The sequence below is a fragment of the Pseudarcicella hirudinis genome (assembly GCF_900115665.1).
In the GTDB taxonomy this organism is placed as follows: Bacteria; Bacteroidota; Bacteroidia; order Cytophagales; family Spirosomataceae; genus Pseudarcicella; species Pseudarcicella hirudinis.
The window spans coordinates 492,026-607,368 of the sequence record NZ_FOXH01000002.1; the positions used below are offsets into that span (position 1 = coordinate 492,026).

Genomic DNA, 115,343 nt, shown 5'->3' on the forward strand with positions numbered 1-115,343 from the left:
TTTCCTGCTTCTGAACATTTCTAAAAGAAGGCATAAAAGCAGAGGTTGGTCTTCTTCCCAGATAATATTGGTTATCAAAACCTTCGAATCTTGCTCCTCCGGCGCCCCGGTAATTATGAAATGCGATGTATTTTCCCAATAAACCATTATCATTTCCCAGACCCTCCGGAAACCTGTTTGAAGTGGAATTTAATAAAATCAGATTGGTGTTTAAAGCAGCACCGTTGACAAAGATGATTTTAGCATAAAATTCCATGGTTTCCTTGCTGACGGTGTCAACTACTCTTACGCCTTTGGCTCTGTTTTTATGTTCATCATAAATAATGGAATGTACCACAGAATGGGGGCGAAGAGTAAGATTTCCTGTTTTGGCTGCCCAGGGCAATGTAGAAGAATTTGAACTGAAATAACCACCGTACGGGCAGCCGCGATAACACAGGTGTCTGGCCTGGCACTGGCCTCTTCCCTGTTGTAAATGGATAGGTTGTGGTTTGGTAAGGTGCGCACATCGTCCGATAATTACATGACGATTTGTATAATTTTCTTTAATCCGTTTCTGAATATGCTTTTCAAGACAGTTTAATTCCCAGGGAGGTAAAAACTCTCCGTCAGGAAGGCTTTGGATACCATCCTTATTCCCGCTGATTCCGACAAATCTTTCTACCTTACTATACCAGGGAGCAATGTCTTTATAACGGATCGGCCAATCTACTGCAAATCCGTCTCTGGCCGGTGCTTCAAATTCGTAATCACTCCAACGCTGGGTTTGTCTGGCCCAGATCAGAGATTTTCCACCAACCTGATAACCTCTGATCCAGTCGAAAGGCTTTTCCTGAACATAAGGGTGTTCTTTATCTTTGACAAAAAAATGTTCTGTGGCTTCATCGAAGGCATAGCATCTTTTAGCAATAGGATTTGCCTCCTTCGTATCGAGAGGTATTTTGCCATGATGAGGAAAATCCCAGGGATTTAGCATGGCAGTAGGATAATCTTCGAGGTGTTTTACAGCTCTGCCCCGCTCCAGCACCAGTGTTTTTAGTCCTGCCTCACATAGTTCTTTGGCTGCCCAGCCACCGCTTATCCCCGAACCTATGACGATGGCATCATAAGTATGTTGTTTTTTAGCTTTTCCGTTCAGATACATTGCTATTAAGATTCCTGCCTTTGAGAGAAAATGAATTTATAGAGTAATATGGCAGAATTTCAAGGTTTTAGCAAGTATATGGATATAAAAAAAGAGCAGCATCGGTATTGCAATGCCGATGCTGCTCTTTTTTTAACGGATGTTTATTTTTTTGTTTTCATGAACCAGAACAAGAGATAAGCGCCGGAACAGATCCAGAGCCCCCAGGCTTCTCTCGCCAGTTCCTGATTTACGGTTTTCATGGATAATCCATCTGTGACAAAACCCTCCCAGGCTGTCATCTGTTGCCAGGAATTTAACCCTCCGGCAAAAGACATAATAAAAAGAACTACCAGCATTTCAGGGTTAGACTGACCTCTGAAAGCCTGGAATGCTGCGTAAGCTGCTATAAGATAAATCGGGATCCACAAAACCGGGTCAGGATCATTATATTGCCATCCTGCAAACAGCAGAAATATCGGGACGAATAACAGTGCAAGGTATTTCATAAGGGTGAATGTTATAGATTTTCAGGGTTTTACATTCCGGATTTATTCGCAGAAAGTTTTCAATGCATCTTTTGCATCAGGATAGCCAAGGCGTTTTGCCTGTTTTAAACTTAGGCAGGCATCATCATTTTTTCCTTGTTTTTGCTGAATAATTCCCAATCCGTAAAATGCTTTGGCGAATTTAGGATCAACTTTGATTGCTGCGGAGAAGTCGTCATAAGCTTTATCAAGTTCACCCAGCTGGAAAAAAATGTTGCCACGGTTATAAAGTGCATTGGTCTCTTTAGGATTCAAAGATATGGCCTTGTCGAAATCTTTTACAGCTTCTTCAGTATTTCTCAAAGCTGCCAGTACAATACCTCTTTTTACATAGATTTCATCATTCTGAGGATCCAGTTTTGATGCTTCAGAGCAATCAGCCAAAGCACCTTCCCAGTCTCCTCTTTCCATCTTTACAGAAGCCCTGTTGAAAAATGGTTTATAATTATTTGGATCAAGTTTAATAGCCTGCTCGTAGTCAAGCAAAGCATTGTTAAAATCCTTTAATTCAAAATAAGCTGCGCCACGCATATTGAATGCCTGAGCATTTTTGGAGTCTTTATTAATTGCCTGGTTAAGGTAATTGAGCGCCTCCTTTGGCTGTCCGGCACTTAAATGAACCTTGGCTTTTTCAATAAAAGCATCAGCACTTCCTGAACAAGCCTTGAAAAGAACGGAAAAAAATAAAAGCATAACCGGGATAAATCCCTGAGATATGGAAAGATGAAGTTTTTTTTTCATTTTTTTTAAAAATTTGAATTGAGTCAACGCCTTGATAATCAAAATTTAACTCAAGTTTAATGAAGGACGAACATTGAAATCCTTGATTTTCTGCTCAAATTTCGACCTATAGTTTTGAAAAAACAACAAATTCTGCCATCTTTGCATCGGCAAATTACCAGCTCCCTCCGAATCCCCCAGGTCTTGACCGAAGCAAGGGTAGGCAGGTTGAGCGGTGAATTTGCCATTTTTTTTTCGATTCCCCCAGTTTTTCAATTCCCCGGCTTTTGTTAGAATACGTAAGATCAGTCTGATTTATTCAGATGCCCAACTGTTCTATACTGTTATAATCATTTTTTTGAAAATTTCATCCGGAAATCTAGGATTTTCTAACAGAACAGTGATATATTTACCCACTGATTTTGAGGAAATTCCGGGGCCGGCAGGTATTTAAGGAATCATTCAAAATATTATGGTGTTTTGTAAAAGCATAAGTATTTGAATTTCAGTTTTTTTTAATGGATTCTCAGACTTCGGCCTGATTTGTTAATCAACAAAATTTTTTAATTTCTCAGAAACATAATTAAATAGGGTTTAAACATGAAATTTTTTATCGACACTGCCAATCTCAAAGAGATTCAGGAGGCACAGGATTTAGGCGTATTGGATGGAGTAACAACCAACCCGTCATTGATGGCTAAAGAAGGTATCAGTGGTAAAGACAATGTAATGAAGCACTACAAGGCAATCTGCGCAATTGTTGAAGGAGATGTTTCGGCGGAAGTTATTTCTACGGATTTTGAGGGAATGATTCGTGAAGGTGAAGAATTGGCAGAATTGGATGAGAAAATCGTTGTGAAAGTGCCGATGATCAAAGACGGCGTGAAAGCACTTCGTTATTTCTCTGAAAAAGGTATCAGAACTAACTGTACTTTGATTTTCTCTGCAGGTCAGGCTTTATTGGCTGCTAAAGCAGGAGCTTCATATGTTTCTCCTTTTATCGGACGTTTGGATGATATTTCTTTCGATGGTATTGAGCTTATCGAACAAATCCGTACTATTTATGATAACTACGGTTTCAATACTGAAATCCTTGCTGCATCTGTTCGTCACCCTATTCATATCATCAGATGTGCTGAAATCGGTGCTGATGTTATGACAGGACCTTTGTCAGCAATCACAGCATTGTTGAAACATCCGTTGACTGACATCGGTTTGGAGAAATTCCTTGCAGACCATGCTAAATCAAATCAATAATTCTGAAGGGGAATAATTGAAAAAATCCGGCCGTTTCCTCAGTTTTACTGTAAAAATGGTAAATAAACGGACTTTTCCAATGAACTTTCACTTTGAATTTAAATGACCAATTATCAAATATTCTTTATCTTTGGTAATTGGTCATTTATCTTTGATAATAGCTTATAAAACATGTTTTCAGAAACTCCGGTAGTATCTCTTCAGAATGCATTCATTTATCAGGATTCTAAATTAGTCTTGACAGATGTCAATTTCACAATCAATAAAGGTGAATTTGTTTTTTTAATCGGCCGTACCGGAAGCGGTAAAAGTTCACTTCTAAGAACATTGTATGCGGATCTCTGGCTTCAGCAAGGTTATGCAAATGTTGCCGAGTTCGAAATTCATAACCTCAAAAACCGGGATATTCCTTTTCTTCGCCGTAAAATCGGTATTGTATTTCAGGATTTTCAGCTTTTTACAGACCGTTCAGTAAATGATAACCTGAAGTTTGTTTTGCAGGCTACAGGCTGGACTGATAAAGCCAGAATGAAGTCCAGAATTGCTGAAGTATTAATGCAGGTTGGCCTTTCTTCTTCCATTGATAAAATGCCTCACCAGTTATCCGGCGGAGAGCAGCAACGTGTTGTAATAGCCAGGGCTTTACTGAATGAACCTCAGATTCTTTTTGCTGATGAACCGACAGGAAATCTTGATCCGGTGGTTTCAGAGCAAATATTAAAAACATTTCATGAAATTAACAGGGCAGGAACTGCTATTCTTATGGCTACTCACGATTTTGACATGATCAGAAAATTCCCTGCAAGGGTTTTGAAATGTGAAAACGGTGCTGTAATTGAACAAACCAGCCCAACTTACGGACTTTAAGAGCTTTTCCTTTCACCAAGGTCTGAGTGACTCAGACCACTTCCTGATAAGTTTTTTTTTGATGTTTGTTTACGCTCTGTGTGTCACAGAGCAGGGGTTAGGACATTTTCCTTCAAAATATAAAGACCTGCCCTTTCAAAAAGGCAGGTCTTTTCGATAAAGTCAGATTTAAGTCTGATTCCTTCACCGTGGTCTGTGTCTCACAGACCACAAATGTTTGGTATTTCTGCTCTGTGTGCCACAGAGCAGGGGTTAGTTTTAAGCCTGATTCTTACTTCGCTGTCAGATAAACAAATGGAATAATACACTCTTCCAGTGAAACGCCTCCATGCTGAAAGGTATTTCTATAGTGGTTCACGTAGTGATTATAATTATTCGGATAAGCAAAGAAATAATCCTCCATCGTGAAAACATAGGTAGTTGAAACGTTGATCTTAGGCAGGAAAAAACGCTCCGGTTTTCTGCAAACCAATACGTGATCTTTATCATCCCAATTCAGGTTTTTCCCTTGCTTATAACGCAGGTTCGTATTTACTGAACGGTCTCCTACAATTTTCGCAGGGTTTTGTACACGAATCATACCGTGGTCAGTGGTAATGATAAGGCGTCCTTTTTTCTCTGAAATCTTTTTCAACAAATCAAAAAGAGGAGAGTGGGTAAACCAGCTTGCGGTAATACTTCTGTAACCTGACTCATCAGGAGCCAATTCCTTAATCATTGCCATGTCGGTACGGGCATGAGAAAGCATATCTACAAAGTTATAAACCACTACATTCAACTGATTCTGCATCAGGTTGTTGAAGTTATCTACCAGCGATTTTCCCTGAGTAGTATTCAGGATTTTGTAGTATGAAGATTTGAACGTCAGACGACTACGACGAATTTGTTCCTGGAAGAAAAAGTCCTCATACTGATTGAATCCTTCTTCATCTTCGCTGTCGCCGATATCCTGTACCCAGTGTTTCGGATATTGTTTTTCTATTTCAGAAGGCAGCATCCCTGCGAAAATAGAATTTCTGGCGTAGGCTGTTGTGGTTGGCAGGATCGAATAATAAGAGCTTTCTTCTTCTACTGTAAAATAATCCTGAAGGAGTCCTTCCAGAATTTTCCACTGGTCAAAACGTAAATTATCAATCAACAGAAAGAAAAGCGGGGAATTGTCTTTTACCAATGGAAAAACCTTTTTACGCATAAGCTGATGCGACATCAGAGGTTTGTCGATTTTCGGATCATTCAGCCATTCTTCATAGTTTTCTTCTATAAATCTGGCAAAATTAGCGTTGGCTTCAGATTTCTGCATATTCAGTACTTCGGCCATTGATTTATTTTCTGTTCTGTCAATTTCCAACTCCCAGAAAATTAATTTTTTATATATTTCAGCCCACTCGTTATGGTCAATTCTGTCCTGATATTGCATAGCAAGCTGACGGAATTCCTGCTGATAGCTCAGATTGGTTTTCTCTTCTTCAAGACGTTTTTTATCAAGGATCTTTTTAACTGCCAGCAGTATCTGATTCGGATTAAGCGGTTTAATAAGATAATCAGCGATTTTTGAACCAATCGCTTCCTCCATAATATGCTCCTCTTCCGATTTGGTAATCATAATTACCGGTAAATTTGGCTTAAGCTGCTTAATTTGCGGAAGCACTTCAAGCCCGGTCATTCCCGGCATATTTTCATCCAGGAAAACGACGTCAAACTTACTTTTTTCAACTTCTTCCAAGGCATCTGCTCCGGAATTAACGGGTGTAACATCATAACCTTTACTCTCTAAGAACATAATATAAGGCTTCAGGAGATCGATCTCATCATCTGCCCACAGAATAGAATATTGCATAATTTGAAATTTTACTTTTTCGATGAAATATTTATAAGTTTACATATTCCCCTATTTCCTCCGGTATATTCTTTAGAGAAAATTAAGGATTGAAATTCCGGGAATTGTACTTTGTTTTTGAGAATTAATTGCTGAGAAATCCGGAAAATTGTTGTACAAAATCAGGCAGCTTTACCGGATAAATCCCTGCCTGTCCTGTAACCGTTTTAAAAATTGGAGACGAATTAACGAATAAGGATTAACCTTAATTCCCGATTTTTTGCAAACAGCATAAAGCTATAACGGGGAGTAAAGAGGATTTGTTGCCTATTTTTTTCTCCCTGATTTTAAGCCCGGATAAAGATAATTATTTTTAACCATTCAGCTTAATTTATTACCGCTCATCCTAAAATAAGTATTCATTAAAATATTTTTCCGACTCAGCCGTCTTCCCTACCAAATAGTGAAAATGTAAAAGCAATGACTGAAAATTTATCCACGGCGGAACAGAATGAACAGATTCACCAAACGGTGCAAAAGGAACGCAGGCGTTTGTTAGACTTTGTTCGCAAGCGTGTTCCTACCGAGGAAGATGCGGAGGATTTGCTTCAGGAAGTTTTTTTTGAATTGATCGAAACGTACAGGTTGATGAAACCCGTTGAGCAGCTGGCATCCTGGCTTTTTAAAGTGGCAAGAAATAAGATTACCGATTTCTACCGCAAGAAAAAAACGGATTCACTGGAAGCACAATTTGGTACAATGAGTCAGGACGACGGAGAAAAGCTTTTGCTTCAGGAAATTCTGCCTGCTGATATAGCTTCCGTCAATGATGAAATGATGTACGATATGATTTTGGGAGCCATTTCAGAGGCCTTGGAAGAACTCCCCGAAGAACAAAGGAATGTATTTGAATGGCATGAATTTGATGGAAAAAGCTTCAAAACTATTGCAGAAGAAACCGGAATTTCTGTAAATACTTTGATTTCCCGAAAGCATTATGCTGTCAATCACCTGAGAGAACGTTTACGCTATTTGTATCAGGAAATGTTTAATTAAAAAATAAATAAAGACATGAAGATGTTCATTTTTAAAGGATTCTTAAAGGTTTTGGCCTTTATTTTTATCGGTGGTTTTGTAGTGATGAGTTTATGGAACTGGCTGATGCCTGTATTATTCGGTTTGAAGCTGATTACATTTTTACAGGCTTTAGGATTATTAGTGCTCTCAAAAATCCTTTTCGGAGGCTTTAGAGGAGGAGGAGGAGGATGGAGAGGAAGACATCCCGGCGGCGGGCATATGTGGAAAGAAAAAATGGCAGAGCGTTGGGAAAACATGAATCCGGAAGAAAGAGAAAGATTTAAAAAACACTGGAAAGGAAGATTCAACTGGTGGAAAGAAGAAAGACAATAACTGAAATCTGCATTTCAAGGTATCCTTACTGCTGAAATATAAAACCTGTTAAACTTATGAATTTTGATGAAGAATGCCGGGAAGCAGAAACTACTTCAGATAGTCTGACTGTATTTTGGAGAATTTTTGAATTATTTGAGTTGGAGGGAATGGAACCTGGTGAAATTATCCGGGCAAACAACTTAACAATCAATATGCCTCTGAATCAATCTTATGATTTAATCTGGTAGAAAAACAGTGTTTTTGCCTGAAATCAATGATTGTTTTCTTCAAATTTCGGAATGCTGCTATTTGTTTTAATATAGTTTCCTTCAACAGTAGCAGCATTTCCAAACCCGCAGCTGTATGCATTGTCAAAAAAGCTGACTCTTGCCCCGTTTTCTGAAAAAAGGATGAAGAACCTGCATTTTCCAAACTCATTACTGCTGTAAATAGCTTTATTGCCGTTTAACCTGACAGTAGTTTTGGAGATAGTAGCCATATTGTAGGAAGGAGCTCCTCTGATACAATCAAAACTTATTGCGATTTTATCGTTTCTGAGGCGCTTTACTCTTAAATCACCGGAACCGCCTTCTTCTCCGAAGGAGTAATTGTAAGTTCCGGTGACATCTTTAATAATTTTATGATTTACGGCCTTTTCACTGATTTTCCTGATTGAAAAAGAAAGCTCTCTGGCGTTTTTTTCAGGAGAAAACCATTTTCCTGTAATAAGGTCTCCCTTTATTTCACCGGAAAAAGTACCTGTTACTTTTCCATCAGGCATTAATTCATTGAAAAAAACTGTATTATTTTCAGAATAGCCGATTACCGCAATCGGAAGTCCTTTTTTCTTATAGATCACATTTCCGAATAAAGAATTTCCTTCTTTTTTCAGTGTAACTGAAACCGGGATTTTTCCATTGATATTCCCTTCATATGTCTTTTGCAACAATTGCTGAGAAAATGAGCAAAAGCTTATCAACAACAGGATAATCCCGATTCTGAACGTTTTCATGATTTATTCTTAAAAGTGGGAATGTAGCTCAATAGCCTGATTTTCCGAATTTTATAAAGATTTTGTTATTTTTCCAAATAGTCAAGGTCTTTCCCATGTGTCTCAGGAATGGTAAGAATGGAATAAATTGCCAGAACAAAGCAGATCAGACCAACAACTGCTCCGGCATTGATAGTATGCAGCCCCGGTTTTAAATAATTGAATAAAGAAGTCATGAGTATAACCGTTCCCCGAACCATATTCGGAACAGTTGTAGCAGCGGTTGCTCTCAGATTGGTACCAAATTGTTCTGCACCGATGGTTACAAACATTGCCCAATATCCGATAGAAAAACCTGCCAAAAGACAAACAATATAAAGTATTTCCGCAGATTTAATCTGACCATAAAGGAAGATTCCGGAAAAGATGATAGTCAGAATAATCAGCCCTAATACTGCCTTTTTTCTGGACTGCAACCATTGACTGATAAAACCGCTTGCCAGGTCACCAACAGCCAGTCCGATGTAACAGAACATAATTGCTTTTCCGGGAACAATCTCTTCTGCAATGCCTAAAGCCTTACCGAATTCATTTGAAAAAGTTGCTAAAATCCCGATTACAAACCAGGTAGGCAATCCGATTCCGATACATTTTAAATACCTTTTAAGTCGGTCTGTATTGGTAAAAAGAGCAAAGAAATTGCCTTTTTCAATATGTTTATGATGTTTAAGATTTTCAAACATGCCTGATTCAAATACACTGATCCGGAGAATCAGAAGCACAATTCCTAAGCCGCCGCCAATGAAAAAAGCATTTCTCCAGTCGAATAACTGAACGGTGAAATAAGCGACAACTGCTCCGAAAAGCCCGATTCCGGCAACTAATGACGAACCGATTGCTCTTAATTCTTTGGGTAAAATTTCGGAAACAAGTGTAATTCCGGCACCTAGTTCTCCGGCAAGCCCGATTCCTGCAATAAAACGCAGAAGAGAATATGTAGTAGGATCCTGCACAAACCCACAGGCAATATTTGCTAAAGAATAAGTTAGAATTGAACCGAATAAGACAGAAAGTCTTCCTTTTTTATCACCCAAAACACCCCATAGTATTCCTCCGATTAATAGTCCTCCCATTTGCCAGTTGAGAATATCCTTCCCGATGATTGATCTTTGTTCCTCGTCAAGGCCTAATTCTTTTAAACTGGGAATCCTTACAATTCCAAAGAGAAGCAAGTCGTAAATATCAACGAAATAGCCTAACGCAGCTACAATTACAGGGATACTCAACAAATGTTGTAAGTTCGTTTTAGGAGATAAATCTTTAGTCATAGTGATTTGGTTTTAGAAATTCCTGATTTGAAAATCCGGGTTATATTATAAAAAATTACTGCGGAATTCTTCTTTGATAATTTTCAATGCTTCTTCTGTCGGGTTGGCTCCGTTTTCAATAACTATCTGCATGATTCTTTTAGAAAGTTCGATGGAAGGCGTATCCAGGGAAATATCCTTTGATGCCAGGTTGATTAAGGTAGTAATTTCCTGTTGGGCTCTTCTGATGGCTTCCCAGGCTTCTGCCGACATGTAGATTTGCTGTGATAAATTATGGGAAAACTCATCGCGTATTTCTGATAAAAGCAATTGTTGAAAATCAAGGCTGTGAACAGATCTTCCGGAAAGCCGGACCAGGAGATTGTTTGGCGTAATTCTTTCCAGAAATAAGGTCATTCTCTCGTATGCCTGTATACGGATCGGCAGAATGGTTTCAAGATTTCTGGCTTTTATTTCCAGTGATTTCTGTGTTAAATCTTTTTTGATGAAAGAACTTACGGTAAGATACATTGCCCACAAGATGAGGCCGGAAGGAAGGATTATTTTTACTAAATCGGCAACTAATTCCATTATGTTTGGGTTTGGCTAATTAATGAGTTGTAAATTTGAGGGGACTTTAGTTTTGTCCTCCAATTATTTACTAACTCAAAAATAGCTAATTTTAGTCTTTAAATTAAAAGACCATAAAATTTCTCCTCATTAATACTTGCTATGCCGGAGAAAAATCAGAGAAAACGTGTTTTTTGAGTTTGAATAAACAGATCTTAAAATGTCATTTGCCGGAGAGGAAAACAGGAATGTTTTTTTATAAATTGAAAAAAGAGGATTCTCAATGGCAGAAGTTTAGGAAATAAAATGAATATTATACCAATAACAATATCTCCGGATGCTCAGGAAGAGATACGAAATAGTCTGAATATCAAAGGCATTCCGGCAGAATATAACCTGAGAGTAGGCCTGAAAGGCGGAGCTTGCAGTGCAAACTACTTATTAGGTTTTGATAAAATGACTGAAAACGATGAACTTTACGAAGTGGAGGGTATTAAAATCCTGATTGACCGGAGACATCTGATGTATCTGATCGGAGTGGAACTGGATTTTGAGGAGGAAGGAAATGGATTCACCTTCACCAGGAAATAAGGATATCAGATACTGGATTAGGTTTTTGAGGTAAATAATGTTGATATTTGGTCGTAAGTTTATGAAAAACCTGAAGGGAAAGGCTCCGATTGCTTTTTGCCCTGGCATTTCAGAGGCTGATCTGACTCAGCCAAATATAAAATAACACAAAAAATGAAAATAGCCGCCGTTGACATTGGCTCCAATGCCGCCCGTTTGCAGATTTCGAAAGTGCTTGATAATGAGGGTGTCATTAGTTTTAAAAAAGTTGAATATGTCCGTTTTGCCCTGCGTTTAGGGCATGATGTTTTCAATACCGGAGAAATTACTCCCGAGTCTGAAGTAAGAATATTTAAACTACTGAGTGCATATAAATTGTTGATGGATCTTCATGAAGTAAAAGATTTCATGATTTGTGCTACTTCTGCCATGCGTGAGGCGAGTAATACTGATGCGATCATCACCAGAATCCATAAAATTCTTGATATGAAAATTCATGTCATAGAAGGAACCAAAGAAGCTGAATTGATTAATGATGTGGTGGTGCAGGCTTTGGCTTCTGATAAGAATTACCTGCATATTGATGTGGGTGGAGGTTCTACAGAATTAAACATTTATGTGAATCGCCGGAAAATAGCCTCCCGCTCCTTTAAAATCGGCTCGGTAAGGTTGCTGGAAGGAAAGGAAAAGGCCGGTGATTGGGACAAGATGCAGAAATGGATTGCCTTGCACATTGACCCGGCAAAAATGAACATTACGGCCGTCGGAACCGGAGGTAATATCAACAAGCTTTTTAACATTGCAGATAAGTCGGAGGGAGGAGATAAAAGCATGAGCTACGCAGAATTGGAGCGGTTACATGACTATGTGGCGTCCTTTTCTTATGAAGACAGGATTAATAAACTGAGGTTAAATGCTGACCGTGCAGATGTAATTGTTCCCGCTTCTGAGATATATCTTTCTGCTATGAAATGGTCCGGTGCTGAAAATATGCTTGTTCCGGATTTGGGGCTGAAAGATGGAATTATTCAGATGGTGTATGAAAAGATACAGAACAGGAAGAAAAGTTATATTTAAAAAAAGTCCCCGATCGATCTAACGGCCGGGGACTTTTTATGACGCTTAAAAGTATTCTAGTAAAGTTTTACGCCACAGCTAACCTGATATTCTTCACCCGCTTTTAAAACAATCAAACCTTCTCCGCTGTTCAGGGCATTGGTATTGGCGGTCATTGGTTCGATGGCAATACGGTTTCTTTCATTTGGCACAAAAACCACAATAAAATTATGCTTTTGCGGACCTGCTTCCTGCCATACTTCCAGCGTAATATCCTTTTTCTTTGAGTAAAGTTCTGTCTTACAGATTCCTTCAAAATTTTCAAGAGCGAAAACATTATCCAGCGTTTGCCCGCTCAGGTCATACCATTCTCCCCCGGCAAAAGGTTCTCTTCCGGCAGGAATCATCTGACTGTCAGAAATATACTGGTATTTTGCAGGGAATCTTACTTTCCAGTCGTCAGCAGTTTCGTCATCAAACTGAAAATAAGGATGCCAGCCTAAACCCATTGGTAAATTGCCTTTCCCTGTATTTTTAATAAGATGCGTTATATGCAAACCCTCTGATGAGGTAAGTGTATATTGAATTTCGATGCTGAAAGGGAACGGAAAACCCTCAAAATCACCTTCATGACGATATTCAAGAAACAGTTCTGCAGAACTTTCATCTGATGTGTTTTTTGTAATGCTGAAAGGAAGTTTACAGACAAAACCATGTATAGCATTATTCAGATTGGTTTCATTGATCGGAAGCTGGTGTTCTTTCCCTTCAAATGTATATTTCCCATCTCTTGTACGATTTACCCAGGGGAAAAGAAGTGCTGAAGGATAAAATGAATCTGCCAGAAATTCTGTATCAGTTTCCCCTGCATTCAAAACGGTAAAAGGTTGCCCTTTTGCGGATAATGAGATTTTGCGGACAACGCCGCCATAAGCCGGTAAAATATAAACTGCCTCTCCCGTCAGAGGATTTTCAAGAACATACTCTTCAAATTTTCCGAAAGATTGTTTCTTAATTTGCATGTGTTGTAATGTTTTTTAATGGAAAAAGGGCTTTTTAATGTGATTTGAAATATTAACTACCAGAATTTATCTGCGTTTTCTCCGTATTTAACTTACGTATTTACATTTCACCTTCAACTCCCAGACCAAACAAAGCAAAGTCATATTTGACAGGGTCATTCGGATCTAATTTTTTCAGATTTTCGGTCAATTCTACCGCTGTAATCCAGTCTGTATTAGTCCGTTCGATTAGTCCGAGTTTTCTGGCTACACGGTCAACATGTACATCACAGGGACAAATTAGCTGAGATGGTTTAATCTGATTCCAGATGCCAAAATCAACTTGTTGCTGATCTTTCCTGACCATCCATCTCAGGTACATATTGATGCGTTTGCAGGAGGACTTACGAATCGGGGTAGCGATGTGTTTTTTTGTTCTTTCCGGGAAATCATCCAGGCTAAAAAATAAATCATGAAAACCTTTCAGTCCGTCATGGATATTTACAGCATCTTTCTGCAAAAACCTGCTGAAAGCAGATTCAAGCGACTCATTTTCAGAATAGTATTTTTGAAAAAATGAAATAAAGTATAAAGTATCTGTAGAATTGAACGTCCGGTGTTTAAAATTCAAAAGCTTTTTCAAATCATTTTCCTGATGGTTCAGAATGAAGTCGTAAGGAGTGCCATCCATAAGCTGAATTAGCTCCTGGCATTTATTAATAATGGTTTTTCGTTGTCCCCAGGCCAGAATTGAGGCCCAGAATCCCATGATTTCAATATCTTGTTTCTTCGAGAAAAGATGCGGAATACTGATCGGATCGTTTGGTATGAAATTCGGCTGGTTATACTGCTGATACTTTTCTTCTAAAAGTTCAGCAATGTAATTGGTCATAAGCGGATTCAGATATGTTATAAAAGGAGCAAAGTAAAAGGGTCAAAAGTCATGCAAGGCGCATAACTCTTAACCCTTATATTTTCTCTGTTATCTCTTCGAGGCAAAAAATGCGATTATTTTGGAAGGAATGGAAAAAAACCAAACCAAAATTGTGAAGAGAAATGAAAAAGCGGCGATAAATGGATAGGCCAATGTGAAAATTACATTGAATACTATATTTCCTACCGTTACTGGGCGTTTTTGTCTGGGCACTTTTTTAATATTTATGAGGATTATCCTCTTCTGTTTTTTAGTATTATGGAACTAAATAACTGATTTCAGCACGAATTCGTTTGTCGGCAGGGCTTAATTTTTCGAAAGCTCTCGGTGAAAGTTTGATAATCACTTTATCTCCTGTATCAGGAAGTTTACCGATTACTTTTACCCAGATACTTTGACCGTTTGACTGATTCTTTACATTCACTAAAGTTCCGGTAGGAGCTGAGTGGTGTAAAGCAAGGTATTTTCCTGATTTATCCTCCACATCAATTAATTCAGCCAGACCGGTTTCGAAGGTTTTTTTGTAACCTGAAGCGATCTTTGTGGTTTCAGATGTTTTGTTAACACTTCCTTCGTCAATTTTTTCCTCTTTTACCGCTACTTTCGGCTCCTCTTTCGGGGCAGAAATAACAGGTTTCGGTTCTTCTTTAGGAACACTGACCGGAGGCGCAGTAGCCACAGGATGTTCTGCAACAGGAGCTGTATTTACCGCAGGAGTACTTGTTTCAGTTTTAGCAGTTGTTGCTGCTTTTCTTGAGAGTACATATTGTCTGTCACTGACAATCAAAGTCTGGCCAACATGAAGCTGGTCAGTTGTCAGTCCATTCCATTTGCGTATTTCTGCCATTGTTACTTTATATTTCGTAGCAATGCCGTATAATCCCTGATGTGCTTCTACCACATGAATTCCGGGAGCGTCAGCTCTTGGGTTCGGAGGAAGCGGGCTTTCCAGTGGTTCTGCCGCTTTGGGAGCTGCACTGGCTTTTACGATGCCTTTATAAGGAATTTTAATAGTCTGACCAATTTGAATATTTTCAGAAACTCCGGGATTTGCTGCTTTGAATTCCGAAATAGAGCTACCGTATTTTTTTACGATTGAAAAAAGTGTTTGTTTAGGTGCAACTTTGTAAATAACGTAAGTTTTTCCACCTTCATTTTTTACACCGACGGAATCTATTATGCTGGCTTCAGATAGAAAAGAAGCGCTGGTTAATAAAAGCGTAAATGAGATTTTTGAGGCGGTTTCAGGGCTAAATTTCATAACTTACCAATTGATTTTTATTTTTTATATATAACAAAGTTTTGGAATAGACAGAGAAGGTGTCAATACCTACGCCATCTGTTTCAGCAATTAAATCATTGAGCAGAATATTGCGCTTCCGATCGGTAACTAACAAATAATTATTTAAAGAGTTTCCCCGGTAAATATAATAAGAAATAATAATCTTGTCTTGAAATTCGGAATAATCTACGGCTTTTTGAGCCTCAATTCCTAACAAACGGTATAAAAATTTAAAAATTGCAGGGAAAAATTCATTGTTTTCAGTGTAATGAACGGAGGGGAATACCTCTGTTTGGGTATTCAATGGAGTTTTGGCGGTATTTTTGTGGAACTTTACTCCGGTTTTTAAATCAAAACTTTCATAAACCGGCTGGCTTTCATCATTAATCTGGAAGGCAGTAATCGCTTCACCGTCACAATTCAGGAAAATCCATTCGTCCAAACGCCATTTTAAAGCCCCGGTAAAAGCATCAATAGCAATAATTCCCAGAGGTTCAGGTTTTTGAAAATCGGAATACCTGTGGAGTAATAATTTCTCATTGAAAATACCGATCATTCCCAGCCACCAGGTATTTTCCGGGTTCAGATCTTCGAATTCAATTTGTTGTTTTTTGAAATTTACAACTGAAAACCTGACTTTTCGGGTTGACTCATTTCGGGTTTCAATAGCCAGTAAATCGTTCGGCGAGAATTCGTCAAAAGCAGTATTCCAGATTTTTCCTTCAAAGGTATGTGAAAACGTTGCGTGCACAGAATGTTTAATATTATGTTGTTTATGGTAATTTTACCTTCAAATTTAGTGATTCCCCGATTCAGTAAATGAGATCATCCTCATAACTGAACACCTTTTTTTAAATCATATTCCAAATAATCTGAAAAATCTTGAAATCTAAGACCGAAAATCGAGAAATATACAATCGGGAGATATCCATTCTGGGAATTATTCCGGCACGCTATGCTTCAACCCGTTTTCCTGCCAAAGCTTTAGCAGACATTGCAGGGAAATCCATGATTCAAAGAACTTACGAGCAGGCTATGAAAGCCAGAAGTCTTTCGGCGGTAATCGTGGCGACAGACGATGAAAGGATTTTTGAACATGTTCAATCTTTTGGAGGAGAGGTAGTTATGACCTCCGCTGAGCATCAGAGTGGAACGGACAGGTGTTTTGAAGCCTATCTGAAATGCGGTAAAAAATTTGATTATGTTATCAATATTCAGGGAGATGAGCCATTTATTCAACCTGAGCAAATAGATATTTTATCTGCCTGCCTAGGAGAAGTGACAGGGCTTGCTACTTTGATAAAAAAAATTGATGACCTGGAAACACTTTTTAATCCCAATACCCCTAAAGTTGTTTTTGACAATCAATATAATGCCATTTATTTTACCCGACAGACTGTACCATACCTGCGGGGATCTGAGAAAGAAGAGTGGCTGAGTAAGCAGGATTATTTTAAACACATCGGGATTTATGCCTATCGCAGCGATGTCTTAGCAAAAATTACCAGTCTGCCCCAGGCGGAATTGGAAAAAGCAGAATCATTGGAACAGCTGCGCTGGCTTGAAAACGGATTTAAAATTAAGGTTGCCATTACAGAATATGACAGTTTCGGCATAGACCTTCCTGAAGATCTGGAATCTGCGCTCAGGAAATTTGGAGAATTTCTTTAAGTTTAGGTAAAATTTTACTCTTTTAGAAAATGAATCAGAATCTCAGAAATTTCAGCAGTGGTTTATTGTTTTTTCTTGCGATTGCCATTGCGATTTATGGCATGAGTTTTTTTTCATTTTCTGTTATTTCCATAAATTTCCTCAAAACAAAGGAAGCCGCAATATTGAAAGATGGCTTTTGGCATTTTTGCTTCTTTTATCATATATTTTGTGGTTCAATAGCACTGTTGTCAGGAGTTTTTCAGTTTTCAGCCAGACTGAGAGAAAAATATACAGCCTTTCACAGAACCTTAGGGAAAATCTATGTTTTGGCGATATTAACCGGTTCGCCGGCAGCTTTTTATGCTGCTATTTATGCCAATACAGGCTGGGTGGCCGGTTCAGGTTTTTCATTGCTGGCTATTTTCTGGTTTATTACAACACTTTTTGCCTTTTTGACCATCCGAAAAAAGCAGATCAATGCGCACAGGGAATGGATGACCAGAAGTTATGCTTTGACCCTCGCTGCGGTCAGTCTGAGGATTATACTTCCTTCTGAATTGTTTTTTTTACACCTGAATTTTAGCACAGCCTATCAGATTGTTGCCTGGGCCTGCTGGATTCCGAATCTGCTTTTTGCTGAATGGCTGATTCGAAGTAAATCAGAAAGAGATCATTCTTTGGCTTGAGGACCACGAAATTATCCTACTTTGTAAGCCGTCTCATACTTGATTTCACTCATCACAAAAATGCTGTGGGTACTGCCGATATTGGCCAGAGAAGCGAGTTTATTCATTAGAAAGCTCTGGTATTCTCTCATGTCTTTGACAATAATTTTAATCATAAAATCATATTCTCCGGAGATGTTATAGCATTCCATAACTTCTTCTAACTGAACAATCTGTTGTACAAATTTTGCACCTGCTTCCTGTGCATGTTCCTTTAAACGGATATTACAAAAAACCATAAGATCTTTCTCGATTTTCTCGCGATCTACCAGTGCTACGTAACTTTTGATAATTCCCTCTTTTTCAAGCCTTCTGACCCTTTCATAAACCGGGGTAGGAGAGAGATTCAGGCGGCTTGCGAGTTCTTTGGTCGTAAGATGAGCATCTGCCTGTAAATGTTTCAGAATTTCTTTGTCGATTATGTCAAGTTTCATGTGCCAGATATTTTGTCTTGTTTCCGATAAATTACTCCGAAAAGTAACAAGAATTAACTGAATTGTATGTTATTAACGGAAAAAAAAACTATTATTATAATCCTGATTGAATAAATTATCTTTAAAAGAATGAAAAGTAGTAAATTTGTGTTGTTTTAATAACCCGGGAAAATTAAATAATTTTCAAATCCTTTGTAAGTTTGTATATTATATGAGTAAAAGAGATATTTTACGGTAAAACGATTAAAGACATGGACATAGCACAAAAGCCATTATCTAATATCCAAATGGAATTGATGAAATTGTATTCATCGGATATAGATGATTCAGATTTACTTCATATAAAAAATTACCTTGCCCAATATTTTATGCAGAAGGCGATAGATGAAGCTGATGCTATCTGGAAAAAGAAAGGTTATTCGGATGAGTTAATGGATGAATGGCTAAATGAAGAAAATCAATAATGAAATTAGTAATTGATACCAACGTAATTATTGCTGCTCTTTCAAGTAAATCTAAATACCATTGGCTAATTCAATGGCTGATTGAAGGGAGGTATGAGCTTTGTATTACTGAAGAAATATATCTTGAATATGAAGAGAAACTTACGGAAAAATATAGCATAGGTATAGCTCGATCGTTTTTAAAGGCATTAAAGGAACTAGCCAATGTAGTATCTGTGAATATTCGTTATAATTGGCAACTGATACAAGCTGGCCCGGATGATAATAAATTTGCAGATTGTTGCATTGCAGCTAATGCTCTCTTTTTAATTACGAATGATAAACATTTCAGGATTTTGGAGACTGTTAAATTTCCTAAAATTAATGTCATTAATCTTGAAGATTTTGAACAGTATTGTAATGGGGGGCTAACTACAAGGACTATAAATAAGGAGCACTACAAAATAGAAGTAGATAGTGTGGGGCTAACTATTTTTTGTAAAGAATATAGTTCTTCTGGTTATCCGGTAAATAAGGAATGGTTGACTAAGATTGATAATAATAATTCAAAGCTTTCGGATTTAATACTTCATCTTTCAGAAAAACTATGGGTCTCTGATAAAATAGATTTATTATATGATATTGCTCAGATAATTCAAAGTTCATTTCCGATGAACATGATAAATTGGAAGGCTACATTCTGTCATGTTGCTTATGATAAATATATTCACTACTTAAAAGAAATAAAAGATGAGAAGGAAGAAACAGCATCATATTTTGATCAGATTTTGAAGGGATTAAAGATAAGTGCTGATGAGAGTAATGAAAAAGAGTTATTTTCTAACTTAGAAAAAGACGTTGAGAGTGAATTGAAGAAACGAGGTATAATTTAAAGTATCAGAATATTAATGAAGTTAAACAATCCCAATATCAGAGAAATTTTAAAGGAAAGAATCCTTGTACTTGATGGTGCAATGGGTTCTATGATTCAGAATTATAAATTGACTGATGCTGATTACCGCGGAGAGAAATTCAAGAATTTCCCTCATGAGGTAAAAGGTAATAATGATATGCTTTCAATCACCAAACCTGAGGTGATTAAGGAAATACATGCGAAATATTTCGAAGCAGGAGCTGATATTGCTGAAACAAATACCTTTTCCGGAACATACATTGCCATGGCGGATTATCACATGGAAGATTATGTGTATGAATTAAACTATGAATCTGCCAGAATCGCCAGAGAAGTAGCGGATGAATTTACAAGAGAAAATCCCGATAAACCCCGTTTTGTAGCAGGGTCAATCGGGCCGACTAACCGTACACTTTCTCTTTCACCGGATGTAAATGATCCCGGTTTCAGGGCGGTTACTTTTGATGAATTGGTTGATGCTTATTATGAACAGGTACAGGGTTTGGCTGACGGAGGAGCCGATTTGTTCCTGGTTGAGACGATTTTTGATACTTTGAATGCCAAGGCAGCCCTTTATGCCATTGATTTATATTCGAGTGATGTAAAGAACGGAACTGTCCGTCCTTTGCAAAGTCATTCTATTCCAAAACAAAATTCTTTGCAGAGAACTCCTGGTGCTGAGATTCCTGTCATGGTTTCAGGAACGATTACAGATGCTTCCGGACGTACACTTTCCGGACAAACGACAGAAGCATTTTTAACTTCCGTTTCTCATTTGCCATTGCTTTCAATTGGTTTGAACTGTGCTTTGGGGGCAGATGCGATGCGGCCATATATTCAAACTTTATCTCAGGAAGCACCGTTTCTGGTTTCGGCACACCCCAATGCCGGACTGCCGAATGAGATGGGAGAATATGATGAAAGTCCTGAACAAATGGTAGTGCAGGTAGAAGACTTCCTGAAAAGTGGTTTTATGAATATTATAGGAGGTTGCTGTGGTACAACTCCTCCGCATATCAGGGCAATTGCTGAGGCGGCTGCGAAATACAAACCCAGGAGTATTCCTGATCTGGAGCCAATTCAGAAGCTTTCGGGCCTTGAACCTTTAAAAATTACCAGAGAAACCAATTATGTAAACATCGGAGAACGTTGTAATGTAACTGGTTCCAAGAAATTTGCCCGTCTGGTACGTGAAGGGAACTACGATGCTGCCATTGCGGTAGCCCGTGAGCAGGTTGACGGAGGAGCGATGGTAATTGATGTTAACATGGATGAAGGGATGATCGATGGCGTTCAGGCTATGACAACTTTCCTTAATCTTTTAATGGCAGAGCCGGATATCGCCCGTTTACCGATTATGATTGACTCCTCGAAGTGGGAGGTAATAGAGGCAGGATTGAAATGTGTGCAGGGTAAGTCGATCGTCAACTCAATTTCTTTAAAAGAAGGAGAAGCAAAATTTAAAGAATCTGCTGAAAAAGTAAAAAGATATGGTGCTGCTGCTGTAGTAATGGCTTTTGATGAAGCAGGACAGGCTGACAGTTATGAGAGAAGAATAGAGATTTGTACCAGAGCTTATAACATCCTGGTAAATGAGGTGAATTTTCCTCCGGAAGATATCATCTTCGATCCGAATATTCTTACCGTTGCAACAGGTATTGAGGAGCATAACAATTATGCCGTTGATTTTATCAACGCTACCCGTTGGATCAAAGAGAACCTTCCTTATGCAAAAGTTTCCGGAGGTGTTTCTAATATTTCATTCTCTTTCCGTGGAAATGAACCGGTAAGGGAAGCAATGCATACGGTGTTTTTGTATTACGCAATTAAGGCCGGAATGGATATGGGAATTGTAAATGCCGCACAGCTGGGCGTTTATGATGATATTCCGAAAGATATGCTCGAATTGTGCGAGGATGTACTGTTAAACCGTCGTCCTGATGCTACAGAGCGATTGGTAACATTTGCAGAAACTGTTAAATCGAAGGGTAAAGAGGTCGTAATTGATAATTCATGGAGAGATTTACCTGTAAACAAGAGATTGGAGCATGCGCTTATCAAAGGTCTTACGGAGTTTATTGATATTGACGTCGAGGAGGCCCGCCAGCAGGCGGAAAAGCCTTTGCATGTAATTGAAGGGCCGTTGATGGATGGAATGAATGTGGTAGGAGATTTGTTCGGAGAAGGTAAAATGTTTCTTCCTCAGGTAGTGAAATCTGCCAGGGTAATGAAAAAAGCAGTGGCTTATTTGCTTCCTTTTATTGAAATGGAGAAAGAAGGTGGAGAAAGCTCAAGTGCCGGGAAAATTCTGCTGGCAACCGTAAAAGGAGATGTGCATGATATTGGTAAAAATATTGTCGGCGTAGTATTGGGATGTAATAATTACGAAATCATTGACTTGGGTGTAATGGTTCCGACTGATAAAATTCTTGCCGCAGCCAAAGAACATAATGTTGACATCATTGGTCTTTCCGGGTTGATTACTCCTTCTCTTGATGAGATGGTTGGGGTTGCTAAAGAAATGCAGAGACAGGGATTTGAACTTCCTTTATTAATTGGCGGAGCTACAACGTCAAGGATTCATACCGCTGTGAAGATTGATCCTCATTATAATGGCCCGGTAATTCACGTGCTGGATGCTTCAAGAAGTGTTCCGGTGGCAGGGCGTCTGATGCAGAGTAATCTAACAAATCAGGAGATTTTTAACGAAATCAAGACCGAATATGCCAGACTGAGAGTCGATCATGCAGGAAGACAGAGAGATAAAAACTATGTAGCGATTGAAAAGGCCAGAGAAAATAAAGTAAAAATCGACTGGTCTGGCTTTGAGTCAACGAAGCCTAAGTTTTTAGGAACAAAGGTATTTGAAGATTATGATATTGCTGAAATTGCCAGATATATTGACTGGACTCCGTTCTTTGCCACCTGGCAGTTGTCCGGAAAATATCCTAAGATTTTTGATAATGAGGTAGTAGGAGAGGAAGCCAGAAAGTTGTTTAACGATGCGCAGAAAATGCTTGCAAAAGTTATAAAGGAGAGAAGTCTGAAAGCAAGAGCTGTCATCGGTTTTTATCCGGCTAACTCTAAAGATGATGATATCTTCCTGCACAGATTTGAGAAATTTGAATACAATGCTGCCGGTCAGGGGGCATTGAAACGTGATGGCTACCGGATTTTAAGCAGCACTGAGATTTCAGAAAACGGAGAATTACTGGAAACAGGAAACAACCTGGCAACCTTGCATCATCTTCGTCAGCAAGGCTTGAAAGCCAGTAATTTACCAAATATCTGTTTGTCTGATTTTATTGCTCCTGTTGATTCAGGAAAAGAGGATTATATCGGAGCATTCGCTGTAACTGCCGGTTTGGGTATCGAAGCCCTGCTGGAAGAATACGAGAAAGATCATGATGATTATAATTCAATTATGCTGAAAGCAATTGCCGATCGTCTGGCAGAGGCTTTTGCAGAATTGATGCATGAAAGAGTAAGAAAGGAGTTCTGGGGATATTCTGAGGAGGAGTTGACAAATGAACAGCTCATCAGTGAAGAATATGATGGGATCCGCCCGGCTCCGGGTTATCCTGCTTGTCCGGATCATACTGAAAAAGCAGTATTGTTTGAATTATTGCAGGCAGATAAAATTGGCATAGAGCTTACTGAAAGTTTCGCCATGTATCCGGCCAGTTCAGTGTCAGGATGGTATTTTTCTCATCCGCAATCAAAGTATTTCGGATTGGGTAAAATCGCTAAAGATCAGGTTACAGAATATGCTGAGCGCAAAAATATGAGCCTTGAAGATATGGAAAGATGGCTCGCTCCGGTTTTGAATTATGACTAACAGAGAAAGGCAACCCGAAAAAGGTTGCCTTTTTTGTTTATTATGATAACCCTCGGTTGCGTCTTACAGCCAGATTTAAGTATATTATCTCTATGCTGCCAGCTACAGTGCACGGGTTAGTTTTCAAGCGCTTTTCTCATGTGAAAATATTTACTGCCTCCGAGTGTTCTGATACCATATTCCTGAAATCCCAGTCTTTCATATAACTTTCTGGCAGAAGGGTTTTCCGGATTGACAAGAAGTCCTGCCCACTTGTGGCCAAGCATTCTGGCATGTTCACAGGCTGCCATCAAAAGTTTCTGCCCGATTCCTTTGCCTTGCCTGTCAGGATTGACGCTGACCGTATCCAGATAAAATTCTCCGGCTTCTGTTTCTGGTTCAATATTAAACTGTTCAATTCCATGTTTTTCTGAAAGAAATTCCAGAAACGGCGCTCTGAGTTTTTCTAATAATGCGCCATCATACATTGTAATGGAACCGGCGATGCCTTTTTCATCCTCGTAAATCAGAGTATTCAGAAAACTGTATTGATTATCGGAAAGCTTAAAAAAATGTTCAAAAATCGGGATGGCATCTGAAGCGTTTTCAGATCCGGCAAATTTTCTGGCCAATTCTTTCATGGCCTGTACCAGTAAGGGAGCAACAAAAGGAGCATCTTCAGGAATAGCGGGTCTTATCATGAATGTTTATTAAGAAGTGTATTTGAAATTATTTGATTTTAATGGTAAGTATCGGTGTGGAATTATAACCTGCAAAGACACCTAAACCTCCTGAAAAATTGGTATAAGTCAGCACAGGTTCTGCAAAAGGATTCCCTTCATTTCTTTTAGCTTCGATAAGAGATTTGTTATAGAGGTAAAACGGTTTATTAATGGCATAGATCTTTACTTCAAAATACTCTTTGCTAAGTTTCATGTCGGCCGGATAATTCATCAATTCAGTAAAGCTGAATTTATTTGAAATAAGGAAATTTCCGCTGATATTTTCATTACTGAGCAGTTGATGAGCAGTAGTGGTCTGCAAATCAGGATATTTGTCAAATTTTTGCAGGAAGGAAACGGTAAAATTATAATAACTCTCCGGAGCAGGATTAACCCTGTATTTGACAATCAAGGTCTGCAGAAGCGTTGAATTTTCATTTTTTTCTGCGTAAATAGTTTCCACATTGTTCAGACTTACTTTATTGAGAGGAACAGTGCAGTTGGCAATGGCCTCAGGATAATCAGGTACACTGACTTTCAGGGTATAGGTTTCTCCGGCAATTATTGGAAATGATTTGGCAGAAATACGATATCCCTCGTCAAATACGGGTTTTTCTACCCCATTTTCACTGTAGAATTTACCCGTCGGAATCCGATACCATTGCAATTGAACTTTATGATCAGCGCCTGACAGTTCAACCAGCGCATTATTTAATTGTGGAACGGTTCCTGATTCGGAGGGAAGTTTTATTAAAACCTGCTCGTTTTTATAAACACTCACTTTGATAACAGAATCCTCCGGAGAAATAAATGATTCTATAACCAGGCTTTTTTCATAAGGTATATTATATTCTTTAACCGGCGTTTCGCAGGCGGAAAGCAACATAAACAGAAATATAGCTGACAGAATGTTTTTCACAGATTTTAAAATTTTAGGCTGTAACCAAAGGATGGCAGAATACCGAAAAGGGAAATCTGGGATAAATACCTTTCTTTTTCAGGAGATCCTGTTGCCGGGTTGTTCGTAATTCTGGTTTTAATTTCGTAGTAAAAAGGATTGTAATGGTTATAAAGGTTATAAATACTGATTGTCCAGTTTCTTTCAAAACCCCTTTTCAGTTTTTTATGAAACTGAATACTGGCATCCATTCTATGGTATGGAGAAGCTCTGAAATTGTTTCTGGACCGGTAATTATTGGTATAATTGATGGTATTTTCGGAATCGGTTGTCTGTAAAAACTGACCGCTCGGAGAGATGGAAGTCGGAAGGGTAAGAGCGTTTCCTGTTCCATACACCCAGGTAGCAGATAACGTAATTTTCGGAGAAATGTTGTAAATACCAACCGCTGAAAGGTCATGACGCCGGTCATATTTAGCCCAGAATTCTTTCCCGAAATTAAGCTCTTCAAATTGCTGTGAAGTCCATGAAAGTGTATAACCGATCCAACCGGAAAATCTTCCGGTTTTTCGTTGAAGTAAAAACTCAAAACCATAAGATTTGCCATCACCGATAGTGACGTTTTTATCCCAGGGAGTTTCCTGGTCTTTGTCTTTCGTAATATTGCCTAATCCATCCTCCAGCAGAAAACTGCTGCCTTCTTTCAGGGCAATAATCCGGTTCATTCTTTTATAGTAGGCTTCAAGGGTAATACTCAGATTTCTCTCTGAAAAGTCTTTTGCTACTCCGCCGGCCAGTTGCCATGATCTTTCTGGGGCTATTTTAGAAGTACTCGGAACCCATAAATCTGTCGGCAAACCTGTTCCCGAATTGGAAAGAAGGTGAATGTATTGATTCATCTGGGCATAAGAAGCTTTTACGGCCAGGTCATTTGAAAGCATAAATGCGGTGGAAATTCGAGGTTCAAAGTTATAATGAGAGACTTCATTAGAACTAAACTGGGTTATTCTCACTCCCCCGTTAATCTGAAGTGATTTCCAGGGTTTATAGATGTCTTCCAGATAGAGGCCTGATTCTACAGCATTGATGGGATTTGTTTCGTTTTTGTACTTGCCTGAATCCGTATCTTTTACCAGAATTGCACTCGGGGTAAATCTGTGATGTGTAAGCTGCAAACCTGCTTTGATCGTATGTTCAGGATTTGGCAGGAAATCAAGGTCGAATTTTATGGCCCAGTCCCTTATTCCGGAAGAATATTTTAAATGATATTCGGAAGAAGGTGTTGTATTGCTGTTGATATTATCGTTGGAGATGTCAAACTTATAATCACTGAAAATGATTGAGGTATTGCTGAAAATTTTTTCGCTGAATAAATGATTCCATCGCAGTGTTCCGGTAGAATTCCCCCAGGAAAGTCCTGATTTGCTGGTCTCAAATGTTTTTACATTTTCTGTGTGAAACTGATCTTTTCCAAAATAACCGCTTAAATAAATCCTGTTTTTATTATCAAATTCATAATTCAGTTTTGCATTCAGGTCATAAAAATAATATCCGCTGTCATCGTCGTTGGTCTTTGTGATAGGTCGGATTAACAGGTCAAGATAAGTTCTGCGGGCTGATACCAGAAAAGAGGCTTTATGATTCTTAAAAAGCGGGCCTTCCAGGGTCAGGCGACTTGATACGGCACCGATTCCTCCTTCTGCATGAAATTTTTCTTTATTTCCGTCTTTCATTTGCATTTCAATGACCGACGATAGCCTTCCTCCGAATCTGGCAGGAAAACCACCTTTTGTCAATTGTACACTTTTAAGTGCATCTCCATTGAAAACCGAGAAAAAACCAAAAAGATGGTATGCATTATAAACCGGAGCATCATCCAGAATCACAAGATTCTGATCGGGACCGCCGCCACGGACATAAATACCTGAATTGCCTTCTGATCCTTTTTGAATTCCAGGCATTAATTGTAACACTTTAAGCACATCTTTTTCTCCTAAAAATGCAGCGACATCTCTCATTTGCTGGATTGGAATGGACAATTGAGACATTTGCACATTTTCCGAGACTTTTTGCTGTTCTGTAGCATTTGATTTTACAATAACTTCCTCCAGTTCTCTGGCGATTGGAGTCATGTTAACGTTCAGTTCAAGTAATTTAGGAATTTTCAGGGTTCTAGTCTCCGTTTGAAAACCTACAGAACTGTAAATAATAGTTACTATTTCGGAGGAATTGAGGGTTATGGAATAGAAACCATATTTATTGGTTTGTGTACCAACGCCTTTTTCTTTAATATAAACATTCACGCCGGGTAACAGCTCTCCTGAACCATTTTCTTTCACATAACCATTCAGTGTAACTTTCTCTGAAGATTGGGAAAAAGAAAAATGGGAGTAAAAAAGGCCTAAAAGCTGAAGAATTACCGTTAGTGTTTTTGTCATTAAGGGATTTTGAAATGGATAAATAGGTACTAAACTTTACAAAATTAACGCAAGGACAGGGAACAAGCATTTAAAATTTGTTAAATACCTTGTTTTAAAGAGTATTTAGCCGTTTTTGGAGGATAAATGGTTATTTATACAGCGTAAAAAATCCCCGATATCTTGAATTACCGGGGATTACTGATTATTACGAAGATTTTCAGGAGATTATTTCAAGGTTTTCCTGCTGACTCCTTCAAAAGTCATTTTAACATTTTTGATCGATCCGTCTTTATTGAAATACATTTTATCAATACAAACCTCCCGGTGGTCTCTGTCCACATTCGGAATAGGTCTCCGGTGGTACACGATATACCATTCATCTGTATTCGGGATGTTTATTACTGAATGATGTCCGGCTCCTGTTGCCACTGCCGGATCGGCCACTAAAATCGTCTCCTTTTTGTCGAATGGTCCGAAAGGTGTATCAGCAATGGCATAAGCCACTTTATAAGTTTCATCAGTCCAGTTTCCTTCAGACCACATCAGATAATATTTACCATTTCTGAGAAACATTACCGGACCTTCCACATAACCTTTCGGCGTAATTTCTTTCACCTGTTTCCCATCTTCCAAAGACGTCAGAGCAGTGAAATCTTTATTGAGTTTCCCGATGTTGCAATGTCCCCAGCCTCCGTAAATAATATAATACTGGTTGTCTTTATCTTTAAAAACAAACTGATCAATGGGTTGAGCTTTATTAAAGACTTTACCAATCAGCGGTTTTCCGAGGTAATCTTTATAGGGCCCTTCCGGTTTGTCAGCGACGCCTATCCCGATACCACCGATTTGGTCCTCACGATCTGTTTTAGGATTCCAGGAAGATCTGTCTGGCGTCTGGATATCGTTTGCGGAGAAGAAAAGGAAATATTTTTTGCCTTTTTGAACAATACAAGGTGCCCACATGGCTTTTTTTGCCCATTTTATGGCAGAGGTATCAACAATTTTCGGATGTTTTTTCCAGGAAACCAGGTCTTTGGAAGAAAAGGCATCAAAATATATCTGATCTTCATATTTCGCAGAATAAGTCGGAAAAATCCAGTATTCATTGTTCAGAATTATCCCTTCAGGGTCAGCATAACGTCCTTTTAGAACCGGGTTTCCGGAAGTAAGTTTTTGAGAGCTGGCCGGAGAAAATACACCTGAGACCAGCAGCAACAGCAAAGAGATAAACAGTAAGGTCTTGTTTAATTTCATTATTGGTATAAATTTTTAGATTCATAATAAACAGGAAGAACAGATATTTATTCAGCCGGCACGAGTTTCAGACAGACCGGTGTGCCTACTTCAACAGATTTTCCGGTGGAAGTGAGTGTTCCGGTTTGCTTATTTCTTTTGAAAATAGTGATGTTATCGCTGTCCTGATTCGCTACCAGGATGAAATTTCCGGTCGGATCAATGGCAAAATTTCTTGGGGTTTTTCCTAAAACTGATTCATTGGTAATATAAGCAAGTTCGCCTGTTTTCGGGTCAATGCTATAAATTACGAGGCTGTCGTGGGTACGGTTGGAGCCGTATAAAAACTTTCCGTCAGGTGAGATATGAATATCGGCACACCATTTCTGACCAGTATAGTCTTTAGGCAAAGTAGAAATCGTCTGAAATTCTGAAAGTCCTCCTTTTTTGTAATGAAAAGCCGTGACTGTAGCATCAAGTTCATTGATTACATAAGCGAATTTACCGTTAGGGTGGAAAGTGAAATGTCTTGGTCCGGCTCCGTCTTTAATTTTAGTATATTCCGGTTTTCCATTGGACAAATGCCCGGTTTTGGCATCCAGCTGATAACTTACAATCTTATCAATGCCTAAATCCGGTACAAAAACGTCTGTATTATTTGGCGCAATGTTGATAGAATGAACATGAGGTTTTTCCTGTCTTTGTGCATTTACACTTTTTCCTTCATGCTGAATAGTTTGGATTCCTGCTCCCAGTTTTCCGTCTTTTTCTACCGGTAAAACACTTAAACTGCCTCCTGAATAATTACCGACAATAACCCATTTCCCGGTCAGATCAGTGGTAACATGGCAAGGTCCGCTGCCATTTGATGGCTGACTGTTCAAAAAGGTAAGTTTTCCATTTTTTTTATCAAAACTAAATGCATTAACTGAGCCATTCTTATCAGTTTCTCCTACTGAATAAACATATTTCTGATTTGGAGAAAAACTGAGGAATGCAGGATTTTTGAGCCCCGTAGCTTTGCTTACATAGGTCAGATCGCCGGTTTTGCTATTAAATTTATAAACGTAAATTCCTTCACTTTTTCCGCTGGTATAAGTACCGACCAACATATAAAATTCTGAAGGAGAGGATGCTGGTACTTTTGAGGAAGAATAGGATGGAAGAACTGACAGGATAAGCAGCAGGCTCAAAAGATAATTTCTTATTTTCATTGTTAAAGGAGTTTAGCCGAAAATGGTTTTTATTAATTGCAAAGAGGCTAATTTAATTTCTTTTACTCTTTTTTCAATCCTGTTCGAGAGGTTTGAGCAAAGAAATACCGGAATTTCTCCTTCAAAGGACAAAAAAAATCCTGCAAACCTTGGCTTGCAGGATAAGCGTGCAAATTCTGATTTAGAATTCTATATCGATATGCTTATTATAGCCTTTTGGTAAGTGGTTGAACGGAATGAAAATTTTCCATTGGTTCTGTTCGTACTTCGCAGAAATTTCTTCCAGCTCAACGTTGTTCGGAAGGATAATATTTCCGATTGTCAATGGTAAGAATGAGTCAGTCTGACCTTCGTGTTTCAATATGGGTTGCCAGGTGTAAAGCCAAAGTCTGTTTTCAATCACATCCACCTGTAAATCTTCAGCTTGTAATCCGGCAACTTTTACTGATACTTCATATGATTCTTCGGCTTGATTTATCTGGATTACCGGTTCAGGACGGCCTCCGTTAATGGTATTCCAAAAATCTATATTACCTAAAATCTCTCTTGGGATTTTTATGTTCGTTTTCATGGTCTTCGTTCTTTAAATGGTTCATTTGGTATCGTACGCAGCGCTTTCAAAGAGTATTTCGCGCTTCATGTATCAATGTTTACTGCTGTTGCCAAACTCCACAAGTTCTGTATTTCTTCATTATTCAAACCTTATGCCAATCAAAAATCCGGTCATTATGGCTGTTTTGTGATTTTTAAATATGCCATTATGGCAAAATGGGGAATAAAGTCCACAGTTTTATGAAAAGAATTTTCCCTCTACTCAATAATTACGTTGGCATGACGTTTTTAGATTTCTTCGATTAAAAACTCACTAAATCAATCATGAAAGTAAAAAACATCCTGATCCTCTCTCTGTTTGTCGTAAGCCTTCTGGGCTTTGGAAACCAAGCTAAAGCACAGCTTTATAATTCAGCTTTGGGTCTTCGCTTAGGTGCAACAAACGGGATAACATTCAAATCTTTTGTAAAAAATAATGCTGCCATTGAAGCCATTGGTACTTTTCGTTACCGTGGTTTCGGATTAACAGGGTTGTACGAAGTACACGGTAGAGCGTTTCAATCCAGAGATTTCAACTGGTTCATCGGAGGTGGTGGACACGTATATTTCTGGGGAGATGACCGACCGAACTGGATTGACGGAAATACGAGATCTGTGCTAGGATTGGATGGGATTATCGGCCTGGAAGGAAAATTCAGAACGATTCCTCTTGCAGTAAGTTTAGACTGGAAGCCTGCCATAAATATCATCAATTACTCGGGTCTATGGGCTGATGAGATTGCTCTTTCGTTCAGATATACCTGGTAAAAATTAAAACAAAAAAGACTTTTGAAATAAAGATTTTCAGGTCAGGTCTTCTAAAATTATTCAGAAGCGTAATAAAAAAAGACCAGAACAAAAGAGGTGTTGAATAAGAGCTGATTAAATCAGATCTTATCCGACACCTCTTTTTAGTATAAAAAATTGTGGATGTAAATCTGATCAGCTTTCTTGCTTAGAGGATTATATCTCCGTCCTCTCAAAATATCAGATCCGGCAATTGTCCTGAATTTTTATATCCGGGATGATCAGAAGAACAAAAAGCGAAGTTCAAACTTTTGACGGCCTATGCTTTGAATAACGCCATCTATTCCTCCTGTATTTGCTTGCTCGATCAGGTTATCCAGACTTAAACTTACCCCGAATTGAGGCATAAGTGTAATTTTTTTTCCAATCTTAAATTCAAATCCTGCTCCTGCTTCAGCAGCCCATGTTCCGGGCTTTACTGTTAAAATACTTTCCCGTTTTTTAGATACATCTGCAATATATCTGGCTCCCAGATGAAAGGCAGGCGTAAACTTTCTGCCGGGTAGGATTTTATAGACAATATGGATCGGGACTTCAAGGGTCAGCGGAGCAAAGTCTTCTTTGACACTTATCGTACCATTATCATAATAAACATGGTTTGTCTGGAAAGAAAGGGATACCTGAGGAAGCAGGTAAAAATGTCTTGAAAGGTTAAATCTTGTCAGAAAGCCAAAGTGAAAGCCTAATGTTGTACTGGTTTCAGAAAAGCTTTTTCCGATAATATCCTGTTTATCTACCCGTAGTTTTACCAAATCCGGCCCGAATAAATATCCGAATTGAATAAAAGGAAGTTTTTGATTTACCGTAGTGCCGGAGTCAGAAGTCTGCTTATTTGAAAATGTAGAGATATGGGGAAATATTTTCTCATTCCGTTCTATAGGTTCTGAATGAGCTATAATGGGACTTGATAGTAAAATCGCAAATAACAGATTTCTCATAAGGATTACTGGTTTGTTTGTACTTAACCCTGAAGTTTTTAAAAGGTTTACAGAAAGAAGGCTGTTTCCCCGGCTTTCGGCTAAGCAGTATTCAAATTCGGGCACTTTTGAGAAAATACAGATTTAGTTCGCTAAATGCCGCTGATTTAAATGATTTTCTTAATAATGATATCAAAAACCTCAATTAAGATCAGAATAATGATAATCCATTCTAAACGTGTACTTTCCCGGTTTTGAAGCAGGTCTGTAAAAAGAGTAAGGTTTTCCTGGATGATTTTTAATTTGTAATCAATATCCTGATACCGCATTTTCAAATCCAGATTTTTCTTCAATCCTTTATCAATGCGCTCCAGCAATTCATTTTCCCATACAATATCCGGAGCATCGAAAATATACAGGTTATCGATGATACTGTTTTTAATATTTAAGGTTCTCCCGATAAATTTCAAAAGATCTTTTTTGGAACTTCTCAGTGTACCAACTGCCTCCAGTTCCTCAGTTAATTTCTTTGAATTAGTGAAAATTTCAAGACTGAGTGCCTCGTAATAATCTAATGCTACAGATTGCCCGACATTGAGCATAATAATCTGAATAATATTGTCGGTAAGTTCTGCAATTGTAATGGAATCATACCCGATATTCAGAGATACCAATGGGTCAATGTTTACCGTAAAATCATCAAAATACTTTCCATCAACCTCCTTTTCAGCAAAATTTTTGGAATATTTGATTAATTCGCTCTTTTGTAAGTCATTAAATCCTGCAAAAACCACCACACCATAGCTGAATAAATAGAAGAAATTACCTTCTTCATTCCGGTAAAAAAGTTCTGAATTATTAGCAATGAGCGGTTGGTTGGTATATTCATTCCTAAATTTTTTTAAGTTAAAAACTTCAGAAACCTGAAAAGCTTCAATTTTCATCGGATTATTTTTTAAATAATGGTTAAGATCTTTAGTTAAGTTATCTGCTGTTTTTGACAAGGTATCTGCCTTTTTGGTCGATGACAATTTCAGGAATTCTATGATACTTCTCAAAAAAATCATGCCCGGGCTTTAGCCATGACCAGAATTCCGTAAGCTGTGGCTGACCAGCATACTCATTTTTCAAAGAAGCGAAATTCTGATCTGATAATTTTGCCGGAAAAATGTGTACAGGAATGTCTTGTCCTCCGGCCTTTGCTTTGATAACCAGCAGGTATAGTTCCATGATTGCATCATCTCCGAGAGGAATGCAGCCAACCGTTACGCATTTTCCATGGATATAAATATCACCGCCCGGGTTTTCAGAATCGGCAAACTTCAGATCGGACTGATTGGGATAATTGACTCTGAAGGACAAGTAAAACTCACTGGTTGGATTAAAAGCGTCTATTTTATAAAACCCTTCAGGCGTCTGCAAATCACCTGAACGTCTTTTAGGGCCGGGTTTCCCTGAACTTTCACAGAAATCGTAGTCTTTCAGATGTATAAAAGAAGCATTTCCCTTATTTTTTGCCCATACTTCCAGCGTTTTTTCTTTCTTGAAAGCTCTGAGGAAAATGTCGAATTTTTCCGGGTTAATATTTCCGGAAATAAGTAATTGTTTCACGTAAGCTCCTTTTTCATGAAGAGCATGCTGAACACGAGGAAAACTGAGTTGTTTCTGGTAAAAATCTTCCAATGCTGTAAAACTGAAGAGAAGTAAAATAATGGGTAAAAGTAGCGTTTTCATAAAGTTTTGAGGAGGCTCTGTTCTGGTTTTCTTCTATAAAGATAAGGTTTTGGGGTATTGTTAGGAAGTTTTTAGCGGAAGTTTTTTGGTTTATGTTTTATCTTTGAATAACCAACTTAAGCAAATTCTTACAAATATGAATCTCTCAGAACTAAAGACAAGCCTTGTCTTAGATTATCCTCCGGAAGAATTAACGGATTTACCCCGGGCACTTTGGTATGACGCAAAAGGAGATTGGGAGTCTGCGCATGATATCGCCCAGACAAGAGAAGGTACACCCTCTTACGACCATCTGCATGCTTATCTGCACAGGAAGGAAGGAGACCGGTATAATGCTAATTACTGGTATACAAGAGCAGGCAAAACTATGCCTTCTGTATCATTGGAGCAGGAATGGGAGAGTTTAGCGATTCTATTTTTAAAGAACTGAATTTTTTCCGGTATCTTTGCCAAAATATTTTGAAGTAAACCTAATTGAACGAAAGTTGACAATTCCGGCATAAATGATAGTTTTAGAATGATTTTTGCCTGGAAAAAAGACTTTCAGTACTCTTAAATACCCCGGGTTTAAAACCCTGAACCTGATCAGAAAGAATGACTAAAATTACGCAGTATATTGAAAAAGCAAAAGGCAAAACGCTTTTCTCAATTGAAATAATCCCTCCGGTTAAAGGCGAAAGTATTCAGAATTTGATGAATAATATCGATCCTTTGATGGAATTTAAGCCTCCTTTTATTGAAGTAACTTATCACAGAGAGGAATATATAGAAAAAGTTGTAGATGGAAGAGTTACAAAAATTCCGACCAGAAAGCGCCCCGGAACAGTAGGTATTTGTTCTTCTTTGATGCAGCGTTATAAAGTTGATGCCGTTCCGCACGTTATTTGCGGAGGTTTTACCAAGGAGGAAACAGAAGATTTTCTTTTCGATTTGCATTATCTTGGCATTGAAAATGTATTGGTATTAAGAGGAGATCCTATCAAAGGTGCTGCTGCTTTTACGCCTGAAAAGGGAGGACATGCCTATGCCAGCGATTTGGTGGAACAGGTTGTGAATATGAATAAAGGTATTTTGTTACATGAAGAAACAGAATCATTTCCTACCAATTTCTGTATCGGGGTAGCCGGATATCCTGAAAAGCATTTTGAAGCCCCTAATTTCTCTACTGATTTTACTTACTTAAAGCAAAAGATTGAGTTAGGAGCAGATTATATTGTAACACAGATGTTTTTCGATAATCAGAAATATTTTGATTTTGTTAATAAATGTCGCGCAGAAGGTATTACCGTACCGATTATTCCGGGTTTAAAACCACTTACTACTAAAAAACAATTGACAGTTTTACCGAGAATTTTCCATCTGGATATGCCTGAGGATCTTGTAAATGCAGCCATGGATTGTAAAACTGATAAAGACGTAAAACAGGTAGGAATAGAGTGGGGAATCAAGCAATGTAAAGAACTTATTGAATTTGGTGCACCGATTCTCCATTTTTATACAATGGGTAAGTCAGATAATATCAGAGCTATTGCAGAAGGTATCTTCTAGAATGAGATAAATATAACTTCAGATCCCGTTGACAATTCATCGGGATTTTTTGTTTGAAAAGGAGCTTTTACTTCAAAGAATAAGCCATTTTAACAGGAATTTCGATAAATTCCATTAATTTGCCGGAAAGTAGTCTGATTAATGCCTCCCTTAAATTATGAACATCGCCGGATGTAAAACTGGTAGTAAGTAAATTACTCCGGATTTTTAAAATCATAGATTGTCACATAAGATATAGCTGTTTATTGACCGGACTAATCGGTTTTTATACATTCTTCCTGAATAAAATTGCCTATGAATCAAAGGATTACATCCATTTTTGAAGTGCTTTTTATTAAAAAACATATCTTTCTCATTTTAGCTTTTTTAACCCTGGGACTGGCATGTGTTTTTTACCTGGTGCGGGATAAAAGCTCATTAAGTGCGACAGAAGATAAATATTTGTTTGGGGTTCAGTCAAAAATCCAGGATGAAGTACTTGAATCGTCAAAAGACCTCATGGCTGTACAGGATTTATTGACAAAATCTGCGGATACTTCCTTTTATCATCTCAAAATCCAGACTTCTCATCCTTATTTCATTTTTAAGAACGGGCAATTACTTTTCTGGTCTGACTATCATTTTGTACCTGCTTATAATCAGATTGCAGGAAATTATTCAATTAAAGGTTTTGACTGGTCGGAAGGATTATTTCTGGTAAACAGGCGGTCTTTTACCACCGGAATGGGGGCAATAGAAATTTTTTCATTCATTAATTTATACAGACAATATGAATCGGAATATGTTCATCTGAAATCAGGCTTTAATCCCAGGGTTTTTTCGATAGATCCGCAGAAAATTGACATTTCCCAGGCTGCGGCTTCTCATTTGAATATGTATTCCGCCTCGAAGGAATTTCTTTTCTCCGTGGTGCCGCCCAAACCGGGTTTACTGAAAAATGAGGCATTACCCATTAATGTAATCTGGCTTGCCCTGTTTAGTATGACATTTCTGATTATCTATTTCTCAGGTTGGGTCTGGTTTCTGAACAGTAAAAGGAAATATGAAGAGGCTTTTATTCTGCTGGTTTCCTATCTCACCATTCTGCGGGCAGGAATGCTGTATAATACCATTCCGTTTATTTTTACAGAGTCCAATTTGTTTAATCCGAAATTTTATGCGGCTTCAATCGTCTCGCCATCGCTTGGAGATTTGATGCTGAATCTGGTATTTGTCCTGATTGCGCTTATTTATCTGGTCAATCATTTCTTTATGATGAAGAGCTACAACGGATTGTTTAAACTTCCCAAAGCATTTCAGGCTATCATTTCAACCGGGATAGTTATTGCCAGTTATATTACTTTTCAATGGTCTTACAGTCAGCTGATTAATATTTATGTTAAATCACAGTACATCCTTGATCTGTCGTTGAGTATTGATTTCTGGGAGAGACCTCTGAAAATATATTCGCTGACTACTTTTATCCTTATATCGCTGATTTTCTTTCTGGCAAACCATTTTCTGACGAATATTTTTATAAAACTTAATCGTTCCAAAGCGTTGGGGCTTGGATTATTTGCTTTCGGATCATTATTGTCATTTATCTTTTTTTACTTCTTTTATCCCGATACTATCAATGTTTTTGCCCTGAATGCTGTTTATTTCCTGCTGATATATCTTTTTAAATTCCCGAGATTACTGTACAAATTCCGATATCAGACCTCTATTTACTTTTTTATAGGGGCATTGTTCTGTACTGCTCTGGCAACCTATGTTGTATATAATCAGGCAATAAGAAGAGATTTTACCCAGAAACAGCAGGTCGGAAGGAAGTACCTTGCCGAAAATGATGAGATAGGGGAGTTTTTACTCAGTAAAATCAATACCCAGATTAAGAGTGATTCACTGATTGCCAATATTCTTCAATCTGATTTTCTGCCCAGAGAACAGATCCAGAACAGAATCAAAAGAGAATATCTGGGAAATTACTTCGACTATTACGACATAGAAATTTCTGCTTTTGATGCCTCAGGGGTGTCGTTGGATAATCTTACCAGTTCACTTAATTATCAGAATTTCGAAGAAAAATACCGTGATCCGGTTTTTAAAACTTCAAATGCAGACTTATTTTTCATCAACGAACCGGGCAATAGTTTCCTGAAGGAATATATAGATTTTATTAAAATTTCCCGGAAATCCGGAAAAATACTGGGATACGTAATCCTGAATCTGAAGCTGAGAGACAGTAATTCATCAGGAGAATTATCGGGAGGAGATCCCCAGCTTAGTCAGTTCGGGGTTTCTGAATACAGCTATGCGGTGTATCAGAATGGAAGAATTAAAACCATAGGAGGAGAAGGGTTTAACTATGAGAGGAAAATTCCTATTGCTCAGGTTTATAATCCTTTATTGTATGAAAAGGGAATCATTTTATCGGGATTTAAACACGTTGGGGTAGAAGGGAAAAACGGTCGGAAAATCATTGTTTCTTCTCCCGAGTTAAGTCCGTCAAGTATCTATTCAAATTTCTCGTTTTTATTCCTCATTTTAGTAATTACCATTATTGCGATAGTGCTGATGTACGCTGTCAGATACGGATATTCTAAGATGAATGTGAATTTTGCTACAAAGATTCAGATCTTTCTCAACCTGGCCTTTTTGCTTCCGCTGATTCTGGTCGTTGCTATTACAGTAACAATTATTGGGTCTAAATTGTCTGAAAGCCAGCAGCAATCCTTTTTAAGTCAGACTGAAAATGTAAGTATCAGTTTTCTTCCCGCGCTTGACAGGTATTCCAAAGGAAAAATGAGTAGGCAGTATTTGAGCGATACTTTAAAAACAATCGCCAACAAATCTGAGAAAGACATCAGTGTGTTTGATACCACTGGCCGGCTATTGGTCTCAAACAAATTGTTTTCCTATGAAACAGGGGTTCTTTCCACTTTTCTGAATCAGGATGCCTATATCAGTATTATTGAAGAAAAAGAGCGGAAAAAGACCCTGCCGGAAATGCTGGGAAACCTGAAGTTTACCACGTCTTATATCGGAATGAAATCCACGGAAGGAAAACTGATGGGTGTAATCAGTGTTCCCTTTTATAATGCCAAGGCTTCTTTTGAGAAAGAGGTAGTTGCAGTAGTTGGCTCTATGCTTAATACCTTTACTTCAATTTTCCTCATATTGATGGTGGTCTCTTATTTTGCATCAAACGTATTGACTGTACCATTGCGACTGATTACCAATAAAATCAAGAAAATCAACCTGGAAAAGCCGAATGACCCTCTCAAATGGAAATCGGATGATGAAATCGGGGTTTTGATTAATGCCTATAATCAGATGCTGGTAAAACTGGAGGAATCTAAAAGAGCATTATCTGAGTCGAATATGCAATCAGCCTGGCAGGAAATGGCAAAACAGGTTGCGCATGAAATTAAGAATCCGCTGACTCCGATGAAGTTATCTTTGCAGCTTCTGCAAAGAAAATTATCGAATGAGAATATCGGGATTAATCCGGCTGTTAATAAGCAGTTTGCTTCATTGATAGAACAGATTGATAACATTTCTTATATAGCGAATTCTTTTTCAGATTTTGCCAAAATGCCTGTGCCTAAAAACGAACGATTTGATTTTTCTCAGGTAGTTACGAAAGTTGTAAACCTTTATGCGGAGAATCGAAATATTACAATGAAGGCAGAAATCAGTCCCAGAGAGGTTTGGGTGCGCGGGGATCGCCAGCTTACCGGAAGTATTGTTTCAAATCTGATTATCAATGCAATACAGGCAGTATCGAAAGATGTAAGACCTGTTATCAGAATAGGACTTGAAAAAGGACCTGAAAGTGTTACGTTTTCCATCTCGGATAATGGAATGGGGATTTCTCCTGAAATCAGAAATAAGATTTTCCTGTTAAACTTCAGTACCAAGGAGGGAGGATCGGGCGTAGGACTTGCTTTGGCCAAAAGAGTAATAGACCATGCAAATGGCAGTATATGGTTTGAATCAGATGCCGGCTCAGGAACAACATTCTTCCTGAGTCTGCCGTTGGCATAATAAACAGGTGTTGGCTATCCATGCTATTTTAGCCGATAACCAACACCTGTTTTTAACGTACCTGATTATTTGTCTTCATCCAGCTTCACATGTCCCCAGTTTTCTCCTGAACGGATTCTGTTTAGCTGGGTATGAGTAATGCCGAACTGTTTCGCTATCATTTTCAAGCGGTTTTTATCAGATTTCAGCATCTTTTTAATCATAATTACCTTGCTTTCGGTGAGCTTATAATTTTTGGTCCGGCGAGGAATAACCTTATCTTTTACCGCAGGATTTTCCCGGTTATGGATGGTCATTTCATCACGGGAAACCCATTTCAGATTTTCCCAGTGATTATTTAGCTTATCATGGTCGAGGTGGATAACAAACTTTTTCTCATCAGAATCTTTCTTCAAAAAGAATTCAGCCACCAGTTTATGTACATAGCGATTTAGGGATTTATTACCTTTTGCTCTGATATTCAAAGATTTATATCCTTGTATTTTTGAGCCTCCAATAATATCTCCATTGATAGTATCGTTCTGGAAACTCTTCAAACGTCCATAATTTGAAACTTGATAGTGAGGAGGATTCTCTACTTCTTTAAAAGGGATTTCTACCCATTTTTCATTCCAGAAACTACTGATTTTGTTGATTTTACTTGTGGACTTTCTCTCTGTCATGCGCGTCAATGTTTAGTAGTGACTTTAGAATATACCTTTATTGACAAAATAATTGGTAATTGGATTAATTGAAAAAAGGTCACTATTGTTTAAAAATTTCTTGAAATACTATTAGCTTTTACGGAAGGATAATTTTCCGGGGTTAGGCATCAGTAAAAAAGAAAATATATTCTATGGATTATTTAAGTTGGTGGTTAACAATTAAATAACGGTACTAAATAATTAATATGGACCCGGATTTAAATTAAACCCGTCCGGATTTTATCTTTCCTTCCAACTCCTTCAGATTAATTAATGGATAATTCAGACATAATATTATACCATTAACTAAAATTTCATGGGTGTGTTTGCGGGTTCAATAGATATTAAGTGTAAAATCAAGCTATTTCATTAAATGATAATACTTTGGAGGTGATTATGGAGAAAAGGTTTAATTAAGAAACGACAAGATTAACATAAACGTGCGTTCTTTCTTTATTTTTTCTTTAAATGCAAAATAAAAATATATTCTTAAGGGTTATACTTTTTCCGTAAATAATGAAAAAATCATGTATTTCTTCTCAGAATATATCCGGTATCTTTCAGGTATAGATAACAATGTACAATTCGTTTACAGGTACACCTCAAATCTGACAATTTATGGTTTTCAAAACTTAGTCCTATATACGATGCAAGTTAAGGAGGAAAGAAATAAAAACGATATACCAAATGTATTAAATTATATGAAATGGCCAAAAACTGAACTGAAAATGGATAATAATTTGTTGAAATGAAAGATTAATGTTAATTCGATTTAAGGAAATACTATGAAAACTTTGGTAATCGGAGCATCAGCCAATCCGGAAAGATACTCTTTTAAGGCCGCTAATATGTTATTGGCGCATAATCATGAAATTGAATTAATAGGGACAAAACAGGGAGAAATAGCAGGACATTCTATTCAGACAGATCATCCTCAGTTTAAGGATATAGATACCGTTACGATGTACGTCGGCCCCAGACATCAGCCTGCTTTGTATGATTATATTTTATCCTTAAATCCAAGAAGAATTATCTTCAATCCGGGAGCCGAAAATGAAGAATTTGAAGAACTGGCGCAGGAAAAGGGTATTTTTTCAGAAGAGGCTTGTACACTGGTGTTATTGTCGACCGGACAATTTTAATTAAGTACAATAGAAAATGAAAACGCCTGATCAGATGTTCAGAATGATCAGGCGTTTGATTGATAAATTTTTACCATTTAATTAAGGCTGATCCCCAGGTAAAACCACTTCCAAAGGCCGCCAGACAGATTAAATGACCTGGTTTTACCCTCCCTGTTTCCCAGGCTTCCGAAAGTGCAATCGGGATAGAGGCTGCTGTGGTATTTCCGTATTTCTGGATGTTATTCATTACTTTCTCCTCCGGCAAACCCATTTGCTGGCGTACATATTCTGAAATTCTCAGATTAGCCTGATGAGGGACTAAAAGATCAATATCCTCAGCTGATAACTGATTGGCATCTAAAGCTTCTTTAATAACCTCCGGAAAGCGTATGACTGCATGTTTAAAAACCATATTGCCATTCATAATCACTTCACCGTTTGAAGGCTCGGCAATCAGATCATTATAAAATTTATCGGCTCTGCTGCTTCCGGGATCTTTTACATATAAATCTTCAGCAAAAGTTCCGTCAGCATGAAGATGGGTTGATAAAACTCTGTGGTTTTCATCATTACTTGCCTGCATAACCACAGCTCCGGCACCATCACCGAAAATTACGGCAACACCTCTGCCTTCTGTAGAATGATTCAGGAAAGTAGATTGAATTTCAGAACCGATTACCAGAATATTTTTATACATTCCTGAACGGATAAACTGATCTGCTGCAGAAAGCGCATAGATAAAACCGGAGCATTGATCTCTGATATCCAGTACACCAACATTCTGTAAACCAAGTGTTCTTTGCAACACGAAACCAGGACCCGGGAAATAGTAATCGGGGGTAATTGTGGCGTAAACGATGAAATCAATATCCTTTGGCTCAATTCCTGCTCTTTGGATAGCTATTTTAGAAGCCTCTGTTGCCATGGAAGCATTGGTATCTTTTCCATGTGTGAAATACCTCCGTTCTTTAATCCCTGTACGTTCGGTAATCCAGGCATCATTGGTATCCATTAACGTTTCCAAATACTGATTGGTAATAATATTCTCAGGCACATAATGTCCTACGCCTGTAATTTTTGAATAAGTCATAATCCGGTTCTTGTTTCAAACACAAAAGTATAACAATTTCGGGAATTGTTGGATGATTTAATGTTTAAGCTCAAAAAGCAGATCTGAACTCTGCGCTGGAAATCATTTACGGGGAAATAGCAGGGGGAGAGGCGGTAACGAAAAAAGGTAAAAGTTTCAGTAATTAACACAGAAACCTTTACCTTTTTATGAAATAAAAAAATTAAACAGCTGTTACTACGAAAGAGAATTCTTCCATAATAATATTTGCCAATAACTTTTTGCAGGCAATTTCTACTTGTTCTTCGGCAGCCTTTTGGCTTTCTGCTTCTACTTCAAGGGTAATGTGTTTACCGATTCTTACGTTATCCACACTGTCAATGCCTAAGTTGTGAAGTCCGAGTTTAACGGCTTTTCCTTGAGGATCAAGGATTTCTTTCTGGGGCATTACATTGATTTCGGCTACGAATTTCATTGTTGGTATTAATTATAGTTATTAATTATCTGTAATCTTCTTTTTTGTCAGATTCCCGAAGACTGAAAAAACAATATACAGGAAGATGATCAGCGGAATAGCTACAAATTTCAGCAAAATCAGCAGTAAAACCGAAGTAATCAGGAAAATATATTTAATTTGATTGTCTTTCCAGCCAAAAGTCTTGAATTTTAGAGCAAATAAGGGCAATTCTGAAACCATCAGATAAGACATGACAACGGTATAGACCAGCAGTACATTAAAATTCATGATGTATTCTTTATACTCTGGCTGATACAATTCAATCAAAGGAAGAGATGCTATTACCAGGGCATTGGCAGGAGTAGGAACTCCGATAAAAGAAGAAGTCTGTCGTGTATCTACATTAAATTTGGCAAGGCGAAGGGCCGAAAACACTGCTAACATAAAGGCGATATAAGGTTTGTGAAAACCAAATAGTCCGGTAGAACAGAGTCCGGAACAGCTGCTTTCCAGAAGATTTAACATCATAAAAGCCGGAAGTGCTCCAAAAGTTACCATATCGGCAATAGAGTCCAGTTCTTTTCCCATGGGGGAAGAAACATGAAGCAGGCGGGCCACAAAACCATCAAAGAAATCCAATACTCCGCCAATTACCAATAAGACGGAGGCCAGCACAAGATTCCCTTCAAAAACATTTAAAATACCAAAACAGCCGCAAAGTAAATGCGTACAGGTCATTGTGTTAGGTAGATGTTTCGCAATATTCATGTAATCGGTGAGTTATAAAGGATTTAATGATGAAATCAGCGCAAGTACGTCAGAGAATTTCTGATCTTAAAGTCTGCAATATGGATTAGTTCTTTTTTCTATGCCAATTTTGGTTGGGCCTCCATGACCTGGATATACTACTGTATCATCCTCAAGGGTATAAAGTTTAGTTCGGATACTGTTCATTAAATCATCAAAATTGCACAAGGGCAAATCAGTTCTTCCGACGCTTCCTCTGAACAGAACATCTCCGCTCAGACAGATTTTTTGTTCTGTATTCACAAATGCCACATGACCGGGTGCATGCCCCGGCACGAAAAGAACATCTAAGGTTGAATTGCCGAATTTAATAACATCTCCTTCTTCTAAAAATACATCAACTTCTGAACCTTCGTAAGCCGGAAAACCAAAATATTCTGCTCTGCCGGCAGCATTCTGAAGTAAAGGAATATCGTTTTTATGAAGATAAAGTTTTACACCGAAATTTCTTTTTACGAATTCATTCCCCAATACATGATCAATATGAGCATGGGTGTTGAGAAGATGGGTGACTTTAAAGTTTTGATTATCAATGAAATCCTTCAGGATTTTTCTTTCCTCGTAATTGTGGCAACCCGGGTCGATGATGACACATTCCCGTGTTTCGTCTGATACGACATAAGTGTTTTCCTGGAAAGGATTGAATGTAAATGTATGAATCTGGAGCATAATTGTTCAGAACCGGAGAGTTATTCGTCTGCAAATATGAGGATAATTCTGCAATTCATGAAAACGAATTACAGACCAATCCTGATTATCGCGATCGTGAAATCCTGGAATTTTGGATATTTTATTTTCAGGAAACCGATAACAGAAACATTGTGGGCTTTTTATGAAGATCAGGTTTTACTTTTCTCCATTCAGCAATGGTTTTGGTCTGAATGAACTCATCTGCTGCTGTGACATTAGCAGCAATACAAAGAAAAGTGCTGCCTGCACATATCGTTAAGAGGTCTTCCAGAAACTGATTATTCCGGAACGGTGTCTCCATGAAGATCTGTGTCTGCTGTTTTTGTGAAGCTTCTTTTTCCAGTTGAAGAATTTGTTTTGCACGACTGTTTTTATCAATAGACAAATAGCCATGAAAAGCAAAAGATTGTCCTGAAAACCCGGAAGCCATTAAACCGAGTAATATCGAAGAAGGCCCGACAAGCGGAACAACCTGTATGCCCAGCTGATGGGCAATTTTTACCGCCACAGCTCCGGGATCTGCTACACCGGGACATCCTGCTTCAGACATAATGCCAATGTCCTTTCCTGATTTCTGCCAGTTTTTTAAAGTTTTTTGAATGTCTTCCGGCTTTGAATCCTTATCGAGGATTTCAAAAGTCAATTCATCAATCACTTTTCCGGTTTTTAATTCACTGATAAATCTTCGGGCAGTTCTGACATTTTCTACCAGATAATAGTCAGTATGAGCAATTACCTCTTTGATCTGAGGAGAGAGCACAGTCTGAGCGGTCTCACTGGCAAGAGTGGTTGGGATCAGGAATAATTTCATCTGTTACAAAGGAATGCTTAACGTCTGAATAATCATGAAATATCAGACGCTGCATACGGAAACGTTTTTTACAGGTTTTAAAATGAAAGATTGATTTTTGGAAATTTTATCAGGAATTAATAAATTTTGAAACAACCTCCACAAATTCCAGGGGTTTATCCGCCTGTACCCAGTGGCCGGCACCTTCTATGGTTTCCAGTTCATAGTTCGGAAACATTTCCCAGATCGTTCTTTCATCTTCCGGCTGAATATAATGCGAATCGCCTCCTCTGATAAATAAAACAGGTTGTTGAACGGCTTTGATGTTCATTAATTCATGACCAACCAGGTCTATATTTTTGCTGATAACGGGCACATTGATTCTCCAGTCAAATTTTCCGGTTGCGGTATTTCTCCATAGGTTTTTGAGCAGAAACTGTCTTACACCATCGTTTTCTTCAAAGCGTTTCATAAATTCGTTAGCATCCTGTCTGCTGGCAAGTTTTTCAAGGTCTAAAGCATTCAGACCCTGTAAAATCATGGCATGATGTACCGGATAAAATTTCGGAGCAATATCAACCACTACCATTTTGCTAAAAGCTTCCGGATAATTCATGGCAAACTGCATGACAGTTTTGCCACCCATAGAATGGCCGATAATAACAGGATTTTCTATATGATGCTCCTCAATAAACTCCTTTAAGTCAGAAGCCATGGCTTCGTAGTTAAAAACATCACTTCTGGGAGACTGACCATGATTTCGCTGATCCAGCATATAAACGGTATGTTGTTCACCTAAAGTTTTGCCAATTGTAAGCCAGTTATCGGAAGAACCAAAGATACCGTGAAGGATAATCAGATTTTGTCCGCCCTGTCCGGTTTGTCTGTAAAATAGTTTCATAAATTATTTGAACCTGTCAGGCAGGTACCTGGTTTAATATATCGGTTTTATATGAAAATTGCCTGAAAACCTGAAAGGTTTCATCAAAGCCTGAATTATTTTACAAAAATAGGCTATTTATTTCACTTCCGGGTTCTGAGTATTTCTAATCATATCAAACCTTGATTATCTACTCATATGATTGTGCGGAAAGTCGGATTACTGAGGAATGACTATAAAACAGATAGAGTATATTGACTCATGTGAACCCCAACATTCTTGAAAAAGTTTAATTTTTAAGGTAAACAGTATTTAAATTTTTAAAACCACTTGTTAATGATTTCTTAACATTTATAAATTATACTTATTTTAATTTTTTGTTGAATTAAATTTATAAATATGGTAATTAGTTACGGTATTACCCGATTTCATACTGCTAATGGTTTTGCTGAAACTAAAAAAAAAGTGTTAATTTGTATCATTAATAACCAAACTCATTTCTAACTAAATTCCAAATTCACTATGTTGAAACAAATCTTTACTAACAAGGTTGTTTTAGGGATATTTTTTGCCCTATTTATGACGCTTTCGAATGTGCAGATTTTTGCTCAGGGTACAACCACAGCAGCGTTGTCCGGTGTGGTGGTTGATGAAAAGGGCGATGTTTTGCCCGGAGCAACTATTATTGCCATTCATGAGCCTACGGGAACCCGTTACGGAGCTTCTACCCGTTCTAATGGCCAGTTTAACATTGTTAACATGCGTGTCGGCGGACCTTACAAGGTTACAGCCTCATTTGTAGGTTTTCAGGAGAATGTTAAAACAGGTATCGTTTTAACGCTTTCTCAGGAACTTCGCATGAATTTCAAACTTGAGACAGCTCAGACTCAGCTTGAAGAAGTTAAAGTTGTAGCTGCCCGTAGTTCTGTAATTAACTCTGGTCGTACCGGAGCTGCTACAACAGTAGGAAACTCTCAGATCAGAACATTACCGACTTATAACCGTTCATTAGGTGATTTTGCCCGTCTTGATCCACGTGCAAACGGTTTGAGTTTTGCAGGTCGTAACAACTTGTACAATAACATCGCTGTGGATGGTGCAAGTTTTAACAACACTTTCGGTTTGAACGGTACAATTGGTGGTCAGGCTTCTGCTTCTCCTATCTCAATTGACGCAATTGACCAGTTTATTGTAAACATCGCTCCTTATGATGTTCGTCAGGGATTATCAACCGGTGCTAACATTAACATTGTTACAAAAAGCGGTACAAATGAATTATCAGGTTCAGCATACTATTTTGGCAAAAACCAGGATCTTGTAGGTAAGAAAGTAGGAAGTGTTGAAAGCCCGATCGGTAACTTCAGCACCGGCCAGTTTGGTGGAAGATTAGGTGGAGCAATTGTTAAAAACAAACTTTTCTTCTTTGTAAGTTATGAGCAGGAGAAACGTACTGATCCGGGCTCTAACTTCGTAGCTAACCGTCCGGGTGTAACTGCTGCTCCGGGTGCAGGTTCAAATACTTCAGCTGTACTAGCTTCAGATTTAGATAAATTAAGAGCATTTTTGATTGAAAAATATAAATACGATCCGGGTGCTTATGAAAATTATGACAAACTTACTTATAGCCAAAAGGTAAATATTCGTCTTGACTGGAACATCTCTGATAAGCATAAACTGAACTTCAAATATAATAATTTACGTTCTTATGCTGATATTTCTCCTTCAAACTCAGGTGCTTTAGCGAATGGTCGTAACCCGTCGAACACGAACCTTCCATTCCAGGCCAGCTTGTACCGGATTAATAACAACATGGATTCATACATTGCTGAATTGAACTCAACTTTCAATAGCTCTGTTTCCAACAACTTTACGGTAAACTATACGCAAATGCGTGACTTCCGTGAATCTCCGGCAAATAACACTCCATTCCCAACAGTTGATATCGGTAACGGAAGCGGACAATCTGCAGCTTCTTTCGGTTATGAGCCTTTCACGGCAAATAACAAATTGGATTCTGATATCCTTCAAATTGCTGACAACCTTACTATCTATAAAGGAAAGCACGTATTTACAATCGGTGCAGCTTATGAAAATAACTCATTCGTAAACGGTTTTGCTCCTAACTATTACGGAGGTTATCAGTTTAAGTCATTTGATGACTTCTATGCAAGTGCTAACAACGGAACTTCAAATGCATTGGTTTATCGTCAGCAGTATTCAAACTTCGCTTACTTCCCGTTTGCTGAAATGAAAGGTACAATGTATAGTTTGTATGCTCAGGATGAAATTACACTTAAGAGCGGTTTCAAATTGACTTTAGGTCTTCGTGGTGATGGTGTTACTTTCCCTATCGATAACAGTGATTTGCGTTATACTAACAAATATGTTCCTGCTTTGACTTTCAATGATAACGGACAACCTGTTAAGTTAGCTACAGACCGTTTCCCTGGTTTCACAACGTTATTCTCTCCACGTGTTGGTTTCAACTGGGATGTTAAGGATGACAAGCAGACTCAGATTCGTGGTGGTGCCGGTATTTTCTCTGGCCGTATCCCATATGTATGGTTATCTAACCAATTATCTAACAATGGTGTACTATTCGGTTCAGAATCTATTACAAACCCGACCAACAGACCATTCAATCCTAATCCGGATGCTTTCCGTCCTCCGGTTGATCCGGCAAATGTAAAACCAACGTCTTACAACCTTGCTGTAACTGATCAGAATTTCAAATTCCCTCAGATCTTCCGTGCAAACCTTGCAATTGACAAGCAATTAGGAAATGGCTGGTTGGCAACTGCTGAAGCTTTATATACAAAAGATCTTAATGCTGTTTATCTGGCTAACGTAAACCTTCCGAACCCTATCAGTGCGATCGGAGGAGATACCCGTCCTATTTACTACAATGTAGGTGCTAACGGATTCCCAAGTACAACCAATAACCGTATTTACGGATCAATTCCTGCTGCTCAGGGTGGAAACACAGTAGATAAACCAAATATCTCTGATGCGATCCTGATGAAAAATACCAACAATGGTTATTCATATGCTTTGACTGCAACACTTGCTAAAACTTTTGAAAGCGGATTATTTGCAAGTCTTTCATATACTTATACTGACGCTCGTTCAGTAAATGACGGTGGTTCTATTGCTCAGTCAATGTGGAGAGACCGTGCTGTTTCAGGAAGTCCTAACTCAGATGCTACTTCATATACAAACTTCCTTCAGAGTAATCGTATCAATGCTTTTGGTTCTTACAAGTTCAATTACTCTAAATTGGCTTCAACTACTTTAGGTTTCAGTTATTCTGTAGCTCCGGCAGGTCGTTTCTCTTATGTGTATTCAGGTGATATGAACGGTGATGGTGCAGGAGGAAATAATGACTTGATCTATATTCCAAAAGACCAAAGCGATATCTTATTGCGTGATATTAAAAACTCAGCTGGTGTAGTTACTTATTCTGCTGCTCAGCAGTGGACAGCTCTTGATAATTTTATCAAACAAGATAGCTATCTGAACTCTCGCAGAGGTCAGTATGCTGAGCGTAACGGTGCTGAACTTCCTTGGGCTGCAAGCTTTGACTTTAAAGTAATTCAGGATTTCTATATCAAAACAGGAGGTAAAACAAATACACTACAACTTACAATAGATGTATTCAATGCCGGTAACTATATTACTTCTAACTGGGGATTATCTCAATCACCTGTTCGTTCTGCTTTGATCAACTTTATCGGATACGATAATACCGGAGCAACTGCAACCGGAAAACCAGTATTCCAGTTCCCACAACAAAATGGTGGAGATTTAACCGATTCTTTCCAAAAGAACTTCGGTGCGTCTAACCGCTGGCAGTTACAATTTGGTGTTCGTTATATTTTCAACTAATATCAGATTTATTGCCTGAAACAGAAAGAGTCTGCGGTTTTCCGCAGGCTCTTTCTGCTTTTATGGCTTTGGAGATTTTTTATGTCGGAGAACTTTTGATATCCTGTAAGTAATAAAGCAGACCTTTTCAGATTTTTGACAATAAAATTTAATTTAACATATAATTCTTTTTTTTGTCATTTATAGTCATATTTTTACGTTTGTAAATATTTATTAATCTACAAACATATTAAAAAATGAAAAAAACTACCTATTACTTACTAGCTTTCCTGGCATTGGTTGTTTCATGTAAAACAAGTAATGAACTGACAGAGGTAACATCTGCATCACCTCAGAATCCTAAAAACCCTAAAGCGAATTTAAGAACTCTTCCTGCCGGGGATCCCAATTTAGATGCAAACTGGGATTGGACTAATCAAACCTGGAATGTTTACTTCAACAACGCTAACGGTACCATTGGTTCTGTGTCAACCTTAAATCCATTTACAGACGGTACACAGAAAATATTCGGAAATACGAATGTCAGTCAGGCAGATATGTATCCGGCTCAGGGCTGGATGCTGGTTGCCAGAGACTTCGGGACACCAACCGGTGCCAATGCTTATCCATTTATTTTACTTTATAACAAACATCGTGGCGTACTCCGGGTTGCAATATTAAGGACCTATGATGTTCTTTCTTCATTTCAGCAGATCACGCTTAGTTTTGCCACTACAGCGAGTTACCCGAAACTGTTTAAATTCGCGAGTACAGTGCCTGATATGGCCGGAGCTAATGCGAATAATCAGTTCACTCAAAGTGCTCTTACTTATGCAGGAGTACAGCAATGGATGATTGCTGAGTTTAACTTGCAGGGATATTCAGCGAGTATGGATGATTTTGCCTCAATAAATGTGAATGTCTCAGAAGTCGTAAATTCTTCAGTCAGCCTTACCGGAAGTATTCAGTTGGACGGATCTGCTCAGCCACAGGTTGGAGAACCTGGCTTCTGGGGAGGGGTTAAAACGATTACTTCTTTTATAGCAAAAGCTTCTGAACCTGTTTCAAAAATCGTTAAGAAACCGGAATCGACATTTGCAGGTCTGTCAAGTGCGGCAACCGTTCTTGAAGCCTTATTCGATGCCGTCTCAGGATTTTCAGGCGGAGACAGCGGAAGCAGTTATAACATAAAGCTGAACGGCTCAACAACTCAGCAGGGAACAATTACACTTTCTTCTCCTAAAACCTCCTTCAGTGTTTATTTAAAGTCTTTCAATACGCCTGCATATCATGCCCTGCAATCCATTCCCTGGGGTGTTTTCGATATAAATCCGATTCCTTATACCATTACGGATTATTATGATAATTTTGATCATGAAGGTAACCCTTTAGGATATACCAATCATTACTTTACATTGGATGTAGCACCAAATTTTGTTAGTTCGGTATTATCAGTCAATCCTTCTATAGTAAATAATATTTCCCAGATCAGAGCAAAATTTGTGAGTGGTAACTCCTATCTAAATTCGGTGACTCCCTTTGAGTCTTTAAGCTCTTTTGAAAGCAGAAGTTATACTTTTAACTCTACCGATGCCTTTTTTAATACCGTAGGTATCGGATTAGAATTTATTTTTAATAATGGATCGGTTGTTTACAACGTTATTCCGCTTCATTAAAGCCAACCTGTGAAATAAAAAAACGCCCTGATTTCTCAACGGAATCAGGGCGTTTTTATGGATAAATCTATACTTATTTAAACTCTCTGTGATTTGCCATTTTAAACAGCTCATCATTCGGAAGAGATTTGAAATATTCATAGGTAATTTTCAAGCCTTCTGCTCTTGAAACTTTAGGCTCCCAGCCCAGAATTTCTCTCGCCTTTGTAATGTCCGGTTTGCGTTGCTTAGGGTCATCTTTTGGTAAAGGCAATGAAATTAATTTCTGATCTGTTCCGGTTAATTTGATGATTTCCTCACCAAATTCTTTGATGGTGATTTCATCAGGATTACCAATGTTTACAGGGTTTGCATAATCGCTTAATAATAAACGATAAATTCCTTCAACCAAATCCGCTACATAACAGAATGAACGTGTCTGTGAACCATCACCAAACATGGTAAGGTCTTCGCCACGTAAAGCCTGTCCGATGAAAGCAGGTAATACACGGCCGTCATTCAGACGCATTCTTGGGCCATAAGTATTAAAGATTCTTACAATTCTTGTTTCTAAGCCATGATAAGTATGGTATGCCATAGTCATAGCCTCCTGGAAACGTTTTGCTTCATCATACACACCACGAGGGCCTACAGGGTTCACATTTCCCCAATATTCTTCCGGTTGCGGATGTACATTCGGATCTCCGTAAACTTCAGAAGTTGAGGCAATCAGTACCCTTGCATTTTTCACTCTCGCCAGACCCAGGCAATTGTGGATACCTAAAGAGCCAACTTTCAAAGTTTGGATTGGAATCTTCAGATAATCAATAGGAGAGGCTGGTGAAGCGAAATGAAGGATATAGTCCAATTCACCGGGAACATGGATGAATTTGGATACATCATGGTGATAAAATTCAAAATTCGGCAATTTGAAAAGGTGTTCAATATTTTTCAGATCACCTGTAATAAGGTTGTCCATGGCAATCACATGGAATCCTTCCTTAATAAATCGGTCGCAAAGATGCGAACCTAAAAAACCCGCACCTCCGGTTATTAATACTCTTTTCATTTTATCTGTTGTTAGTAAGCCTTTTCCGGCATGCAAGCCGGAAAGGACTTAGCTATTGTATTGTTCTTTTAAAAGAGAAACACTGAAAAGCAGGTTATGCTTTAACCGTTTCCCGGCCGATAGAGTAATAAGTATAGCCTAACTCTTTCATCGCATCAAGCTCATAAAGGTTACGACCATCAAAAATTACTTTATTTTTCAATAAGACATTCATAACGTCAAATTCAGGTGTTCTGAATTGAGGCCATTCTGTCATAATCATTAAGGCATCGGCTTCTTTCAAAGCTTCATATGGTCCTTTTGTATAGGTAATTACATCACCGATTACTCCTTTAACATTTGCAGCAGCTTCGGGATCGTAAGCTTTAATGATACATCCGGCTTCCAGTAGTTCTTTGATGTTATACAATGAAGGCGCTTCACGGATATCATCAGTATAAGGTTTAAAAGCCAGCCCCCATAGTGCGATGGTTTTGCCTTTCAGATCTCCTCCGAAATATTCCTTCAATCTTGGAATCAGTTTCGTTTTCTGATCTTCATTGACATCCATTACAGCCTGTAAAATCTTGAACTCGTAGTCAAATTCTTTTGAAGTTTTTTCAAGTGCCTGAACGTCTTTAGGGAAGCAGCTTCCGCCGTATCCGATTCCTGCAAAAAGAAAACGCTTGCCGATACGTGAATCTGTACCGATGCCACGGCGAATGTCATCAACGTTTGCACCAACTTTTTCGCAAAGATTGGCGATTTCATTCATGAAAGTGATTTTGGTAGCAAGGAATGCATTGGCTGCATATTTTGTCATCTCAGCAGAACGTTCATCCATAAAAATGACAGGATTTCCCTGGCGAACCAGCGGAGCGTAAAGCTTGTTCATCATATTTTTTGCCTTTTCAGAAGAAGTTCCGATAACCACACGGTCTGGTTTCATGAAATCTTCCACGGCAACCCCTTCACGAAGGAATTCAGGATTGGAAACTACATCAAATTCTACCGTAGCATTTTTGGCGATATGACTGCTTACTAATTCTGCCGTACCTACAGGAACAGTACTTTTATCTACAATTACCACATATTGATCCAAAATCGGACCCAAATCATCTGCAACCTTTAAGATATATTTTAAGTCAGCAGAACCATTTTCTCCCGGAGGTGTCGGTAAAGCAAGAAAGATGATTTTGGCATCTTTAATACCTTCCTGAAGATTTGTTGTAAAACTCAGACGACCTTCATTTTTGTTACGATTGAACAGATCTTCCAGGCCTGGTTCATATATCGGCACAATGCCGTTTCTCATTTTTTCAATCTTTTTTTCGTCAATGTCAACACAAGTAACCTGGTTCCCGGTTTCAGCAAAACAAGTTCCCGTTACAAGTCCGACATAACCTGTTCCGATTACAGCAATCTTCATGAATTTTTTGGTTTATTAACTTGAAAATGTTATGAAATAATAGCCAAAAATAAGGAATATTCTTGGATTCGTTTAAATATAGATTTTTTTTTATAACAGAAATGATTTATTGGCAAAAAAATCTGATTTTTCTTAGCAAAATAAAAGAGGAGCCGGAAATTTATTCCGGCTCCTCAATGCCTGAGAAACAGTTTGTTTTATTTCTTTACACCGATAATCGGATCTCCGATACTACCATTCGGCTCCAAAATACTTAAGATATCAGCAAGGGTCGGAGAAATATCCGAAATATTGGTTCTTGCAGAAGTTTCGCCGTTTTTAACATTCCAACCGTAGAATAAAAGTGGTACGTGCGTATCATAACGATACATTACTCCATGTGTTGTTCCGGTTTTATAACCACTAAACCATCCTGGATTTAAAAGAAGCATAATATCACCGCTTCTGCGTGGATTATAACCATTCTTAACGAAGTCGATCTGATAATCATTTAAAGTGGTATTTGATAAATCATGCAGATTGATAACATCGGCTACATCATCTCTTTTTGTCAGCGTTTCTTTAATTACCTCAGAAATCTCTTTGATAGAGATTTTTTTCTCTTTCAGAAGTGCATGATTAAGATATAACTGATAATTCTCCTCTGCACGGATAAAATCTCCTTCTCCGAATTTAGCTTTTAATGCATCCTTAACTTCGGCTCCGGCTTTTGTTTTATCAAAAACGCCGGCAGGCAGATGGTTCAGAATCCAGTTCCCCGGAACATCCGCTGCACCATGATCAGCACTGAGGAATACCAGATAATTACCTTTTCCTACAGAACTATCCAGGTTGTTAAGCAAATCGGCAAGATCAAGATCGAGTCTTAAATAAGTATCTTCTGCCTCAATTGAATTAGGTCCGAACATATGACCAACGTAGTCGGTAGAAGAAAAACTTACTGTAAGAAAATCTGTTTTTTCACCTTTTCCTAAATTTTCATTTTTAAGAGCAGCTAAAGCAAAATCTTTTGTCAGGGTATTACCGAAAGGGGTAGTTCTGATAACTTCCAGAAGATTTACGCCCGGTCTTGCCAGCAATTCATGAGGGAAAACAGGTTTTTCCTCTCCCGGCAATTTACCTTCAAAAGGCATATCATCTGCTGTACTTTCTGTATATTGATCGAGAGGAAGGAGTGTATTCCAACCCTTTACCATGTATTTTTGAGGGAATTTCTGTCCATTGAAATCTTTTACCCATTGCGGCAGCTCCTTCATGTAAAAGCTTGAAGTGATCCATGAACCGTCTTTCGAATCGAACCAATAAGCGCCGTTGGCTGTATGACCTGCAGGAAGAATAGCTCCACGGTCTTTCAGGGCAATACCAATGGTTTTTGACTGATGATTATTTGCGATTTTCAACTGATCTGTAATTGTTGAAACCAAAAGATTTTTGGGAGACATCAGACCGGCTTTAGTACTGCTTCCAACGGTTGCCACACTTGAATCTTCCACACAATAAATCGTTTTTCCGGTTTGCTGGTTAAACCATTCGTTTCCTACAATTCCATCAAGTGCAGGGCTGGATCCGGTAAAAATAGCAGCATGTCCGGCAGCAGTTACAGTTGGAACATAATCATAATGGTTATTGCGGCAATTAAACCCGTCTCTCATTAATCTTTTAAAACCACCCTCTGAATATTTATTGTAAAAGCGATAAAGATAATCGTATCGCATTTGATCCACCACGATACCAACCACTAATTTTGGTTTAGGTAAAGTACTTGAAACAGGTTTAGCCTTCTGGGCAAATGAAGAGCTGATTACAAGGCTTGCAAGCAGCAGGGAGCAAATTTTTTTCAACATTTTTTAAGGTAGTTTTTCGCAAAGATAATCAGCCTGAGCTGTTACGAGAATAAACAATTTATGAAATTTGATCAAAAACAGGCAATTCGTTTAAAAAGCTAAATTTAAAAGTATCCCAGTTTGTTCTGCAATAATAATGAATTATCCCGTTTGTTACAGTAAGATACGGCGCCTTCAGTACCTGATTGTACAGCGCAGCCTGTTCAAAGGTATTTTCTGTAAGCTGGATAAACGGGGCTTTGCATTCAATGACCATGAAAATATTTCCCTCTCGGTCATAAACCTGGATGTCTGTCCTTTTGGAGAGTTTATTGTACCTCAGGCCGGATTCTAATTTAATGAGTGATTTTGGGTATTGCTGATGGTTAATCAGGTAATGCAGGAAGTGCTGACGAACCCATTCTTCGGGTGTCAGTAAAATATATTTTTTTCTGATAATGTCAAAAATATAGATGTTGCCCTCAATTTTCTTTAATTTGTGGTTGAAAGTTGGTAAATTAAGTTCTTGCATTTTGAAGAAAAATTGGAATTTCAGGCTAATTTAACTCCATTTTAGTGATTGCTTCTTTCAGGTTGCTGATTTTTATAAATGCTTCATTAATTTTTTTAACAGTAAAGAAATCCTGTTCTGAATGTTATTACAATAACCGGAAGAATTTTGCAGGTTTCTTTTGATACCAGATAAAACAACTGAATTATTATCCCATGAAGACAAAACATGAAATAGTAGAAAACTGGTTGCCAAGATACACTGGCACCGCAATAGAAGAATTTGGTCATTATATTCTTCTGACCAATTTTAGTAATTATGTAAAAATGTTTGCCGAGAAGTTTGATGTTGAAATCAAAGGACTGGATCGCCCGATGCAGACTGCCACGCATGGAAACATTACCATTCTTAACTTCGGTATGGGTTCTCCTATGGCTGCGACGGTAATGGACATTCTTATGGCTATCGAACCGAAAGCGGTACTTTTCCTGGGGAAATGCGGAGGATTGAAGAAAAACCTGACCTTAGGAGATTTAATTTTACCAATTGCAGCAGTAAGAGGAGAGGGGACTTCGGATGAATATATGCCTAAAGAAGTGCCTGCTTTACCTTCGTTCCGTCTGCAGCGCGCTGTTTCTTCCATGATTAAAAAACATGAGCTGGATTACTGGACTGGTTTGATTTATACGACCAACAGAAGAGTATGGGAGCATGATGAGCAATTCAAGCAATATCTTACCGACATCAGAGCGATGGCAGTGGATATGGAGACTGCTACTATTTTTACAGTAGGTTTCGCTAATAAAATTCCTCATGGAGCTTTATTGCTGGTTTCAGATAACCCGATGACACCTGAAGGAGTAAAAACGGAAGAAAGCGATAAGAAAGTGACAAGTAATTTTGTAGAAAAACACCTCCAGATTGGAATAGATTCGTTAGAGGAACTTGCGATTTCAGGAGAATCTGTGAAACACCTCAGATTTGAGTAAACGAATTTTGAAATTTGGAATGCGGAGTGTGGAATGGTTTTATATTCCGCATTCCACATCCCCGATTTCGAATATTAATTACAGTAATCTCTGATTACATTATATGCCTGGTTGTATCCTAATTCCCCGGATTTACTTAAATCAAAGCAACCATCTGTATTACCTAAAGCTTGTTTGATAATCCCTCTTACATAATATGCTTCAGCATATTTCGGATTAAGTTTTATGGCATTTGTACAATCCTGAACAGCACCTCTCTGGTCACCCATAGCTGATTTTACCATTCCTCTGGTAAAATATGCTTCAGCATAGGTAGGATTTAAATCAATGGCTTTATTATAATCTTCAATCGCCTGTTTGGTATCTCCCAGTCTTGCTTTGGCTAAACCTCTGTTGAAATATACTTCAGAACGTTCCGGTGACATTTCTGCCATTTTCAGTCTTTCCTGAACATTATTTCTGAGTTCGTCGAGAATCTGCTTCGTTATAGGACCTGAGTAAACGATTTTAATTTTTTCAAGGTTTCCGGTCAGAATAGCTCTGTTATAATCTTCAATCGCTCCTTTTGTATTTCCGAGTTTATTTTTGGCAAAACCTCTGCCATAATAAGCCCCGACACTTTCCTGATCTAAAGTAAGCGCTTTGTCAAAATCTGCCAATGCGCCTGAATAATCTTCAATCTGGCTTTTGCAAAAACCTCTGTGATATAATGATTCTGCGTCTTCAGGATTGATTTCAAGTCCTTTTGAGTAGTCAGCAATGGCTCCTTTAAAATCATTCAGTTTCATTTTGCTGAAAGCACGTCCTACATGTGGAGTTGGTCTTTTAGGACTGATTTCAATAGCTTTTGTAAAATCTTCAAGACTTCCTTTATAATCCTCAAGATTCTGCTTGCAGGTACCTCTTGCGATATAACTTGGGGCGTTGTCCGGAACAATCTCTATTGATTTATTAAAATCAGACAAAGCACCTTTGTAGTTTTCCGCCTTTACTTTACTCACTCCCCTGCTGAAAAAAGCATTTGCATCCAGTGGATTAAGTTCTATGGCACGGTTATAATCCTGAATGGCACCCTTGTTATCATCCTGTTTGCTTTTGCTCATGCCTCTTGCAATATAAGCCTCAGTATATTTAGGATTGAGGTCTATAGCCTTGTCAAAGTCGTTGATTGCACCTCTGTGATCCTTTAGATTATATTTGGCATATCCTCTGTTGAAATAGGCAGTGGCATTTTCCGGAGAAGAATTAATGACCAGGGTAAAAGACTTTTGAGCTTCGGCATAATTGCTCGCACGACTTTGCATAATGCCCAATTCCATATATTCCTGTGCGGATTGTTGTTGCGCTTTTGTGGGAAGTTGGGGCAAAAAAGTTAATGTGAGCAGGGAAGAGGCAATCAGTAAAAATCTCTTTTTCATGGGAGGTCTGCAATAATTTATACGAAAATTGTTGGCTTTATTGAAACAGCATGAATTATTACTTCAATGCTTTTTTCAAAGAAAATTATTTCAAAGCCAAATTACAGATAAAATGTGTGTCAGCCAAAAAATAATTCCTGACAGAAGTATTCTACCTGTTAGAATATGTCATAATATAAAGGATATTTTTACCGTTTAAAAAATCTGACCGATGCCGAAAGTAACAACAAACAGCAAGGTTGTCAGGGCCATTCTTTTCAAAAACGGATCAATTTCTGCCGGATTTTCACCTGCTGATACACCTTTTCCGATTTTGATTAGCAGCGGCAAGGTGATTATGAACAGCCATTTTGCCCAGGAAGTGCTGTCTGATGATGCCACATAAATTACACCGCATAAAAAGCCCGCAATTAATAAACACCACTGATAAATAACGGCTTTATCTTTTCCTAAGCGAACAGGAATAGAATTTTTCCCGGTTTTAATATCCGAATCAATATCCCGGATGTTGTTAATATTTAAAACGCCTACGGCAAAAAGACCGCAGCTTGTGGCTGGCAATATCAAAGACCAGTCGAGTAAATGTGTCTGAAGATAATATGTCCCCATTACGCCAACCCAGCCAAAAAAGATTAGAACAGAAATGTCGCCCAGACCCATATAACCATAAGGCCGTTTCCCGACTGTGTAAGTGATTGCCGCAATAATCGACATAATCCCCAATCCGAAAAAAGAAAGAATTGTTTGTGTGTCACTGTTTTTCAACCCTTCATAAATAAGCAGGGAGCCTGTTATAAACGACAATACCGACATAACAATAATGGCATTCAGCATTTGTTTTCTTGTAATAGCTCCGGTCTGAACTGCTCTGGTGGCTACTTTTCTGTCGGCGGTATCAACTCCGTTGACGGTATCCCCCAAATCATTGGCAAAATTTGACAAAACCTGGAGAAATGTAGTGGTAAGCACTGCCAGGGCAAATATTTTCCATGAAAACAGATGATGAGAAGCAGCCAGAAAACTTCCCATAAGAATACAGGAAAGGGCAAGTGGCAGGGTGCGTGGGCGTGCCGCCGAAATCCAATGAGTCATAATTAAGGTAAAATGTAAGAATGCGGGAACGGGAATGAATAATTCCTGATCCCGCATTCCGGTAAAAGCTTAAATTTATTTAATAGCATCCAAAAATTCCTGGCTTGTAGGTTTTACCGCTGAAGCAAAGAAATGAGTAAGCTCTCCTTTTTCATTAATCACATATTTACAGAAATTCCATGATGGTTCTTTATCATTCCATCCGTTCAATTCCTTGGTACTTAACCATTTGTATAAAGAACATTTGTTTTCTCCTTTTACAACTACTTTGGAGAACATCGGGAATGTTACACCATAGTTTTTCTGACAAAAACTTGAGATTTCATTATCAGAACCAGGTTCTTGTCCGCCAAATTCGTTTGCAGGAAACCCTAATACAACCACTTTGCCCTTATTGGCTTCATAAAACTTTTCCCAATCGCCATACTGAGGAGTATAACCGCATTTTGAAGCAGTATTAAGAATAATTACTTTTTTACCCTTATAAACGGAAAGGTCAACATCCTTACCTTCAAGTGATTTCATTTTGAAATCATAAAGTGTCTGTTTCGCAGGAACTACCATTTCAGCCGGACGGGAAACATAATCGTTTTTAACAAAAGGAACTGCAAGAGCGCCTAAAATTGAGCCAATTTTCATTATTTTTAGTAACATGACAAGTATAATTATTAGAATGGATGATATGAATAATTTCTTCATGAATAATTAAATCAGATTGAATGACAACGCTTTAAAAAGTTTAAGGTTGAAAATCAGGAAAATGTTCCCTTTCATACCACCACAGGATTTTTCAAAGCCTTACATTCTGGAAGGAACGCCTACTCCTAATAACGCTATTGCCTTCTGAATTGTTTCACCTGTTATTTTAGAAAAAGCAAGTCTGAAACGAACAAGATCTTCTTCCGTTTCATTGAATATGCTTACTTCATTGTAAAAACGATTGTACGCTTTTGCCAGGTCATAAGCATACTGGGCAATAAGAGATGGTGCATATTCTCTTCCGGCATCTGCAATTCTGTTGGGAAACTGACTCAAAAGATAAATCACCTCCTGTTCAGATTCATGCAATCCATTTAATTCAGGTAATGTTTCGAGAGAAATCCCCAATTGCTCGGCTTTTCTCAGAATAGATGAAATTCTGGCAAAAGTATATTGAATAAATGGTCCGGTATTTCCCTGGAAGTCGATAGATTCCTGTGGATTAAAAAGCATTCTTTTCTTCGGATCTACTTTCAGCAGGAAATATTTCAGGGCTCCCATTGCAAGAGTACGGTACAATTCTTCTGCTTCTTCCGAAGTGAAATCTTCAATTTTACCTAATTCATTCGTCCGTTCACGGGCAGTCTCTACCATTTCCGACATCAGGTCGTCGGCATCAACCACTGTTCCCTCTCTTGATTTCATTTTTCCGGTAGGCAAATCAACCATACCATAACTCAGATGGAAACAGCCATCAGCATAGGATCTTCCTAGTTTTTTGATGATTTTGAACAAAACATCAAAATGATAATCCTGCTCATTACCAACTACATAAATGGATTTTGACATATTGAAATCCTTGAATTTCAGGTCTGCCGTACCCATATCCTGCGTGATGTACACAGAAGTACCATCTTTACGCAATACTAGTTTTTGGTCAAGTCCCTCATCAGTCAGGTCAATCCAGACTGAGCCGTCTTCTTTTTTAAAGAAAACACCTTTTGTCAATCCTTCTTCAACAGTTTCCTTGCCTAAAAGATAGGTATTTGATTCCCGGTACATTTTATCAAAACTCACGCCCATTTTTTTGTAGGTTTCATTAAAACCTGCAAAAACCCATTCATTCATTTTCTCCCAGAGCGCAACGGTTTCTGTCTCTCCGTTTTCCCATTTAAGAAGCATTTCCTGAGCTTCAATAAGCAAAGGCGCCTGTTTTTTGGCCTCATCTTCAGAAAGTCCCTGAGCTTTAAGCGCTTCGATTTCTGTTTTATAATGCTTGTCGAATTCTACGTAATATTTTCCTACCAGGTGATCGCCTTTCATACCAGTGGATTCCGGAGTTTCACCTTTTCCGAATTTCTGGTAAGCAAGCATTGATTTACAGATATGAATCCCCCGGTCATTTACCAGATTGGCCTTCACCACTTTATAACCGTTAGCGGCAAGAATCTGAGCAACAGAAAATCCAAGGAAATTATTTCTCAGGTGCCCCAGGTGAAGAGGTTTGTTGGTATTTGGCGAAGAATATTCCACCATCACCGTTTCATTTTTATCAGGTAACTGTCCGAAATTTTTATCTGCTGAAATTTCTTTAAAGATACTCAGCCATGTTGAATCTGAAACAGAAATATTCAAAAATCCCTGCACAACGTTGTAAGTACTGACAATCCCTGAATTTTCCTTCAAAAATTCACCAATCGTATTACCTAATTCTACCGGAGATTTGCGTAAAGTTTTTACATAGGGGAAAACAACAAAAGTATAGGTTCCTTCAAAATCTTTTTTGGTGGGCTGAAGGATAATCTCATTTTCTGAAACTTCAAATTTTTGTAATAATGCTGCTTTGATGCTGTCCTGGAGTACTTTTTCGATATTCATTGATTTTTCCTTTTTTTCTGCACAATTCCGGTTACAGTTACGCGGAATATCCTGCGGGGGAGTCAGATCTGAGAATTGGTTCTGATTCCCAAACTTTCTTTTCCTTTTTTGGTTTTGATTTTACTGATCAAAATTAGTTTGTAAAGTTAGCCATTTTTGTTTCAAGAAATTGTAACTTGTTCTTAATAAAACTATACGAATTTTGCTGAAAACCGATCAGGCAAAATACATCCGTCCTGACAGCATAAAAAATCTGATTTTTTCAATTTATTTTCCCGGAAGAATGACAAGCCTTTACCGCCTTATGCAATTGAGACTTTTATTTTTTTTAACAGGACTTTTTGTCAATCCTGCGTTCGGGCAGCTGCAGAAAGTGACGCAGCTGGAATTTGAAAAGAATCCGAAGTTTCAGGAAATAATGGAAGTAAAACCTGTTCCGGATGGACTGGTGGTGATGGTGAAAGAAAATAGTTATTATACTTCAGATCATTTCAAATGGCACTTCAAACGACTTAATTATGCACTGGATGAAGTTTGGAGTACCAGTGTAAAACTGGAATCACGGTATGAAGATATCCATTTCTACCAGAATCAGGATTATATGTACTGGCTGTTTGCCGAAGCCCAATCTGAAAATATCAATATTTTAAGACTTGATCTGGCTCAGGGTGAAGTGGATGAATTTAAAGGAGAATTACTGGGCAAAGTAGATATTCATCATTTTAAAGTTCTTGAAAATACCGCATATCTCGGAGGAGCCTATCAGGAAAAACCGATTGTAATTGCTTTTCCTTTTTTCAACAAGGAAGGCCGTATTTTACATGGATTGTATGATAAATATCTGGAAATAAATGCTTTAGAAGTAAATCCGCTCAGGAAGGAAATTAATGTAGTAGTAAAAGAACATCACAAAGGGAAATGCGGGCTGGGTATTAAAACTTATGGCGCCAATGACGGAAAACTGCTGAGACATATTCATGTTCCGGGAGAAAACGGACAAAGTTTAAGTTTTATTACCGGAAAAATGCTGGATATATCAGAGCGGGAGTCTTTGCTGATCGGCAATTATTCAAATAACTGCTCAGATTTCTCCAAAGGTCTTTATCTGACCCGTTTGGAAGAGGGAGAAGAAATGGGAACGAGTATCATTAAGTTTTCCGAGTTGAAAAATTTCTTCAATTATATGTCAGCCAAAAGGCAGGAGAAAATCAGAGAAAAGATTGAACAGAAGAAAAAGGAAGGGAAGGAAGCCAATTTTAGCTATAAATTGCTGATTCATGATTTGATACCTACTGAAAAAGGGTCAATATTAGTAGCAGAGATTTATTTCCCTCAGCAGAATTATACAAATGCCACAGTGCCTTTACTGACTACAAGACTTTCTTCAGAAAAAGCAGAAGACTACAGATTTACCCACGCTGTAGTTTGTGAATTTGATAAAAAAGGCAGGATTTTATGGGATAATGCCCTTGTTATGGACTATATGGCTTCCAAAGAGCTGACTGAACAGGTTCAGGTAAGCAAAAAAGGAGATAGTCTGCTTCTGGCTTATCTTGATAAAGGAACGCTTAAACTGCAGGTCATGAAAGAAGGAACTATGATCGGAGAAAAACAGGATTTTGAGTTGAAATCTGATTCTACCCAGAGAAGACCTGACGAAGAAGCCAGCGTTGCAGCGTGGTACGACCAATATTACCTGACCTGGGGAGTCCGCAAAATTGAAAGTAAAAGCCCTTCTCAACCGGAAAGAGAAGTGTTCTATCTCAACAAGTTAACCTATGCTGTAAAATCCAGTTCCAAGCAACAATAGTTTATCAACCACTGCCTTAACTTGTAAGGGATAGACAAACTACGTAACTTTGCAGCATGCAAGAAGATTATAAAAAAGCATTGGAGCATTTACGAAAGGGGGATGTTGTACTTTATCCTTCGGATACGATTTGGGGTTTGGGTTGTGATGTAAGGAACGAAAAAGCCGTTGAAAAGATTTTTCAGCTAAAAAACAGACCTGAAAATAAGGCTTTTATTATATTGATTTCCAAAATCGAGCAACTCTCCGAGTATGTCGTACAGGTACCGGAAATAGCCTGGAACCTTGTGGAATTTGCTGAAAAGCCATTGACGGTCATTTACCCCAAAGGCAAAAATGTTGCTTCAAATCTGTTGGGGCCTGACGGTACTATTGCCATCAGATTACTCAAAGACGAATTTTGCAAAGGACTGGTTTACCGTTTTGAGAGAGCAATTGTCTCTACTTCCGCTAATATTTCAGGGCAGCCATCTCCCAAAATCTTCACTGATATTGCTCCAGAAATCACGGAGAATGTTGATTATATCCTTCAAAATCCAAAAGGAGAAAATAAAAATGCGCAGGCTTCTCAGATTGTAAAACTGGGCTTAGGCGGAGATTTTGAATTTATCAGAAAATAAAAGTTTGAAAAGCAGGTTTTTCCTGTAAAATATCCTTGCATCTCAGAAGAGCAGAAATATTGATCCTTTTCCCGGTTTTTAGGAGGGGAGAAAATGCAGAAATCGGTTAAGCCGATAAACTTTAAGGATCAGGCAAAAAGTATGAATTTCGAAGAAAATTTACATAATAACCCCATTTTTCAATTAGTTGCCGACTCTGCAAAGGAGTTGAATATCAGTGCGTTTGTGGTTGGAGGATTTGTAAGAGACATTATTCTCAACCGTCCTTCCAAAGACATAGACATTGTTTGTGTTGGTTCAGGGATAGAACTGGCAGAACTGGTTGCCAGAAATTCAGGAAAAGAAGAGGTTAATCTTTCAGTATTTAAAAACTTCGGCACAGCCATGATTAATCTGGATGGCTGGGAAGTAGAGTTTGTCGGTGCCAGAAAAGAATCATATAACAGAGATTCCAGAAAACCTGTTGTAGAAGACGGAACAATTGAAGATGATCAGAACAGGAGAGATTTTACCATTAATGCGATGGCAATTTCTCTTAACGCAGACAATTTCGGAGAATTGATAGATCCTTTTGACGGCCTGGGGGATTTACGGAGAAAAATTGTCAGGACTCCTTTAGAGCCGGGAATTACTTTTTCAGATGATCCTTTGAGAATGATGCGGGCTGTGCGGTTTGCCACACAACTGAATTTTGACATTCATCCTGATACTTTTGATGCCTTAATTAAAGAGAAAGACAGGCTGGAAATTATTTCCAGAGAGAGAATTGCAGACGAACTGAATAAAATTATTCTTGCCAAAAGACCTTCCTACGGTTTTATGCTGCTGGATTCCTGTGGTTTGCTTCAGCTGATTTTTCCGGAATTCTGTGCCTTGAAAGGAGTGGAGACTGAGGATGGGAAAGGACATAAAGATAATTTTTACCATACATTACAGGTTTTAGACAATACTGCGCTTAAATCCGATGATTTGTGGCTGCGCTGGGCTGCCATTCTGCATGATATAGCCAAGCCTGCTACCAAGCGTTTTGACAAGAAGAAAGGCTGGACTTTCCACGGACATGAGGAGCTGGGTTCAAAAATGGTGAAACCAATCTTCCAGAACCTGAGAATGCCTCTTAATGAAAAAATGAGGTTTGTTAAGAAACTGGTTCGTCTGCACCTTCGTCCGATTGCACTTTCTAAAGAAGAAATAACCGATTCCGCTTTAAGAAGGCTTCTTTTTGAAGCAGGAGAAGAGTTGGAATCACTTATGATACTTTGCCGTGCCGATATTACCTCAAAAAACGGAGAAAAAGTGAAAAGGTATCTCCGTAATTTTGACATCGTTGAGGAGAAGCTGAAAGACCTTGAAGAAAGGGATAAATTGCGTCAGTTTCAACCAGTAATTACAGGAGAATTAATCATGGAAACCTTTGGCATTGCTCCTTCAAAAGAAGTGGGAATTATCAAAGTAGCAGTAAGAGAGGCAATCCTGGAAGGACAGATTGCCAACAATCTGGAATCAGGAATTCCGTTTATATTGGAAGAAGGGAAAAAGCTGGGACTTGCACCGGTAAAAATCCCGACTATCTGATAGTATGCTATTCTTCAGGCAAAATCAGGAGAAAGGATACATTTAACCTAAAAGTATGCTTTTAAGAATCTACATATTTTTTCTTTTGATTTTTGCCCTTCCTAATCTTTCTTCAGGTCAGTTAAAAATTACCTGGCCCCTTGTCAGGTCTGTTTTTCAACGGAACAGCTCTGATCAGGCTGAAGTCTATCTTTCAGGATATAGTGCTTTGCCATTTGACAGGCTTGAATGGCAGCTGATTGACGATTCGGGTAAGCGGGATTGGAAAAAACTGGTTTTCTCAGGCCAGAATGGGACATTTCTTGGCAAAATTGTGGTGGATGCAGGTTGGTATGAACTAAAACTGAGAGGTTTTCTGAAAGATAGTCTCATTACAGAAGGAGGAGTTGATAAGTTTGGAGTAGGAGAGGTCTTTCTGGTAGCGGGACAATCAAATGCCATGGGTATTCAGGGATTAGGTGCAAAAAATGCCACAGAAACCGTTAATGTTTTTAATGTATTGAATAAAAAACTGGATGAGTCTGAAAATCTGACCATTTCGATTAATCAGCCCTCTTCTTTTCCGGTTTTTCAACAGGCATATGCTTCCACAAACATTTATCCAACAGGAGAATCTTCCTGGATCTGGGGAGAATTAGGGGATTTGATAGCCAGTCAGCGAAAACTTCCGGTGTTATTTTTTAATTGCGGCTGGGCTGCGGCCTCTTCCCAGAACTGGAGCGAATCGGCTGATAGCCTTCCGACACTGAATAATTACATCGGCAAAAACTGGTCGAATCTGCAACCCTATGCCAATCTGAAAAATTCACTGAGAAACCTTCATACCCTGTTCGGACTTCGTTCTGTTTTATGGCAGCATGGAGAATCTGATGCCGCCCATTTTCCGATATCTGCTAAAAATTACCAGAAAAATGTTCAGAACGTTATCAACAGAAGCCGGGAACACCTGAACTGGAATATCTCATGGGCTATTGCAAGATCTACGATCAGTGCAGATGTTAAGCAGCCGAATATGGTTGTGATTGATGCACAGACTGCTTTGATTAATGTTTCAGGGAATAATACCTTTGCCGGGCCAAATACGGACGTAGTGCTTTCTCCAAGACCGGCGCATGGTCATTTTGAAAATATCAAAGGAGGTATTCAGGGAATTACCCAGGCTGCCGAGCTTTGGAATAAGGCCCTGGATGATAATTTCTACAGACAATCCAAACCATTTATACCACAGAAACTTATTATTCCCAAGCCTCTTCCGCAGACAATCAGTACCGGCAAAAACTTTAACGTGTTTTTTCAGCATGATGGATTTAGCAGTAAAAGTTTTACCGTTCAGCTTCTTGGAAGTGATGGTAATTATCTGGCTGAACTGGGGAAAGGTGCTGAGAGCCCGATTCAGGTTAAGATCCCTCTGAGTTTTGTGGATGGAATATTCAAAATCAGAGTGGTTTCTTATGAGCCCCTGGCCGGAGGTGTAGCAAGCAATGATTTTGCTATCAATCCTCAAAGTTCAGCGTTAATTGATTTTCAGGGGAAAAAAACCGGAAAAAATAACTTACTTGGCTGGATGGTTTCACGGAGTGATTCTATTCGTAAACTAATCGTTCAACGGAGTGTTGATGGTAAAAACTTTAAAGATGCTGCTGAAGTGACGGTAGTTAAAAGTGCTGAAATTCAGCAATATAGCTGGACGGAAGAAAATCCGGTAAGTAATATGGTATATTTTCGCCTGAAAATTACTGGGATTGATAATGCAGACAGATTTTCGGAGATCAGGAAATTACCTGAACCGGAGAAAGTATTAGGCACAGATGACATTTTTCCGGCAGACCTGATTTTATTTCCGAATCCCGTAAAAGGCAGGGATATTTTTCTGAATAACAGATGGGACAAACCTTCATTTCTTCTTTACGATATTTCCGGGAAAGAAATAGCTGAATTGAACACATTTTCCCGCATAAATGATCAGACCCGGATCACATTGCCTTTGGGGCTGCCTTTCGGAATGTATATCCTCAAACTGATTGTTTCCGGAAAAAGCAAGGACTTTAAGGTCTGGTATAATCAATAAAAAACAGAAACCTTTTTCAAAGCTTCTGTTTTCCTGATTTTACAGAAGAAAGTGTTTATTTCCTGCCTCGGGTTGCCATTGCAATGGCATCCCATTTTTCATCAGGGATTGCATTAAGATCAGAAAACTCTCCCGCACCTTTAAGCCACTCACCTCCGTCGATTGTTATTACTTCTCCATTGACATAAGCAGAGAAATCAGACATCAGGTAAGCTGCAAGATTTGCCAGTTCCTGGTGTTCGCCCACTCTTTTCAAAGGAATTCTGGCCGTCGGGCTTAGTTTATCCGCAAGCTCTTTTCCCATAGCTTCTTCAGGAAATAACCTTTGCCAGGCACCTTCTGTAGGAAAAGGACCCGGGGCAATGGCGTTAAAACGAATCCCGTACTTTGTGCCCCATTCAACAGCCAGGGAGCGGGTCAAAGCAAGTACACCGGCCTTGGCAGTAGCAGAAGGCACAACAAAAGCCGAGCCCGTCCAGGCATAAGTAGTAACGATGCTCATTACAGTGCCTTTAATCTGATTGGCAATCCAGTATTTCCCGAAAGCCAGAGAAAAGTTATAGGAGCCTTTCAGCACAATATCCACAACGGTATCAAATGCTTTGGAAGAAAGTCTTTCTGTAGGACTGATGAAGTTTCCTGCGGCATTGTTAACGAGTCCTTCCACACTTCCGAAATGTTCTGTCGCTTTTTTCAATACCTGTTCTACTTCTTCATAATTGCGGGCGTCGCAGGCAACCGGGATTATTTTCCCACCTGTTTCAGCAGAAAGTTCAAGGGCTGTTTGTTCTAAAACAGGCAGTTTTCTTGAAGCAATGACTACATTGGCACCTAATTGAAGAAAGTACCTTGACATAGCGCGTCCTAAGCCGGTACCACCTCCGGTAACTACAATTGTTTTGCCGGCAAGGGCATTATCTCTTAACATTGGTTCTTTAAAGTCCATTTCAGTATAAGATTATATTTTTTCCCGGCAATTTCATAAAAAGATATTTAGTATGCAAGCATACTAAATTAAAATATAACAAAAATCCCCGCTACTGCTGAGACCCTAACAAATTCAGCAATGCGGGGAGTAATGAGAAACTGTTTTTCTAACGCTTAATGATAATATTTTAGTGCATTAAAATACAAGGATAAACCTCTTAATCTGAAAATTTAATACAGGATCTTAATGCACCCTAACAAGATTATTTACCTGCAACTAAAGTAACATCTAAAGTGAAAATATCTTCAATTGCTTTGTCACCGATTTGATCAAAGAATTTTTTAGAACCATATTTTACACCGAAATCAGTACGGTCAACCGGGATAGAAGCAGTAGCTGTAGCAGCTGTTCCTTTTACAGAGATTTTCGCAGGGAATGTTACTGATTTAGTAATTCCTTTGATAGTCAGATCACCAGTGATAGTTTCACCAACAACTTTAGTGATTTTGAATGCAGCTGTAGGGAATTTTTCTACTTCAAAGAAATCACCTGTAGTGATGTGAGAGATGAATTTTTGATTGTAACCAGCATCAGTGATATCAGTACAAACGATAGATTTCATATCGATTGTGAAGTTACCTCCGGTTACTTTACCGCCATCAACAGTCAAAGAACCGTTAGCGATATTGATATTTCCTTCGTGTTGACCAGTTACTTTTTTAGCCAACCAGTGAATTTTACTTCCTTTTGTGTCTACGTTTAAAGCTACAGATTTTTTTCCTTTGTCTGCTACCGCAACGTTAATAAACAAAGCTGCGAATACGATACTTGCAAATAATTTTACTGCTTTCATGATTCTAGAAAAATTTATATTTTGTTATAGTTGAATAAATAAAATTGTTAGGTTCCTTTATTGAAGTATTAAAATTATGATTTGCTATTTCGCATTTTATCCAGCAGGTTGCTCAGTTGCAGGGCTTCTTCCGGACATAAATTGTAAAAGTTGCTTTCCCATTCCTGCTGGATCTTGTCAATCTCTGCAAGCAAATCCAGTCCTTTTTGGGTAATTACCACATCTACAGCTCTTCTGTCTTCAGGGCACTCTCTTCTTACAACCATCCCTTTTGCCAGTAATTTATCGACCAGACGGGAGGCATTTGACATTTTATCCAACATTCTCTCAATAATTGCGTTTACTGTAATGGGCTTCGGAAACTGCCCGCGCAAAATTCTGAGTACATTGTACTGCTGAAGCGTTAAATCAAAAGGCTTTAACACTTCTAACTGCTTATTGCTGATCCAATTGCTTGTATAGATAATGTTTACCACCGCTTTTGTGAATGATGATTTAAAAACTTCCTGCTGTATGTCTTGTTCAATAGCCATATTTTTAATAACACAACAAAATTAATGTAAAAACATATAATGTCAAAACATTTATTTGTTAATGATTTGTTAACGGATTTATTTATTCTTTACTACTACTATTCTGGGTTTGTATTTTTTCAAGTAAGTTGTTGATAATCAGGGTTTCGTTCTCCATAAGATTAGATGCAAAACTTTCGATCTTTTCATGGATATGATCCAGCTCTTCCAGTATTTCCAATCCTTTTTCTGTCAGAATAACATCTACGGCTCTTTTATCTCTGGCAGAATTTGTCTTGGAAACCAATCCTTTCGCACATAATTTATCAACGAGTCTGGTTGCATTAGACATTTTATCCAGCATTCGTTCGATGATATAATTAATTGAAGAAGGTTCAGGGTGATTACTTTTCAGAATTTGCAGAACATTAAACTGAGGAACTGTAAGGTCAAAGGGCTTCAGCAACCTGGAATGATTATTGAGTAACCAGCTGCTTGAATAATGAAGGTTAACAATTAATTTATGGTAAGGATTTCTAAAGGCTTTCTGCCCGATATCTTTTTCAATGGACATATATTAAGAATAGGATGATGAAATAAAGCATTTACAAATATATGTTATTGTAGTTAATGTTTTAACAGGTATTTCAGGAGTTTTTTCTTTTCAGTCTTAAATTATTAACTTTTCCAGAGATTATTTGAAAGGGACGATTTCGGGAGCAGAAATATCGAAATCTTTCAGACGGAGAGTGGGTACATCGCCAAAGGTAAAATTAAAAGTACTGACATCCGGAATGTTGGGATAAAGTCCTAAACGTATCTGGAAAGTGTTGAAAGTCAGGTTCTCATTTCTGAAACGGAAACCAATGCCGAAACCGGAATAAACCGGACTGGAGAGCAGGGCCTTTTCTTTGATATTTACCATGCCTAAATCCGCAAAGAAGAAAGGAGCCACCCTGAATCCTACAAAACTCACTCTTGAGAATATTACTGCCTGGTAGCTGAGTACTAATCTTTTGATACCCCGTAATCTGTCGCTTGAAATGGAAGAAATGCCATTGTTATCATTCAGATCTATAAATTCTCCGGTGTAGCGGTTATTTCCTGCTGCATAACGAAGCGTAACAAAATGCCTGATCTGTGATTTCCCGATTTTGTGAAGATGACTGAAATAATTTGTTTCAAGACTGAAAACGCTTGTTCCGTCTGTATAACCTCCGGCATTAATCAATCCATAAAAGTATCCGCCATTAAAATATTCCCCTTTGGCAAGCTTGATTCCGGAATAAAACCGCCGCCAGAGTTGTGAATTTTCCCAGCCTGCTACAAATGAGGCAAGATATCCGTAAGGGACGTCTTCTGTACGGCCTAAACCATAGATCAGAATGTCTCTTTTATACCTCCGGCTGGAGAAGCCCATCCCAAATAAAATATCCTGATGATTCCGGTAAAGCTGATTGGTATCTTTGGTAACATAAGGACGTTCGGTATAAACATAATTTGAATAACGCATACTTAAAACCAATCTCGAACGTTTCTGATTTTCTTTGTCAAGAAAACTTAATTTAAAAGCATGAGCCAGCCAAAGGTCTGTATAATTGTAAGTTATCGGAAAAGTGAATACTGTTGTGTCGTTTATTTTGAGAACTCTTCCGTTGGCATCAAGGGTTTGCCATTTTGTATAGGCATAACGGCTGAATTCGAAACCTCCGGCGATTTTCATATCAGGTGTTAGAAAAGGTCTGAAGAATCTGATGGAATTTTGCATTAATTCCCTTCTGAAAATCAAATCAAGTTGTCCTGTTACAAATGACCGCCCGATGTATGGAACAGTATATCTGGTAGCGTATTCAAATTTTTTGTCCTGTCCGTTATTGTAATAAACAGTATTTTTCCAGGAATGGCCTAATCCCTGAAAATTAACCTGGTTAATTCCGACTGCAAACCTGCCAAAACCTCCGAATTCCATATCAGGCAGCAAGGACCATACATCCTGTGTTATGACAAGAAGATCAACCAGATTGGGAAATTGTTCATCAGGAATAACCAGAATCCTGGCATCGTGAAGGATCGAACTCTGGCGCATCAGACGTTCGTTATCTCTTAGTCTGTCGGGATTGATAATATCTCCGACATCAAACATCAGGAACGATTTACGGATTACATTTTCTCTTGTATCCTTGTGAAGGCGGTTGAGTACATCATCCAGTCCCCGGGCTTTTTTTGTGGTATCATAAATAGTTTCTCCGAAAACTTTCAGTCTTTTGATATAGATTTTCCGAATAACTTTTCCTTCAAAATTTTTAAAAGGGTTTTCTTCTATCTGATTAACCTGTTGATTATTAGCATTTTTGTTATAAATATCCCGGAATAAAGCATCATAAATCTGGCTCATGATTTTATTCTTAGACAGCCTTGATTTGATTTTTGAATAAAGCAGGCTGTCTTTTTCAGACTTGAAAGTATTTACCCGGGAACTATCAACTGTACTAACAAGCTGAGCATGAGATGGTAAAGTGTGCAATAGTCCGATGAGTATTATGAAATACCTGAAATTAGTGGATATTTGGGGTAAGCATTTACTCATTACTGTTTAAAGTTTACTTAGATGATTCGCCTGGGAAAATCCGAACAATATAAGATTCATGCCTAAATTTGTATTAAAATAAACATTAAATTATGCTAAAACTCAAATATCCCTTAATTCTTGCCTCAGGTTCTCCACGTCGTCAGCAGCTGCTTAAAGATGCCGGATTTGAATTTTCTGTTAAAGTAATACCTACGGATGAAATCTTTCCTTCAGATATGCCTCCGGTAGAAGTTCCCGCTTATTTAGCTTTACAGAAGGCGATGGCTTTTTCACAAGCGTTGACAGATGAAATAATTCTTACTGCTGATACCATTGTCGTTGTAGATGATGAAATCCTAAATAAGCCAAAAGATGCAACAGAAGCAAGACTGATGCTTCGAAAATTATCGGGACGGCAGCACCAGGTAATCACCGGAGGTTGTATAATGACTAAAAATGAAACTGACGCCTTCACGGATATTACCGAAGTGTTCTTTAATGAATTAACTGAAAAGGAGATAGAATATTATATAGAGGTTTGCCGGCCTTTCGATAAAGCCGGTGCATACGGAGTGCAGGATTTTATAGGAATGGTAGGAATTCCGAGAATTGAAGGCTCTTATTTTACAGTTATGGGTTTACCAGTGCACAAAGTATATGAAGGTTTGAAGAAATTTATGGTTAAGGGTTGATAACGTGTTGATTTTTATGTATTTTAGAAGTCTATTTGATTAACTGAAAACACACCCAACCACCCTAAATAATGAAAAAAAGTACGGCCCAAACCATTTTAACAGTTGCTACTGTTATATGGGGAATTTTCACATTGGCCTCCTTTGTGCCAATAAAAATGTTTTCCATGCTGTTTGATGATCAAAGTCCCGGGAATGAACAGGTATTTTTATTTACATTTATTTCAATTTTGTCCCTTCCTTTGTTCTGCATTCTGACCATAGTACTTGTCTGGATTTTATATAAAAGAGAGCAGTTTTTAAGAGCAGTCTGCTCATGCGGAATCCCTTTAATCAGTTTGCTGGCGGTGGTGTTGGGTTTTTCAATAATCTCTTAATCAACGAGATATAAAAAAAGGTTAATTATTGTTCGAGTATAATGCAAACAATAATTAACCCTTTTTGAGAAAATATTTATCTAGACTGCAAAACTTTCCCCGCATCCACAGGTACGTGTGGCGTTTGGATTTTTAAACTGAAAACCTTTACCGTTTAATCCGTCTGAAAAATCCAGCTCAGTACCTGCAAGATAAAGAATAGATTTTTTGTCCACCATAATTTTAACGCCTTTATCCTCAAAAACCATATCGTTCGGCTGAGGCTCAGCAGCAAAATCAAGATTGTACATTAAACCGGAGCATCCTCCTCCTTCAACCGCTACACGAACATTGTAGTCATGGTTGAGACCTTCTTTTTCACGGAGCTCCTTTATTCTATTGGCTGCTAATTCTGAGACAGTTACCATACTTTTGGCTTTAATATTTGAATGACTAAAATTTTGAATGATAGAATTTAGAAATCATTCTGTAGGTTAAACTACAAAATTAACTCAAAAGTTCATAATAAATACCTTAAAACCGGGATTTCCTTCCTTAACTACTTAACAGGAAGATGGATTTCTGCCATCATACATCTGGCCGAACCACCACCGTTTCCTTCAATCATTGATAAATCAAAATGATGAATTCTGCAAAAATCTTCCAGCATATCAATTTGTTTCTGAGTCAGGGAATTATAGGCCGCAGTTGACATAATGAGTAGTCTGTCATCCTTTTGGTTTCTGATTTCCAGCATATTTCCGGCAAAATGGTTCATCTGATCAAGGGTAATATCAATGATTTGTTTACCACTTTGTTCCAAAGAATTTCTTACCATCAGGCGCTGATCAAGGTCTGTGATGGCTTCAAGGCATATTACCGCAAAGATATCTCCGATACACATTACAACATTGGTATGATAAATTTCTTTCCCATTTGCCATGGCATTAAAAGAAATGATCTCATAATTCATCAGCGAAGCAAATTCCTTCAGTACATCCGGATGCGTACGAGGAGAAATACAGGCATAGGCAATTTTAACTTTCCGGTCAAGAACCATAGATCCGGTTCCTTCTAAAAACTTGCCTTCCTTCTCAAAATGAGTCAGATCCATTTTACGGTTGATGTAAAATTTTTCTTCCAGTTGGTTCAGAATATCTTCCCTTCTTTCCAGGCGGCGATTCTCAGCCTGCATCGGATAGGTGATTGCTGTACCATTGTAATGAAATGATACCCAGTTGTTTGGAAAAATGGAATCCGGAGTATAGGGGTCTTCAGTATCATCAATCGTTATAACATCCACACCAAGTTTCCGGAGGTTTGTAACCATATCCTCAAACTCCTGAAGCGCATAATGCTGAGCCTTATCCTGCGTTTCGCGTCCGAAAACAGGATCCTGAAAAGTATTGGATCCGGCAGTCTGTTCATTAAATCCGAATCTGACAGGACGAATCATAAGTATATGAGAAGTGCTTTGATTGCGCATGGTTTTAGTTTGTTTTATGGCAATATAATTTAAGAACAAAAAATCCGATTTCGGGGAAATTTATTCAAAATTTTCACGGAAAATTGGCATTGACATACAGTGAGAACCTCCTCTTGCTCTCGAAAGCTCAGCAGAAGGTAGCAGAATGAACGTATTCTGAATAGTTTCGGGAGAGCGCCTGCCTGCTTCAAAGTCCTGTAATAGATCAGCTACTTTAACAGCTTCAAAACCAGCTTCTTTGAATGCCTCAAGTGTTTTGTCATTTCTGTCGTACCCGATAACAACACCTTCTTTTATAGCGAGCAGATTACAGGAATCCGTCCATTGTTCTCTTGCTCCAAAAGGAAACTCATTGTTTCCGGAGTAGATAAACTGAACTTCTAAAGGAGAGCAATTTAAATCATAAACAGAGATTTCTGTTAAAAGTTCTTCCAGACTTTCTATTACCCTTGGTTCATTTTCCTGGCCTCTTCTGAATTGAACAAGATGGACTTTTTCAGATTTTTTGGATTTTAACAAACCGGATCTGATCAGTACCTCATCTTCCGATTCGCTGTGAGGTTTGGCCAAAGTGCCCAGAATTACCCACATATTTCTCTTCACTTGTGTGAAAACAGTATCTATGTGCATATAATCCCGTTTTTTCGGAATTTTTATCAAAGTGATTTTGTCTAACACTTTTTTCTCAAAAAGCACTTTTATTACCTGTTTGGCAGCGTATATTGAAGTTCGTTCTGAAATCCCTATTAATAAATGATTTTTAGCGACCATCATTACATCTCCGCCTTCCAGGGTTGACTGATTTGACTCAGCTTCTTCTTCCGGGAGGAGAAAAAGGGTCTCATTATCAGGTATTTCTATAAGATTTTTCCTGATTTCGGCAAACATCGGATGGTTATAGAAAATGTATTGGGAAAGCAGGGCCTCACGGGTTCGGGCCAGCTTGGCTGGCTTATTTAAGAGGAGATGGTTATTAATCGTAATACCGATATCTCTGGTAAAAATAAAGTTCGGAATAGGAGGGAACAGCATTTCGTTACCAGGTGTTGTTCCTGAAATTAACGTTTTGGCCAGCTCGTTGGGGCTGAGTGACAAAAGCTCATCATGCGTTGTGTACCATTCATGTTCGATGGCACAGATTGCAGCAATCAATTTCATTTTTGTCAGATTGTCTTCCAGAATATCAGCCAGTAATTTCTGTAATTCAATAACTTTTTCGGAATTAAAGTAATCAGGATGATCCGGTTTGTAGAAATTTCTTGACTCGTCACCGTCTATCTCATTTAGTTTTCCTTTAATTTTCTCTGTATCAAGAAAATATAATAAAGTTTTAACATAGTAATCATACTCATGACGGCGCATTGTATCCAAATGAACAATATCTTCGAAAAGCCAGTCCTGTGCTTTCGACGGCACTACTTTTCCCAATCCGCTATCCGGACTATGAATTAATAATCGCTTAAGTGTACCTACTTCTGAGGAAACATTGATTGAATTCTCCATAGTATTATTTTAATAGAAAAAATTGATTTTTCGCAATTACCGATTTTTTAGGAGTATTGTCAAGACCCTGAAAAGAAGTAGTTTTTCAATCTTGCCCTATTGCATTTAAACAGGGATTTTCAGGAAAAAAAATAATATTGAATTAATTAAAATAACGAAATCGGCGGCCCGGAAAGAGACTTGAAAAAAAATAAAAAAAAAGTCAGTTTTTTTAAATCCAAAACTGACTTTTTACGTAAGTATTATATAAGTTGTTAGCAAATACAGAAGGTTATTCTAAGCTAATAGTTCTAAAAACCGTATGAAAATTATTTTTCTTTTCTTTTTTCAAAAAAAATAGAATTTTAGCATGCTTTTTGTAATTTAAAAGTAGGCTTCAATACAATCAAAAAAACATTTTTTATACAGCATTTATTTACGTTTCTTAAGCAGAAGGCGAGTAGTTATCTGAATAGATAGTATTTTGTTTTGGTATCCTATTCATGTGCTCAATAAAATCTAATCTTTAGTAAAAAATTGGCAGTTATCTACTAAGATTAGAAGGATAAGTAATCGTACTACTATCCAGAACTACCCGCCTTTTGCTTAAATATCTTCTCCAATTTCCAGCCTTTTTTCCTGTAAAATTGTAATCAACATCAAGTTTAACGAACCAGACTTGAGAATTATTCCATGCTGATAAATTTAGCCGGGGAATAAAATACTTCTCAAAATTTAAACTTACTCTGATTTTTTTTCATTTTCAATTTTTAAATGAATTATTTTCGCATATATCTTAAAAATTCTCCATTTATACCCAATTGTTATTTTTTTTGTCACAATGTTGCATAAAATTAGACATTTTACTAACTATATACTTCAATTCTCACTGAAATGTTTTGAAAATTGTATGAAATTTTTAAAATCAGGTTTTAAGCGGTGAATTAATATTTATGATTTTTTACCTTGTCAGATTTAAGGATTTACGGTAAGGCAATTTTCTTTTTCAGAAAGTTCTGAATTCAAACGACTTCCTGATAATTTTGAGAAAACAACAAAGAGAGGAATTAAGTCAATGGTTTAGATAATCTGTAAAATCTGAAAAGAAATCCCCAGGTTATTAACCTGGAGATTTGCATATATAGAGTTAGGGTTAACCTCGCTCACAAACTTCTTCCCAACCCATCCCCGTCCGCATTTTTAATTTTTTACATTCGCTTCAGTTTTCTGATATCTTTTCTGAAATGATATTTTTCTGAAGACTGGTTTTGCAGTGAATTTCTTTAGAGTTGTAAACTCCTGAATTTCTTTGTAGAGGTTTTTTTCAACCATAAAATAAAGTACGGTGATGCACTCTATTTTATGGTTGATGTTTATCAAATTCTGGTGTTAATCAAGGGGATGATCGATTGGTTTAATGAATTCTTGTAACTGTTATTGGAATACAAATATCCGGTTGACAGCTTGAACAGGTACTTGGCGGCGTAATTGAAACATTGTTCAGCGCACAACCATTGGCATCTACGATGTTGATGGTTTTAGCACCAGCTGCAATACTGTATGGACCAAAGGCCGAACTTACCGATCCATATGCGATCGGGCCACCTGTAACACTTCCCGTAATAGTATAAGTTGTACCACTGCCGCCACTTGGGTTCAAAGTGAAGGTGAATGTATCATCTCCAGGGTTTGAAGGCGTGCCGTTATCACTACAGATTGACACTGCACCTGCAAGAGAAGGAGCTGGGTTCGCTGTTACACCCACTGTATCAGTAACAGAACAACCTTCTGCGGTTACTTTTGTTACAGTGTAAATCGTATTAAATGATGGCGTTACGCTGATAGAAGACGTTGTTTCGCCGGTACTCCAGAGATAAGTCACACCGCCTGAAGCTGTCAGCGTAGCAGGTGTTCCCGCACAGACACTAACATTAGTACGAACAGGAGCAGGAGGAGTATTCATTTCAACAATCACCGGACAACAGTTTCCTGAAGGACAGCTTGATGCACTGCTTGCACTAACGGTATAAGAACCGGCAGCTTTAACGGTATAAGTAGAGTCAGTAGCACCAGGAATAAGAACACCATTATTGTACCAGAAGAATGAGGTATATCCTGTAGGAGCATGCAGTTTTAATGAATCTCCCGGACAAAGTTTTTCAGGTACACTCACACAGGCAGAAGCTGTATTGATTGCTCCCAGGTTTGTCTCATTACTTGCGTTAACAGTAGCAGAGTTAAATAATACCCCGGTAGAGGCAGCTTTTGCGACGATAGTCAAAGTCAGAGAAGAGGTTACTCCACCCGTTAACGCACTACCAATATTCCAGATACCGGTTGTTTCATCATAGAAAGTTCCGGTTGGAACAGTTTTGCTGACAAATGTCAGGCCGGCAGGAAGTAAGTCTTTGATTTTCAATCCTGTAGGGGCTACGGTTGAATTGTTTTGTACTTTAACAGCGAATGTTACATTGGTATTTAATGCAACAGCACCTGAAGAAGGAGTAGCAGTTTTCGAAACAGAAATATTGATTTGGTTATTATCACAGCTGTTAGGAATACCATCTCCGTCCGCATCTAACAAATCATTACCGCCAGGACATTTATCCAGACAATCAGCAATTCCGTCGTTGTCTGCATCTGTTTCGATATATGCGTAATAAATGTTGAGGTTTGAGGCAACGCCTGCAAGGCTGCTAGAAGTTATTCTCACACCATAGAAAGGTTGTGTTGTTTTAAATCCGAGACGGTATTTTGTAGTAGAACCCGGTAATAATCCTACCCCTAAAAGGCTGGAAGAACTGACATTTTCGACTACCCCGCCGCTGGAATTAAGCGTCTGAATACTTAACCCTCCCAGTAAGGTCAGATTGAGTAAACCACTTCCGCTTTCTATTACGAAACCTGCTTCAGTTCCTGCTGCAATCTGAGTTGAACTGTTAAGAACCTGCATATAACCGCTACAACCTAAACCTAAAAGAAGGCTGATGTTCGCATTGTCAGTTAAGCTTGCATTGACAAGGTTAGCTTCATTAGAGGCAGTACTTCCTACGCAAAGAAGACCTGAAGGACTTAATTTAGAAGCTGTATAACCGGTAGTTAGCGGACTGGCACAGTCTTGTGCGCATGAAGAAGGGCCTTCAAAGGCATAATATACACGAATGCTTGACAGAGCACCTAATGTAGACGCTGCATAAAGCTGAACCTCATCGAAATCCTTACCGGCAGTAGTAGTAAAGCTTAAAATAGCTTTTCCGTTACTTCCTCCTAACAGGCCTGCCGCAAGAACCGGAGAGCCACTGGTTGAGGAGGTTTCCTGAAGAACGCCATTTCTATACGTTCTAATTTGGAGACTTCCTAGGACTGAAGCGTTTAATAAACCACCCTGCGGGCTGATTACAAAACCGACCTGATTACCACCCGGATAATACTGATTTGGATCTTTAACCGAAATTGCTGATCCACCACCTAGCAGGGAAATACCGGTAGTTAAAGTAGAGTAGTTCGACAAGTCACCATCAACGGTGTTGGCACCATCAGCTGTAGTACAGCCTACGCAAAGTCCGGTATTTGATCCGTTAATGAAAACGCCTGTCCCAACGATCGGATCCATACAGATCTTATTGTCCTCAAGTGTTTGAGTCTGGGCTAGAATTGATGAGATACTACAGAAGAAAAAGAGTAGTACGTAAAGTGAGTTAGTAATTTTTTTCATGAGCATTATGATTTTTAGTTAAATACTAATTTTCATTGCCCATTAATCCTTATCTAAATTTTTAATTTTTAAGAAAAAAATCAGGATTAATTGGCGGAATTAATCGGTCTCTTTTTCATATGCTCGATGAAGATTTATCAAGAATTGTGCCAGTTGTTTGTTTTGTAAAAAAATATTTTAAAAAAAGAATTTACCAAATAAGCGACAGGATTTGAAGGCTGAATTTTTAAAATTCCCGGTAAGGGCAGATAAATAGGAAGATGAAAGGACCGATCAACAGCGGAATGCGGATAAGGTACTGATTCGCTGAAATAACGGTGAATTTTCGTAAATTTGTTAAATTAAAATCAGGGAAATTGCTTCTTTTCTGAAATCTTTAATAAAAAAATGATGTTTCTCATTAAATAGGAATTAAGAAAGCCTATTTGCAAAGCCTTGTCCCTCAGTTATTAAGGAGAGGAACAAAAACTTTTTTCATTTGTTTAGAGTTGTTCTAAATAAAATGTAGTATTTAAAAAATACAATATTTAATTTTGCATAAATTTCAAGGAAGAGTTGAAAATAAAACTATACAATGCTTAAAATAAATAACTTACAGGCAAGAATCGGAGAAAAAGAGATTCTGAAAGGAATTAACTTAGAAGTTAAGGCTGGAGAGGTACATGCAATTATGGGACCGAACGGCTCAGGAAAAAGTACCTTAGCATCAGTTTTAGCTGGTCGTGAAGATTATGAAGTAACCGGAGGTTCAGTAGAATTTTTCGGAAAAGACTTATTAGATCTTGCTGCAGAAGAGCGTGCTGCCGAAGGAATTTTCTTAGCTTTCCAATATCCAATTGAAATCCCTGGGGTTTCTACTACAAACTTTTTGAAAACTGCTGTAAATGAGATCCGTAAATACCGTGGAGAAGAACCAATGGATGCAGTTCAGTTTCTGAAGATGTTTAAGCAGAAAATGTCTTATGTAAATATTGACCAGTCTTTGTTAAACCGTTCATTAAACGAAGGTTTCTCAGGTGGTGAGAAAAAGAGAAATGAAATATTCCAGATGGCTGTTCTTGCTCCGAAATTAGCTATTCTGGATGAGACAGATTCAGGACTTGATATTGATGCTTTACGTATCGTAGCAGAGGGTGTTAATAAATTGAAATCTCCTGATAATGCTACAATCGTAGTTACGCACTATCAACGTTTGCTGGATTATATCGTGCCTGATTTTGTTCATGTTTTATATAAAGGCCGTATTGTTAAATCCGGAACCAAAGAACTTGCTTTCGAACTGGAAGAAAAAGGCTATGACTGGATTAAAGAAGAGTTGGGAGAGGCGGTAGAGTAATTTCGATGATTGATTCCTGTTTTTTAGAAATGAGAACAGGCTATTCAAATCAAACATAAAACATCGGTTAAAAATGAATTTTGAAAATAAAGATCTGGGTGCATCCAGTTTAAAGGCTCAGTTAATTGCCGACTTTCAGATTGCTGAAAGCCGTATGAATGGTGAGGCCAAAACGGCTATTCATCAGGTACGTCAGGAGGCATTGAAGGCTTTTGATCAATTGGGTTTCCCGACTACCAAACATGAAGAATGGAAATATTCCAATGTAAAATCTCTGGTTAATGAGTCGTATGAATTTAATGCAGGTTCGGCAATTACTTTGGGAGATTTGGAACAATTGGCTATTCCGAATTTAGAAGGCAATATTTTATACTTTATCAACGGTATCTATAATGCTGAGTTATCGAATATTGTAAGTTCTTCTTCAGAATTACAGATATTGACGTTTGCAGATGCTGTCAAACAGAAATCAGAACTTGTTGAGAAATATTTTGCCAAACACTCTGATTTTCAGAATAATGCATTTACTGCTTTAAATACAGCTTTTGCCCAGAATGGTGTTTTTGTATATGTTCCGGAAAATAAGTTAGTTGAAACGCCGGTAATTCTGCGCTTTATTACTGATACCAGAACGGCCAATACAGCTTCTCAGCCCCGTAACCTTGTTGTCGTTGGAAAACGTTCGCAGGTAAAAATTGCTGAAGCTTTCAGATCTTTCGGAGAAAATGTAGCATTTACGAATTCAGTAACAGAAATTATTGTTGATGAAGACGCTAATGTAGATTATTATAAAGTACAGAATGAAACCGATAAGTCGTTTCATATCGGAACAACAACTGTATATCAGTCAAACCGTTCTGTATTCAGCGCCAATACGGTAACAGCGAACGGAGGATTTGTCCGCAATAACCTGAATATCAAATCTGACGGAGAAAACTGCGAGTCTAATATGTTTGGTTTGTATATTCCAAACGGAAGACAGCATGTTGATAATCACACTTCTGTAGATCATATTCGTCCTAATTCGGTTTCAAACGAATTATACAAAGGTATTTTAAAGGATAAATCAACAGGAGTATTTAATGGAAAGATTTTTGTAAGACAGGCAGCGCAAAAAACAAATGCCTTCCAGTCCTGTAAAAATGTATTGGCTTCAGACGAGGCTTCCATGAATACCAAGCCTCAGTTGGAAATCTGGGCAGATGACGTGAAATGTTCTCACGGAACAACTACCGGCCAGTTGAACAATGATGCTTTGTTCTATATGCAGTCGCGCGGGATTTCTAAAGATTCTGCAAAATCATTGCTGATGCTGGCTTTTGCCCAGGAAGTAATTGATAAAATGCAGATTCCTGCCATTAAAGAGTATCTGGAAGGTTTGATTATTGAAAAAATTCATAATTCCTAAGGTAAGAGGGTTTTAGCCATTACCAAATTGAAAGTATTTAAGCAAATGTCTGTTGATGTATATTGAAGAGGAGAGAAAGACATTTGCTTATTCTTAAAGTATGATTCATATGGAGACGATCACCGATATTTTAAATATTCAGGAAATCAGAGCTGATTTTCCAATCCTCGATCAGGAGATCAATGGTAAAAAATTGGTTTATTTTGATAATGCTGCTACTACTCAGAAGCCTACTCCGGTAATTAATGCCATTGCTCATTATTATAATTTTGACAATGCTAATATTCACCGTGGAATCCACACGCTTGCTGAAAGAGCAACCCGGGATTTTGAGGCATCGAGAACAGCAATCAGGGATTTTTTGGGAGCGTCTTCTACCGAAGAGATTATTTTTACCTCCGGTACTACGCAGGGAATTAACCTTGTAGCAAGTACCTACGGAAGAAAGTTTATCAATGCCGGAGATGAAATTATCATTTCGGGGATGGAACACCATTCCAATATTGTACCCTGGCAAATGCTTTGTGAGGAGAAGGGTATCGTATTAAAGGTAATTCCGGTTTCGGATGAGGGTGAACTCGATCTGGAAGCTTTTGAAAAACTTCTTTCTGAAAAAGTAAAACTTGTGTCATTTAATCATGTCTCCAATTCATTAGGAACGATTAATCCTGTAAAAACGATTGTTGACCTGGCACATAAGTTCGGTGCAAAAGTACTGGTTGATGGTGCTCAGGCTACTTCCCATATCAATATTGATGTTCAGGCTTTGGATGTAGATTTTTATGTGTTTTCTGCACATAAACTTTACGGGCCTACAGGAATGGGAGTTTTGTACGGGAAAAAGGATATTCTGAATGCAATGCCTCCTTACATGGGTGGCGGGGAAATGATTAAAGAAGTTACTTTTGAGAAAACGACTTACAATGAATTACCCTATAAATTTGAAGCCGGAACACCAAATATTGCAGATGTAGTGGCTTTGAAAACTGCACTGGAATATACAGATAAATTGGGCAGGGAGAATATTGCAGCACATGAAAACATGCTTCTGAACTATGCAACAGATCAACTGAGGGAAATAGAAGGTTTGAGAATTATCGGTAATGCCAAAAATAAAATTTCAGTTTTGAGTTTTGTAATTGATGGTATTCATCATCAGGATATTGGCGTTTTGCTTGATAATCAAGGCATTGCAGTAAGAACCGGACACCATTGTACTCAACCTTTGATGCAAAGATTTAATATTTTAGGAACTTCGAGGGCTTCATTTGCCGTTTACAATACAACAGAAGAAATTGACCGACTCGTTGCAGGTCTGCATAAAACGATTAAAATGCTTAAATAAGTTTCAGTGGATAGTTTTAGCTTTCCGGAGAAGTGATTAAATATTTGAAAAAGGGAGAGAGGTTCGGAAAAATTTGAAATGATAATGACAATTAACGAGACACAGGACGAAATCATTGAAGAGTTTGAGTTATTTGATGATTGGGCCGATAAGTACGAATATATTATTGATTTGGGCAAAAAGCTTGAAGGTATGCCCGAAGAGCAGAAAACAGAAGATAATATCATAAAAGGCTGCCAGAGCAGAGTTTGGCTGAACGCCAGAAAAGAGAATGAGAAGCTTGTTTTTGAAGCTGATTCTGAGGCAATTATCGTAAAAGGTCTGGTGCATATGCTTATCAGAGTTTTGTCAGGTCATACACCTCAGGAAATATATGATGCAGATCTTTATTTCATTGACAAGATAGGAATGAGTCAGCATCTGGCACAAACCCGCTCAAACGGACTGGCTTCTATGGTGAAACAAATGAAAATTTATGCTTTAGCCTATCAATAAGCTAAGGTTTTAATAAAAGAAGAAACTGGATAAATGTAATAAATCGTCCGGACAAAATAAGTTCAGGATAGGAATAAGGTCTTGTAAAAGGATTCATTAATTCACGGTGTAATGCCGTTTTACCATGACAGAATCAGAATTAAAAGAAGAAGTAATAAAGGCGCTGAAAGGAGTATATGATCCTGAAATACCAGTGGATGTATATGAATTGGGGTTGATTTACGATATAAAGATATTTCCGGTTAATAACGTATATGTTTTAATGACGCTTACATCTCCTTCGTGCCCTTCTGCTGAAGCAATTCCGGGAGAGGTTGAACAAAAGATCAGAGAGATTGAAGGTATTTCAGATGTAAGTGTAGAGTTAACTTTCGATCCTCCTTATTCTCAGGATATGATGTCGGAAGTAGCAAAATTGGAACTTGGTTTTATGTAAAAATGTTGAATGTTGGGGCTGACCCTTTTAAGCAGCAGAATGAATAAAATTTAATTCAGCTTACTCATTCCGTTATTTATCATTCAAAATATAATAATTTAAGAAAATATGTACCCAGAACATTTAGTAGCCCCGATGCGTGAAGATATCGTGCAGGGAGGTTTCCAGGAATTAAAATCAGCCAGTGAGGTTGAAGAGGTTTTAGCTGAAAAAGGCACTACATTATTGTTTATCAATTCGGTATGTGGTTGTTCGGCAAGAACTGCACGTCCTGGTGTGAAAGAGGCTGTTTGGAATTCTGCCAAAAAACCTGAGCATTTAGTGACAGTTTTTGCAGGCGTTGATCAGGAAGCTACTCTGAAAGCTCGCGAATATACATTGCCATATCCTCCGTCATCTCCTTCTATCGCTTTATTTAAAGATGGAGAATTGGTGCATTTTGTAGAGCGTCATCACATTGAAGGCCGTTCTGCTGATATGATTGCTCAGCATCTGGAAATGGTATTTGATGAGTTTTGTGCTTAATATTTAAAGAATAAAAACATCATCACATCATAAAAAGAGCGGTTGAAATCAGATTTCAACCGCTCTTTTTGTACTTAAATTTCAGACTTAGTCTTTCTTGGGAGCTCCTTCCATCGCTCCGGTCTGAGTCTTTTTCTCCGCTGCCTTTTTAGCGGCACCTTCAAAATCACCGGATTTCAGAATGGATATTTTTGACAAATCAATATTCTTGCGCATTGCAGTGAGGATAGACTCAGGAGTTAAAGCTTTGATTTTATTTTCAAAATCTTCATCCCATTTCAGTGTTCTGTTCAAATAAGCATAATTTGCCAGTTTTCCTGAAAGTGCATTATCCTGAGCACGGCCAACCTGACGGCTCTGTAAATAACCTTTTCTGGCTTCTTCCAGTTCTGTTGCGGTAAAACCATCTTTCAGGGTCTTTTCCATTTCTTCTTTAAATGCAGCCTCAAGTCTTGCGGCATTTTCAGGTGCATAAATTGCATAAGTAAGGAAAGTACCCGAATTGTCGATAGGGTGGGCTGAGAGCTGAGAACCTACTCCATAAGAAATACCTTCTTTCTGACGGATTCTTGTAGCGAGGCGTGAATTCAGGAAACCGCCGCCAAGCATATAATTAGCCATCGTAAGGGCAGCGTAATCTGGATCAGTTTCACTAATTTTCAAAGGTTGAATTGCAATAAAGAAAGCGTTGGCTTTATCCGGTGCTTCAACTGATTTATTCTGCGCTTTTACTTCGTGGTAAGGGTTAGCTACCCGTGTAAATGGTTTAGGAGATTTCCAGTTAGAGAAATCAGCCGTAACAATATCTTTCAGCGCTTTTTCATCGAAATCACCTACTACAGATAAAATGGCATTGGAAGCACCATAAAAATCTTTGTAGAATTGCTTTACTTCATCCAGTTTCACGGCTTTGTAATCAACAAGTTTTTCGTCGATTGTACTCTGGTAATTCGGATGACCTTTTGGATAGAAACGAAGCAGTTCGGCCATTGCATCAGTAACTTTTCCCTGTGGATCAGATTTTTGGGTTTCCAGTGCTGAAATATTTTCCTGACGTAGTTTCTCAAGTTCATCGGCCGGGAATACAGGCTCTTTAAGCGCTTCAACTACTAATTTTAACGCCGCAGGAAAGTTCTCTTTTGTTGTTTCAATCGTTATGTTTACCTGAGTCGGACCACCTGTGAAATTGACACGGGCCTTTAATTTATCCAATTCATCTTTCCATTCCTGACGCGTATGTTTAGTGGTTCCTTTGGTCAGTAAATCAGCCGTATAATCCGCAATAACAGATTTCCCGGTTAAAGACTTTTCGTCTCCGAAACGCAGGGTAAGATTAGCATTTACTACATTTCCTCTGGTCTTTTTCTGAAGAAGTGACAATTTTACGCCTCCGATATCACTTTTCACAGTACGGCTATCAATGTTAGAAGGAGAAGGGTCAAATACCTCACCCTGTGCCACTCCTGTACCGCCTTTGAAATCTTTCAGAAGTGTGGTAACATCCTGCGCTTCAGGGATTTCTGCACGTTCAGGTTTTTCTGTAGGATAGAATAAACCTAATGTTCTGTTGCTGGTTCTGAGGTATTTCTGAGCAACTTTCTGAACATCTTCAGGTTTTACTTTTTTGTATTGATCTCTTAAATAGAAAATCATTCTCCAGTCTCCCAAAGCAATAAATTCACTTAAGAATGTACCTACACGTTCCGTATTATTAAGCAATAAATCGATATTTTTCAATTGCTTTGTAATACTTCTGTCAACTTCTTCCTTGGTTGGAGCTGTTTTTCCGAAGTTTTCAACAACATCAATCAGGACAGTTTTGACGCTATCGATAGATTTATCTTTCAGGATTTCAGCACCAAAGAATGCCAGTGAAGGTTCTTTCGTCTGGAAACTTCCTCCGTACTGCTGTGTTGCCAGTTTCGTATCAATTAAAGCCTTGTACAATCTTCCTGATGGAGCATCTGTCAGAATGTCAAGCATGATGTCTGAAACTACATAATCAGGATGTAAAGCAGATGGAATATGATAACCGGTAATTACATACTGAACGTCTCCGGTTCTTCTCAAAGTAACCTGACGTTCTCCGTCTTGAGTTGGTTCTTCAGTATGCGTTAAATCCAGTTTTCTGGCAGGTCTGGGAATAACTCCGAATTTCTCGTTTACCATTTTCAATACCTTGTCCGGATCAATTTTTCCGGCAACCAATAATACTGCATTATCTGGCTGATAGTATTTGTGATAATAAGCCTGAAGGTTTTCGATGGGAACTTTTTCGATATCAGAGCGTGCACCGATGGTAGAATTACCGTAATTATGCCATAAATATGCTGTAGAGAAAACCCTTTCCAATAAAATACTGCCGGGATCATTTTCTCCCATTTCGAATTCATTACGGACAACCGTCATTTCAGTGTCAAGATCCTTTTTGGCGATATAGGAATTGATCATTCTGTCTGACTCAAGATCCAGAGCCCATTCAAGGTTCTCGTCTGTTGCAGCAAATGTTTCAAAATAATTAGTTCTGTCGTTCCAGGTGGTTCCGTTCGGACGTGCTCCGTGAGAGGTCAATTCCTGAGGAATATTCTGATGTTTCGGAGTCCCTTTAAATACAAGATGTTCCAGTAAGTGAGACATACCGGTTTCGCCGTATCCTTCATTTCTTGATCCTACAAGATAAGTGATATTAACTGTGACAGTTTGTTTGGAAGGATCCGGAAATAAGAGAACTCTTAAGCCGTTGGCCAGTTTGTATTCTGTAATTCCTTCTGCAGAAGTAACTTTTTCAGGGGCTGGGAGCGTAACTGCTTTCTGAGAACTTTTTACCGCAACATCCGTTGCAGGCCCGGGCTGGGACTTTGTTGTTTTTTTCTGAGCAATGCCGGGCAGACAGACTGCCATAGAGCCAATCAATAGAAGAGGTCTTAGATTTAGCATAGTTGATTAAGTTAATAAATGGACTAATGGTCGTCCTGAAATATTCAGAACATGAACCGCAATTTTTCGTAAACTAGTAAAAACAATGATAAAATCTTGAAAAAATGTGATGAAAGGTCTGCTTTAAGCTGTAAAAAACAAAGAGAGCTTTCGAATTTTGAAAGCTCTCTTTGTTTTGGTAAGTAATATTACTTTTTATAATGCTCTATGATTTTGAAGATTTTCTTCTGCGATTCCAGATTTGTAATGTATTCAAAAATTATTTCATGCTGATCGTGATTGATAATTAAACCTGTTTCCAGATACAGAATTGCGTCCTTTATTTTATCAGATTTGTAAAGATAAATGGCAGCTCTGTAGTACAATTCTGCTTCTTCAGGTAATTCATCGATTCCGGAAAGAATAATCTCTGCTGCACGGTTATAATCTTCCTGTGCATAATAAAGTAATGACCATTGAACCCATGTATCAATATTTAAAGGTTCAAGTTCTGCTGATTGCTGATAAGCCTCGATAGCGGAAACAGTATTACCGAGTTTGGCTTCTGTATCGGCTAATGCCAGCCAGTAATAAGAGTTTTTGTCATCAAGTTTTAAGGCTTTTTTCAGGAAATGTATTGCTTCCAGCCATTTTCCCATAGCGCTCAGACAAACGCCAACGCCGAAATAACCATCATCCCAGAGAGAATCGAGTTTAATGGATTCCTTATAATAATGAATGGCTTCTTCATAACGTTCCTGTCTTTCAATGCTCGCCCCGAGGCAGCAGTAAACTTCAGGAGTTATGTCTTCATGTTCAAGACAAAACCTGTAGTTTTCTTCGGCTCTGGCAAAATTCAGGAGATTCATATAGGCATTTCCCAAATTAAAATAAGCAGAAGCGAAATCGTCTTTTATGGCAATTGCGTATTCATAAGCATCGGCAGCATCTTCATAACGGTGAAGTTTAGAATAGGCAATACCAATAAAGTACCAGGCATTATGTGAAAAAGGATCCTTGTCGATAAACTGCTGGTAATAAGGGAGACTTTCCTCAAGTTTTCCGATTTCATCGAGACTTGAAGCAAGTTCATATAGCGCATTCTCATTGGCCATATTAATTTCAATGGCTTTTTTGAAAGAATCTACAGCTTCTCTGTGTTTTCCCCAGCTCTGATATGCCAGACCAATGTGGTAATGCACATCATCTTTATCGTCCGCATGTTCCAGCACCTGATTCAGTAATTCTATTGAGGCAGGGTAATCTCCGGAAATCCCGTAGATAGTACCTTTCATATAAAGAATATCCAGGTCTGAAGGGTTAAAAAGAGAAGCTTTGTTCAGAACTTCCAGGGCTTCATCAAATTTGGAAAGATTGGCAAGCAGCTGAGCCTTATTGAGCATCAGTTCAAGCGAATAAGGATACTGTTCCAAAGCAATGTCACAGGCCTGACTTGCATCCTCAATCTTGCCTTCAAACATATAATGTTCTACAATTTGTTCGTATGTATCTAAATCAAAAAATGAACTCTCCCGACGATTGAGCATGGTCTCATAACGCCTCACAGAGTGAAGTACATCTTCCTGGCGATCTTCGAAATCTTGTTCCATCATAAATTTTTGGGTGTTGTTCTTTAAATATTTAACGTTTCAGGATGCAGTAAAGGATCTTGTTACGTTGTTTTGAAGAGCACAATTATCCGGATTTAGCAAACATTTATTGTTAATTATACAAACCAAGATAAAGAAAAAGTTCGATTCCACCAAATCTTTCAGGGCTGAAAATTAACCTGATAAAAATTTGGATGAGACTTTTTGAAATGCCTCTTTTAAGTTTTACAAAATTCTAAATGTCAGATAGTTAGGTCTGGAACTGTGGATTAGATTTGGGTAAGAAAAAATATGAAAATTTCAATCTGACACTTTTGCTTTAAGATTTTTACAGATTCTTTCGATTGTTTCATCTAAAAGTGTAAACTCAAAATTCAGTTCTTTTCTGATCTTTTGGCTGGGGTAAATGAAATTTAAATTGGCGGATTGTGCTGTCTCTTTGGTAATTAGCGGTGCTTTTCCGGTAAAAAGACTTCTCAGCGCTTCAACCCTCCAGGCAATTTGTGATAAAAAACCTGATATTTCTTTAGAAGGTGCTTTCCTGCCAAAACCCGAAGCAACTTTCTCAAAGAACTGTTTGTAAGAAAGAGTTCCTCCGTTGAGGATAAAACGCTCGTTAACTATATCAGAATGTAATAATTTATAGATAATTTCCGCTACATCCTGAACATCTACATAATTGATAGTACCTCCGGTATAATATTTATTCTCGTCATATACATACTTGAATAACTGTGTACTGCTTTTATACCAGTCGGCCTCGCCAAGAATAATGGAAGGATTTACCACAACCGCATCAAGCCCTTCAGCAACCCCGCGCCATACTTCAAGTTCGGCCTGGTATTTGGACTTGGCATAATTAGAATTTAAAGGAGATTCTTCCCATTGCGCCTTTTCATCAATAAGATTGGATGTGTCGCTGGCTCCATTTGAAAATTTCCGGCCGATAGCTGCTACTGAACTGACAAAACAAAGCTTTTTAACCTTATACAGCAAACACATATTGACAACATTTGCCGTTCCTTCAACATTGATTCTTAACATTTTGTTCCGGTCTTTCGGAGCAAAGGAAACCATTGCGGCAGTATGCACTACATAATCGGCTTTGGAAATAGCTTCTTCCAGAGAAAGTACATCCAGTATATCACCTTCAAACCAGGTAATCTGATCTTCCAATCCTTTCAAAAGGGATAAATCGCTTTCCGGGCGTTTGAATCCGGCAACTTTTTCTCCTTCTTCCAGAAAGTATCTGGCAACAAAACTTCCGACTAATCCATTTATGCCTGTAATGAGTATCATAACACAAAGATAACAGCTGATTTGCTGAACAACACCAAACTTGCGAACTTTGTCTCAAACATTGTATCATGAAATTTCAGGACAGTAGTTCAGATTGACCAAAAGCCTTTGTTTTTGAAGAAAATCTTCAGGCCAAATCAATCTTTAGGACCATATTGCGAAGAAATTTCCATTATCATTCAGATGAATCACAGAAAAGCTATCATAGATTTAGGTACTAACACCTTCCAGCTTCTGATTGTTGAACAGTCGGGAAGTAATTTTAAGACTCTTCATGAAGACCAGTATGCGGCCAAGATCGGGAAAGGGGGAATTTCGAATGGAATTATTACAGAAGAAGGTATAGAGCGGGCAATCATTGCTTTGCAGTATTTTCAGCCGTTTTTTGACAAATTTGAAATCCGGACCGAAAACATCAGTGCCACGGCTACCAGCGCCGTGAGGAACGCCAGTAACGGAGCAGAGTTTTGTGAAAGAATTCTTGCAGCAACAGGCATAAATGTTGAAGTAATCTCCGGTGATGAGGAGGCAGGTTTAATTTATGACGGAGTAAAACTTGGAACTGAAATAGGGAAGAGGCCTTCAATGATTATGGATATTGGCGGAGGAAGTGTGGAATTTATTTTATGTGACGAGGACAGAATTTTCTGGAAGCAGAGTTTTGAAATCGGAGGGCAGCGGTTGATGGATAAATTTATGTTTGTCGATCCGATTTCTCCTAAATCCTTATCATCAATGCAGAATTTTCTGGAAGAGCAATTATTGCCGTTAACAAATGCTGTGCATCAATATGCTCCGGAAGTACTGATCGGTTCTGCGGGATCTTTTGAAACACTTGTGGATTTGCATTATCATAAATTGAAGGGAGGTTTTCCGGAGAAGGAATTGGTCTCATTTGATTTACCATTGAGCGAATTTCAGGATTCTTTTCAAAAAATTATGTCTTTAGACAGAGCGGGCCGTATGGCCTTGCCAGGTATGATAGAACTCCGGGTAGATATGATTGTCGTGGGCGTTTTTCTGATTCAGTTTGTGTTGAAAAAGTATGAAATTCAGGATATTAAGGTTTCCACCTATGCGCTGAAAGAAGGCGTGTTATCCAGAAGTCTGGCGCGGTGAAAAGATGGAATACAGATAAATTCCGCCCCTGTTTTCAGGAACAGCAGGATACAATATGATAGAATATTGATTCTAAAATTGATACTTTTGTTAACTGAAATGGTCATAACTTCGGAAAATTGCTTCTGAACGATTTGAAATTACAGTTTTGCTCAATCATTTTGGTGTTTTTTGTAAGCTCCGTAAACTAAAGATCAGCCAAGAAAATATAAGGTGATACGCTAAAACTGAAAAAAAATCGTTAAACTTGTTAATCAATCAGAACAATCCAAATTGTCAACTCAAGCGAGTCTAAGCCCAAATTTTTACGCTCAAATATGTTAGCAACCCTCAACTCCATCTTATTACAGGCGAATCCTTCTATTACGCCTGACTCAGTAGCTACCAATAATGGACTTAATAATGTTCATGCTTCAGACGCAAGTTTTACCATCATAGACCTATTGATGAAAGGTGGTTGGGTAATGATCCCGATTGCTGTACTTTTTGCCGTTTCGGTTTTTATGTTTATCGAAAGGTATCTGTACATTAGCAAAGCCGCAAAACTTGACAGTAATTTCCTGTTTACGATTAAGGAAATGCTTTATAGCGGTAATGTACAGGGTGCTATAAACTATTGCAAAACCTCCAGATTCCCGATTGCCAAGCTGCTGGAAAAAGGCTTGACAAGAATCGGCTCTCCGATCCGTGATATTGAAAATGCTATTGAAAATACCGCAAGAGTTGAGATTTATAACATGGAAAAAAACCTGGGTATTCTTAATGCGATTGCGCGTATAGCACCAATGTTTGGTTTCCTTGGTACTGTTACCGGGATGATCAGAACTTTCCATAATATCTCTATTGCCAATAAAATTGATATCAGTACAATTGCCGGAGGTATTTATGAGAAAATGGTAACTTCTGCGACTGGTCTTATTGTGGGAATCATCGCTTACTTTTTATACACTATCCTTACGGCAATGATCGACAGAGGTGTGAATAAAATGGAAATGACTGCGATAGATTTCCTTGATATTTTACATAAACCGGCATCTAAATAACCTTGGTTTTTGAGTAAATCCTGATGATGAGACTGGTATAAAAACCAAAGCAGCAATCCGGCATTTTACTCAGAGCGTTGAAACTGAAAAAATATGAATTTTAGAAAACGAGCCAGAGAAAATTCAGAAGTTGAAACAGGAGCATTATCGGATATTTTGTTTTTCCTTTTAATGTTCTTCCTGATGATTTCTACGCTGGCGAGTCCGGATGCGATTAAATTGTTATTGCCGGAATCGAGTACAGCTCAAAATACACCCAAAGAGGTGATAAGAATGACTGTCGACGAAAATAAGAATTATTTTATCGATGATAGTCCCGTTCAGTACGACCAGCTTGAAAGTGTTTTATCAGTGCAGGCAAAAGCAAAAAATGCTGAGACCCTTGTTTTGAGAATCGATAAGACCAAAACTGTGCAGGATCTTACTGAAATATATGATATAGCCGCCCGTCTGAATTTGTCGATGGTAATGGCTACAGATAAAAAGAGAAACTAATATCCTTTCTTACAAAGAATCACATTCTCCTGAAATTATTTAACTTTTGGTCAATATCGGATTAAAAGTATAATTTTAGGAGAATTCTTATTTTTAAGGAAATCTGAAATATAGTTATGAATTATTTAATAATAGCGCTCAAATCCATAGCGGTTTACGCCTTTATTGTTGCTGCAATCCGTTTGTTTGGCAAAAAAGAACTGGCTCAGTTATCTGTGATAGATCTTGTATTTATTTTATTGATTTCAAATTCCGTCCAGAATGCGATGGTAGGCTCAGATAGCTCTCTTCAGGGGGGATTAATTGCAGCGGGAGCTTTGTTTGTGACTAATTTTCTGTTAAAAAAGCTGATGTTTAACCATGAAGGCGTATCCAGATTTATTCAGGGAGAACCGATTATGTTGATCTACAATGGCAAAATAAAGAAAAACGGCCTTAGAATTGCTGAAATATCTCTGGAAGAACTCGAAGCTGCAATAAGAGAACACGGCGTTTCGAAAATAAGTGAAGTGGATCTGGCAGTGCTTGAAGTGGATGGAAACATCAGTGTTTTATCTGAATCCTTTGCGCATCGTTCTTCGAAGAAAAGAAAAGCTCATAAAGTTGTTTCAAAAAATGAATGATATTACTGAATTTTTCCAAAAAGCTGTCCAGAATGAGGATCTGCTGAAACTTGTCGCTTCTGTATTTGTAGGCGCTTTAATTGGTGCAGAACGTGAATACAGAAGTAAGTCTGCCGGTTTGAGAACCTTTACGCTAATCTGTCTTGGTTCTACCATTTTTACGATACTTTCTCTGAAGATGGGACTACCTGTTTCGAGAGACAGGATTGCTGCTAATATTTTAACCGGAATAGGTTTCATCGGGGCAGGTGTAATCTTTAAACAGGATGACAGAATTAAAGGCCTTACTACCGCAACCATTATCTGGGTTACGGCTGCGTTGGGGATGGCTATCGGATCCGGACATATTTATCTTTCCTTTTTAGGAGCATTCAGTGTGTATTTTGTTCTTGGTTTCTTCGTGAAACTCGAAGGATATATGGAAAAATTTGGCGGCCAAACCCGGAATTATAAAATCGTTTGTGTTTATGAACCGGATATTTTCGAGAAGTTCAGCAAAGTTTTCGAGGAACAGAATCTGTTTGCAAAAAGAGATAAACAGATTATAGAAGGAAAGATTTTAACGAGTTACTGGTCTGTAAGAGGTGCTTCGGCAAAACATGAAAAACTGATCAGACACTTAATGGAAAATCCGGAAGTGCAGGATCTTGAATTTTAGTTTGACAGCATTAACACAAAAAAAGCGAAGATTCTGGTCTTCGCTTTTTTTGTTAATCAATATTTATCATCCTGGTCTTCATCATCTTCATCGTCAAATTTGAAATTGTCGAGGTCGAAGAGAGAGTCTGTCAGATCTTTAAATTGAAGGCCTTTTTCCAGCGTCTTTTTTGAAATCATTGAAAATTCAGATAAGCCATGAAGTACAAATTCCATCATGAATAATTTTTCACGGCCCTGCATTGCCGGATAAACCTTTTCAATCAGATCATCCAAACCATCGATAGTTCTTAACCTCGCAGAATAGTCTTTGTCTGGACCATCGTTCAGAATGTCCATGATGTTTCCGTCCATAAACCATTCTACGATTGGTTTAAAAGGATTTTTCCCGGCTTTATCTTTAGCTGCTTTTTTGATTTTTTCAGGATCCGGAAAATAATTCAGGAATTGTGTTCTGATCGCTTTTCCGACTAAATTCTGTGCAACAATTACCGGCCCTTCTACTTCTCCTTCATAAACCAGTTCTACTTTTCCGCAAACAGCCGGAATAACCCCTACCAAATCGGCAATTCTCACATAGGTTTTATCTTCTCCGTTAATAAGTGCACGTCTTTCAGCAGTTGATATGAGGTTTTCATAGGCTGATATAGTCATACGGGCAGAAACGCCGGATTTTGAATCCACATATTCAGACTGTCTTGCTTCAATGGCGATTTGCTCAATCAGATCATCCATCAGGTTATTTGAAGAAACTAATTCACTCTGGCCATGTTTTAGTTTTGCTTCCTGCAAAGTGATTTTTTTCCCGATTTCCAGTGTTTTCGGATAATGGGTTACAATCTGTGAATCAATCCGGTCTTTCAACGGGGTTACAATTGAACCACGGTTGGTATAGTCCTCAGGATTAGCTGTAAAAACAAACTGAATATCCAATGGCAGTCTGATCTTGAAACCACGGATCTGAATATCGCCTTCCTGAAGAATATTGAACAAAGAAACCTGGATTCTCGCCTGTAAATCAGGTAATTCATTGATGACAAATATACAGCGATGCGAACGGGGAATCAGTCCGAAATGGACGACTCTTTCATCGGAATAAGGCAACTTTAATGTGGCCGCTTTGATCGGATCAGCGTCACCGATAAGGTCAGCTACTGAAACGTCAGGTGTGGCCAGTTTTTCAGTATATCTGTCGCTGCGATGTAACCAGCCTACAGGGGTTAAATCGCCCATTTCAGACACTAAATCTTTGGCAAAACGGGAAAGGGGTTGCAATGGATCATCATTTAATTCAGAGCCGGTAACTACCGGAACGTATTCGTCCAGAAGATTAACCATCAGGCGGGCGATCCGGGTTTTAGCCTGACCTCTTAAACCTAGTAAATTGATATGATGCTGGGAAAGAATGGCTCTTTCAATATCCGGAATAACAGAATCTTCATAACCCCATATTCCTTCAAAAACCTGTTCTTTATTTTTAATTTTAAGAATAAGATTTTCTCTTAATTCATCTTTGATACTCTTTGACTGGTATCCGGCCGCTTTTAACTGACCGAGGGTATGTATATTAAGTAGTTCGCCTGATTTTAACGTTTTGTATGACATTTATCGTAAGATTATTTTAAATGTTAATTTTTAGTTGTGGTGCTGTACAAATAAATCTTCCAGAAAGAATCGTTGTCGTCAAAAACCTTTTCCTGCACTAAGCCGATTTCTCCGGCATTATTAATCGGAACTGAGGAGAGAACATATTTTCCGTTCATTTGTTTAAAGGCTTCAATGTTTAACCTTGAATTATTAATTGCAGCTTTGGAGGTTTTATGATAGAGTATGTCTGCCCTGATTTCATGAGAAAAGGCATAGGCTCTGCAACCCCAGGCATCAAAATACTCTTTCATTTTTTTATCCACAGCCAGTTCATTTTCAATAATTTTCCTGAACTGGTGTTTATAACCGAGCAGGTAATTATTCTGATAACTATCGAGGGTATAAAAACCATTGTATTGTGCGATGGCCGGGTGAAATCCTACACAGATTACTCTGTAATCAGCTTGTGGAATTGCAATGAAATCTCTGATTGCGCCAAATTGATTTTCGGCATAAAAAGCACGGTAAGAAATCGTTTTTTCTTTGGGTAATGATAAGGGATTTCCGAACATTTTATCCAGATTAACCAAAAACTCTCTGTTTGAATTCAGGGTGATGGATAACTGTATGAATATTGCCAGTATTGTAAGTAAAAAACCGTTTTTCCATCGTAAAACTGTATCAAGTGAGATCGCAAAAAGCAGATACCAGATCATTGGCAGGAGAAAATAAAACCTGTCGAACTGAAATGCTTTTGGCAATTCTGTAACGGAAGCGAGGCCTTGTACAAAAAAGCGATAAAACCCGTGAAAAAGACAAATACCCAGAATGGTTAATAATAAAGAGATGATCTTTCTTTTTTGGTGAAACTTTTTGTCTGCGGCAAGACTGATTAAAGCAATTATGAAAATAAAAATCGTAAAAAATTCTCCGGCGTGATAATAAGTTTTGATGAAAGAGATAAAAGTTTCACGAAAACAGATTCCGGATTTTAAAGGCATCAGTAAATCATAATTGAATTCTGTTCTGTGTGAGGTATAAGCTTTTGAAAAGAATGAATAAATCAGTTGAAATTCTACCAGGCTATAAACAAGCCCTGTACTTAAAATGGCAGCGAGTAATGCCTGATTTAGCTTTTTCAGATTAATCCAGTCGTAAATGAGGATAATTCCTGCACAAATTACCGAAAAGAATCCTGCCCAAACCAAAAACGAGTAAATTGGAAACAGAACCACAATCAACCAGTCGCTTAGCCGAAATTTATTTTTCCTGAAATTCAGAATCGCATAAAAATATAAAGGCTGACCCAACGACGAAATCCCGTGAACCATGTAAGTGGAAACTACTGAGAATGCTAAAGCCGTTCCCCAAACGATAACCTGCTGATTTGGATTTGGTAAAAAATGTTTTTTCAGCAATAAATACATACCGGCAAATCCGATCAGGTGAATCAGGAGATAATTAATCGTGTAAGCAGTAAAAGGCTCAAAAACAACAAAAGAAAGAACTTCTAAATTGATTCCAGAACGCATGGCTGATCGGGGAAGACCATTCATGACATTGAAAATCGTACTATTAAAATCGAATGCGGTATGGGAAATATCCAGTAATCGCAAATATAAATAGTCGCTGTCGAGATTATCATGGATGGTGACGAAAGCGTCCTGACCCAACCATAAAAGAGGCAGAAAAAAAATAACTAAAATGGTAAAAGTGCCCCATTTCAGCAGATTATCAATATTCATTTAAAAAGATTTACATTGTATATTTCAGGATCTGAAATCCTTTTTCTGATTTCTATATGACCCGAAATCAAATTATCATCGCAAATATATTATTCTTAAACTTGTTAACGTTAAGACAAAATTATTTGATATGATAATGCTGGGATATTGTTTTGAAATACAGTAAATTAATCTTTAATAAATTGAAATTCTAAATAAGCTGTTGAATTGCCTGCCCCCAAGTACAAAGAACACTCCTTTCCCGTAACACGATAATATTTATTTTGGTTTAAAACAGACTTCATAAGGATGGAAAAACTGTGACCGTTATTTTTCTTGTCCGTCTGACTATGGAAACAATTTTATTTTCTCAACCATAATGTAAATTATCTATGAACATTAACCTGGCTTCTTTCAAGGAACAAATTATTCTTGCCGTTACTCAATATGGCGGAAAAGTACTTCTTGCAATTGTTGTATTTATTGTCGGTCGGTATATTTTAGGAAAAATTACCAGATTACTCAGTAACAGAATGTCTGCCGGACATATTGACAAAGATGTTCAGCCTTTTTTAACCTCACTTATTTCTGTTTTATTTAATGTTTTACTTTTATTAAGCTGTGCCGGAATATTGGGTATCGAAACAACTTCTTTTGTGGCGATGCTGGGTGCGGCAGGTCTGGCCGTCGGCCTCGCACTTCAGGGAAGCCTTGCGAATTTTGCCGGAGGTGTTCTGATCCTGATTTTTAAACCTTTTAAGGTTGGGGATCTGATCAGTGCCCAGGGGTTTACAGGCCATGTAGAGGCAATTCAGATTTTTAACACTTTATTGGTAACTCCTGAAAATAAAACGATCATTTTGCCAAACGGGGCTTTGTCAACTTCTCCGGCTACAAACATTTCCGGAAAAGGTATAATCAGAGTTGATATGGTCTTTGCGGCAGGAAATCAGAATAAGTATGATGACGTAATAAAATCACTTGAAATGGCTGTCAGCAAGTGTAAATATGCACTGAAAGATCGTAATCATGATGTTTTACTGACAAAACTGAGTGAAAATGCCTTACTTTTTGATGTAAGAGTCTGGACAAATTCCAGTACCTACTGGGAGACATATTATGCAATGCATGATGGCATTAAGAGACAATTTGATGAAGATAAAATAGCAGGGCCAGCTATTAACCTGAATGTCAAAGACCTTCAATAGAAAATGCTCATATAAAACAAAGAGGAGTCGTTTGACGGCTCCTCTTTGTTTTGTCAGCAAATCTTATCTGACGTCCTTCCGGCGGTTTTTTTGATAATCTTCAAAAATAAATTCACCAAGTCCTTTCAGGGAGGAATAATAAGCTCTCCCATTGTTAATTTTCGTAAATTCCTGTACAAATTCCTTCAGATACTCATCTCTTGCAATCATGAAGGTAGTAACGGGAATTTTCAATCTTCTGCATTGTGCAGCCAGTGTGAGGGTTTTATTGAGAATTTTCTTATCCAGGCCAAAAGAGTTTTTATAATAACGAATACCTTCTTTCAAACAGGTAGGTTTTCCGTCAGTAATCATAAAAATCTGCTTATTCTTATTTTTACGTCTTCTCAGCAAATCCATAGCCAATTCCAGGCCTGCTACTGTGTTGGTATGATATGGGCCTACTTCCAGATAAGGCAGGTCTTTTACCTGTATCTGCCAGGCATCATTTCCGAAAACTATGACATCCAAGGTGTCTTTGGGATATTTGGTCATAATCAGTTCAGACAAAGCCATTGCCACTTTTTTAGCAGGAGTAATTCTGTCTTCGCCGTATAAAATCATAGAGTGGGAAATATCTATCATTAAGACGGTACTGGTCTGGGCTTTATATTCTTTATCCATGATTTCCAGATCATTCTCTGTCATCATGAAATTCTCATAGCCATTATTAATCTGAGCATTCCGGATAGACTCAGTCATGGCAATCTGGTCCATTGAATCTCCGAATTCATATTCTCTGCGATCTGTATTTAACTCATCGCCGATACCCTGATAAGGCGTTCTGTGATTTCCTCCGCTATTGGTTTTCTTAAGTTTTCCGAAAATTTCTTCCAATGACTGCTTTCTTATACTTTGTTCTCCTTTAGAAGTAAGTACCTGAGCAGATTCTCCGTTTTCATTTTTTTCTTCCCTGATGTATCCTTTCGCTTTAAGGTCTTCAATGAAATCTGCAATTCCGTAACTGTCATCAGTTAAATTATACTGTTTATCGAGCTGGGTAAGCCAGGACAAAGCCTGAGAAACATCTCCGGCTGTCATGGTAAGTAATTGATTAAATATATTCAGAAGCTGTTCAAATCTGGCTTTTTTGCCTTCTTCTTCAGCCTGAGGGATAAATTCTGAAAAGCGGTATCCAAGCATAATTAGGATCGGGTCTTAAGGTTTGGCAAAATGTTGTAGTGTTCTGTGATATAAAAGTAACAAAAAAAGGATTGCAGTAGTTTCTGATGCTTATAAATACCCCTGCGGATACTGAATCCGGTTCGTGTATCAAGAAGCAGGTTTCGTAAATAATTATCACTTGTTAAAAGTATTTCAGTGTGGAAAATACCTGTTTTTGTGTGGAAAATACATGACTGTAATGAAAAGTTGTTATAATTGCACACATTTAACACATTCTATAACGACTATGAAAAGATCTATTTTATCAGCCATATTTCTGGCTGTGTTATGCCCTCTTATTGGCTTTGGACAAAAACCAACTTACGTTCGGAAAAATGCTCACAGTATTGGAGCTCAGGCTGATATTCAGGCTATGTCAAAAGCTTTAAAATTAATGAGAAAACTCCCTTGTGACAATCCGGTGAGCTGGTATTATCAGGGGGCTATCCACCATGTGCCTGATCCTCTTGAAATTACGGGGCCTAATTATTATTGTCCTCAATATAAAACCACGGCTGATACTTTGCTGGGATGGGATACCTGTCCGCATATGCAGCCCGGATTTGTACAATATCACTTCCTGACCTGGCATAGATTGTACATTTACTATTACGAAAAAATTATCCGCAAATTATCAGGTAAAAAAGATTTTGCCCTGCCATACTGGAATTATAATGTTCCAGCTCAAAGAACAATGCCAACAGGTTTACGCCTGCCAAAAGATACCACAATCAATGGGTTGTATGAAGTAGAACGTTCTCCTACATTAATGGCTGGACAATCTATCAACAATAATGCAAAAGACGGAATTGTGAAGAATGTGAATGGAAAAATTGTAGTTGACAGCATCGGAGCAATGGGCTATGTATTAGATCCGGATTATCTGTGGAATTCGTACTATATTAAAAACTTTTCAAGTGAACTTGAAGATGGTCCTCATAACGTAATTCATGATTACGTAGGAGGAGCCGTGAATCCGGCGGATACACTTGTTAAGCTTTATAACAGAATTTATCAATCCTATAATTTTAAAGATGGTTCAAGAGCTTATGGTCTGATGGCTGACGTACCAAGTGCCGGATTTGATCCTATTTTCTTCTTTCACCATGCAAATATTGACCGCCTTTGGGCTGAATGGGAGAAAAGACATTATGAATTAAGCTGGGATGAATTCCAGAAAGCAGGATGGTGGCCTTATGTTTTCTTTGATGAAAATGGTAAAAAGGTTGTCTATAAATCGATGAAGGAGGTTTATGAAAAAATCAGAAATATAGACTATACTTATGACTATATGTTAGCACAACCTAAATTGCTTGCTGCCAATAAAGTAAGTGCCAGATTCTCTGAGGAAAGTGTTTTAGGTACCGTTTCAGCAAATAAATCAATGGTTGAAAAATATAACTCTTTTGAAGTTAATTCATCCAAAAAACTGGTATTACTGGCCGGAGCTGATAAAAGTAAAAAAGTATACTCCCTTGAGGTAGAAATTGGTTTTCAGAAGCAGACCAAAACCAAACTGGTTGTGATGCTGAACGATGATAAAGCTAAAAAGCTTAGCCGTGAACCTAAAAAGTATATTGTCGGAATTGTTGGTTTATTTGGAGCTAACAGTCATCATCAGGCTTCTTCAGGCCATTCCGGACATGGAGCACATGCAGGTTTTACAAAAACATTGAGATTTGATATTACTGATGAACTGGCAGCGCAGGCAGCAAGCGGAGATAAATTCAAAGTTTCAGTGTTCCAGCTGCGTCCTGAACCGAAAAACCCGATTACGGTAAAAAGTGTAACCGTGAAAGAAATAAGCAGATTATAGCATTTTTAGTTAACAAATGAAAAGCACTTTCGTCTTGATGGAAGTGCTTTTTTTATGGGAAAATATTTTGCCTGATTTCTTCTTTTTTAGACCAATCTTCTGACTAAAGGTCATAAATCAATAAGAAACTACAGTTTTAGGCAGATTTTCAGGGAAGACGGATTTTTGTTTCTGATATTATCCCGAACAGTTGTGAAGGATGTAAAAAGATTATTAAGCTAAAAATTGATAAAAACGAACGGTTCTTGGCTATCTTTGTTATTTACAGTGAAACAAACCCGTTACAAAAAAACTGCTGTTGTAAAGCAGAAACTTTAGGAAATGAAAGTATTAAAATTCGGAGGAACCTCGTGCGGAACAGTTGAAAGTATCCAGTCTGTTCTAAGTATTATCAAAGGAAACCTTGAAAAAGGTAGGAAATCGGCAGTAGTGTTTTCGGCAATGGGAGGGGTGACAAATCAATTGATTGAAGCCGGAAAACGCGCATCATTGGAAGATACCAGTTATTTTGATTTGGTAAAGGCTATTGAAGATCGTCATTTTGACGTAGTGAGAGCCTTGATTGATGTAAAATCGCAGTCGAAAGTTTTTGCAAATATCCGAACGACAATAAACGAACTGGAAGATTTGCTCAAAGGCGTTTGCCTTATCAGAGAAATTTCAGCAAGAACCTCTGATCTGATTGTCAGTTTCGGAGAACGTCTTTCCACTACTTTGATTTACGAAATTCTGCATGCTCAGGGCGTGGATTGCCAATACCTGGATGCCCGAAAAGTAGTCCGTACCAATGGCAATTTCGGAATGGCTGAAGTTAATTTTGAGCTTACTTATAAATTAATCAAAGACCATTTTTCCAAAACCAAATCCCTGCAATTAATTACCGGATTTATTGGTTCAACTGAAAAGGGAGAAACGACTACATTAGGGCGAGGAGGCTCAGATTATACCGGATCAATTTTTGGGGCGGCATTGAATGCGCATGAAATCGAAATTTGGACAGATGTTGACGGAATGATGACAGCTGATCCGAGAAAGGTGAAAAATGCGTTTACCATTCCTACCATTACTTATGCGGAGGCCATGGAACTGACTCATTTCGGGGCAAAAGTGATTTATCCTCCTTCATTACAGCCAGCTTTTGCAAAAAATATCCCGATCAGGGTTTTGAATACATTTAATCCGGAATTTGTCGGAACGGTTGTAAACCGTGAAGCAGATCCGAGTGATTATATTATTACCGGAATCAGTTCTATTGACAACCTTGCCCTGGTAAACCTTCAGGGTTCAGGAATGATTGGAGTTGCCGGGGTTTCCGCCAAACTTTTTACCGTTTTGGCAAAACACAAGATTTCTGTTATCCTTATTTCTCAGGCATCTTCCGAGCATTCTATCTGTTTTGCGATAGACCCTAAGTTTTCTGCAGAAGTTCGTCAGATTCTGGCTTCAGAATTTGCAGCGGAAATTGCAATCGGAGACATTGAAGGAATTGATATTCAGGAAAACCTTTCAGTGATTGCAGTTGTAGGTGAAGGAATGCGCCATCATACAGGTGTGAGTGGTAAATTGTTCTCTGTTCTGGGTAAAAACGGGATCAATATCGTTGCAACAGCACAAGGCTCATCAGAGTTAAATATTTCCGTTGTTATCGAAAGGAAAGATATTTCAAAAGCGTTAAATGTAATTCATGATACATTTTTCTTCTCATCAGTAAAAACCCTGAATTTATTCCTTGTCGGTACCGGATTGATCGGAAAAGCATTGCTGAATCAATTACAGGGACAAGGAAATTATCTTTCAAAATATAAAGGTTTAAAAGTCAATCTGGTTGGGGTAATGAATTCCCGGAAAATGTTCATTGAAGAGCAGGGAATTCCTATGGAAAACTGGACTGAAGAACTGAATGCCAAAGGAAAGCCGGCAGAATTATGGATGTTTGTGGAAGAGGCAAAAAGACTGAACCTTCCGAACTCAGTATTTGCTGACTGTACTGCAGATAAACAAATTCATAATTACTATTTAGGCTTGTTTGAGTCAAATATTTCAGTTGTAACACCTAATAAAGTAGCCAATTCGGGCAAGTATGAGGATTATGCCTTATTGCACAGAACAGCGCTGAAGAAAGGGGTGAAGTTCCTGTATGAGACAAATGTGGGAGCAGGTTTACCGGTAATCAATACCTTACAGGGTTTGATTTCTTCGGGAGATCGTTTTGAAAGAATAGAAGGGGTACTTTCCGGGACGTTGTCTTATATTTTTAACAATTTCAAAAAAGGAACAAAATTTGCCGACATTGTACGGGAGGCAAAAGCAAAAGGTTATACAGAACCTGATCCGAGAGAAGATTTGAGTGGTATGGATGTGGCTCGTAAAATATTGATTTTAGGCCGGGAAATTGGTCTGAAAATTGAACCTGAAGATGTTACAATTCACAAATTACTTCCTGAAAATTGTGAAAAAGCGCCAACGGTCGATGAGTTTTTTGAACAGCTTGAAGTTTCAAATACTTATTTCGAGAAAATGGTTGACGAGGCTGAAGCAAGAGGAGAGGTATTACGTTTTATTGCAACGCTGGAAGATAACAAAATTAATATCGGTGTGAGAAGTATTAACAACAGACATCCGTTCTATATGATGGACGGAGCCGATAATGTGATTTCTTTTACGACCAAACGTTATTCTGATCGTCCTTTGGTAATTAAGGGACCTGGTGCAGGTGCGGAGGTAACGGCATCAGGCGTATTCGCTGATATTGTGGCAATCGGGAGTTATCTCGGGTAAAATTACAGGTGTTATTCACAGCTATCAAATCTTAAAATGATAGGTAAGTTCAACAAAAAAGGCAGGACTTACTACTTTTCTAAATGGAATCAATAAAAGTTTTTGCCCCGGCTACGGTGGCTAATGTTGCTTGCGGATTTGACATTTTCGGTTTTGCAGTTGATAATCCCGGAGATGAATTAATTCTGAAAAAATCTGATCGGAAAGGGGTTAGAATCAACCGTATTGAGGGAGATGAAGGAAGATTGCCTTTGGCTGCTGAAAAAAATACAGCCGGAATCGCTATTATCAAATTCCTGGAGTTTATCGGAGAAGATGGCCAGGGTTTTGAAATGGACCTCAAAAAGCTAATGCCGCTCGGAAGCGGATTGGGTTCTTCTGCGGCGTCTTCTGTAGCAGGTGTTTTTGCGGCAAATGAATTGATGGGCAGACCTCTGTCTCAGAAAGACTTGCTTCCTTTTGCCATGGAAGGTGAAAGAATTGCCTGTGGTTCTGCGCATGCCGATAATGTCGGACCAAGTCTGATGGGTGGTTTTGTTGTAATCAGAAGTTATGAACCATTAGATATTATTCAGCTTAAAACGCCTCAGGAGTTATATGCTACCATTGTACATCCTCATATTGAAGTAAATACAAAAGATGCGAGAAACATCCTGAAAAGGGAAATTTCGCTGAAAAATACCATTACTCAGATGGGAAATGTGGCTGGTTTGGTAGCAGGCTTAATGTTACCGGATTATGATTTGATTTCCCGTTCTTTGGTTGATGTGATTATAGAACCGATTCGTTCGATTCTCATTCCTCAGTTTGACGATGTGAAAAATGCCGCCCTTGAAAATGGTGCTTTAGGCTGTTCTATTTCCGGATCAGGGCCATCAATGTTTGCCCTTTCTAAAGATTTATTTACCGCAAACCGTGTAGGAAAAGCTATGCAGGATGGATTTGCGAAAGTAGGAATTGGTTCGGAATGTTATGTTTCAGGGATTAATCAGGCTGGCCCTGTTGTATTGGGTTAGGACTGCATTAAGTGATATTCGTAAAAAAGGTGGTAAAACGATTCGTTTTGCCACCTTTTTCTTTGTTCAGAAGAGTTAAGGAAAACTATGCTTTATTAAATTTTGACTGAAATCTTGTAAAAACTACATAAACACCAAAGCCTAAAAGCACACCGATTGAATCTGCTAAAGCATCAAATAAGTCGAAAGATCTGTTGAACTCCACTGGTAAATTCTTTTGCCAGAATTCAATCAGCAGGCCAAAAGCTATTCCGCTTAGAATTACCCATAAAGATTTGCTGCCGTTAAATAACCATAAGAATGACCAAATGGCAAAAGCAGCAAAATGATCGAATTTATCACTTGTACCATGTTCCGGTAATTCCTTGCTCGGAAGACTGCAAAGTGTAAAAATGATAACCGTCCAGATTATCGCCGGATATTTGGTCTGAAGGATCTGAAATATTTTTTGCATATACAAAATTATATATTTTGGATGAAAAGACTGAACTTTTTAAGTTAAGCTTTTGATATTTTTACGTGTAAAATTATACGTGTGCAAACTGTGCAAATATGTATTTTTTTGCATTGTATTTTTTAATCGGTATTATAATTCTGATTTTAAAAAATAAATACCCATTTAAGAGCTCGTTTTTTTCATATTGAAGAATTTTGAGTTACATTTGAACAATTCTTTTAATTCACGCACCCGGAAACAATAAGTATATATTCTTACCAGAGGAGCGTTTTTGAGCATTGAATCATAAACCAAATTTATTCAAATGAAAAAACTTTTCACCCTTCTTTGCCTGATTTGCATTAGTGTAAGCGCTTTCAGTCAGAATACATATAATATTGTTCCGGTACCACAGAAACTGGTTCCTCAGAGCGGTGTTTTTAAACTGACTAAAGATACTAAAGTAGTCTTCAAAACCGGCGACAATGAGACGCAGCGAATTGCTAAACTTTTTGCAGATCAGATCAACACATCAAGTGGTTTGAACCTACAGGTTAAGCCTGCTTCAACGGGTTCATCGAATGTAGTTGAATTGAAAAATAATGCAGCTTTATCTGATGAAGCATATGTATTAGAGGTGACTCCTAAGAAAATCACAATTACAGCGAAGGGAAATAAAGGATATTTTTATGCTTTTCAAAGTTTGATGCAATTATTACCGGCAGAAGTTTTCAGTTCTGTTAAAGTTTCTGACGTTAAATGGGAAGCTCCGGCCTGTAAAATTGAAGATGCTCCGCGTTATGCTTACAGAGGTTTGATGCTGGATGTGGGCCGTCATTTTTTCCCGGTTACATTTATCAAGAAGTTTATCGATATTCTTGCTTTGCATAAATTAAACACCTTCCACTGGCACCTTACTGAAGACCAGGGCTGGAGAATTGAAATTAAAAAATACCCGTTGCTGACTCAGATTGGTTCAAAACGTAAGGAAACACTCGTTGGCCATTATGGTACAAATAAATATGATGGCAAGGAGTATGGCGGATTTTATACTCAGGAAGAAATTAAGGAAGTTGTTGCCTATGCTACTTCGAAATTTGTAAATGTTATTCCTGAAATTGAATTACCAGGACATGCTACTGCTGCTTTGGCTGCTTATCCCCAGTTAGGATGTAATCCTGATAAAATCTACCAGGTAGTAACTACATGGGGCGTTCATGATGATGTTTTCTGCCCGAGAGAAGAGACTTTTACCTTCCTTGAAGATGTTTTAACTGAAGTAATGGCACTTTTCCCAAGTCAGTATATCCACATTGGCGGAGACGAATGTCCTAAGAAACAATGGAAAGAAAGCCGTTTTTGCCAGGATTTGATGAAACGTGAAGGCTTGAAAGATGAGCATGAATTGCAGAGTTATTTCATCCGTCGTATCGACAAATTTATTACTTCAAAAGGCCGTAAAATGATCGGTTGGGATGAAATTCTTGAAGGCGGTCTTTCTCCGAACGCAACCGTAATGTCATGGAGAGGTATTGAGGGAGGAATTGCCGCGGCAAAAGAAAATCACGATGCAATTATGACTCCGACAGGATATTTTTATCTTGATTATTATCAGGCTGATCCTAAAACAGAACCGCTTGCAATTGGTGGATATTTACCATTGGAGAAAACATATTCATACGAACCAATGCCTAAGGAATTAACTGCCGAGCAGCAAAAACACATTATCGGAATTCAGGCTAATGTATGGACTGAGTACATGGCAACTCCTGAATATGTGGAATATATGGCTTATCCCCGTGCAAGTGCTTTGGCTGAAATTGCCTGGAGCCCGAAAGAACTTAAAAACTATCAGGATTTCGAAAAACGTATGAAAGTTCATGTAAAACGTTTGGAAAAACTGAAAGTAAACTTCTGCAACGCATTTATTGCAGGGAAAAAATAACACACTCAATTACAACTGATTACCAATTAAATTAAATGCTTGAATAGTTTTAAAAACCATCCTGACTTAATGTTTCGGGATGGTTTTTTTTATATCAGGCTTTGGGATGAGCCTGTTCATAGATTTTTTTGATTTTTTCGATAGAATTATGGGTATAAACCTGTGTTGCTGAAAGTGAGCTGTGCCCCAGCAGGTCCTTAATTGCATTCAGATCAGCTCCGTTATTTAGCAGGTGCGTTGCATAACTATGCCGTAAAACGTGCGGGGATTTTTTGGTCAGGGTTGTAACCAGCGAAAGATATTTTTTTGTAATTCTCTGGATTAGTCCGGGGTAGGATTTTTCGCCTTTCTGACTGACAATCAGATACTCACAGGAAAGACCCTCCTCTGATTTTGAGGCAAGATAACCTTGTATAAGAGACAGCAATTGCTGGTTGACTGGAATAATTCGCTGTTTATTCCTTTTTCCCAGAACTTTCAGGGTTTTATTATAGAAATCTACATCTGTATCTTTTAATTCAATTAATTCAGAAAGTCGCATTCCTGAGCCATACAGCAGCTCAAGAATCAGTTTATCTCTTGTTCCTTCGAAGGTGGCTTCAAATGTTATATTGTCTAGCAGGTTATCCATTTCCGACTCTCTCACAAAAACCGGAAGGTTTTTAGGTGTTTTCAGTGCTGAAACTTTTACCATCGGATCTTTTTCTATAATTTTTTTCCGGAGGAGGAAATTGTAGAAAGTTCTGAGGGTTGCAATTTTTCTGTTAATAGAGCGGTTTTCCAGTTTGGCTTCGGAAAGAGAAACAATCCAGGATCTGATCATTTGATGATCTGCCATTTCAGGATGGTGAAAGTCGTAAGAAACAGCCAGATAGCTGACAAATTGATTCATGTCGTTGCCATAAGCCAGATAGGTGTGTTGACTGCAACGTTTTTCGGATTGGATAAACTTTAAAAAAAAATTGACTATCTCTGAATTCATGATTCTAAGATAGTCAATTTTTATATAAAATGCTGACGGTTATCTGCTTAATACACGATTAACTGATAACGGGTAAAAAATACCTGATAGAAAAGTCAACCTGAAAACTAAGCTTCAAGATTACCGTACATTTTTTGCTTGTAAGTAGCGCGGATAACTTCCGTACGACGATTTACAGAAGGCTTTTCGAATGCACCACGTCTGCGAAGTTCTTTCACAACACCAGTTTTTTCGAATTTCTTTTTGAATCTTTTAAGCGCTTTGTCAATTGACTCGTTTTCTTTTACGTTGATAATCAGCATATTGATTTTTTGTTTTATGTCTTAACTTAAACTGAGGTGCAAAGATAAATGATTCAGCTGTGTAAGTCAAGTATTTTTCTGAATTTAAACGGTTGATTTTTAAGGTTTAGGACTGATTCTGTTAGTTTTAGTCGATAATCGACTGGTAAATTAACTGCTGAACCTGCTTTTCTATTCCCCAGCCTTTTGTTGGCCATACCTGGAAAAATACAACCAGAATCAAATCTTCTTTCGGGTCAATCGTGTAGTGCGTATAATACATGCCTCCCCATTCAAATGCTCCCACTGAACTTGGTAATTTGGCATGGCCGGCTTCTGTATAGATTTCAAAACCTAATCCGAATTTATTTTTTCTGTCCCAAACCTCTAAATCTCCGATCTGATTCATGGTCATCAGTTCAATGGTTTTCCGGCTCAGTAGCTTTTTATTGTTAAAAGAGCCCCCATTCAGCATCATCTGGCAGAATTTAGCATAATCCGTCGCTGTCGATGTTAATCCCGCTCCTCCTGAAAAATAAGTCTTTGGTCCGGAAACAGGATATTCTGTCCACATAGAACTTGGTTTAGGCGTAATCCCCGGTTCTTTTCCGATTTCTTCATAAACTTTCACCAGTCTGCTTTTCTTTGAATCATCTACTGAAAATCCTGTATCGTTCATTTCAAGCGGTTCAAAAACTCTTTTCTTCAAAAACTGATCAAACGGCATGCCCGAAATCACTTCAATAAAATACCCTAAAACATCAGTATTCAAACCATAGGTGAACTTCTCTCCGGGTTCATGTATTTTTGGTAATGCTGCCAGTTTTGGAATAGTTTCAGAGATTTTTTCAGGTTTCATCGAATAATAAGTAGGAATCTTCGCTTTAGCATATAAAGCACTTTCATAAGGAATACCTGCAGTATGCGAAAGAAGGTGGCGGATCGTAATTTCCTTTTTTGCAGGATGAGCCGTGAAAGTACTGTCGGCCGGATTAACAGTATCCAGAATCTGCGGATTTTTGAATTCCGGAATATATTTAGAAATGGGATCATCCAGGTTGAATTTACCTTCCTCATAAAGCATCATTACAGCAGTGGTAGTGAGGGCTTTAGACATGGACATTATCCTGAAAATATCATCATTTTTCAGAGATTTGCCTGCTTCTGCGTCATTCATACCATAAGCTCTGTTGAGCACGATCTGGCCGTGTCTGGCTACAAAAACCACGGCTCCCGGGATCCGTTTTTCGCTTATTTTTCTGTTAATCAGACTCTCGATTCTGGAGAGCCTTTCCGATGACATCCCTACTTTCTCCGGCGGTCCGATTACAAATTGCTGAGGTTTTTGGGCATAAATACCGGTTGAAAGGGTAAGCAGCAGAAACAGGTATAAGTTCTTCATTTTCATAATTAAATTGGTTTGTTATATTTTTTACTTTTCAACAAGGTGAAAATCAACAGATTCTCTCCTGAAAATACAAAAATAATCCAGCCCCTTGAAAGAAGCCGGATAGTTCTATACTTTTTTAGCAAAGTTTAATTTATCTCCAGTATTTAGGAAAGGTCTGGGCTTTGTTAAGGTTATTGAAAAGTAATGCAATCAGTACCAGAATAAGTGAGCCAGTCAGGGTAGGAGAAATGAGAAATCCCCAGTTTGCATGACTGATAATTACGACTAAAGGTGCAGCGCCGGCCGGCGGGTGTACGGTTTTGGTCAATTGCATGGCCACGATTGAGGAAGAAACGGCAATAGCTAAAGAATACCACTCTGTTCCCAATACATGATAGCAAACTAAACCGATAATAGTCGAAACCAAATATCCTCCAAGGACATTGCGGGGCTGGGCAAGCGGACTATCCGGAATACCAAACATCAGTACACATGAAGCTCCGAACGGAGCCATCAAAAATGGCTGTCTGGTATATTCTGTAAGGAATGCCACTGCCGAAATCCCTAATAATCCACCTAACCATGACCATGCTATATGTCTGTTAGGAGGCCTTTTGGGAGATTTGGTTTCGCCCTTCATTTTTTTTAAATATCGTTTCATCAGTTCTTAAGACGCCGCAGGCGTATGGTTTTGTTTCTTTTCAGAACACAAATTAAAACCAGAGCGTCTTAAAAATAAAATTGATGTAGCTTTCATTTACGATGATCGTAGAAGATGTTACCAGTTGGTAATAATAAGGTTAGGGCAAGATGGATAAAAGACTAAAGTTTGTTGAATTTTAATATGCTAATGAGTTTATAAAGATAATAAATTTATGGATTAAATAGTTGATTTTCAGAATATATAAGAGGATAACAAAATAACTCAGACCGATTACCTTTCAAGATCTTTTAACCAGGCCTGACAAAATTCCCGTGCAGCTGTTACAGGCTCTTTTCCACAACGGAAATAAAACTTCCATTCACCTGGTTTACTTTCATAGGCCGGATTTACAAACTCCTTTCTGTGATATTGATTCATTTTGGTCTGGGCAGAAAAGTCAATATTTTCAGAGTCATTCAGGAAATCTTTCAACTGGCTGATAATTAGTGTTTTATATTGCATGTGTTTCTCGAATTCTGCCTGGTTATGAGCATTGTCTGATTTGGCCTGTACTTCTTCCATATCTATTGTCTGCTCTACTTTAAAAGCAATATAATCTTTCTTGGCCTGAGCAAAATTGGTTTTAAGCATGCTATTAACCTTTTTCAGTTGCTCTAATTTTTCTTTTGCTTTTTCCAGGTTTTGACCGGGAATCATCGGCAACAGCATTTTCTGTGCTTCCGGAGGAGATTCGACATAAGTTTTGATAATAGACTCATTGGCAGAGATTTCCATCGGAATCATCATATTCATCATTTCAGCGTTATAATTTTCCAGCTGACGTTGAATTTCCTGTTTACGTTCCGGTGAAACATTTCTTTTTTCATCAATAGCCCACCTGCTTCTCAGATTGCTCTCATAAGCTTTTTTAAATTCATCAGATTCAACAAAAATTCTGATTGCCTGAAGAGCGGCCTTTACCGCAGGAGCCTGCTGACCTGCGGGAATTTTAGTACAAACTGTTTTAACATTATTTGAAGCCCAGATACTGAATTCTGAACGATCAACATTGTTGAGCACTTCGGTTTTCATTTCTTCCATTGTACTGCCGATACGGCTGATGGCATCATCGATCAGAGAGAAAGCCATGAACATTAAACTCAGGAGAAGAAGAACAGCATTTTTTTTCATTTTTTTAAAAGAACAGGTTTGTGAATGTTATGACACATTTTCGGAATAGTTAAGAACATTATCCTCCCGGCATTTGGCGGAATGCCTGATGAAAGATAATGCATTTGACGGTAGATTGATTTTACGTAAAATTGCTGAAAATAATTAACTTATGTCAATCGCATGAAAGTAGTAAAGTTTGGACGAAGTTTAGAAACGAAGCTTATTCAGGGCCTCTGTTCTTGAATGAACCTGTAGTTTTTCGTAAATATTACGAATATGAGTACGGACTGTATCCGTTGAAATATGAAGGGATAAGGCAATGTCTTTGTAACGCAAACCTTTGGAAAGTGCTTCTATAATGTCTCTTTCTCTTTCCGATAACTGGTAAGCCGGCTGCGGGATTGGTTTTTCACTAAAAGTACTGATGATTTTACGGGCAATCTGACTGGACATAGGAGAACCTCCCTGATAAATTTCAGTTATAGCCTCAAGTAATTTGGTAGGAGGTGTTTTTTTGAGAATATATCCGGTGGCACCAGCTTTCAGGGATTCAAAAATTGACTCATCCTGATCGTAAACTGTACAGATAAGGAATTGTGTATCAGGCATCTGTGCTTTCAGCTGGTGGACGCAATCTATCCCGGACAAGCGATTGTTGAGATTGATGTCCATTAAAACCACGTCAGGATGAAGAGCCGGAAGAAAGAGCAGGGCGTCTTCCGGATTAGAGAAAGTATGCTCGCATGAATA

Annotated in this window: 101 protein-coding genes (2 of these 101 running past the window's edge); 42 read left to right on the forward strand and 59 right to left on the reverse strand. The window is 38.2% G+C overall.

What is annotated here, in order from left to right:
- The 3 genes from BM179_RS05140 to BM179_RS05150 form a co-directional block, all read right to left on the reverse strand.
- Positions 1 to 1,144: the 5' portion of a GMC oxidoreductase gene (locus BM179_RS05140; RefSeq protein ID WP_092013216.1), read on the reverse strand. 569 nt of this gene lie to the left of the window's left edge; the window shows 1,144 of its 1,713 coding nt (coding positions 1-1,144); its start codon is at positions 1,142 to 1,144; its stop codon lies beyond the left edge, outside the window.
- A 143-nt stretch (positions 1,145 to 1,287) separates the two neighbouring features.
- On the reverse strand, positions 1,288 to 1,632 hold the full coding sequence (locus tag BM179_RS05145) for a transmembrane 220 family protein (protein ID WP_092013219.1): 345 nt from the start codon (positions 1,630 to 1,632) through the stop codon (positions 1,288 to 1,290).
- A 42-nt stretch (positions 1,633 to 1,674) separates the two neighbouring features.
- A complete protein-coding gene (locus tag BM179_RS05150) occupies positions 1,675 to 2,412 on the reverse strand; it encodes a tetratricopeptide repeat protein (RefSeq protein WP_229632899.1) in 738 nt (245 codons plus the stop codon).
- Between the two features lie 579 nt (positions 2,413 to 2,991).
- Here BM179_RS05150 and fsa point away from each other — a divergent pair.
- Together fsa and BM179_RS05165 are read left to right on the forward strand one after the other, a co-directional pair.
- Positions 2,992 to 3,648 carry a fructose-6-phosphate aldolase gene (gene fsa, locus BM179_RS05160; protein ID WP_092013225.1) on the forward strand — a complete coding sequence of 219 codons (657 nt, stop codon included), beginning with the start codon at positions 2,992 to 2,994 and terminating at the stop codon, positions 3,646 to 3,648.
- A 171-nt stretch (positions 3,649 to 3,819) separates the two neighbouring features.
- Positions 3,820 to 4,515 (forward strand): cell division ATP-binding protein FtsE, encoded by a 696-nt coding sequence (locus tag BM179_RS05165; protein ID WP_092013228.1) that lies wholly within the window; start codon positions 3,820 to 3,822, stop codon positions 4,513 to 4,515.
- Positions 4,516 to 4,786: 271 nt separating this feature from the next.
- Here the strand turns inward: BM179_RS05165 and porX are convergent, their stop codons facing one another.
- Entirely contained in the window at positions 4,787 to 6,352 is a 1,566-nt protein-coding gene (gene porX, locus BM179_RS05170; RefSeq protein WP_092013231.1) for a T9SS response regulator signal transducer PorX, read from the reverse strand.
- A 459-nt stretch (positions 6,353 to 6,811) separates the two neighbouring features.
- Here porX and BM179_RS05175 point away from each other — a divergent pair, with 459 nt between their 5' ends.
- From BM179_RS05175 to BM179_RS25210, 3 genes are read left to right on the forward strand one after another with little or no spacing between them, the layout of a single operon-like run.
- Positions 6,812 to 7,387: an RNA polymerase sigma factor gene (locus tag BM179_RS05175; RefSeq protein ID WP_092013234.1), complete on the forward strand. Its 576-nt coding sequence runs from the start codon at positions 6,812 to 6,814 to the stop codon at positions 7,385 to 7,387.
- A gap of 15 nt (positions 7,388 to 7,402) precedes the next feature.
- Positions 7,403 to 7,741 carry a hypothetical protein gene (locus BM179_RS05180; RefSeq protein ID WP_092013237.1) on the forward strand — a complete coding sequence of 113 codons (339 nt, stop codon included), beginning with the start codon at positions 7,403 to 7,405 and terminating at the stop codon, positions 7,739 to 7,741.
- Between the two features lie 56 nt (positions 7,742 to 7,797).
- A complete protein-coding gene (locus BM179_RS25210) occupies positions 7,798 to 7,971 on the forward strand; it encodes a hypothetical protein (RefSeq protein WP_177219304.1) in 174 nt (57 codons plus the stop codon).
- Between the two features lie 23 nt (positions 7,972 to 7,994).
- On the opposite strand, the gene BM179_RS05185 is transcribed toward BM179_RS25210, so the two are convergent.
- The 3 genes from BM179_RS05185 to BM179_RS05195 form a co-directional block, all read right to left on the reverse strand.
- Complete coding sequence (locus BM179_RS05185; protein WP_092013240.1) at positions 7,995 to 8,735, reverse strand: hypothetical protein; 741 nt, start codon at positions 8,733 to 8,735, stop codon at positions 7,995 to 7,997.
- A 65-nt stretch (positions 8,736 to 8,800) separates the two neighbouring features.
- Entirely contained in the window at positions 8,801 to 10,042 is a 1,242-nt protein-coding gene (locus tag BM179_RS05190; protein ID WP_092013243.1) for an MFS transporter, read from the reverse strand.
- A 45-nt stretch (positions 10,043 to 10,087) separates the two neighbouring features.
- Entirely contained in the window at positions 10,088 to 10,612 is a 525-nt protein-coding gene (locus BM179_RS05195) for a DUF7935 family protein (RefSeq protein ID WP_092013246.1), read from the reverse strand.
- Between the two features lie 285 nt (positions 10,613 to 10,897).
- Between BM179_RS05195 and BM179_RS05200 the strand changes: the two genes are divergently transcribed.
- Both BM179_RS05200 and BM179_RS05205 read left to right on the forward strand, forming a co-directional pair.
- Positions 10,898 to 11,182 carry a HesB/IscA family protein gene (locus tag BM179_RS05200; RefSeq protein ID WP_092013249.1) on the forward strand — a complete coding sequence of 95 codons (285 nt, stop codon included), beginning with the start codon at positions 10,898 to 10,900 and terminating at the stop codon, positions 11,180 to 11,182.
- A 153-nt stretch (positions 11,183 to 11,335) separates the two neighbouring features.
- Complete coding sequence (locus BM179_RS05205) at positions 11,336 to 12,238, forward strand: Ppx/GppA phosphatase family protein (RefSeq protein WP_092013252.1); 903 nt, start codon at positions 11,336 to 11,338, stop codon at positions 12,236 to 12,238.
- Positions 12,239 to 12,294: 56 nt separating this feature from the next.
- Here BM179_RS05205 and BM179_RS05210 read toward each other — a convergent pair whose 3' ends face one another.
- The 4 genes from BM179_RS05210 to BM179_RS05225 form a co-directional block, all read right to left on the reverse strand.
- Positions 12,295 to 13,239 carry an aldose 1-epimerase gene (locus BM179_RS05210; protein ID WP_092013255.1) on the reverse strand — a complete coding sequence of 315 codons (945 nt, stop codon included), beginning with the start codon at positions 13,237 to 13,239 and terminating at the stop codon, positions 12,295 to 12,297.
- A 100-nt stretch (positions 13,240 to 13,339) separates the two neighbouring features.
- Complete coding sequence (locus BM179_RS05215; protein WP_092013257.1) at positions 13,340 to 14,110, reverse strand: TIGR02757 family protein; 771 nt, start codon at positions 14,108 to 14,110, stop codon at positions 13,340 to 13,342.
- A 298-nt stretch (positions 14,111 to 14,408) separates the two neighbouring features.
- The gene (locus tag BM179_RS05220) at positions 14,409 to 15,413 is read right to left on the reverse strand and encodes a LysM peptidoglycan-binding domain-containing protein (protein ID WP_092013259.1); all 1,005 of its coding nucleotides are present in this window, start codon (positions 15,411 to 15,413) and stop codon (positions 14,409 to 14,411) included.
- Positions 15,403 to 16,185, reverse strand: a complete 783-nt coding sequence (locus tag BM179_RS05225) for a DUF4905 domain-containing protein (protein ID WP_177219305.1) — start codon at positions 16,183 to 16,185, stop codon at positions 15,403 to 15,405. The genes BM179_RS05220 and BM179_RS05225 overlap by 11 nt, the downstream gene beginning before the upstream one ends.
- A gap of 173 nt (positions 16,186 to 16,358) precedes the next feature.
- On the opposite strand from BM179_RS05225, the gene kdsB reads away from it, so the two are divergent.
- Positions 16,359 to 17,105, forward strand: a complete 747-nt coding sequence (gene kdsB, locus BM179_RS05230) for a 3-deoxy-manno-octulosonate cytidylyltransferase (protein WP_092013688.1) — start codon at positions 16,359 to 16,361, stop codon at positions 17,103 to 17,105.
- A gap of 29 nt (positions 17,106 to 17,134) precedes the next feature.
- Positions 17,135 to 17,773, forward strand: a complete 639-nt coding sequence (locus BM179_RS05235) for a DUF2306 domain-containing protein (RefSeq protein WP_092013265.1) — start codon at positions 17,135 to 17,137, stop codon at positions 17,771 to 17,773.
- 11 nt (positions 17,774 to 17,784) lie between these two features.
- On the opposite strand, the gene BM179_RS05240 is transcribed toward BM179_RS05235, so the two are convergent.
- A complete protein-coding gene (locus tag BM179_RS05240) occupies positions 17,785 to 18,246 on the reverse strand; it encodes an Lrp/AsnC family transcriptional regulator (RefSeq protein ID WP_092013268.1) in 462 nt (153 codons plus the stop codon).
- 251 nt (positions 18,247 to 18,497) lie between these two features.
- Between BM179_RS05240 and BM179_RS05245 the strand changes: the two genes are divergently transcribed.
- From BM179_RS05245 to metH, 3 genes are read left to right on the forward strand one after another with little or no spacing between them, the layout of a single operon-like run.
- Positions 18,498 to 18,710: a DUF8507 family protein gene (locus tag BM179_RS05245; RefSeq protein WP_092013271.1), complete on the forward strand. Its 213-nt coding sequence runs from the start codon at positions 18,498 to 18,500 to the stop codon at positions 18,708 to 18,710.
- A complete protein-coding gene (locus BM179_RS05250; protein WP_092013274.1) occupies positions 18,710 to 19,582 on the forward strand; it encodes a putative toxin-antitoxin system toxin component, PIN family in 873 nt (290 codons plus the stop codon). The genes BM179_RS05245 and BM179_RS05250 overlap by 1 nt, the downstream gene beginning before the upstream one ends.
- Positions 19,583 to 19,597: 15 nt before the next feature.
- Entirely contained in the window at positions 19,598 to 23,440 is a 3,843-nt protein-coding gene (gene metH, locus BM179_RS05255; protein WP_092013277.1) for a methionine synthase, read from the forward strand.
- A gap of 116 nt (positions 23,441 to 23,556) precedes the next feature.
- On the opposite strand, the gene BM179_RS05260 is transcribed toward metH, so the two are convergent.
- The 6 genes from BM179_RS05260 to BM179_RS05290 all read right to left on the reverse strand — a co-directional run bounded on the left by BM179_RS05260 (position 23,557) and on the right by BM179_RS05290 (position 30,477).
- The gene (locus BM179_RS05260) at positions 23,557 to 24,120 is read right to left on the reverse strand and encodes a GNAT family N-acetyltransferase (RefSeq protein ID WP_092013280.1); all 564 of its coding nucleotides are present in this window, start codon (positions 24,118 to 24,120) and stop codon (positions 23,557 to 23,559) included.
- Between the two features lie 28 nt (positions 24,121 to 24,148).
- Positions 24,149 to 25,060 carry a DUF4249 domain-containing protein gene (locus tag BM179_RS05265; protein WP_143095154.1) on the reverse strand — a complete coding sequence of 304 codons (912 nt, stop codon included), beginning with the start codon at positions 25,058 to 25,060 and terminating at the stop codon, positions 24,149 to 24,151.
- 5 nt (positions 25,061 to 25,065) lie between these two features.
- Positions 25,066 to 27,477 (reverse strand): TonB-dependent receptor, encoded by a 2,412-nt coding sequence (locus BM179_RS05270; RefSeq protein WP_092013284.1) that lies wholly within the window; start codon positions 27,475 to 27,477, stop codon positions 25,066 to 25,068.
- A 207-nt stretch (positions 27,478 to 27,684) separates the two neighbouring features.
- The gene (locus BM179_RS05275; RefSeq protein WP_092013287.1) at positions 27,685 to 28,713 is read right to left on the reverse strand and encodes a glycoside hydrolase family 43 protein; all 1,029 of its coding nucleotides are present in this window, start codon (positions 28,711 to 28,713) and stop codon (positions 27,685 to 27,687) included.
- A 47-nt stretch (positions 28,714 to 28,760) separates the two neighbouring features.
- Positions 28,761 to 29,906 carry a lactonase family protein gene (locus BM179_RS05280; RefSeq protein WP_092013290.1) on the reverse strand — a complete coding sequence of 382 codons (1,146 nt, stop codon included), beginning with the start codon at positions 29,904 to 29,906 and terminating at the stop codon, positions 28,761 to 28,763.
- A 181-nt stretch (positions 29,907 to 30,087) separates the two neighbouring features.
- Positions 30,088 to 30,477, reverse strand: coding sequence for an Hsp20/alpha crystallin family protein (locus BM179_RS05290; protein ID WP_092013296.1), 390 nt, complete (start codon positions 30,475 to 30,477; stop codon positions 30,088 to 30,090).
- 305 nt (positions 30,478 to 30,782) lie between these two features.
- On the opposite strand from BM179_RS05290, the gene BM179_RS05295 reads away from it, so the two are divergent.
- Positions 30,783 to 31,265, forward strand: a complete 483-nt coding sequence (locus BM179_RS05295) for a hypothetical protein (RefSeq protein ID WP_092013299.1) — start codon at positions 30,783 to 30,785, stop codon at positions 31,263 to 31,265.
- Positions 31,266 to 31,525: 260 nt separating this feature from the next.
- Here the strand turns inward: BM179_RS05295 and BM179_RS05300 are convergent, their stop codons facing one another.
- The 3 genes from BM179_RS05300 to BM179_RS05310 all read right to left on the reverse strand — a co-directional run bounded on the left by BM179_RS05300 (position 31,526) and on the right by BM179_RS05310 (position 33,955).
- Positions 31,526 to 32,242 carry a porin family protein gene (locus tag BM179_RS05300; protein WP_143095155.1) on the reverse strand — a complete coding sequence of 239 codons (717 nt, stop codon included), beginning with the start codon at positions 32,240 to 32,242 and terminating at the stop codon, positions 31,526 to 31,528.
- A gap of 146 nt (positions 32,243 to 32,388) precedes the next feature.
- A complete protein-coding gene (locus tag BM179_RS05305; protein ID WP_092013691.1) occupies positions 32,389 to 33,165 on the reverse strand; it encodes an RMD1 family protein in 777 nt (258 codons plus the stop codon).
- Positions 33,166 to 33,205: 40 nt separating this feature from the next.
- Positions 33,206 to 33,955, reverse strand: coding sequence for a L,D-transpeptidase family protein (locus tag BM179_RS05310; RefSeq protein ID WP_092013304.1), 750 nt, complete (start codon positions 33,953 to 33,955; stop codon positions 33,206 to 33,208).
- 136 nt (positions 33,956 to 34,091) lie between these two features.
- Here BM179_RS05310 and BM179_RS05315 point away from each other — a divergent pair, with 136 nt between their 5' ends.
- Both BM179_RS05315 and metF read left to right on the forward strand, forming a co-directional pair.
- Complete coding sequence (locus tag BM179_RS05315; RefSeq protein ID WP_092013307.1) at positions 34,092 to 34,385, forward strand: hypothetical protein; 294 nt, start codon at positions 34,092 to 34,094, stop codon at positions 34,383 to 34,385.
- 164 nt (positions 34,386 to 34,549) lie between these two features.
- Positions 34,550 to 35,503, forward strand: a complete 954-nt coding sequence (metF, locus tag BM179_RS05320; protein WP_092013310.1) for a methylenetetrahydrofolate reductase [NAD(P)H] — start codon at positions 34,550 to 34,552, stop codon at positions 35,501 to 35,503.
- Between the two features lie 67 nt (positions 35,504 to 35,570).
- On the opposite strand, the gene BM179_RS25550 is transcribed toward metF, so the two are convergent.
- On the reverse strand, positions 35,571 to 35,720 hold the full coding sequence (locus BM179_RS25550) for a hypothetical protein (RefSeq protein ID WP_218159165.1): 150 nt from the start codon (positions 35,718 to 35,720) through the stop codon (positions 35,571 to 35,573).
- Positions 35,721 to 35,797: 77 nt separating this feature from the next.
- Between BM179_RS25550 and BM179_RS05325 the strand changes: the two genes are divergently transcribed.
- The gene (locus BM179_RS05325) at positions 35,798 to 39,532 is read left to right on the forward strand and encodes a sensor histidine kinase (protein ID WP_092013313.1); all 3,735 of its coding nucleotides are present in this window, start codon (positions 35,798 to 35,800) and stop codon (positions 39,530 to 39,532) included.
- A gap of 65 nt (positions 39,533 to 39,597) precedes the next feature.
- On the opposite strand, the gene BM179_RS05330 is transcribed toward BM179_RS05325, so the two are convergent.
- A complete protein-coding gene (locus tag BM179_RS05330; protein WP_092013316.1) occupies positions 39,598 to 40,194 on the reverse strand; it encodes an NUMOD4 domain-containing protein in 597 nt (198 codons plus the stop codon).
- Positions 40,195 to 41,000: 806 nt separating this feature from the next.
- Between BM179_RS05330 and BM179_RS05335 the strand changes: the two genes are divergently transcribed.
- Complete coding sequence (locus tag BM179_RS05335; protein WP_092013319.1) at positions 41,001 to 41,357, forward strand: CoA-binding protein; 357 nt, start codon at positions 41,001 to 41,003, stop codon at positions 41,355 to 41,357.
- Positions 41,358 to 41,427: 70 nt separating this feature from the next.
- On the opposite strand, the gene BM179_RS05340 is transcribed toward BM179_RS05335, so the two are convergent.
- The 6 genes from BM179_RS05340 to BM179_RS05365 all read right to left on the reverse strand — a co-directional run bounded on the left by BM179_RS05340 (position 41,428) and on the right by BM179_RS05365 (position 46,053).
- Complete coding sequence (locus BM179_RS05340; protein WP_092013322.1) at positions 41,428 to 42,429, reverse strand: beta-ketoacyl-ACP synthase III; 1,002 nt, start codon at positions 42,427 to 42,429, stop codon at positions 41,428 to 41,430.
- Between the two features lie 202 nt (positions 42,430 to 42,631).
- A complete protein-coding gene (purS, locus tag BM179_RS05345) occupies positions 42,632 to 42,883 on the reverse strand; it encodes a phosphoribosylformylglycinamidine synthase subunit PurS (RefSeq protein WP_092013324.1) in 252 nt (83 codons plus the stop codon).
- A gap of 21 nt (positions 42,884 to 42,904) precedes the next feature.
- Positions 42,905 to 43,603 (reverse strand): CDP-diacylglycerol--serine O-phosphatidyltransferase, encoded by a 699-nt coding sequence (pssA, locus tag BM179_RS05350; protein WP_229632900.1) that lies wholly within the window; start codon positions 43,601 to 43,603, stop codon positions 42,905 to 42,907.
- Positions 43,604 to 43,699: 96 nt separating this feature from the next.
- Positions 43,700 to 44,341 carry an MBL fold metallo-hydrolase gene (locus tag BM179_RS05355; RefSeq protein ID WP_092013330.1) on the reverse strand — a complete coding sequence of 214 codons (642 nt, stop codon included), beginning with the start codon at positions 44,339 to 44,341 and terminating at the stop codon, positions 43,700 to 43,702.
- A 127-nt stretch (positions 44,342 to 44,468) separates the two neighbouring features.
- Positions 44,469 to 45,173 (reverse strand): SAM-dependent methyltransferase, encoded by a 705-nt coding sequence (locus tag BM179_RS05360; protein ID WP_092013333.1) that lies wholly within the window; start codon positions 45,171 to 45,173, stop codon positions 44,469 to 44,471.
- A 109-nt stretch (positions 45,174 to 45,282) separates the two neighbouring features.
- Complete coding sequence (locus tag BM179_RS05365) at positions 45,283 to 46,053, reverse strand: alpha/beta fold hydrolase (protein ID WP_092013336.1); 771 nt, start codon at positions 46,051 to 46,053, stop codon at positions 45,283 to 45,285.
- 501 nt (positions 46,054 to 46,554) lie between these two features.
- On the opposite strand from BM179_RS05365, the gene BM179_RS05370 reads away from it, so the two are divergent.
- On the forward strand, positions 46,555 to 49,917 hold the full coding sequence (locus tag BM179_RS05370) for a TonB-dependent receptor (RefSeq protein ID WP_092013340.1): 3,363 nt from the start codon (positions 46,555 to 46,557) through the stop codon (positions 49,915 to 49,917).
- Between the two features lie 236 nt (positions 49,918 to 50,153).
- Positions 50,154 to 51,572, forward strand: coding sequence for a hypothetical protein (locus BM179_RS05375; protein WP_092013345.1), 1,419 nt, complete (start codon positions 50,154 to 50,156; stop codon positions 51,570 to 51,572).
- Positions 51,573 to 51,645: 73 nt separating this feature from the next.
- Here BM179_RS05375 and BM179_RS05380 read toward each other — a convergent pair whose 3' ends face one another.
- From BM179_RS05380 to BM179_RS05395, 4 genes are all read right to left on the reverse strand, one after another.
- A complete protein-coding gene (locus BM179_RS05380; protein WP_092013693.1) occupies positions 51,646 to 52,620 on the reverse strand; it encodes a UDP-glucuronic acid decarboxylase family protein in 975 nt (324 codons plus the stop codon).
- 94 nt (positions 52,621 to 52,714) lie between these two features.
- On the reverse strand, positions 52,715 to 54,028 hold the full coding sequence (locus BM179_RS05385) for a UDP-glucose dehydrogenase family protein (protein ID WP_092013348.1): 1,314 nt from the start codon (positions 54,026 to 54,028) through the stop codon (positions 52,715 to 52,717).
- Between the two features lie 197 nt (positions 54,029 to 54,225).
- A complete protein-coding gene (gene pafA / locus BM179_RS05390; RefSeq protein ID WP_092013351.1) occupies positions 54,226 to 55,872 on the reverse strand; it encodes an alkaline phosphatase PafA in 1,647 nt (548 codons plus the stop codon).
- 58 nt (positions 55,873 to 55,930) lie between these two features.
- Positions 55,931 to 56,383: a type I restriction enzyme HsdR N-terminal domain-containing protein gene (locus tag BM179_RS05395; protein ID WP_092013354.1), complete on the reverse strand. Its 453-nt coding sequence runs from the start codon at positions 56,381 to 56,383 to the stop codon at positions 55,931 to 55,933.
- Between the two features lie 194 nt (positions 56,384 to 56,577).
- Between BM179_RS05395 and BM179_RS05400 the strand changes: the two genes are divergently transcribed.
- Positions 56,578 to 57,351 (forward strand): AMP nucleosidase, encoded by a 774-nt coding sequence (locus BM179_RS05400; protein ID WP_092013357.1) that lies wholly within the window; start codon positions 56,578 to 56,580, stop codon positions 57,349 to 57,351.
- Between the two features lie 74 nt (positions 57,352 to 57,425).
- Here BM179_RS05400 and BM179_RS05405 read toward each other — a convergent pair whose 3' ends face one another.
- The 4 genes from BM179_RS05405 to argS all read right to left on the reverse strand — a co-directional run bounded on the left by BM179_RS05405 (position 57,426) and on the right by argS (position 62,438).
- Complete coding sequence (locus BM179_RS05405) at positions 57,426 to 58,769, reverse strand: tetratricopeptide repeat protein (RefSeq protein ID WP_092013360.1); 1,344 nt, start codon at positions 58,767 to 58,769, stop codon at positions 57,426 to 57,428.
- Between the two features lie 195 nt (positions 58,770 to 58,964).
- Positions 58,965 to 59,861, reverse strand: a complete 897-nt coding sequence (locus BM179_RS05410; protein ID WP_092013695.1) for a 1,4-dihydroxy-2-naphthoate polyprenyltransferase — start codon at positions 59,859 to 59,861, stop codon at positions 58,965 to 58,967.
- A gap of 75 nt (positions 59,862 to 59,936) precedes the next feature.
- Positions 59,937 to 60,500 (reverse strand): glutathione peroxidase, encoded by a 564-nt coding sequence (locus BM179_RS05415; protein ID WP_229632901.1) that lies wholly within the window; start codon positions 60,498 to 60,500, stop codon positions 59,937 to 59,939.
- A 159-nt stretch (positions 60,501 to 60,659) separates the two neighbouring features.
- Complete coding sequence (argS, locus tag BM179_RS05420; protein ID WP_092013366.1) at positions 60,660 to 62,438, reverse strand: arginine--tRNA ligase; 1,779 nt, start codon at positions 62,436 to 62,438, stop codon at positions 60,660 to 60,662.
- Between the two features lie 202 nt (positions 62,439 to 62,640).
- Between argS and BM179_RS05425 the strand changes: the two genes are divergently transcribed.
- The 4 genes from BM179_RS05425 to BM179_RS05440 all read left to right on the forward strand — a co-directional run bounded on the left by BM179_RS05425 (position 62,641) and on the right by BM179_RS05440 (position 68,511).
- On the forward strand, positions 62,641 to 64,248 hold the full coding sequence (locus BM179_RS05425; protein WP_092013369.1) for a hypothetical protein: 1,608 nt from the start codon (positions 62,641 to 62,643) through the stop codon (positions 64,246 to 64,248).
- 56 nt (positions 64,249 to 64,304) lie between these two features.
- Complete coding sequence (locus tag BM179_RS05430) at positions 64,305 to 64,868, forward strand: L-threonylcarbamoyladenylate synthase (RefSeq protein WP_092013372.1); 564 nt, start codon at positions 64,305 to 64,307, stop codon at positions 64,866 to 64,868.
- 141 nt (positions 64,869 to 65,009) lie between these two features.
- Complete coding sequence (locus BM179_RS05435; protein ID WP_092013697.1) at positions 65,010 to 66,443, forward strand: CCA tRNA nucleotidyltransferase; 1,434 nt, start codon at positions 65,010 to 65,012, stop codon at positions 66,441 to 66,443.
- A 55-nt stretch (positions 66,444 to 66,498) separates the two neighbouring features.
- Positions 66,499 to 68,511, forward strand: a complete 2,013-nt coding sequence (locus BM179_RS05440) for a T9SS type A sorting domain-containing protein (protein ID WP_092013375.1) — start codon at positions 66,499 to 66,501, stop codon at positions 68,509 to 68,511.
- A 55-nt stretch (positions 68,512 to 68,566) separates the two neighbouring features.
- Here BM179_RS05440 and BM179_RS05445 read toward each other — a convergent pair whose 3' ends face one another.
- The 5 genes from BM179_RS05445 to BM179_RS05465 form a co-directional block, all read right to left on the reverse strand.
- Positions 68,567 to 69,457 (reverse strand): SDR family oxidoreductase, encoded by an 891-nt coding sequence (locus BM179_RS05445; protein WP_092013378.1) that lies wholly within the window; start codon positions 69,455 to 69,457, stop codon positions 68,567 to 68,569.
- A gap of 244 nt (positions 69,458 to 69,701) precedes the next feature.
- Positions 69,702 to 70,292, reverse strand: a complete 591-nt coding sequence (locus BM179_RS05450) for a YceI family protein (RefSeq protein ID WP_092013381.1) — start codon at positions 70,290 to 70,292, stop codon at positions 69,702 to 69,704.
- A 74-nt stretch (positions 70,293 to 70,366) separates the two neighbouring features.
- Complete coding sequence (locus BM179_RS05455; RefSeq protein ID WP_092013383.1) at positions 70,367 to 70,825, reverse strand: MarR family winged helix-turn-helix transcriptional regulator; 459 nt, start codon at positions 70,823 to 70,825, stop codon at positions 70,367 to 70,369.
- A gap of 82 nt (positions 70,826 to 70,907) precedes the next feature.
- Positions 70,908 to 71,378, reverse strand: a complete 471-nt coding sequence (locus BM179_RS05460; RefSeq protein ID WP_092013386.1) for a MarR family winged helix-turn-helix transcriptional regulator — start codon at positions 71,376 to 71,378, stop codon at positions 70,908 to 70,910.
- Between the two features lie 120 nt (positions 71,379 to 71,498).
- Entirely contained in the window at positions 71,499 to 73,391 is a 1,893-nt protein-coding gene (locus BM179_RS05465) for a BamA/TamA family outer membrane protein (RefSeq protein ID WP_143095156.1), read from the reverse strand.
- Positions 73,392 to 73,483: 92 nt separating this feature from the next.
- On the opposite strand from BM179_RS05465, the gene BM179_RS05470 reads away from it, so the two are divergent.
- Both BM179_RS05470 and BM179_RS05475 read left to right on the forward strand, forming a co-directional pair.
- Positions 73,484 to 74,065, forward strand: coding sequence for a Maf family nucleotide pyrophosphatase (locus tag BM179_RS05470; RefSeq protein ID WP_092013392.1), 582 nt, complete (start codon positions 73,484 to 73,486; stop codon positions 74,063 to 74,065).
- 71 nt (positions 74,066 to 74,136) lie between these two features.
- Complete coding sequence (locus BM179_RS05475) at positions 74,137 to 74,442, forward strand: hypothetical protein (protein WP_092013395.1); 306 nt, start codon at positions 74,137 to 74,139, stop codon at positions 74,440 to 74,442.
- A gap of 80 nt (positions 74,443 to 74,522) precedes the next feature.
- On the opposite strand, the gene BM179_RS05480 is transcribed toward BM179_RS05475, so the two are convergent.
- The 4 genes from BM179_RS05480 to BM179_RS05495 form a co-directional block, all read right to left on the reverse strand.
- Positions 74,523 to 74,849: a HesB/IscA family protein gene (locus BM179_RS05480; RefSeq protein WP_092013398.1), complete on the reverse strand. Its 327-nt coding sequence runs from the start codon at positions 74,847 to 74,849 to the stop codon at positions 74,523 to 74,525.
- A gap of 131 nt (positions 74,850 to 74,980) precedes the next feature.
- Complete coding sequence (ctlX, locus tag BM179_RS05485; RefSeq protein WP_092013400.1) at positions 74,981 to 75,907, reverse strand: citrulline utilization hydrolase CtlX; 927 nt, start codon at positions 75,905 to 75,907, stop codon at positions 74,981 to 74,983.
- Positions 75,908 to 75,967: 60 nt separating this feature from the next.
- Positions 75,968 to 77,410, reverse strand: a complete 1,443-nt coding sequence (locus BM179_RS05490) for an arginine deiminase family protein (RefSeq protein ID WP_092013403.1) — start codon at positions 77,408 to 77,410, stop codon at positions 75,968 to 75,970.
- A 1,393-nt stretch (positions 77,411 to 78,803) separates the two neighbouring features.
- Positions 78,804 to 81,104, reverse strand: coding sequence for a DUF11 domain-containing protein (locus tag BM179_RS05495; RefSeq protein ID WP_177219306.1), 2,301 nt, complete (start codon positions 81,102 to 81,104; stop codon positions 78,804 to 78,806).
- Positions 81,105 to 81,678: 574 nt separating this feature from the next.
- Here BM179_RS05495 and sufC point away from each other — a divergent pair.
- The 6 genes from sufC to BM179_RS05525 all read left to right on the forward strand — a co-directional run bounded on the left by sufC (position 81,679) and on the right by BM179_RS05525 (position 86,649).
- A complete protein-coding gene (gene sufC, locus BM179_RS05500) occupies positions 81,679 to 82,440 on the forward strand; it encodes a Fe-S cluster assembly ATPase SufC (RefSeq protein WP_092013409.1) in 762 nt (253 codons plus the stop codon).
- Positions 82,441 to 82,513: 73 nt separating this feature from the next.
- Positions 82,514 to 83,848 (forward strand): Fe-S cluster assembly protein SufD, encoded by a 1,335-nt coding sequence (gene sufD, locus BM179_RS05505; RefSeq protein ID WP_092013412.1) that lies wholly within the window; start codon positions 82,514 to 82,516, stop codon positions 83,846 to 83,848.
- A 109-nt stretch (positions 83,849 to 83,957) separates the two neighbouring features.
- Positions 83,958 to 85,193, forward strand: a complete 1,236-nt coding sequence (locus BM179_RS05510) for a cysteine desulfurase (RefSeq protein WP_092013699.1) — start codon at positions 83,958 to 83,960, stop codon at positions 85,191 to 85,193.
- Between the two features lie 84 nt (positions 85,194 to 85,277).
- The gene (locus BM179_RS05515) at positions 85,278 to 85,688 is read left to right on the forward strand and encodes a SufE family protein (protein WP_092013416.1); all 411 of its coding nucleotides are present in this window, start codon (positions 85,278 to 85,280) and stop codon (positions 85,686 to 85,688) included.
- 124 nt (positions 85,689 to 85,812) lie between these two features.
- Positions 85,813 to 86,124, forward strand: coding sequence for an SUF system Fe-S cluster assembly protein (locus BM179_RS05520; protein WP_092013419.1), 312 nt, complete (start codon positions 85,813 to 85,815; stop codon positions 86,122 to 86,124).
- Between the two features lie 108 nt (positions 86,125 to 86,232).
- On the forward strand, positions 86,233 to 86,649 hold the full coding sequence (locus BM179_RS05525; RefSeq protein WP_092013422.1) for a BrxA/BrxB family bacilliredoxin: 417 nt from the start codon (positions 86,233 to 86,235) through the stop codon (positions 86,647 to 86,649).
- A gap of 87 nt (positions 86,650 to 86,736) precedes the next feature.
- On the opposite strand, the gene BM179_RS05530 is transcribed toward BM179_RS05525, so the two are convergent.
- From BM179_RS05530 to BM179_RS05540, 3 genes are all read right to left on the reverse strand, one after another.
- Positions 86,737 to 89,586 (reverse strand): M16 family metallopeptidase, encoded by a 2,850-nt coding sequence (locus BM179_RS05530; protein ID WP_229632902.1) that lies wholly within the window; start codon positions 89,584 to 89,586, stop codon positions 86,737 to 86,739.
- Positions 89,587 to 89,774: 188 nt separating this feature from the next.
- Entirely contained in the window at positions 89,775 to 91,178 is a 1,404-nt protein-coding gene (locus BM179_RS05535) for a tetratricopeptide repeat protein (RefSeq protein WP_310586918.1), read from the reverse strand.
- A gap of 297 nt (positions 91,179 to 91,475) precedes the next feature.
- Positions 91,476 to 92,474 carry an NAD-dependent epimerase/dehydratase family protein gene (locus tag BM179_RS05540; protein ID WP_092013428.1) on the reverse strand — a complete coding sequence of 333 codons (999 nt, stop codon included), beginning with the start codon at positions 92,472 to 92,474 and terminating at the stop codon, positions 91,476 to 91,478.
- 114 nt (positions 92,475 to 92,588) lie between these two features.
- Between BM179_RS05540 and BM179_RS05545 the strand changes: the two genes are divergently transcribed.
- The 5 genes from BM179_RS05545 (at position 92,589) to BM179_RS05565 (ending at position 96,412) form a co-directional block, all read left to right on the forward strand.
- A complete protein-coding gene (locus tag BM179_RS05545; RefSeq protein ID WP_310586919.1) occupies positions 92,589 to 93,593 on the forward strand; it encodes a Ppx/GppA phosphatase family protein in 1,005 nt (334 codons plus the stop codon).
- 317 nt (positions 93,594 to 93,910) lie between these two features.
- The gene (locus tag BM179_RS05550; protein WP_092013435.1) at positions 93,911 to 94,636 is read left to right on the forward strand and encodes a MotA/TolQ/ExbB proton channel family protein; all 726 of its coding nucleotides are present in this window, start codon (positions 93,911 to 93,913) and stop codon (positions 94,634 to 94,636) included.
- Positions 94,637 to 94,729: 93 nt separating this feature from the next.
- Positions 94,730 to 95,131 carry an ExbD/TolR family protein gene (locus BM179_RS05555; protein ID WP_092013437.1) on the forward strand — a complete coding sequence of 134 codons (402 nt, stop codon included), beginning with the start codon at positions 94,730 to 94,732 and terminating at the stop codon, positions 95,129 to 95,131.
- Positions 95,132 to 95,247: 116 nt separating this feature from the next.
- A complete protein-coding gene (locus BM179_RS05560) occupies positions 95,248 to 95,754 on the forward strand; it encodes a DUF421 domain-containing protein (protein WP_092013440.1) in 507 nt (168 codons plus the stop codon).
- Entirely contained in the window at positions 95,747 to 96,412 is a 666-nt protein-coding gene (locus BM179_RS05565; RefSeq protein ID WP_177219307.1) for an MgtC/SapB family protein, read from the forward strand. Before BM179_RS05560 ends, BM179_RS05565 begins: the two co-directional genes overlap by 8 nt.
- Positions 96,413 to 96,468: 56 nt before the next feature.
- On the opposite strand, the gene BM179_RS05570 is transcribed toward BM179_RS05565, so the two are convergent.
- Positions 96,469 to 98,016 (reverse strand): P-loop NTPase family protein, encoded by a 1,548-nt coding sequence (locus tag BM179_RS05570; protein WP_092013446.1) that lies wholly within the window; start codon positions 98,014 to 98,016, stop codon positions 96,469 to 96,471.
- Positions 98,017 to 98,039: 23 nt separating this feature from the next.
- The gene (locus tag BM179_RS05575) at positions 98,040 to 99,743 is read right to left on the reverse strand and encodes a DUF6044 family protein (RefSeq protein ID WP_092013449.1); all 1,704 of its coding nucleotides are present in this window, start codon (positions 99,741 to 99,743) and stop codon (positions 98,040 to 98,042) included.
- A gap of 371 nt (positions 99,744 to 100,114) precedes the next feature.
- On the opposite strand from BM179_RS05575, the gene BM179_RS05580 reads away from it, so the two are divergent.
- The gene (locus BM179_RS05580; RefSeq protein WP_092013451.1) at positions 100,115 to 100,930 is read left to right on the forward strand and encodes a mechanosensitive ion channel family protein; all 816 of its coding nucleotides are present in this window, start codon (positions 100,115 to 100,117) and stop codon (positions 100,928 to 100,930) included.
- Between the two features lie 63 nt (positions 100,931 to 100,993).
- Here BM179_RS05580 and BM179_RS05585 read toward each other — a convergent pair whose 3' ends face one another.
- Positions 100,994 to 102,112, reverse strand: a complete 1,119-nt coding sequence (locus tag BM179_RS05585) for a vWA domain-containing protein (RefSeq protein WP_092013454.1) — start codon at positions 102,110 to 102,112, stop codon at positions 100,994 to 100,996.
- A 268-nt stretch (positions 102,113 to 102,380) separates the two neighbouring features.
- Between BM179_RS05585 and BM179_RS05590 the strand changes: the two genes are divergently transcribed.
- The 3 genes from BM179_RS05590 to BM179_RS05600 all read left to right on the forward strand — a co-directional run bounded on the left by BM179_RS05590 (position 102,381) and on the right by BM179_RS05600 (position 107,743).
- A complete protein-coding gene (locus BM179_RS05590) occupies positions 102,381 to 103,949 on the forward strand; it encodes a tyrosinase family protein (protein ID WP_177219308.1) in 1,569 nt (522 codons plus the stop codon).
- A gap of 321 nt (positions 103,950 to 104,270) precedes the next feature.
- Positions 104,271 to 106,727 (forward strand): bifunctional aspartate kinase/homoserine dehydrogenase I, encoded by a 2,457-nt coding sequence (gene thrA, locus BM179_RS05595; RefSeq protein WP_092013460.1) that lies wholly within the window; start codon positions 104,271 to 104,273, stop codon positions 106,725 to 106,727.
- An 83-nt stretch (positions 106,728 to 106,810) separates the two neighbouring features.
- Entirely contained in the window at positions 106,811 to 107,743 is a 933-nt protein-coding gene (locus BM179_RS05600; RefSeq protein ID WP_092013463.1) for a homoserine kinase, read from the forward strand.
- 85 nt (positions 107,744 to 107,828) lie between these two features.
- On the opposite strand, the gene BM179_RS05605 is transcribed toward BM179_RS05600, so the two are convergent.
- Positions 107,829 to 108,197 carry a VanZ family protein gene (locus tag BM179_RS05605; protein WP_092013466.1) on the reverse strand — a complete coding sequence of 123 codons (369 nt, stop codon included), beginning with the start codon at positions 108,195 to 108,197 and terminating at the stop codon, positions 107,829 to 107,831.
- 307 nt (positions 108,198 to 108,504) lie between these two features.
- Between BM179_RS05605 and BM179_RS05610 the strand changes: the two genes are divergently transcribed.
- Complete coding sequence (locus BM179_RS05610; protein WP_092013469.1) at positions 108,505 to 110,124, forward strand: beta-N-acetylhexosaminidase; 1,620 nt, start codon at positions 108,505 to 108,507, stop codon at positions 110,122 to 110,124.
- A gap of 94 nt (positions 110,125 to 110,218) precedes the next feature.
- Here the strand turns inward: BM179_RS05610 and BM179_RS05615 are convergent, their stop codons facing one another.
- From BM179_RS05615 to BM179_RS05640, 6 genes are all read right to left on the reverse strand, one after another.
- Positions 110,219 to 111,106 (reverse strand): phage lytic cycle repressor MrpR family protein, encoded by an 888-nt coding sequence (locus BM179_RS05615; protein WP_092013472.1) that lies wholly within the window; start codon positions 111,104 to 111,106, stop codon positions 110,219 to 110,221.
- A 107-nt stretch (positions 111,107 to 111,213) separates the two neighbouring features.
- Complete coding sequence (rpsU, locus tag BM179_RS05620; RefSeq protein WP_092013475.1) at positions 111,214 to 111,408, reverse strand: 30S ribosomal protein S21; 195 nt, start codon at positions 111,406 to 111,408, stop codon at positions 111,214 to 111,216.
- Positions 111,409 to 111,535: 127 nt separating this feature from the next.
- Positions 111,536 to 112,789: a serine hydrolase domain-containing protein gene (locus BM179_RS05625; RefSeq protein WP_229632903.1), complete on the reverse strand. Its 1,254-nt coding sequence runs from the start codon at positions 112,787 to 112,789 to the stop codon at positions 111,536 to 111,538.
- Positions 112,790 to 112,928: 139 nt separating this feature from the next.
- Positions 112,929 to 113,417, reverse strand: coding sequence for an HPP family protein (locus BM179_RS05630; protein ID WP_218159166.1), 489 nt, complete (start codon positions 113,415 to 113,417; stop codon positions 112,929 to 112,931).
- A 294-nt stretch (positions 113,418 to 113,711) separates the two neighbouring features.
- The gene (locus tag BM179_RS05635; protein ID WP_092013484.1) at positions 113,712 to 114,611 is read right to left on the reverse strand and encodes a hypothetical protein; all 900 of its coding nucleotides are present in this window, start codon (positions 114,609 to 114,611) and stop codon (positions 113,712 to 113,714) included.
- A gap of 189 nt (positions 114,612 to 114,800) precedes the next feature.
- Positions 114,801 to 115,343, reverse strand: the 3' portion of a protein-coding gene (locus BM179_RS05640) for a response regulator transcription factor (protein WP_092013487.1). It continues 81 nt past the right edge of the window; the window shows 543 of its 624 coding nt (coding positions 82-624); its start codon lies off the right edge, out of view — the gene reads right to left on this strand; the stop codon is at positions 114,801 to 114,803.

What these genes read in the sequence shown, in the direction of transcription:
- BM179_RS05145 (WP_092013219.1), bottom strand. Translation starts at nt 1,632, where the DNA reads ATGAAATACCTTGCACTGTTATTCGTCCCGATATTTCTGCTGTTTGCA.
- BM179_RS05150 (WP_229632899.1), bottom strand. Translation starts at nt 2,412, where the DNA reads ATGAAAAAAAAACTTCATCTTTCCATATCTCAGGGATTTATCCCGGTT.
- fsa (WP_092013225.1), top strand. Translation starts at nt 2,992, where the DNA reads ATGAAATTTTTTATCGACACTGCCAATCTCAAAGAGATTCAGGAGGCA.
- BM179_RS05165 (WP_092013228.1), top strand. Translation starts at nt 3,820, where the DNA reads ATGTTTTCAGAAACTCCGGTAGTATCTCTTCAGAATGCATTCATTTAT.
- porX (WP_092013231.1), bottom strand. Translation starts at nt 6,352, where the DNA reads ATGCAATATTCTATTCTGTGGGCAGATGATGAGATCGATCTCCTGAAG.
- BM179_RS05175 (WP_092013234.1), top strand. Translation starts at nt 6,812, where the DNA reads ATGACTGAAAATTTATCCACGGCGGAACAGAATGAACAGATTCACCAA.
- BM179_RS05180 (WP_092013237.1), top strand. Translation starts at nt 7,403, where the DNA reads ATGAAGATGTTCATTTTTAAAGGATTCTTAAAGGTTTTGGCCTTTATT.
- BM179_RS25210 (WP_177219304.1), top strand. Translation starts at nt 7,798, where the DNA reads ATGAATTTTGATGAAGAATGCCGGGAAGCAGAAACTACTTCAGATAGT.
- BM179_RS05185 (WP_092013240.1), bottom strand. Translation starts at nt 8,735, where the DNA reads ATGAAAACGTTCAGAATCGGGATTATCCTGTTGTTGATAAGCTTTTGC.
- BM179_RS05190 (WP_092013243.1), bottom strand. Translation starts at nt 10,042, where the DNA reads ATGACTAAAGATTTATCTCCTAAAACGAACTTACAACATTTGTTGAGT.
- BM179_RS05195 (WP_092013246.1), bottom strand. Translation starts at nt 10,612, where the DNA reads ATGGAATTAGTTGCCGATTTAGTAAAAATAATCCTTCCTTCCGGCCTC.
- BM179_RS05200 (WP_092013249.1), top strand. Translation starts at nt 10,898, where the DNA reads ATGAATATTATACCAATAACAATATCTCCGGATGCTCAGGAAGAGATA.
- BM179_RS05205 (WP_092013252.1), top strand. Translation starts at nt 11,336, where the DNA reads ATGAAAATAGCCGCCGTTGACATTGGCTCCAATGCCGCCCGTTTGCAG.
- BM179_RS05210 (WP_092013255.1), bottom strand. Translation starts at nt 13,239, where the DNA reads ATGCAAATTAAGAAACAATCTTTCGGAAAATTTGAAGAGTATGTTCTT.
- BM179_RS05215 (WP_092013257.1), bottom strand. Translation starts at nt 14,110, where the DNA reads ATGACCAATTACATTGCTGAACTTTTAGAAGAAAAGTATCAGCAGTAT.
- BM179_RS05220 (WP_092013259.1), bottom strand. Translation starts at nt 15,413, where the DNA reads ATGAAATTTAGCCCTGAAACCGCCTCAAAAATCTCATTTACGCTTTTA.
- BM179_RS05235 (WP_092013265.1), top strand. Translation starts at nt 17,135, where the DNA reads ATGAATCAGAATCTCAGAAATTTCAGCAGTGGTTTATTGTTTTTTCTT.
- BM179_RS05240 (WP_092013268.1), bottom strand. Translation starts at nt 18,246, where the DNA reads ATGAAACTTGACATAATCGACAAAGAAATTCTGAAACATTTACAGGCA.
- BM179_RS05245 (WP_092013271.1), top strand. Translation starts at nt 18,498, where the DNA reads ATGGACATAGCACAAAAGCCATTATCTAATATCCAAATGGAATTGATG.
- BM179_RS05250 (WP_092013274.1), top strand. Translation starts at nt 18,710, where the DNA reads ATGAAATTAGTAATTGATACCAACGTAATTATTGCTGCTCTTTCAAGT.
- metH (WP_092013277.1), top strand. Translation starts at nt 19,598, where the DNA reads ATGAAGTTAAACAATCCCAATATCAGAGAAATTTTAAAGGAAAGAATC.
- BM179_RS05260 (WP_092013280.1), bottom strand. Translation starts at nt 24,120, where the DNA reads ATGATAAGACCCGCTATTCCTGAAGATGCTCCTTTTGTTGCTCCCTTA.
- BM179_RS05270 (WP_092013284.1), bottom strand. Translation starts at nt 27,477, where the DNA reads ATGACAAAAACACTAACGGTAATTCTTCAGCTTTTAGGCCTTTTTTAC.
- BM179_RS05275 (WP_092013287.1), bottom strand. Translation starts at nt 28,713, where the DNA reads ATGAAATTAAACAAGACCTTACTGTTTATCTCTTTGCTGTTGCTGCTG.
- BM179_RS05280 (WP_092013290.1), bottom strand. Translation starts at nt 29,906, where the DNA reads ATGAAAATAAGAAATTATCTTTTGAGCCTGCTGCTTATCCTGTCAGTT.
- BM179_RS05290 (WP_092013296.1), bottom strand. Translation starts at nt 30,477, where the DNA reads ATGAAAACGAACATAAAAATCCCAAGAGAGATTTTAGGTAATATAGAT.
- BM179_RS05295 (WP_092013299.1), top strand. Translation starts at nt 30,783, where the DNA reads ATGAAAGTAAAAAACATCCTGATCCTCTCTCTGTTTGTCGTAAGCCTT.
- BM179_RS05300 (WP_143095155.1), bottom strand. Translation starts at nt 32,242, where the DNA reads ATGAGAAATCTGTTATTTGCGATTTTACTATCAAGTCCCATTATAGCT.
- BM179_RS05305 (WP_092013691.1), bottom strand. Translation starts at nt 33,165, where the DNA reads ATGAAAATTGAAGCTTTTCAGGTTTCTGAAGTTTTTAACTTAAAAAAA.
- BM179_RS05310 (WP_092013304.1), bottom strand. Translation starts at nt 33,955, where the DNA reads ATGAAAACGCTACTTTTACCCATTATTTTACTTCTCTTCAGTTTTACA.
- BM179_RS05315 (WP_092013307.1), top strand. Translation starts at nt 34,092, where the DNA reads ATGAATCTCTCAGAACTAAAGACAAGCCTTGTCTTAGATTATCCTCCG.
- metF (WP_092013310.1), top strand. Translation starts at nt 34,550, where the DNA reads ATGACTAAAATTACGCAGTATATTGAAAAAGCAAAAGGCAAAACGCTT.
- BM179_RS25550 (WP_218159165.1), bottom strand. Translation starts at nt 35,720, where the DNA reads ATGATTTTAAAAATCCGGAGTAATTTACTTACTACCAGTTTTACATCC.
- BM179_RS05325 (WP_092013313.1), top strand. Translation starts at nt 35,798, where the DNA reads ATGAATCAAAGGATTACATCCATTTTTGAAGTGCTTTTTATTAAAAAA.
- BM179_RS05330 (WP_092013316.1), bottom strand. Translation starts at nt 40,194, where the DNA reads ATGACAGAGAGAAAGTCCACAAGTAAAATCAACAAAATCAGTAGTTTC.
- BM179_RS05335 (WP_092013319.1), top strand. Translation starts at nt 41,001, where the DNA reads ATGAAAACTTTGGTAATCGGAGCATCAGCCAATCCGGAAAGATACTCT.
- BM179_RS05340 (WP_092013322.1), bottom strand. Translation starts at nt 42,429, where the DNA reads ATGACTTATTCAAAAATTACAGGCGTAGGACATTATGTGCCTGAGAAT.
- purS (WP_092013324.1), bottom strand. Translation starts at nt 42,883, where the DNA reads ATGAAATTCGTAGCCGAAATCAATGTAATGCCCCAGAAAGAAATCCTT.
- pssA (WP_229632900.1), bottom strand. Translation starts at nt 43,603, where the DNA reads ATGACCTGTACGCATTTACTTTGCGGCTGTTTTGGTATTTTAAATGTT.
- BM179_RS05355 (WP_092013330.1), bottom strand. Translation starts at nt 44,341, where the DNA reads ATGCTCCAGATTCATACATTTACATTCAATCCTTTCCAGGAAAACACT.
- BM179_RS05360 (WP_092013333.1), bottom strand. Translation starts at nt 45,173, where the DNA reads ATGAAATTATTCCTGATCCCAACCACTCTTGCCAGTGAGACCGCTCAG.
- BM179_RS05365 (WP_092013336.1), bottom strand. Translation starts at nt 46,053, where the DNA reads ATGAAACTATTTTACAGACAAACCGGACAGGGCGGACAAAATCTGATT.
- BM179_RS05370 (WP_092013340.1), top strand. Translation starts at nt 46,555, where the DNA reads ATGTTGAAACAAATCTTTACTAACAAGGTTGTTTTAGGGATATTTTTT.
- BM179_RS05375 (WP_092013345.1), top strand. Translation starts at nt 50,154, where the DNA reads ATGAAAAAAACTACCTATTACTTACTAGCTTTCCTGGCATTGGTTGTT.
- BM179_RS05380 (WP_092013693.1), bottom strand. Translation starts at nt 52,620, where the DNA reads ATGAAAAGAGTATTAATAACCGGAGGTGCGGGTTTTTTAGGTTCGCAT.
- BM179_RS05385 (WP_092013348.1), bottom strand. Translation starts at nt 54,028, where the DNA reads ATGAAGATTGCTGTAATCGGAACAGGTTATGTCGGACTTGTAACGGGA.
- pafA (WP_092013351.1), bottom strand. Translation starts at nt 55,872, where the DNA reads ATGTTGAAAAAAATTTGCTCCCTGCTGCTTGCAAGCCTTGTAATCAGC.
- BM179_RS05395 (WP_092013354.1), bottom strand. Translation starts at nt 56,383, where the DNA reads ATGCAAGAACTTAATTTACCAACTTTCAACCACAAATTAAAGAAAATT.
- BM179_RS05400 (WP_092013357.1), top strand. Translation starts at nt 56,578, where the DNA reads ATGAAGACAAAACATGAAATAGTAGAAAACTGGTTGCCAAGATACACT.
- BM179_RS05405 (WP_092013360.1), bottom strand. Translation starts at nt 58,769, where the DNA reads ATGAAAAAGAGATTTTTACTGATTGCCTCTTCCCTGCTCACATTAACT.
- BM179_RS05410 (WP_092013695.1), bottom strand. Translation starts at nt 59,861, where the DNA reads ATGACTCATTGGATTTCGGCGGCACGCCCACGCACCCTGCCACTTGCC.
- BM179_RS05415 (WP_229632901.1), bottom strand. Translation starts at nt 60,500, where the DNA reads ATGAAAATTGGCTCAATTTTAGGCGCTCTTGCAGTTCCTTTTGTTAAA.
- argS (WP_092013366.1), bottom strand. Translation starts at nt 62,438, where the DNA reads ATGAATATCGAAAAAGTACTCCAGGACAGCATCAAAGCAGCATTATTA.
- BM179_RS05430 (WP_092013372.1), top strand. Translation starts at nt 64,305, where the DNA reads ATGCAAGAAGATTATAAAAAAGCATTGGAGCATTTACGAAAGGGGGAT.
- BM179_RS05435 (WP_092013697.1), top strand. Translation starts at nt 65,010, where the DNA reads ATGAATTTCGAAGAAAATTTACATAATAACCCCATTTTTCAATTAGTT.
- BM179_RS05440 (WP_092013375.1), top strand. Translation starts at nt 66,499, where the DNA reads ATGCTTTTAAGAATCTACATATTTTTTCTTTTGATTTTTGCCCTTCCT.
- BM179_RS05445 (WP_092013378.1), bottom strand. Translation starts at nt 69,457, where the DNA reads ATGGACTTTAAAGAACCAATGTTAAGAGATAATGCCCTTGCCGGCAAA.
- BM179_RS05450 (WP_092013381.1), bottom strand. Translation starts at nt 70,292, where the DNA reads ATGAAAGCAGTAAAATTATTTGCAAGTATCGTATTCGCAGCTTTGTTT.
- BM179_RS05455 (WP_092013383.1), bottom strand. Translation starts at nt 70,825, where the DNA reads ATGGCTATTGAACAAGACATACAGCAGGAAGTTTTTAAATCATCATTC.
- BM179_RS05460 (WP_092013386.1), bottom strand. Translation starts at nt 71,378, where the DNA reads ATGTCCATTGAAAAAGATATCGGGCAGAAAGCCTTTAGAAATCCTTAC.
- BM179_RS05465 (WP_143095156.1), bottom strand. Translation starts at nt 73,391, where the DNA reads ATGAGTAAATGCTTACCCCAAATATCCACTAATTTCAGGTATTTCATA.
- BM179_RS05470 (WP_092013392.1), top strand. Translation starts at nt 73,484, where the DNA reads ATGCTAAAACTCAAATATCCCTTAATTCTTGCCTCAGGTTCTCCACGT.
- BM179_RS05475 (WP_092013395.1), top strand. Translation starts at nt 74,137, where the DNA reads ATGAAAAAAAGTACGGCCCAAACCATTTTAACAGTTGCTACTGTTATA.
- BM179_RS05480 (WP_092013398.1), bottom strand. Translation starts at nt 74,849, where the DNA reads ATGGTAACTGTCTCAGAATTAGCAGCCAATAGAATAAAGGAGCTCCGT.
- ctlX (WP_092013400.1), bottom strand. Translation starts at nt 75,907, where the DNA reads ATGCGCAATCAAAGCACTTCTCATATACTTATGATTCGTCCTGTCAGA.
- BM179_RS05490 (WP_092013403.1), bottom strand. Translation starts at nt 77,410, where the DNA reads ATGGAGAATTCAATCAATGTTTCCTCAGAAGTAGGTACACTTAAGCGA.
- BM179_RS05495 (WP_177219306.1), bottom strand. Translation starts at nt 81,104, where the DNA reads ATGAAAAAAATTACTAACTCACTTTACGTACTACTCTTTTTCTTCTGT.
- sufC (WP_092013409.1), top strand. Translation starts at nt 81,679, where the DNA reads ATGCTTAAAATAAATAACTTACAGGCAAGAATCGGAGAAAAAGAGATT.
- sufD (WP_092013412.1), top strand. Translation starts at nt 82,514, where the DNA reads ATGAATTTTGAAAATAAAGATCTGGGTGCATCCAGTTTAAAGGCTCAG.
- BM179_RS05510 (WP_092013699.1), top strand. Translation starts at nt 83,958, where the DNA reads ATGGAGACGATCACCGATATTTTAAATATTCAGGAAATCAGAGCTGAT.
- BM179_RS05515 (WP_092013416.1), top strand. Translation starts at nt 85,278, where the DNA reads ATGACAATTAACGAGACACAGGACGAAATCATTGAAGAGTTTGAGTTA.
- BM179_RS05520 (WP_092013419.1), top strand. Translation starts at nt 85,813, where the DNA reads ATGACAGAATCAGAATTAAAAGAAGAAGTAATAAAGGCGCTGAAAGGA.
- BM179_RS05525 (WP_092013422.1), top strand. Translation starts at nt 86,233, where the DNA reads ATGTACCCAGAACATTTAGTAGCCCCGATGCGTGAAGATATCGTGCAG.
- BM179_RS05530 (WP_229632902.1), bottom strand. Translation starts at nt 89,586, where the DNA reads ATGCTAAATCTAAGACCTCTTCTATTGATTGGCTCTATGGCAGTCTGT.
- BM179_RS05535 (WP_310586918.1), bottom strand. Translation starts at nt 91,178, where the DNA reads ATGATGGAACAAGATTTCGAAGATCGCCAGGAAGATGTACTTCACTCT.
- BM179_RS05540 (WP_092013428.1), bottom strand. Translation starts at nt 92,474, where the DNA reads ATGATACTCATTACAGGCATAAATGGATTAGTCGGAAGTTTTGTTGCC.
- BM179_RS05550 (WP_092013435.1), top strand. Translation starts at nt 93,911, where the DNA reads ATGTTAGCAACCCTCAACTCCATCTTATTACAGGCGAATCCTTCTATT.
- BM179_RS05555 (WP_092013437.1), top strand. Translation starts at nt 94,730, where the DNA reads ATGAATTTTAGAAAACGAGCCAGAGAAAATTCAGAAGTTGAAACAGGA.
- BM179_RS05560 (WP_092013440.1), top strand. Translation starts at nt 95,248, where the DNA reads ATGAATTATTTAATAATAGCGCTCAAATCCATAGCGGTTTACGCCTTT.
- BM179_RS05565 (WP_177219307.1), top strand. Translation starts at nt 95,747, where the DNA reads ATGAATGATATTACTGAATTTTTCCAAAAAGCTGTCCAGAATGAGGAT.
- BM179_RS05570 (WP_092013446.1), bottom strand. Translation starts at nt 98,016, where the DNA reads ATGTCATACAAAACGTTAAAATCAGGCGAACTACTTAATATACATACC.
- BM179_RS05575 (WP_092013449.1), bottom strand. Translation starts at nt 99,743, where the DNA reads ATGAATATTGATAATCTGCTGAAATGGGGCACTTTTACCATTTTAGTT.
- BM179_RS05580 (WP_092013451.1), top strand. Translation starts at nt 100,115, where the DNA reads ATGAACATTAACCTGGCTTCTTTCAAGGAACAAATTATTCTTGCCGTT.
- BM179_RS05585 (WP_092013454.1), bottom strand. Translation starts at nt 102,112, where the DNA reads ATGCTTGGATACCGCTTTTCAGAATTTATCCCTCAGGCTGAAGAAGAA.
- BM179_RS05590 (WP_177219308.1), top strand. Translation starts at nt 102,381, where the DNA reads ATGAAAAGATCTATTTTATCAGCCATATTTCTGGCTGTGTTATGCCCT.
- thrA (WP_092013460.1), top strand. Translation starts at nt 104,271, where the DNA reads ATGAAAGTATTAAAATTCGGAGGAACCTCGTGCGGAACAGTTGAAAGT.
- BM179_RS05600 (WP_092013463.1), top strand. Translation starts at nt 106,811, where the DNA reads ATGGAATCAATAAAAGTTTTTGCCCCGGCTACGGTGGCTAATGTTGCT.
- BM179_RS05605 (WP_092013466.1), bottom strand. Translation starts at nt 108,197, where the DNA reads ATGCAAAAAATATTTCAGATCCTTCAGACCAAATATCCGGCGATAATC.
- BM179_RS05610 (WP_092013469.1), top strand. Translation starts at nt 108,505, where the DNA reads ATGAAAAAACTTTTCACCCTTCTTTGCCTGATTTGCATTAGTGTAAGC.
- BM179_RS05615 (WP_092013472.1), bottom strand. Translation starts at nt 111,106, where the DNA reads ATGAATTCAGAGATAGTCAATTTTTTTTTAAAGTTTATCCAATCCGAA.
- rpsU (WP_092013475.1), bottom strand. Translation starts at nt 111,408, where the DNA reads ATGCTGATTATCAACGTAAAAGAAAACGAGTCAATTGACAAAGCGCTT.
- BM179_RS05625 (WP_229632903.1), bottom strand. Translation starts at nt 112,789, where the DNA reads ATGAAGAACTTATACCTGTTTCTGCTGCTTACCCTTTCAACCGGTATT.
- BM179_RS05630 (WP_218159166.1), bottom strand. Translation starts at nt 113,417, where the DNA reads ATGAAGGGCGAAACCAAATCTCCCAAAAGGCCTCCTAACAGACATATA.
- BM179_RS05635 (WP_092013484.1), bottom strand. Translation starts at nt 114,611, where the DNA reads ATGAAAAAAAATGCTGTTCTTCTTCTCCTGAGTTTAATGTTCATGGCT.